The organism is Glaciecola siphonariae (assembly GCF_042652645.1).
Taxonomy (GTDB): domain Bacteria; phylum Pseudomonadota; class Gammaproteobacteria; order Enterobacterales; family Alteromonadaceae; genus Glaciecola; species Glaciecola siphonariae.
In genome coordinates, this window is the sequence record NZ_JBHSGU010000002.1 from 1326158 (window position 1) to 1441500 (window position 115343).

Consider the following 115343-nt stretch of genomic DNA (forward strand, 5'->3'; position numbering starts at 1 on the left):
GCTGGGGTTGGCGCTACGGTCACTTATGCCTTGCCTTTTAAGTCGGTTTGAAGCCATTTCTGAACAGCGGTTGCCAATTCGTCAGGATGAAATTTTGCGATAAAATCGTCTGCGCCAACTTTTGACACCATGGCTTGATTAAAGACACCACTTAAAGATGTATGCAGTATCACGTGCAAGCGAGACAATTCAGGATTGTTTTTGATTTCGGCGGTTAAGGTGTAGCCATCCATTTCAGGCATCTCGATATCAGATACAAGAATACCTACTCTATCGGTAACATCGCCGGTTTGCGCCGCAATCTCCTTCAACCGTGTTAAGGCCTCTAAACCATTTTTCGCCATTTCGATTTCGAGCCCTAGCGTGTTGAGCGCTTTTTTAACCTGATTTCTGGCTACGGACGAGTCGTCAGCAATAAAAATGATTTTGCCTGTACTTTTTGATACGTCAACGTTGTCTGAAATCTCGCTGGATACATCTGTTGAAAGTGGCGAGATTTCATTCAGAATTTTTTCTACGTCGAGTATTTCGATGAGCTCTTTGTCCACTTCGGTCACGGCTGTTAAGTAACTTGCTTTGCCGGTCCCAGTTGGTGGCGGCATTATTGCATCCCAGTTGGTATTAATAATTCGCTCAACTGAACCCACAAGAAATCCCTGCACCGAACGGTTGTACTCAGCAATTATAATAAAGCCAGATGTAATGTCTTCTATTGGAGCGCCACCCGTGGCCATCGACAAATCGATGACAGAAATAGTTTGGCCGCGTATATGGGCAACGCCTCTTACCAGAGCATTTAGCTTTGGTATAGAAGTGAGCGGCGGACATTGCAGCACCTCACGCACCTTAAATACGTTTATACCGAAACGCTGTTTTGAATTAAGCCTAAATAATAAAAGCTCTAAACGATTTTGTCCTACCAGCTGCGTGCGCTGGTTAACCGAATCTAAAATACCCGACATGAAATCCCCCGATGATGGTTCGGCACGATAGTTGCGTACAGTTATGTATTAACAAAAGAATGACGCTTTTAGCGATTATCGACACTTTTATGACAGCTATCGATAAGAGCTAGAACGCTATAAAAATGGACGTCAATCATGCAATACATGTTACATATCCCTGTATCGACCAGATTAAGCATTGTCTTTACTTTATTTTTTGTGAGTTTGACTGCGCTGGCACAAACTTCTAACCATATGATGATTCAGGTTCAAGCCGAAGAATATGTGCTGCACAACTTACTTGATGCTAGCGACGCCGATATCAAAGTAAATGTAAGGGAAATAGATGAACGCATTCAAATCCCCTACTGCCCAGAGGGCTACCAATTTGCTAGCCCAAATTACGATTCGCGCCTAACAAATATATCCGTCAAAGTTACCTGCCCCAGTAATCAGTGGTTTTTGTTCACTCACGTATCCATTCAAAACTTGCAGCAAGTGGTCGTAACAAGCGATACCTTAAGCCCGGGTGCGATGCTCTCTTCAAGAAACATGAAAATTGCCGATATAGATAAAGGCAAAATAAGAGGGTCTACCTTTAGTAGCATGAGCGACTTGGCGGGAGCCCGAATTAAAAGAAGAGTAAGACCCGGTACGATCCTGAATGAATCAATGCTGTGTTTTGTGTGTAAGGGCGATAGAGTCACCATTAGTGCCATTACTGGCGGCTTAAGTATACAGGTATATGGCATTGCTGAAGAGGACGGCACCCTAGGCGAAACCATTCAAGTTCGCAACACATCGTCAGACAAACTGGTGTTTGCAACGGTGTCGGGTACCGAAGAAGTACAAATAAAAATTTAATTTCTATAACTTGGTATAGGAGTTGCTAATCAAGTATTAAGAACGCTACATATGAGTCAAAAATTATTTTACACCGACTCATAGAAACTGGGAAAACAGCTTAAGACTCGCTCTAACCCAATGATTTATTTAGCTTATATGTATTACAAAGCGTATTGTAGAATGTGGTATCAATCATATGTTCGTCAATAAAATGCTATAATAATGCAAAGTGACAAAAAAATGTCATAGTTAGCACTAAAGATTACAATAGTGCGGCCGATACAGAGATGTAGAGGTAATAAACGGTGGTGCAAATATTATGTCAATTAACAATATAAACAACACAAATAAGCCACAGCTAGACCCGGCCAAGCTTGCTCAACAGCAAACTCAAACCCAATCGTCTGGCAGTGCAAATACAGCAGGTGCGGCGCAAAGCGCAGCGCCGGCAAAGCAGGACTCTGTTTCGCTCACGCAGTCTGCACAGCAGCTTGCTAATGTGCAGAAAAAAGGTGGCGAAGCACCTGTGAATCAAGAAAAGGTAGACCGCTTGAAAAAAGCCATTTCAGAAGGCGAATATCGAGTGAACCCTGAGGTATTAGCAAATAAAATTGCGGTCCTTGAGTCTCAAATACTAGGCGTTAAAGCGTAGGATACATTATGACTACAAGTCTTGAGAATGCGATAAATAAACAGCTTAGCTTGCTTTGCGAGCTAAAAGTGGTGCTGGAACAAGAGTTACATTTAATAAGCTCTCGTGAACCTGAAACACTGATGCAGTTGCTAAACGATAAGCAGGCTCTTTTAGCCGATATCGAGTCGCAAGACCAGGCGGTAGAGATAATGTATAAACGCGTAGCAGAGCAATCGGCTATTCCAGATGCGTGTCAGGCATTGCTTGAGGACTGCAAAAAAGTCTTGGGCGAATGTAAGTACCTGACGGCGATTAATGCCAAATCGGTCGAGCATGGTCAGTTGCGCCTAGTCCATTTGCGCAACATGATGATGGAGCTTCGAGCGAAAGAATCGATGACTTACAACCGCGCCGGACTTGCCATAGGCGACAGCGCTGGCAAAGGCGTTAGCGTGTAATTTCTAATACCACCCTACCTTTTTTCGAAAACGCGTCTTTAAGACGCGTTTTTTTGTGCCTTGCATCACATCCAAAAAAGACTATTCTAGACTGTACATTATTTGGTCAAAGACTAGGGCTTGTCTATGTATATAGTCACCAACAGAGCAGTGGATAATACCGGCAACATAAAAGCATTTGGCGATACGCCCAACCCCAAGGGCCCAAACGAACTTCGCCTTGTTAAAGTCACTCAGCATAACAAAACATGGAGAGTAGAGCCTTTAGAAGACAAACTCGAGCAGCCGCGCGTTGACCAGCTCAACAAAAAATTTAACTTGGATATTAATACTAACATTCCTTGGCACGCTTCGTTGGCTGTGGCATGCGACATTTTTGAACAGGCCCAAAAACAAAATAAATCCATATTATTTTTTGTCCATGGCTATAACAATGATGTAGGTGATGTGCTTAAAACCGCCGAACAGCTTGAGTCACTTTATAACGCCATTGTTGTTCCGTTCACTTGGCCCGCTAACGGCGGTGGAACGATATCAGGAACTGCCTCATATTTGAGTGACAAGGCAGACGCGCGAGCATCGTCTGGCGCGTTTAACCGCTTTGTTGAGAAAATACAGTTTTTTCATACCTTGATGTGCACCGCTAGTTTAAAATCAATTGCCCACAAGGTAGAGCAAAAGTATCAGCACCGAGACAACCCAATGGCAGCTGCTAGCCTCTACACTGAACTAGTTAGCGCGGTATGTAAGGTCAAAATTAATTTGCTATGTCACAGTATGGGAAACTATCTGCTTAAACACTCTTTGATGACCAGTGACAATAAAACCTCACAACTTGTATTTGATAATATTAATTTAGTGGCCGGCGACACCAACAACGAAAATCATGCACAATGGGTAGACAAAATTGACGTTCGCAAGCGAATTTATGTGGTAATTAACGAAAATGACGCTGCGCTGCGCGTGTCTCGCATCAAGCCTGGGGCCTCGCAAAAAGCACGCTTGGGGCATTTTCTAAAGAGCTTAAATAGCGAACACTGCGTGTATATTGACGTAACTGAGTGTGAAGGGGTAGGCAACGAACATAGCTACTTCAAGGGTGAGCCGGTAGAGCAAAATTCAGCGCTCAAAGCCTTATTTGACGATATATTTAATGGTCGCTGCGTAGAAAAACGGCTTACATATGAAGCCGCTGAAAACTACTATCATTTGTGATTGTATGCCGAGGCCATCGCTACCGCGTGGAATGTGCCTTAGTAGTAGCTTACATCTTTGACACGTCTGGGTTTAGCCGTGCTTAAATACAAATCATAAACCACCGCCATATCAAGCTCTAATTCGGTGGCATAGGTGTCATCCCCTATCGGGTAGGTTTTGAGCACTTTCGCTCCGCGTATCACGCCCTCAACGGTTGACTTAAGTTGATTGTTGGTTAGCACCAAATCTGCTAGTGATTGCTCGGCGTCAACTTTCTGTCCATACACTTGTTCTGCAAGCTCGCGATAAGCATCGAGTTTTGACGCTTTCATCGCCTGTATTCGTTTGCTTGAGTCATTGAGGCCTAGCTGTGCATTAATTGGGGCATAGCCGACTGCGCTCAATACGGGGTAGTTTTCTGGCTCAATGGTTTCCCATTCAACGTGTTTTGAAATTACCGACGAGCAGGCACTCATGAATATCAGTAAAGTTAACGCTAGCATGCGCGCGGCGATGCGCAAAAATTTGGTCGCTATATTTGCGTATTTGGTCTTTAAGTTGTCTATGCCTGACCGCGTAAAGCGTGTCGCTGCGCTTATTTGTCGCATTGCCTGGTGTGTAGTCTTAGGTGCAGTCTTTTGTAAAGTCTTGTGTAAATCTTCAGCATATCTAAAACACATGTTATTTCGCCTTGCTTTTTGCATACATGAACCACCTCATTAAGTAAGTTGTTTCAGTCGCTTAGTGTTAGTCGTTCATTTCATAACGGAATGTGAGTTAGATAAAGCAAAGCGTGTGCCATGGCTGCATTGGCAGAAGGGCAAACCTGCGCATATGGCACGTAACTTGTTTATATCGTATATCAATGACGTTAAATAATGATTTGAAGTTTATGGTCGTGTGTTTATCGCCGTGTATTGAATTTCTACTTCTAAATCTTAACTTCTTATTCGTAAGTACGAGGCTTTATTTGCAAGTAAAAGTTTGCAAATAAAAGGCCAAGCTACCCGGAGGAAAATATGACTACCCTTTTGACTAAGCGCTACTGCTTGCTAATGCTAATATCCCTGAGCGTTTTCGTTGCCAATGCACACGCGGCATGGTTTGCAGCGTCGGGACAGGCGGTAATTGTAAATGGCGACAAAGAGGCGGCTCGTCAACAAGCGACCGAAGAGGCTATCCGTCAGGCGCTCTTGTTTGCCGGCGCCTCTGTGACTAGCGTTCAGCAAATAACGAATGGCTTGTTGTTGAACGATCATTTAGAGGTCAGGGCTGCCGGTGAAGTCGCCGCAGTTGAATTAACTGATGAAGTTTACCAAGACGGTGTAGTAACCGTATCTATTCGTGCTGATATTTTTGCTCAAAACAGCCAATGTAGTGCAAGTGATTACACTAAACGTATTGCCAGCACCTATTTTCCCATTCGCTACGAAGGACAAGCTGCCAACGGTCAGATACAAAAACTAGGTAAAGAAGTGGCGCTTAAGTTTCAAAGCATCATGGATAAAATGAGCTCCGCTCTGCAAATTAGTCATATAGAGCCCTATGTATTCGACTGGCATTTAGCCGATGTTGAAACATCGGCAAGCGTACTAACGAACAAAACAAACACACAATATGTATTAACCGTGAGCATTGATGACGTGTCTGTTGAAAAGCAGCGGCCTTCCGCGTTTGAGTTTTACAAAGGTGATCAGCAGGTGCGTGCATTTGACTTCAGCGTCGCGATAGTTAACGGCGCGACCGGCGAGCAATTGTTCAGTAAAACCTATCGTTCACGAGCCAACTGGGAATTTGATAGAAACGAACGCGTGGACGTGGGCTCCAAACGCTTTTGGCAAAGCCAGTATGGTCAAAATATCGTGAAACAAATACAGCACAGTATTGCTGAACTAGAGGAAAATACGCGGTGTGAACCTACCATGGGTCGCGTTTTAGCGGTAGCTAATAACCAGTTGCAAATTAATCTAGGGCGCAGTCATAAGGTTCAGGCAGGAGACAAACTGACGCTGTTCAATGTAAAGGAAGTAAGCGATCCCTTTGGTCAGTCCTATCAGCAATTTAGATTGCACCCTACTTCACTTATCGTAAAGCAAGTCTACAACAATACGGCAACGGCTATGTCGGCCGACAACAGCTATTTGGGAGATGTGCAGCCGAACGACTTTGTCGCTCGGCAGTAGCAAGAAAAAGACGCTTACACGCTAGAGAAACGGTAAACTTCTCATATCGACATCGGGGCCGAGGTTAAAGATAAAGACTGGACCGAACTCAATAATATGCGTACCTGTCGACACAGGAAAGTTTAATTGACTGCCATAGTTGGTAAAGTCTTCTGTGGCTTTTCCGGCGACTGCAAATGTTTGCCACCCTAAGGTTAACTCAACGTCTTTGGTCAAAATTTTATTGTAGGGAGGGCTGGCTTTTTGTATACCTAAGCCCGCCAGTCTAATTGTTTCATTGTTTTGGTCTTCAGGAGAGATTCGCCCCCAAAACATCATATACACCACATCGCCTTTTTTTATCTCACCGCCCACATCTGCGGTTACCGCATCATCCCAAATGTTTTTACCTGCTTTTTTAACGTTGAGTTGAATCAGCTTTCCGCCGGTGACATCAGCGTCGTTAACGTAGGTGGTTGTGAGGTTAGGCCCATAACTTCCCAGCTTATCTGCATAAGGGACATGAATCAGCTGGGCGCCCTCAGGTAAATAGGTAAGTAGTTTGGCGTAGGCTTTATCGACTTCTTTATTGCGGTCTGACTCTTGAGCGTGGCTGCTTGCGATAACACTTATCAGTGCAAAAAATAAAATAAAAGGTAGATGAATGACTTTCATATTTATTCTCGTTTCGTGGTTAGATTGAAATGACTGTTGTATTTCACATAAAAAAAGGGGCTAGTTAAGCCTAGCCCGTTTTTTGAAACTCAGGTTTTACGCAGTATCTATTGATATAGTCAAAGTGCCCGGGTATGCGCGTGACCGAATTATCAAGCACATGCTTAATATGCTGCATCTCATCTCGCAGCTTTTCTTCGGTCATGATATTAACTAAAGGGTGCGGAGACTGAGGATAAACATTTTGACCCACAAACACAGATATCCATGAAGCCTCGCCAAAAAGCTCACTGTCTTGACGCCAGAATCGTCCATTTTCTTGGAACAATTCAAACTTCTCTTTCAGAGTGTCTGGGATGTCCATGTTTTTACAATAGCGCCAAAACTCTGAATCATCGCGCTGCGTGGCTTTGTAGTGCAAAATAATGAAATCACGCAGCCGCGCAAATTCAATTTCCGACACCTTGTTGTAGGCGTCAATATCCGATTGTTTAAACGCCTTGGTCGGGAACATGATTATAAGCTTAGAAATGGCATTTTGGATCGTATGCAAGCCAGTTGATTCGAGCGGTTCAACAAAGCCAGCCGACAGGCCAATCGCTACTACGTTTTTCACCCATGGCGTTTTACGATAACCGGTGACCCATTTCAAATCACGTGGTTCGGCTAGAGGTTCACTCTCAATCGTCGACGTGAGATTGTGCAAAGCCTCCTCTCGACTCATAAATGCACTGGAGTATACACAGCCATTCCCTACTCGGTTTTGCAAAGGAATACGCCATTGCCAACCTGCGGTGTGCGCCGTTGAGGTCGTATTAGGGTTTACCGGATTCTTAATGGCGCATGGTGCAACCACTGCGCTGTCGCAAGGTAACCAGTGACGCCAGTCTACGTATTCGGCGCCAAGTGTTTTTTCAATCAGTAAGCCCTTAAATCCTGAACAGTCTATGAATAAATCGCCTTCAACGACCTGACCGTCAGCGAGCTTGAGGCTTTCAATAAAGCCGTCAGTTTCACGTTGCTTGATTTTATCGACTTTTCCTTCAATGCGCTGCACGCCCTTCTCGCATGAAAACTCTCGTAAGAACTTTGCGTAGAGGGTAGCGTCAAAATGATAGGCATAAGCAATGCTGCTAAGCGGCGAATTTTCGATTCGGGCAGGACGCATAAAGCGACCATTTCGAGCCGCTAATGCTTCCATTGAAAACTCTTCTAGCTCCTGCTGACTGCCTAGCTCGCGCATTTTCAGCCAGTATTGGTAAAACGGAAGAGGACCTACAGCAGTGCCGTGTTGGCCAAAAGGATGAATATAGTCATCGCCTATGCGTCCCCAGTTTTTAAACTGAATACCCAGCTTAAAGGTAGCGTTGGTTTTAGTAATAAATTCGTTTTCGTCAATGCCGAGTACCGCATTGAACTGAATAATTTGAGGGATAGTTGCTTCACCCACTGATACTGTGCCGATTTCTTCGGACTCAATCAGGGTAATATCGCAAAATTTTGTGGTAAGTTGTTTTGCCATCAATGCCGCACACATCCAGCCTGCGCTGCCGCCGCCTAAAATGACAATTTTTTTTATCTGATTTGCTTGTTGCATGTGATATTACTTCTCAAGACTAACCTGCTTAACAGTGTCTAACGACCTGCTGCAATTTGCAACAGGTCGTTATCAACATACATTTACTTCTATGTAACTTAGAATGAACCCCTTACGATGAACGAGAAACGTCTGTCGTTGTTAAACCATGAACGGTTAAGACGGTCTTCTCCTTGCAACATAGTGGTTCGGATGGTTTCATCCGTTAGGTTAACTGCTTGCAAACCTACTGAAATGCTATCGGTCACATCATAAAAGATTGAGCCGTCTAACTGTCCAGTTGCTTCGTTGAAGATAGGTTTACGTGTAATAACGTCACGAGCAGTCAATAAGAACTCTGAACGCCAGTTATATGCTAAACGCGCATGAATGCGGTCTTTTTCATACATAACAACCAAGTTCACTGTATCTTCTGACAACTGCTCTAGCGGCAAGCCGTCGCGCGCATCGTCAAGAATACTGCCGTCGGTATCAAGATTAGGGTTAGGTATACCGTCAGAACTTAAGTAGGTATAGTTAGCCTGAACACCTAAACCGTCAAACGGTTCTGGCAACATACCAAAGAACTGCTGATATGAAATTTCATAACCCTTCATCGAGCCCTCTTCACCATTTCGAGGGCCAGAAATTACAACCGGCTGAGACGTGCCTGAAACAGGGTTCTCAATAACCGCGCCGCGGTCTCCCGACAAGAAGAAGTTTTCAAGGTCTTTATAGAAGACTGACACAATAAAGTTAGCGCCTTCATCAAAGTACCATTCAAACGATGCGTCGTAGTTAATCGACTCCATTGGTTGAATGCTTGGGTTACCGCCCGTTGCCCGATAGAAGTTAACATTCGCATCGGTAATGTTCTGTACCGGATTACCCTGGTCATCAAGAATTGGATTTCCATCTGCATCGAATGCTGGTTCGCGAGTAACATCAATCTCGTCTGCACTCACGCGTAAGAAACCACGTTTTTGCCCTAAGTTTGGATAAGCGATTGCTTCGGCAACAGCTAAACGTATGAACATATTTTCGCTTAGCTCAGCACGTAAGTTAAAGCTCGGTAACAGATTAGTGTAGTTATCGGTAAATTGGAGCGGAACTGCCGACCCAGTACCAAAATCTCTATCAGCCTGTGGTAAGAACAAGAAACCGAAATCGTTAGGGTCGTAATCTGGTCCGCCCTCATTGATTGCGCGCTGCTCCGTGTAGTCTGGATAAATAACAAAACCATCAGTTTGCGATTCTACGTCAACGTAGCGAACACCAAAGTTACCATCAATAGGAATATCACCTATTTCAAAGGCGTAGTTTGCCTGTACGTAAAGCGCAGTGTTTTCTTCGGTAATCGTGTTTATCTCTTCACGTAAATAGTTACTACCATCTACAGTGGGGTTACCGTCACCGTCGATACGCTCGTTTAACAGGCTATAACCGTCATCACCAACCGCTGCGGCCATTTGCTTAAGTAAATCAGCAAATTGAGGGTCGCCGTAGTTTTTCGCGATATCGAGTGTAGGCACCATAAACTGAGAACCCATTACAATTGCGCCACCCTGCATATCGCTGAAGTCAGCTAATGTAGAATATTGCTGAAGTGCATCAGTCGTTGGAATGCCTCGATTGATCCACCCTGGACCGCCATCGTGCCATGCAGCATGTAAGTGTTTCCAATGGTACGCAGATTCGCGCGTTGTTTGGTCACGCTTAGAATAACGAATACCTGATTTAACCGACTCAATAAAGCCACTGTCAAACACATATTTTGCATCAAACATAAAGGCAGTTTCTTCGCCTTCGTTGTCTTGCGAATGCGGCATACCTGCACGCCAGTAAGCGTTGTTCGGGCTATCGACACCTAACTGACTCTCAAAGCCTGGGTCAGTTGAATAACGGGGATCGAAGAAGCCGATATCAGGCACATCATCGCCATTTGCTTTATAGTAGAAGGTTGCGTTTTGACCATAGAACAATGTGTGGTCAATAACAGTCGCTTCTGCTTCTACACGCTGTGCGTCAAACTCTAAAAACCAGTTGTCGCCAAGCTGATGTTTTACATTAATTGAGAAGTCTTCAACCAAGTTGGTGTCTTCTCTGAAACGCGTAGTTGATTCAACCAAACCGCCGTACTGCGGCCAAAACTCTGGGTTGTTTGAATCACCCCAGTTTTGAGTGTTCTGCAAGCGTCCGAAAGGGTCATCTCCCGGTACGTTTGAACGGTAAGCTGGACCTTGTGCCGTTAACAAACCTTCAATCATGTAGCCGTTTTCGTCGAACACGATTTCAGTACCGTCAACAGGTACGGTTACCGCTTCGTCGTTACGCTGCATTTCAATCGAGTTTTCAGTCCACTCTAACGAAGAGTCAGAACGTATATACTCGGCTGTGATTAATGTATTTTCATCAGGTGAACGCCATTGAATAGATGCTGAGCCGCCTTCACGATCTCGGTCATCTTGCTTTCTTCTTGCGCCAACACCGCGCAATACTTTTTGCGCAATGGGGTTGCCGTCTGCGCCGATAACGTCATTACCGTTCGCATCTTGCACATTACCTAATACCCACAATGGGTTACCGGCGTTTCCGCCTTCTGCGGTATCTGGAGTAGAACGATCATCCCAGTTAGTACCTGTTTGGATACCGTCAGACTGGAATTTCACTCTGGCTTTTGTGTAGTTAACCAAGAAACCAAACTCACCGTTGTCAGTTTGAAAACGGTCGCTGTATAAAAACGAAAACTGTGGAGCACCCTCTTCACGCAAATCGCCATAAACATACTCAGCGTTAAATGCGAATACACGGTCAGGGCTGTCAAAGGCTTTACGAGTATTCAAATCGATAGTACCCGAGATACCACCCTCAATAAGCTCTGCCATTTGGTTTTTGTAAACTAATACGCTACCTACAAGTTCAGGTGCAACGTCCGCAAAGCTCAATCCGCGTCCACTGTTAGCACTGAACGTGCTGCGTCCATTAAACTCGCTTCGCGTTTGGCTCAAACCACGAATAACGATGCCCGTTCCTTCTGTACTGAAATGGTCAGGGTCGTTTCTTGCAGCGAAACGTTCTATGGCAACACCAGGTACACGTTGAAGTGCTTCAGTAATACTTGTATCTGGAAGCGCTGATATATCGGATGCGTCGATGGCATCTAGGAAGGTGCCCGCTTCCCGTTTCATATCTGACGCTCTCATTAAGTTACCGCGCTGGCCCTTAACTTCAATGACTTCTGCCATTTCTTCTTGTTTTTCTTGCTCAGGATCAGGCGTCTGCTGCGCGTACGCACCAGTCGTTAGTCCGGCAATAGCGAGTGCAACAAGACTTTTGCGAAAAAATCTGTTGTGAGAATGTGTGTGTTTAGTTGTGTGCCTAACCATAGTGGCTCCCGTTTTCGAGTTTTTGTGTACCTGCTGCCTGACCAATCTTGGTAAGAGTTATTATGGCGTGCTGCAAAGATACGACTTCGTACTATCCGTGTTTGTGCGGGCTTACACCATTACGTGGATACTGCTCGCATAAACTGCTGCCTATTTAGCAGCTTCTCCGCCAAACTAAACCAAAGTGTTTTATTTGTAAACAAGATGTAATCGCCATAATTTCGATATTAACAAGCGGGTAGAAGAAAATAGGCTAGCGATGCAACTTTTTAGGCTTTTAAACATAAAAATTAACAAAATAACGTAATTCAGCAAAAATTATTATTGATATTTCGTAAGGCACAAAATAAATTTCATAACATCCATTTTACAAAAAGAAGGAACTTTTTGAACTGATTGTTTATGTGGGTCTCAACATGCGTATAGTTTGCGTTTTTACTGCGATGCATAAAAAACTTGAAAATCATGAATTTTCTGTATTAAGGACATAATTCGAAAATAGACGAGTAAAATCGAAGGTCTTGTCGAATGAAGGCGCATATATTTAGAAATAATTAAGACAATGGAGAAACGAGAAACTATAAAAGAGATAGCGGAAAGTATATGCAACAGGTTAAGCGTGCTTAAAGTTTGTAATACGCCGCTGTTTGCACACAAAATGGTGCTATCAACCGCGCATTTGTTAATTTTATGTTACATATGCTGTCGCAACTCTTAAAGCTTCTCTTATGTCATTGTGTGCTGGATTTCTCTTCGCTTGGGCATCTTACTTGTATTTGAACAGACGAGCCCTGACTGAATTTATGGTCAACAGCTTGCTCTATGCGACGTAGCCTTTTTGGCAATGGGATTCGGAATGACGATGGAACGGACCCTTAGTCTAACTTAATGTGCCGGCGGTAAGCTTCGATATTCGGCAGTTTGCTGACGGTATCGCTTATCAATGCAGCGATGTGCTCAATTTGTTTTAAGCTTGCGTGGATGCTTGCTGAATCGAGAAGTGAATGCGCTTTTGTTGGTTTAAATTTGCCGGCCATGAGTAAATTCATCCAAGCGTACTCGGGTAATGGGTCATTGTCATAGTTAGCAAGACGCCCGCTGTTTCGAAAAAGCGTTTGTTTGTGGATAAGCGAAGAAGGTTTTGCCTCGGTCTTTTCGTTGCATTCCTTCCCTTCTAACACTTCTTGCAGAGTCGACTCATATTCCTCGCAGCGAAGCGAACACTCACCAAATACTCGATTATATTCACGGGCATTAATCGCCATATCTTCACTCGTGGGGGCAAGGTTAATAAACCGCGTTATATTGAGAATGTCCATAGCCAAATCACCGAAGTAGGACGGCGCAGGTAGTCCAGTATCTGGCCCAAGCGCCATAATATTTCCTTGCCATGGCTTGTTTAGGCATTGGGCATTGTATGGACTAAACCGAATATCTTGAGGCATAAAGTCGCTGGCGCTTTTTGGCAGCACCTGGCGCAATACATTTAAAGCATCATTGTCGTTCATGCTTTCACTTGAAAAATAAAGACAGAAGTAAGCAGCGCCGCGCAATCGATGGGAGGCTAGCATAGCACCCGACATATATTCTAGGTTCATAACTGCATCAAGCGCAGCATCATCAGGTACATTGGCAATGAGGCGTCTATCAAACTGCGGTTTATTCGCGCAAGCGTCTAGGTCATTAGCGCTTGTATTGCCAAGTGCAGAATCAACCGAACATGAGCTTGAATATGTATGTTGCTCAATTGTATTATCGCTTGGCGTGCTTACATTAGTACTTATATTCGTGCATGCATTCGTACTTAGTGAGCGAAAAAACTGAAGGTCTTGTGTGGCGTCAATGACAAACTGCGCGGCAAGCTTTGAACCATCGCTCAGTTGGATGTTAGATACAATTGCTTTGCTTACGGTGAGAGAAATGCATGACAGGTTTGGCACCTGCTTTACATTAATACCAACGTGCTTTGCATAAGCAACCATCAAGCGAATGAACTTTGTGGTATCTATCGTAATGCCATAATCAAAGCTCGATAATATTGAGTTGTGATCGCCAACCGGGTGGACAAATTTGTTAAGACGAGCCATTTGACTCGCAAGTGAGTAGGCCTCTACATTGGGCAAAGCCGCTTTTACTGCATAATGATGAAATGCAATGCCATTTAAACTCACACCCTTTTGAGCAAAGGGCGCAATAGCGTCTAAAGCTTGCGAAGAATTGCACAAGCGTTGCCCTAAACAAAAGTTCGCTCCCGCCGGACCTATCCAATGCTGCTCTTGCAAGCCTACTTTTTTAAGCTCACTAATGATTTGCGGGCTTAAGGTTTCTGCTTTTGATGGCGATAATTGTGCCATATCTAGTGGAGGACATACTACAGTCACGCTTGAGGCTAAGCGCTGTTTTAAAAAAATGGCCGCAATCCAAGCGCTTGGTGTGTTGCCTAATACTGCAATATCTTGCAAATAGTGCGTCACCTTTGTTCACCGTACAAGCTAGCAGAAGCACTAGAGGCATTTTGTACATCACTGTTTTGCCTTAAATACGCTTCCAAAGTTTCTGCGTTATTTTGCATACGAGAAGTGCCCTCTTTTACAGCTTGCGTTTGCTTTTGCAATATCTGCTCAAGGGTTTGCTTGCTCGCGCGCGCTGCTGAGGGGTGATAAAAGTCAGGTGTCATTCCTTGACCCGACAATACAGCAAGCCAGCTCGGATCTAAGAATTCGCCTGAGGCATACTTAATAATATGTCCTTGGCGTTTGTACATCGCTAATTTATGACTAAGCGAATCAGGTATTGGCATGGTTCTAACATAGTTCCAAAACTCTGTATCAGTGCGCTCAGTCACATGATAATGGGCGATTAAGAAATCACGAATGTGTTCAAATTCTACATTCATCAGACGATTAAATTCGTCGCTAAGTGTTGAGTCAAACTGTTTATCTGGAAATAATTCGATAAGCTGCGTGATTGCCTCTTGAATAAGAAAAATACTGGTTGATTCGAGCGGTTCTAAAAATCCGCACGACAAACCAATCGCCACGCAGTTCTTGTTCCAAAACTGTTTGCGTCTTCCGGTGGTAAAGCGAAGCTGAATGGGGTCGCGTGTGGCCGGGGCATCGAGCGTACTGATTAGCGTCTCGGTGGCCCGTTCGTCGTCTACAAAGTCACTGCTATACACATATCCATTGCCGGTTCGATGCTGCAATGGGATACGCCACTGCCATCCTGCCTCTTGCGCTGTCGCACGTGAATATGGAATAAGCGGTTCGACTCGTTCGCATGGCACCGCCTGTGCGCTATTACATGGTAACCAGTGAGACCAGTCTTCAAAGCCCGACTTGAGTGTTTGCTCAATAAGTAAACCTTTAAAGCCCGAGCAATCAATAAACAGGTCGCCACTAATAACGCTGCCGTCTTGTAGAGTCACAGTTTCTATAAATCCAGAGTGTTTATTTTGCGAAACTTTTGCAATCTTTCCCTCTATGCGTGTTGTGCCTGCTTGCTCACTGCGCCTGCGTAAAAATCGTGCGTACAAAGTCGCATCAACATGATAAGCGTAAGAATATTTAGAAAGTACTGAGTTTGGGTCGGCGCTGGGAAATTGAAACTTGTTGGCTTTTGCTGCATTTACCGCCAGAGAATACTCGCTTAAAGCCTCGGCTTCATTATTTTGATAGGCTTTTAACCAACTGTGATGAAATGGCATATCTTGCTGTGCACTGCCGTATTCACCGAATGCGTGCATGTAGCGGTCGTTGCCGCTTCCCCAATTTACAAATTCAATGCCCAGCTTGAAAGTAGACTGCGTTTCGCGCATAAATTCGCGCTCATCAATTCCTAGCTTTTGATTAAAAAACCTGAGATGCGGCAGAGTCGCCTCACCCACGCCCACGGTGCCGATATCGTCAGATTCAATCAGCGTTAGGCGGGTTTTGTCCAGATTGAGAAAATGAGACAAGGCTGCTGCCGTCATCCAACCTGCGCTGCCGCCTCCTACGATTACAACCTTTTCAATAGCTTGGCTAGTCACAACAGCCCTCTTTAACACAGCATGCAAAGCGGCAATGTTATGGGCTTTGCTTGGAAAACATGATCATAAAGTAACCCAGTAGACAAAAGATGTGAATATGGGAAGTAAATATCACAGGGTAAAAAAGCTTTTACACAACGTATCTGAGCTAATGATTGGAGATAATTTCAAAAACGATATTGCTCCTGCAATTGAGGCTGGACTTCACACAATCTGGTTCAATGGTAAAGACCATAAGACGCGTACCGGAAGGTGTAAGCAGATACAAGGTTTAATTGAGCTATGCACGTAACAAGCGATTCAACAGAGAATATCAACTTATGTCATGCCCCTTGCATTCTAAACCGCCACGCCATAATCTAATAACTCGTCAATGGAGCGTTTTAGGTGTCATGGGTAGTTTAGTTGATTATTTTAATAGAAATCCTATCACTAGAAACGTATTGATATTTAGTGGACTATTCTTTCTGTTAATAGCTGTATTTTCTTTTAGAGGGTTTGAACAGGTCAGACTCTACGGAGAAATTTTATCAACGCATCAAAAAATTTATGGTGGCAGAAGCATTGGGGTCCAGGATAGGGCAAAAGCTTTATTGTCAAGCGGAAACATTGTGACAGTGGCATGCCAACAACCTTGCCCTGTTGGTAAGAATGTAGAGCTCATTCAATATTTAACTGTATTCGGCAAAAAAGTGTATTGGTATGAGGGCACTTAACAAAAACTGAACGCACTCTCTTCGGTCGCTGGAACACATACATGGTTAGGTGTTAGGTTCTTAAAAAAAGGATAATCAAATGAGACTATTTTGTATTGCATTTTTGTGTATAAGTTTTTCTGGTTGCGCGCTTAACATGCCCTCGAATGATAAAATAATAAAACTGTCACACTCTCAAATCGAATGCCCAAAAGAGGATGTGTCGATTGTCCATAGGCGCAACTCCCTCACAAGCCGTGACTGGGAGTTGTCATGTAACGACAAAAAATACTTTTGCGAAATGCATGCAAACGGTTCAGTAAACTGTAATGGCAAACAATAATGAATTTGTGTATGCACGCACCTTACAAAACTTTGTGGTATTTGTAACTTACGCTTGGAAAGGTCAGTTTAAAATAAGAGAAATGACTGATTGCTTGCTCGGATTCATCGTCTTTATCGTAGCGTTTAACCAAATTTTTTAAAACTCAAAAAAGTTAGGCATTCAACAAAAATGTGCAAATTCGAGAGCTTCCGCGATGCCAACAATCCAGACGTTTAATTTGAATTAGATGTCTAAAAATCTATCAAGCTCTTGCACAGGACCGACACACTGGCACAGTACTCAAAATTGCTGTTTCAACGCTAGCATGCAAATAGCTCTAATAATGATAGTGACCATAATATTTGTATTGTAAATCGGTACATTCTTGCTAGCATACCTAGGACGGCCGTTCTGCCGTCTCCACTTGCAAAATTACACGGAGTATTGCTTGAAAACCATCTATCAAAAAATCAAAAACATTCTACATATCACCCTTATCATTGGTATTTTTAGCTTAATGACAGGTTGTGCATCGAAGTCACTTGAGGCACAAAAAGCAAACAATGTAGATTTAACAGCATTGAAAACGATGTATGTTGAAAAACTTCCCGCTGATGAACGTGGGATTGAAATTCTTATTGCTACAGAATTAAACAAACTTGGATATCAGGCAACATATGGACCTAAATTTCCAGCCGACGGTGATTTTGACGCTTTAGTCACATATCAAGATAAGTGGATGTGGGATATTACCATGTATATGCTTGAGCTAAATATTCAGGTAAAAAATCCTGATACAAACTTTATTATGGCCTCGGGACATTCGCACCGAACGTCTTTGGTACGTAAATCAAAAGAAGAAATGGTCTCAGAAGTCGTTGGCGAGATATTTAAATGAACATGATTTCATTGATATCTAAACGCTTTTTTCACCTTACGCTCCTGTCGGTTATTTTATTAACCGGAGGCTGTGCGGCGGGCAATAAATACAATTACGTTGCCGAAGATGTTGGTTTGCCGATTAAAGCTAGTAGCAATACGCTAGTAGGCGTAGGCGCTCAAGACTCTCGACCCTATGTGCTTAATGGAGACAAACCAGCAAAGTTTGTTGGCCTGCAGCGCGGCGGTTTTGGCAATCCATTTGATGTAACCACTGGGTCTCAGCGCGGATTTACTGACGACCTAGCCGGTATTGTGGGAAAGATGCTTCAAAAGTCAGACTTCTCAACAGCATTAAATACATCGTTTTCTTCGTCTGACGAGTTTCTCGCTGCCCTTAAAGCAAGCGGTGCAAGTCGAGGCGTTTATATCGATGTACGAGAATGGAAAACCGATATCTACGCTAAAATTACCCTGCATTACGACCTTGAATTGAGCGTTTATGATAGAAACGGTGAGGTCTTAGCGCAGTCGTTACAGCAGGGGAAAGAGCCTATCGGTGGGGCGTCTATGAGCCAATCAGCAAATGCTAGAAGCGCGAGTTTAGCCTTAGCAACAAAAATATCTTATTTGTTTAATGACGCTAACGTAAAAGCTGCCCTTCAATAAATCTTAAGCTTGTATCTAAGAGCCCTAATGAACACGTCGATGGCGAGTTTATAGGGTTCTTAGTAATCAATGCCTCATTCGAGCACATATAATTAGCTGGACAAGTAACTAGCTTAATAATTCTCAAGACACTACGCCCCTTAAACATGTTCGTCTAATCCAAATCAATCTGCATCGTGTACCAATTTCATGCTCTATTTCCCGCCCTCAAGGACCTATTTGGACATGCTATTTTTACGCACTATTAAAACGACGCGTTTTTATCTACTTATTTTGCTGTATACGTTTTTGCTTGCTGGGTGCGCCAAAACCTCACCTCAATTAGAAGCGCCTATTAGCCTTGAGGCAAACAGCGTAAGTGGAGCGCAAATTTTTGAAGATACATTTTTGGCGCATGGCGGCGCTAATATCGACGAGCTTCACGACGTTAATGTTGCTATCGACGGGCACTGGTATTATTTAATTACAAAAATACAGCCTGAAGTCACCGACACGCAGTTCAGACAGCAATCCGAAGAGCGTTTACTGCTAAATCCGCAAACCTACGCCGTCATATACCAAGGCGAAGCTGGTACCAAGCAGGTTTTACGCACTGCGAATAGTATTGATCTTGCCTACAACGGGCAAACGAGCGGCGATGAACGCATTAAAACAGCCACAGCACTTACCGCCGATGCATTTTACCTGTTTTCTTTAGGGCCGCTTGCGCTGTCAAATCGAGATGTTGAGTGGCGACGATTAAAAGATGGGAAAGAAGACGGCGCATCTTACTATCGAATAAACGGTAAGCTATCACCCGGAATAGGATTATCTGAGAGTGATTTTGTGACGCTCTGGGTTGATAAAAACACCATGCTAACGTTTCGGGTACACATCACTTTAGAGGGATTTGAATCAACAAAAGGCGCCCATGTGGATACCACCTTTTTAAACTACGCAAGCGTTGATGGATTTACCCTCCCAAGCCATTTTTTTGAACGAGTATTAGGCCCCATTAGAATCGACGCCCATGAGTGGTGGTATACCGGTTTGGATATTAATAGAGGGCTTAGCTTGGACGACGTGCGCTTGAATAATTGGTCAGACAAAGCACAAACGCCAGCAAGCGCTATGCAAGGTAAAAAAGAGAAGTAGCGGGCCACTGCGGTGTTTTTTACGGTTTTTTCTGCGGTGCTTTCTGCCCAACGATAAACAATCTTGATGCTTATTTTTGCGCAGGGACCTTAATGATAGGTGTTGGTTTGCTTTCGTCCGTGTATTGACGCGCATGAAATCGCATTACTCGCGGCATGATTTCGCGCCAATATATCCACTTATGTTTCCCCTCATAAGTAAACCAGCTATGCGGCTTATTATGAGCAGCTAAGTGCGCTTGGAAATGACTATTGGCTTGCACAATATCCTTATGATCCTCTGTTCCCCATACTAACAGCAAGGGTTGCATATACATATCTTGGCGCTCTACCCAGCTTATGTAAGGGTCTAGGTCTTTAGGCACGTTGCTTGCATCGGCGTCGATGTCGCCCCATATTCTATCAGTGGGTATTAACCATTTAAGAATTGTTTTTCCTAGACTTGGTTCACCAGGATGCAATTTTGATATGATAGGCGCGCTTATTGCGGCAACACTGCTAAATGTATTCGGCTCGTAGTATGCAAAACGCATAGCACCATGACCGCCCATAGATATGCCCGATATATAGCAAAACTCAGGGCATGGTAAACTTGAATATTGCTTGCTTACATGCGGCATTAGGTCTTTTACAACCCAGTCTCGGTAAAGCCGAGAGCCATCGTGCCAGTTTTCCCAAAAACCTAATTCACCGTTTGGGGAGACGACAATCATGCGCGGCGCTCGCCCTTCGGCAATCGCTTTATCGAGCGTTAAGCCAACTCCAAATTTATCAAAGCTCTTATGATCATCACGCGCACCGTGCAGTAAAACCATGAGCGGAAGTGACTCAGAAGGTGTCCAATTTTCCGGCGTATACACAGAATAAGCCATTTCGCGACCCATCGCAGGGCTGTATATTTGTTCATAAGTACTGCGCTCAACATAGGTATGGGAGGCACACCCTGAACTTACCAGCACAAATAAAAACAAGGCTAAACCTAAAAAGAAAGTTCGTTGGTTAATTGTTCTCAATCAATGCCTCACTATTCTTTGCATGAATTTAAAGTTCAACGCCATGTTTTGATGAAGAATTGTTAGACACCTGCGCTATAGTAACTCACAAGGAGGGACTGCGTTTGAAAAGCGCTGTAAACCCATCCATGGGCGCTCGTCGAAATCATCCATGATTTCGATGTTTTCAAACGCAGCCCCCATGTAACTTATGCGATTTGCCAAAACACTACTTTCAACTAAACATAGTCAAATTTAGGCTTATTTCAATGCTAATGTTTACGCCAAGCGAATGAAAAAGATTAAGCTATAAAATCGTAAGAAGAGTGAATCTGTGTCACACCTAGATTTATATCTTAAGCGACCAAGACTTTTCGTGAGAGGTAAAATGCTGAGGAACTACCTCTGTAAGGGATATTTCAATGGCATCATCCTCACTTGCGACTTCTTTAGCAACTGAGAGAGAATAGTCTTGCAAGAGCATTTTGTGAGCAAAGGCCCACTGGCTGATTACCTTTTGACTGTCGCTGTGGCATAAACGAGGCTTGTCGGTGTAAGTTAAATCAAAATATATGCTTGAGTCTATCACTACTCTCCCTTTCCCCTCAGCTTTTACGAACGCTTCTTTCAATGTCCAAAGTTTATAAAAGTAGCAGACAGAATCGACTGATGGTAAAGCATCGCAATGCCACTCTCTGGGATGGAAATAATGCTCTGCAATACGTTCGACGTTTCTTTTAGCATTGATATGCTCAATATCCACACCAATACGGCGGTCAGATGCAATACCTATCAGAATTTTATCTTGGCTATGAGACACATTAAAATGAAGCTTATTGTCATTATCGCCAAGTAATGGTTTTCCAAAACGATTGATGTTGAGGTTCACCGCTTGAGGGCTGATGCTGGGCAAATAAGAGGAGAGTATGAACCGAAGAGATGCGCGAGCTATTAAATATTGTTGTTGACGCTGAGTGGATTTGAACGACAACATTCGCGCATTCTCTGCCTCAGACAACACGCTCTTATATTCATCGACCAAACGATGTGAGATAACGCTTTGCGAGTCAATCAACCAAAGGTGAACGTCAGACGGTGATTTGAGAGTGTTTTGTAAGTTAATGGCTATTTCTCAAATCGCCACGGAGAGCGCAACATTCTGCACCACTGAGCGGGTGATGGGTATACTTGCTTACATTGCTCAAAGGCCTGCTTTTTGCCGCTTACTGAATACTCATTGATATTATCAATAACAACGCTCGTCACTTGCCCAGTAGCGTCTTGAATATCAATGTTCAGCATGAGTGGTTGCTGCGGGCTTTGTGTTTTTTTAATTAGGATATTGTTGATACCTTGGCGCATAAACTCGCTTTCAGGTATCAATTGCGTCACCGCGCCGTTTTCAAGCAAGTTAACAGAAAACTCATCTGCAAAATATTCAACGTCACCTTTGAGTAAGCGCAAAAATATCTTCGACATACCGTAGCGTACTTTGCCCGATAGCGCCTCAATTTCACCGCTTTCATCAATCCGAAAGTTCGTGGTCGCGTTGGCAAATAACAAGACTTCAGAAAACGGCGTGTTTGCGTTCCAAATTAATCCTAAGCCGCAGGAGAAGAAAAAATCTCCCGTCGATTTAATCGGCATAGGAAGGCCGTCTATGTGCTTAGTTTGCGTAAAATCACCAGAAAAGTCACAGCTACTCGGAAATACCTCTGCCAACATAGCCTGTTCGTTTATTTGCGCGCTATCGTTTGCGTGCGTTATACCGCTGACTAAGAACAATAAAACTGACAAAACAAAACCAGTGCTCTTAATCATCTGTGTACTCGTTGAGGTACTTACCCACAATATCTTTTAAAAACTGAGGCGACTCATATTGGGTAATGTGATCGGGCATTGAAATAGCAAACTGCGTGGTATGTGCTTTGGTATGTATAGCATTGCTCGCAAGGTCTCTAATGACGTAGTTAATTTTGAGGCGATGCTCAAACTCAACAAACCACGCTTCTATTTTTACCTTTTGGTTAAATACTAGGGGCTTTACGTATTTAACTTGGATATCAACAATGGGAAAAAAGAAGCCATTTTCTTCCATAACAGCGTACGGACAGCCCGCCTCTTCTAGCAGCGCGCAGCGCGCCATCTCAATATACTTTGGATAGTTACCGTGCCAAACGATTCGATATGAGTCGACATCAAAAAAAGGAATTTCGAACTCTAATGCGACTGGCTTCATCGCCTACTTCTCGTTCAACTGACTATCGACTGGCTGTTCTGCATCGCTCGATAGCTCAGCGAATGCGTCAACCACGTCTTGAATCGTTCTTACCTGATTAAACTGCTCAGCAGAAATATCCACATCAATTTTTTTCTTGAGGTCTATGAGCAAGTCGACCGCGTCAATACTGTCAATATCTAGGTCTTCGTAGAGCTTCGCCTCTGGAACGATAGCCTCTTCGTCGAGCTCAAAAATATCTACCAAGATTTCTTTTATTTGAGCAAGTATTTGTTCTTTTTGTGCATTCATAAATAAGGTTCACTGCATTGTTTGTGTAAAAGTTTGTGTAAAAGTACTAATGTTAAAGATATTCGCTTTGCCGCTTATTTTACCTGACCGTAATCTGCTGTCTAATGCTTGTTGATAAATTGGTGTTATTGGCTGCGGGTATTGGCCAAGCGATGTCACAATTTCTTATTAGCATTCTAGCCCCTACTGACACACGCATTCTATTTCTACCAGTAAGTCGCTGCGACAAACGTCGGCCAAGGTGATTACCCTATCGACACCCGCGTATTGTTTGTTCAGCCATTGCTCTACTTCGCTCACATGCGCCTGATGACGCACATACACCTTCAAGGCCGACAAGCGTTTATTATCTGGGTTGGCGTGCGCTAATAAATGTGCAATATTGTCTCCTGTGACGTGCAACTGCCCCTGCACATCGCCCACCGATACCGTCTCATGCCCCACAATACTGGCGGTGCCTGAGATAAACAAGTGCGTCGAGGACTCACCACCTCCCATAGACGCTAACGACAGCGCCGTGGCCCGAGCAAACGACGGACTGCCAATGCCGTACTGACGCGGATATTCATAAGCATTTACCTGCTTAATATTCTTAAAATGCTGCGGCGCACTGTGGCTGGCAAACACATAGATGACCGCACCGCGTCCATGATGCCCTAAAGCAGACGCCGCCGGAAATTGACTCGGCGCAATGCCCAAGGCCTCAAACGCCGCTAAACGCCCCGCGCAAAAGCGTTTGTACACTTCCTCATCACCCTCCCCTTCATTAATGCTAGGCAGGTAGTTCCAACACCGAAATAGATGCGCAAAGCCATGTGCCTTGAGTACCGACATTATCGACAAATACGCCCGGCGCGTCGAGGCTTCAATATCGTCGCATTCACTTTCATCTAACCAACGGGCAACGCACATCACATCGGCGTTTTTTGACCAATCGCAATGCTCAGACCGACCTCGTACAACAGGTCCTTCAACTTGCCATAGCTCGTTTAATGGCGGGCTGTGCTCTGGTGGCTCGCTGTGCTCTGGTGACTCGCTGTTCTCTGGTGGCTCGCTGTGCTTGGGGCAGCTATCAATACCGGTATAAATCAGACCAGGCTCAGTGCGCTCGCAGCGCCCAGACAGAGGCATAACAACTAAGGTGCTGTCTTGGCTCAATAGCTCAGCACAAGGCACAGATGAATAACGTTGGGTCAACATAATATAGGCAGGATTACGACTGTGGATGTTCAACAAAAAAAGATTAACGCTTTTACCGCGTGTTTTTAACATACCGGCGATTTTACCAGCATATCGGCGCATAAAATTAGTGTTTAATTTCCCCTTAGTTTAAACTAGTGACCCTAGAAAATAAAGAAAACACAGCCCAAGGGATGACTCACAATGACTACTCACTCACCCGCCGAACTGAAAATGGCAACCCTGTTAGTAGAGGCACTTAACCTAGAAGATATGGAGCCCAATGAAATTGACCCGAACGAAGACTTATTCGGCGACGGACTTGGACTCGACTCCATCGACGCCCTCGAAATCTCGCTGGCCATTTCCCAAGAATACGGCGTGCAAATGAAAGCCGAAGATGAAGCCACTCGAGAAGCTTTTAAAAACCTCGCTTCGCTCACCGCTTTTGTTGAAAGTAATAAGTAACACAACGCTCAGTCTTAAGTAGTAAATCATGAATACATTTGCGCTAGTCGCGCGCGAACCTGACGCACCAATCGCTTATTTATCAAAGCCCATTGCTAATTTTGGATTGGCAGCCGGCGTCGTCAATACCGAGCGTTTTTTAATGGATGTGCAAGCGCTCGCAGCGCTGTTAGCACGAGGTTCGTATGCAATAAATTTATGTGAGAATCGCTATCTATTCATGGTCGGCTTTTGCGCAGCAATCACGCGCGGGCACACCAATTTATTGCCACCTAATAAAAATGTGTCGACGCAGCATCAGCTAAGCCAAGACTATCCGGGCATATACATTATTCACGACGGGGCCACTATCGATGAATCGATGCCGAGCATTGATTTGCGTGCTGTTTCGTTTAAGCATGCGCTAGATAAAGCCAAAAATGGCGCTTTATCTATACCTGAAATTGATAACGACCACCTCGCCTGCATCAGCTTTACGTCTGGCTCTACAGGCAGTTCAAGCCCCAACAACAAGTATTGGCATACGCTTCATCGCAGCACAAATATTAACTATCGATACATGATCCCCCCAACAAGCGAAACGGTTTACACCTTAGCGACCATGCCGGCGCAGCACATGTGGGGCCTTGAGACATCGATTTTAATGCCGCTTTTTCAAAATGTATGTGTGAGTGATGCTAAGCCGCTGTTCCCTCAAGATATTATGCAGGTATTGCGCGACTTGCCAGCACCTCGCTTATTGGCCTCTACGCCTGTGCATTTAAGAGCGCTCGCGAGCAGCGACAACAACACCCATACCGCCGAGCCTCTAAGTTTGTTTTCATTGCTATGCGCCACATCACCTCTCACCACGAAACTTGCTCAGCAAGTAGAGACGCAATTTTCAGCGCCTCTGCTAGAAGTGTACGGATGCAGCGAAGTAGGCTCGATGGCAGTTAGACGAACGGTTAAACAAGAAAATTGGAATAAGTTTGACGGTATTGAATTTACTCAAAAAGGCGTTAGCACAATTGCTAGCGCCGAGCATATTCCAGGAGACGTGACGCTTCAAGATGGGATAAAAATGCATGGCGATACACATTTTACGCTCTCTGGCCGAGCAACAGATTTGATTAAAATCGCCGGCAAGCGGGGCTCTTTGTTAGAGATAAACAAGGTACTTTTATGCTTTGACGGCTTACAAGACGGCGTAATAGTTATGCCCGATTCAAATAAAGACAACACACGTTTATGTGCGCTAGTGGCATTAAAACAAGGTATTGATAAAACCATGCTTAGGCAATATCTACAAACTAATTTAGACAGCGCATTTGTGCCCCGCCCTATCTATGTAGTGGACGCACTTCCCAGAGAAAGCAATGGCAAACTGCTTAAACGCCGTGTAGACGATATGTTGGCAACGCTTCGCTCAAAATAGACTGGCGCGCAACATTCCCAAGCTTTGACCTATTTACTCAGATAGCATAAACTCATATTACTAAACCGAGTAGTCTATTAATTAAATAAAGAAATATGCAAGCACCCAAAGCAGGCCGTCCAAAAAGCAAAGAGAAACGCGAGGCTATATTGCATTCGGCGCAAGTGCTCTTTTTGGCAAATGGAGTAAAACAAACCTCAATGGAAGAGGTGGCAAAGCACTCTGGGGTGTCTAAACAAACCATTTATTCGCACTATCAAAGTAAAGATGCGCTGTTTTCAGCGGTGATATCAAATAAGTGCAAAGAATACCTCATCACTACCGAAGAACTCCCGAACAACGAATCGTCTCTAGAAACCGCCCTTACCCTCATTGCGAATAAGTTTCTTGCCTTGCTGCATGACGAAGTGGTAATTGCTACCTATTCCATTGTGATTGCAGAGGCGAGCAATGCGCCAAGGGTGGCCGAATTATTTTATGAAGCAGGCCCGAGGGCGAGCGTAAATGCCTTAACTGAGGTTTTATGCACGATGTCTAAAGGCAGCCTAAATGAACATACCGCTCGCGCTTTAGCTATTGATTTTTATACCTTTTTGAAGGGTGATTTACACACGCGTAGTTTAATGAACTTAGATTTCAGACTGAGTGACGAGCAGCAAGAGGCTTATGTGAAATCGGTGGTTAAAAAAACGCTGTGTTTGTATGAGCACTATTACCAATCATAAATTGTGTGAGTCACATCGCACGTTTGCGCGTTAAATGGCCTTACGCGGCACCGCATCAGCAGTGCCGGCTAGGGGTAGTTTTCCTAACTATTGAACAGCTTAACTAGTGAACAGCTTAACGATTGAACAGCTTATCTATTCAACTGAAAGAGACCAAATAGATACGCTGCCTGACACTTCATTGCCGATGACCAGAAGCGGTTCACCGCTTGGGCTGGAAGCAGCATCAATAAAGGTCATGCCCTCAGGTGCCAAATCGCCCGTTATATCCGCGCCTTCCTCCACGCCACGATTGTTGAAGTAACTAATAAACTGCACGTTGTAAGGGTTGGTAATATCGTAAACCATGACACCGCCCATGCGCTCAAGGCCAACAAAGGCATATTGTCGATTATCGATTTTACCTAGCGTTAACGCTTCAGGCTCTGGGCCTTTCGCATCTGAGCGAGTATCACCTTCATTTTCATCATTGTTATTGTTAAACAATGGGCCGTAAATTGACGCCGTTATACGCTCCATGTCATCCCCCGAATCGAACACTACGAGTCCGTTCGCATCCCAAATTGTGAATGAACGGGCGCCATAAGTGTATAGCTCATCAAAAATACCGCTGCCGTCAACAGATCCATCTGTCGCGCCTTTAAACGTGGTAACCAATAATCGACCAATGTCATTATCATCGTTGTTGAGATAGTCGAAATTACTGCCGAGCGTTAGGTCTTCTACCCGAATTTCATCGATGAACGCCAAACATCCGTCGTCTTCATCAAATTCCAGTCCACCTGCGGCAAGACAAGCTGCTTCATCGGCTGCGTCAAAAAAGTACTCTCTGCCGTCACCTTCGTTGGCGGTAACAATAAAGTTAGCGCCATTCCAAGCATAACTATCTACCGTGTCAGCTTGGTACATGCCGTAGAGGCCAGGATACTGCTTGAAGTTAACGCCACCATCTCTATCTGAGGCGTCTAGGTTCAACATGGCCCACTCTTTAAATCCTAGCCCGATAACGCCAGATAGCGTGTTATCTGATAAATCAACAATCGCCAACGCATTAGCCTCTTGAATAGATACAAACGCAAAAGCGTCGTCTTCACTCACGCCAACATATTCAGGCTCAAGGTCTTTTGCAACAGATGCCTCGTAAAGATTACCGTTAATAGTACGACCGTCGGGATTAGCGAAAATAGCGCCCTGCGCCTCTAGTGCGGCCTGATTGACTGACTCGAACGTGATTTCAATGTGATTATCTGCGGGCACACCGCCTGTTAATTCGATGATAGAAATACTGCCGATTGGATCAACGCTGTAGTCTCCCGATGGCTCACCCTCGTTTGCCACTATCGCTTTGTTGCCGTCGTGCGTAAAAACTACGCTGTCTGGCAAAAAACCAACTTCTACGTTTTTCAAAAACACCGGTTGTGCGCCTGATACATCATAAAAGGCGATATGCCCTCGCACACCGGTATCTTCAGCGGCAACCGCCACCGCAAGCACGTCGTTATTGTTATCGAACGCTATGCTGTTGGCTTCACCCGTTAGACCGCTCGACGCGTTAACATCCAGCGTAATGGCAGGGTCCAAATTAGTATTGGTAAAAATGCCTTGGGCATCGGGCGTAAGGGCGGCGCCGTCAACGTTATTTATATCAAGTATTTCCACTACGACGGGGTCAGTTGAACTATTCACTGCATATACCCAAGCTTTACTTGCCTGATAGGCAACAATCTCGGCCGCTCCTTCAGGGTCAGCAGGGTTTAATACCGCTCTGCCGATAAGTGTTGCATTCAGGCTGATAGGCGCATTAGCGCCATCGCTTCCGTTTGTGCCGTCTTGACCATCTGCACCGTTCGCACCTGCTACGCCAGCAGGACCGGTTGCGCCAGCCTCACCGTCGTCACCGTCTAAAACACAGCCTGAAAGTGCAAAACAAAGCACGGCTATTGTACTGAGAGCTTTAAGCTTACCTTGTGTCATTTTTATTTTTCCTTAACGTAAAAAACATAAATTAGTGACACAAAGAGTGAATGAGAAAAATGTCAGTTTAGTGAATCAAATGTGACCTATCGGTGACATCTTTTTTACGGATTTATGAAATGGTTAAAATGAGGTTCGTGAGAGTTTTTGTAAGAGCGAGATAAATCACACCAGAAAAAAAAGCCTCGCAGGCTGATGCGACGCTGACTTGTTTTATTTACAAAGGCTTGTATGAGCGCTTAAGTGAGTATTTATGTGAGAGCTAATGTGAGTACTTGTGCAAGTACTGAGTCAATACTCACTCAGAAATCATACTCGCCGTTTTTGGATTGCTAAGTAATTCCTCGAATATGGTCCAGCGCTTTTGCGTATTGTTTTCAGTGCCGCCTTGACGAATGACGTAGCTTTCAACCAAGTCTCTCCCTAAGTTGTAGTTAATCACGTAGCTTCTATATTTGTCGAAAAACCGCACTCGTTGAGCGGCCCTTTCAGGTGAGTTGAGCATATATTTTTGTAGAATATCTGCCGCCGCATCAGCATTGATTTCGCCATTTAAGTACTGACGAGCAGCTTCATTCCCAACGTAAGATAACTTGCTGTAAATATCTGCTACCTTGTAATAAAGCTCCGCTTTCGAAGTGTCTAAACCGGCGAGTGGAAATAAAACTTCTTTTTCAAAGGCAAGACGCGATTCTCCAGGAAAAGCCACGTCTATTCCGTAATTTGCACTACCCTCTGCAATAAGAGATTGCGGTGAAAATAGCTGGTAAACCGAAAATTCTATCCACTCTTTTTTGTTAACCAAGTTTTGTTCAAGCAATACGTTAAAGACGTGATGTCCCGGGTAGCCTTCATGTGCGGCGAGATCTACTGCACGACTGATATAAATCGGCAGGTCTATATTAATTTGGATTAAGCTTTGCGCATTACCTTGGTAGTAATTGTATCCCGACCACGCTTTGTCGGTGACGTACTCAAGCACAAAACTCTCATTCTCTGGTAAAGTGATATGTTCACTTGTTCTTTGTCTCGCTTCCTCTATGGCGGCGCGAAAAACCACATCAATTTTATCCTTTGGAATAATAAATTGGCTATTAAAGGCATTGTAGCGTTCAGATAGTTCGCCCTCCCCCGGAAGCAAGGCGTCAAGCTCGTTTAGCAAGGCATCAAAATACGATAAGTCGTTGTTTGGCGGCAACGCATCGTAAAGCAGCTGTGCTTCTTCATCAAAGCTATAGGTTTCACCGCCGAGCATATTTATTTTGGTATGAACCGCGCGCACCTGTTTTTGAAACATGGCCAATCTTGCCTGTTGCTCTTGCGATAGAGTGTTTACATCAATTTCAGACACGGCTTGCATTAAGTCTTCTGCCTGTTTGTTAAATGCTTGGAATGGAAAGTGCGCGCCTTCTTGCACAGGCGCTGGCTTAAGAGAGCCTGGCCCGTAATAAGCATCAACGACATCAGCATCAAATTGCCCAACACTTAATACCAGCTTGACATAGTCAGTGGCTATGTCGTCAATACTGCGAACAGCTTGCGCTTTTTGAGGCACTGGCTCCTCTACTTTTGTAGGTTTATTTACATTAGCATCTGAACAAGCGATTAATGCGCTTAGCGTTAGCGCGAGAGCAATGAATTTTTTCAAAAGAATGCCTTTTTGTGATTATAATTTATAAACAGAATGTAATGATTGAGTGAGGATAAACGAGGGATTTTAGTGATTCAACTGCTATTGCACACGCAAAGCACTAATGAGGCTTAATAGCAAATATTAAAGGACTGTTTTTGAATGCAAAAACTTGTTTTTACAGTAGATTTGATGAAGAATACCAGTCATTCCACCCCTTAGTTTAACTGGATAAAACGAGGACCTCCTAAGTCTTTGATAGTGGTTCAAGTCCACTAGGGGTGGCCATTTTTTGGGCGATTTTGACTTGGGATTTTGTGGCAAATTTTGAGTGTATCTTTCGCTTGTGACCGTTCGTTTTTAATAAAATAGTGAGTCATGTGTACCCAAAAGGACAAAAAACAAAATCAGTCGTTCAGTTTCTTGGTTAATTTTGTATATAACCTTTACTATAGACAGGCTTTGTCCACTTAACCACTTCACTACATCTTTAATTGAATTTTGTTGAAATCTTTAACTAACTTAAAGTCATCTTTCAGCCACTATGCTAAACGAAATGTCTTACTGTAAAGTCTTTTCGATAATCTAGTATGGAAGTTAGTTTTTGGAATCTACGTCAAACACCTATGATGTCGGTATATCAGCCTTAGCAAGACTGTGTTTCCTCAAACCTTTCACCTTTAAAAAACATCGACATTCTGCGGCACAGTACATAAAAAATGGGTGTAAAAATCAAACCAAAAAAGGTCACGCCCAACATACCGCTGAATACTGTGACGCCGAGTGCCTGTCGCATTTCTGCGCCCGCTCCGGTGGCAACAACTAATGGAATCACGCCTAAAATAAAGGCAAAAGATGTCATCAATATAGGCCGTAAGCGCATGCTTGCTGCATCAGACGCGGCTTTGTAAAGCGATTCCCCCTCCATTTCTTTTTGTCTGGCAAATTCCACAATTAAGATAGCGTTTTTACTGGCAAGGCCAACCAATACAATCAATCCCACTTGAGTGAGAATGTTATTGTCCATGCCCATCAGGCTCACTCCCACAATGGCGCTGAGCAAGCACATGGGTACGATTAACACGACAGCAAGCGGCGTTGTCCAGCTCTCATATAAAGCCACTAATAATAAATACACGAATAAAACCGCAAAGGCGAAGGCAAACATACCTGTGTTGCCAGCTTGTTTTTGCTGATAGGCTAATTCTGTCCATTCGTAGCTGATGCCGTCTGGCAAAATTTGATCCGCGAGTCGTTCCATGGTCGAGAGGGCTTCGCCTGTGCTAAAACCAGGTGAAGCGTCACCCTGCAAATCAGCCGCAGGGTATAGGTTATAGCGGGGTACTCTCGATGGACCAGCTTGATAGTCAAAGGTAGCAATGGAGCTCAGCGGAACCATGTCACCTTGGTTGTTTCTAACTCGTATCTGGCTAATATCATCTGGCGACATCCGATAGGGTGCGTCAGCTTGAGCCGTTACTCTAAATGTACGGCCTAAATAATTAAAGTCATTCACAAATGCACTGCCAAGGTACACTTCTAGGGCGTTAAATACTTCTGACACAGGCACACCTAATCTTTCGGCTCGCGCTCTGTCGATATCAGCGAAGAGCTGAGGAGTATTAGTTTCAAAAAAACTAAATACTGCTGTTGTTGCCGGCTCTTGATTAGCCGCTCCGGCGAGTTGCCACATAGCGCCTTCAAGCACATCTAAGCCCCTACCGCGGGTGTCCTGCAACATCATTTTGAAACCGCCACCGTTGCCGATACCGCGCACGGCGGGTGGTGGGATCACAACGACAAAGGCTTCTTTAATGGATGACATTTCAGCGCGAATATTCGCCACCAATTGATCAAAGATGATGCCCTTGCTTCGGCGAATATCGAAAGGTTCAAGTGTCGGAAACATAGCCGCTGAATTAGATGCATTCGTGAAGGTGGCGCCAGAAAAACCAGTAAATGCGACGACATTTGCAATACCATCGATGCCCAATACCTTATCTACTATTTCGTTAACAACAGCGTCAGTTCTTGCTAAGGATGCACCGGAGGGCAGTTGGGCGCCAATGATGACATAACCTTGGTCTTGTGCAGGAATAAAACCTTGTGGAACACGATTAAATTGATATGCGGTAAGCACCATCAAACCGATGTAAACCACAACGGCGATAGGCCCCCAACGCACTAATTTACACACCAGTTTGCCGTAGCCAGCAGAGGTTTTATCCATAATGCGGTTAAAACCATTAAAAAAAGCATTGATGAAGCCTTTCTTTTCTTTTTCTTCGTGAGGTTTGAAGAAAATCGCAGACAGCGCGGGGCTTAAAATTAGCGAAACTGTAACCGATATTAAAGTTGCGGTGGCTATAGTGATAGCAAATTGCGTATAGAAGGTGCCTGAAATGCCGCCAACAAAGGCGGTGGGCAAAAACACGGCAACCAGTACCAGTCCCATTGCAACTAAGGCTCCGCCTACCTCATCCATGGTTTGTCGGGCAGCTTCCAAAGGTTTGAGTCCTTTTTCAGACATCAAACGCTCCATGTTTTCAACCACCACAATCGCGTCATCCACCACAATACCAATGGCAAGCACAAGGCCAAAGAGCGTTAGATTATTAATTGAAAAGCCCATGGCGCTCATTACCGCAAAGGTGCCGACTAAAGAAATGGGTATGGCCAAAATCGGAATAAGCGCAGCGCGCCAATTTTGTAAAAACAGCACGATCACCAGTACCACTAGTGCGACGGCCTCGTAAATGGTCATTTCAACCGCCGCGACGGAGGCTTCAATAAATTCAGTTGGATTATACACAATATCGTAGACTAAGCCTGGCGGGAAATCTTTAGACACCGTTTCCATAACTTGTTTAACGGCATCGGCGGTTTCAAGCGCATTGGAGCCAGGGCGCTGAAAAATAGGCATAGCGATGGCTTTGTCTTTGCCCAAATAGCCTCGAGTAGTATAGGCCTCAGCACCTAATTCTACGCGTGCTACATCTCTTAATCGAACAATTCTGCCGTTTTCGTTTTTGATAATGATGTTTTCAAATTGCTCGGGCTCTTCCAGTCGTCCTTGAGTTTGCACGGCTAATTCAAAGGCAGTCTGGCCGGCTGCTACAGGCGCTTGATTTAGTGTGCCACTGGCCACCTGAATATTTTGCGTTCGCAATGATGACACTACTTCACCGGCAGTAAGGCCAACCGAGGCAATCAAATCGGGGTCCAACCAAATTCGCATAGAATATTGACTTGCACCAAAGATTAAAATATCACCCACACCGTCAATTCTAGAAAGCTGGTCTTGAATTTGTAGGGTTGCATAATTGGCAATGTAGGTCTGATCATAGGTTTCGTCGGGCGAATACATATTCACAACCATCATCAGATCAGGGGAATTTTTCAGCGTGGTCACACCCAGTCGACGCACGGTTTCAGGGAGTCGCGGCTCAGCAATGGCAACGCGGTTTTGAACCTGCACCTGTGCGGTATCTAAATCTGTGCCCAGTGCAAAGGTAACAGTAATAGTGACCCTTCCATCAGCGGTAGATTGTGAAGAAATATAAAGCATATTTTCAACGCCGTTGATCTCTTGCTCTATTGGCGTGGCAACGGTTTTAGAAGCAATGTCGGCGTTAGCGCCTGGATAAGTGGCTACGACCTGAATGGTTGGCGGTGCCACTTGTGGAAATTGTTCTACCGGCAATGAGAAATAAGATAAACCACCAACAATCATGACGATAATGGCTAATACAGTGGCAAATTTGGGCCGACTAATAAAATATTGTGAAATTGACATATTCGCCTCCGGCTACAGCGAATACTGAGCTGATAGATTGATTTCATTGGCCGCAACTTTCGCACCATCTCTTACTCTCATCAAACCATTTACCACAACTCTTTCGTCACCGTTTAAGCCAGCTTTAATAATGCGTAATTCAGGCGTGTGTAATTTTCCTAATTCAACATATTTACGGGTGATAGTGTCATTTTCGTCGGCGATGTAAACAAAACGGCGATTTTGGTCACTATTTAATGCAGCGTCAGGGAGCAGCATGACCTCGTCTTTCTCTCGAGATAGCAATTGAATTCGACCAAAAATACCGGGTATTAACAGTCCATTGTCATTTTCAAGTATCGCTCTGCCTTGAATCGTGCCGGTACTTCTGTCTAAGCGGTTGTCGACGAAGTCCATGACGCCTTCATGAATAAAATCATCTTCATCTTGCAGTTTCACTCTTACAGGGTTTGGCGCAGTGCGAGAGCTTTCTCTAGCGCCTGTTTGTGATGCCCGCGCGTATTGTAAAAAGTCAGACTCACCCGCCTCAAAGTAAAAATGAATAGGGTCGATAGTAACCACCGTAGTAAGCAAGGTAGCATTCGCTGCTGAAATTAAATTGCCCTCATTCACATAGTCACGGCTCACTAAGCCTGTTATGGGCGTTTTTACCTCGGTAAACTCCATGTCGAGGCGAGCGGCAGCAAGGGCAGCTTCTGCTTGGTCTAATTCGTTTTTACGACGGTCAACTTCTTCTTGCGATATGGAGTTTCTTTGCCGAAGCTCTAAGCCACGGTCTAATTCTTTTTTTGCTAAATCGTAGGTGGCTTCAGCACTTTTTAACGCGATTTGAAAAGGGCGTTGGTCGATTACAAAAAGCACGTCCCCTTGGTTTACCTGCTGGCCATCAACAAAATTCACAGACTCGACATAACCACTCACTCTTGCTCTTATTTCGACCTCATTAATTGCCTCAAATCGTCCCGAATATTCATCCCAAGATGTGACAGTTGCAGAGAGGGGAAGGGCGACGTCAACCTCAGGTGCTTGCTGTTGATTGGCGTTTTGAGCTTCGTTTTGAGAGCAGCTAGCCAATAAAAATACAGCCGTAAACAGTGCAAAATTACGCGTAAGTGTAAACATTAATGATGTCCATGGTTGTTGAAATTACAAACCTACCAACAGTTTCAGTTTAAAAAAAGATTCGTTGTTGATTTATTATATTGTGTTGGGTTAACTGAAATTCTGTTGCATGCCTGCATGTGGGTAGGTTTTTAAAGTACTTCAATTCTCAAGTACATGTCAAACTGTATGAGCCAAAGTGCACTAATACCGCGGGAATTATGTGTTTTTCGAAACTAAATCAAGTGTGTCTTACAGCACTATTACTTTTACTTTGCGCATGCTCACGAAGTGACAAAGTTGCAGAAATAAGTAATGTTGAAACGTTTATCCATATAGCTAAACAGCAAATCGGTAAAAAAGTTACGATTCTTGGTTACTTAGGCACGGTGCCTAGTTTCTTGATATACAGTGACAAAAATGCACTTCAAGAATATGACATAGAAAAATCAGTAAGAGTGCTATCCAATATCTCATATGAGACTATTGCCAAATTGGGTCGTTTTGAAAAGCAGGTAAGGTTAACAAGAATAATCTATGAAGATAGGTTTACTAGGGAAATTGTAATAAGTGATTTAGACAGTTTGATTATTGAAAATTTGGACAAAACTATTTGTTTTAAGGTCTGAATAGAAGCTATAACTAATTTTGAACAACTGCCTATTTTTAATCACTGACTTGGCGTGCTTTTCGTATAGAGTACTCAAATTTGAAAGCTTGGCTTTTCGTCAGCTTACTGACATAGCTTTTTCTACCTATCATAAAGAGCGCGTAACAGATGCACGCGCCAAAACGTTCAGCCAATCCAAGCCGCCAAAAAAAAGGTAAAAACCAACACACCTAAATCACAGGATTCAGCTTACTCGCGGCTAAATCTCCGGGCTTGCAGCCGGGAAGCCAAGTCGCAAGATCATTTTCGCGCGACTTATTCCAGCGGTTTTGCGGGTCTGGACGCTCAATAATGCGGGCATTGTCTTCATACCAAATAATTGTCATTACCTCTCTTAAGGTATTTGTATGATTGCCCGGTGCGCCATGTAAACACCAGCCGGAGTGAAAGGTGGCATCGCCTGCGTTCATGTCGCCATAGTTAACAATTTCAAAGCCCTTTTCTTCGCACATCTTGCTTAAGTAGCTCTCTGAATCATCTGAAATTGGCATATCCCCTAAATAGCCTACTTGCGATGTTCCACTGGCAAAGTTAAGCGTGCCCATTGCCGCGGTAATATCCATTAGCGGCATCCACATGGTAATGCATTTGTCGGTATCCAGCGGCCAGTAATGTTGGTCTTGATGCCACGGCGTAATGCCGCCTTTTGGCTCTTTAAACAAGGCTTGGTCATGATAAATACGCACGCGCTCAACGCCCATCAACTGCGCGGCAACACTGGCAAAGCGTTTACTTAACACCCATTTTGCAAGCTCAGGATTTTCTACCCACAAATTCATGATTTGTAAAAAGGCTTTACCGTATGTGTCACGCTCTTCCATAGGCACTGCACTTATCGATTCTTTGCGGGTGCTAACACTGCGCGTTACTTGCTCTCTAAAAGCAGAAATGTGAGCGCCGTCGCACACGCCATTAAGCCTAACGTGCCCATTGCGCTTATAATTTTCAATGTCTTTAGCAGACACGTTCATAGGTGTATCGATATATTCCATTGTTATGCGCTCCTGTTAGGGCTTGATTGCTTACTTTTTGCCTGATTGTTTCGGGGCTGCCGCTTTATTGCGTTCAATTTCATCAAAAAATTTTAGGCTCTTATCGAGATGTTGATGCCAGTAGTCCCATTCATGCCCGCCCTCAAATGCCTCAAAGCGATGTGCAATTCCAAGCTTATTCATTTGACTGGTTAGGGCTTTATTTGCTTCAAAGAGTACGTCGTCTTTACCGCAGTCAAAGCGAATGGGCGGCAGGCTATTTTTGTGTTGCTTCATCCAATATAAAACGCTGGGTTCATTGTCATCTGCGGTGGCATAAGCTCGCAAGTCGGTTTGAGTAAATTGTGATAAATCTGCCAATTCGGTCACCGCTGAGTGAGCAGATATTCCGCTGAACAAATCGGGATATTTGCTGCCAAGTCGCAAGGCGCCATAGCCGCCCATTGAAAGTCCAGCTATATAAACATTGCTGCTCTCGCTCACTGAGTCAACGTGTTGTGTCACGGCGCTGATAACATCATCCACAATCCATCGCTCAAAATTACCTCCCTTACGCAAAGGTAAGTAGGCTGATCCATCCCAAATGCCGCCGTCTGAGGGCATCACTAACACAAACTCACTTAAGCCTTGTTCGCGCAGCTTATCGAGAACAAGATGCGCTCCCCCTGAAAACATCCACGCCCAATGATTGCCGTACACGCCATGCAGCAGCAACACCACAGGGAGGTTTTTTTGCTCACTGTAGGCGTTGTATATACAAACATCCTGTCGACGAACGCGCGGCGGCTCAGCGGATTTTTGCTGCACATTACCACTCTGCGTATGCAGATTTGTTGAGCTAATGGTAAGCAACATTAGCTTGTTCGGTGCAAATTGCGGATTAGATACTTCAACCCTTGAAATACTCATGTTACGCGCCTTCCTCAAATTCACTGCTGTCGATAATCACAACCCCTTTTGCAATGCGTCCATTGAGTAAGTCGTCAAAACCCTGATGAATGTCATCAAGCCGGTAGGTTTTGCTCACAAGTTCATCGAGCTTTAGCTCACCTTGCGCGTTTAGATCTAAAATGCGCGTGAAGTCGCGCTCTGGGTTGCACATGCCATAAAGTGGGTTAATGTAGAGCTTATCCCATTCAAATAGCTCACAATCAAAATCTATGCGCTGCTCGATACCACTCACTTGAACCGCCATACCGGCATTTCTAACGAGTGCTAGAGGCGCTGAACCCAAGGCAGGAATGGCGGTGCATTCAAAGGCATAATCAGCTCCGCGGCCTTCGGTGAGGGCTCTTACTTTGGCTTTTACCTCAACAAAATCGATGTCTTCTTTGCTCGCAATAATGCCGTGGGTTGCACCAAAGCGTTTGGCTGTTTCAATGCGGTTAGCAGCAATATCGATAGCAATGATCATGGCGGCGCCAGCATTTTTAGCACCCTGTATAGCGTTTAAACCCACCCCTCCACAGCCAATAACACACACCGATTCGCCCGCTTGCACTTTTGCCGCGTTTATCACCGAGCCCCAACCGGTCATTACACCGCAGCCGATGATTGAGGCGGCAGTAAGAGAGATATGATGCTCAAGTTTAACCACAGCAGCTTGCTTTACCATGGCAAACTCACTCATGGTGCCTAAATGAAAGGCGCGCTCAATGCCCTTTTCTTGATATTTAGACGACTCGATGTGTGCGTGCCCCGATAGGTCGCAGCCACACACCGGTGAATTCACCTCACAAATATGCACATTCCCGCGCTTGCACTGAAAACAATCACCACAGGGTATTGCCCAATTGAGAATAACGCGATCGCCAGCGGCCACTTTCGTAACATTTTTACCGACTTTATGCACACGGCCGGCTCCCTCATGCCCAACAATAAAGGGCTTGTTCCAGGTTTGAATAGCGTCCCAGTCGGTATGGCATATGCCGGCTGCGGCAATTTTTACCAGCACTTCGTCGTCGCCGCATTCGCCTAGTGCGATAGTATCAACGTGAAAGTTACCCTTGCCATCGCTTATCAACGCTTTGGCCGTAATGTTTACCTCTGGCATAGTTGCTCTTTAATAAATGCACAATTGAGCGTTAATATAGCGGGTTTAAACATCCATGTACTGTCAGTTTATTATCAAAAAATATCAAAAATATGCTCACATTAAGCTAATATAAGCTTTTTATGGCCTCATACTATCAAAATAGGACCATGGTTGATGAAAGATACAAAAGCGTATTGCGAGCCTTTTTGTCTTGATAAAAATCACAGTTTTGAAATTCATAAAGTGCAATACGGACACGACGATGTCTATTCGTGCTTTACGCACTTTCATGAAGTGCATGAGCTAATCATCTTCGAAAACATCAGCGGTTTTTATTTTTATAGCGCGGGCAAGTCTACGCTTGAGAACAACGACTTGGTATTTACACCGAGCTTTGAGACGCACAATTTTGAATGCGCTGCGGGCAGTAAGTCTTGGTATATATTGCAGTTTCTACCCTCACTGGCAGAGCAATTGAACATCAGTTCTGTGCTCTCTAGATTTGGGCAAGGGATGCACTTAAGGCTCAGCGCACAGCATATAAAAACAGTACAACAGCAGGCTCAGTGGCTACATGAATGCTATCGGCGAGACGCAAACAGCGAATTGAGTAAGGCTTTGTTAAAAACCCTTATTTTATGGATAGCTGAACACGCCCATCCTATGAACCCAGAGGCCGACAAACAGGTCTTAGTAAGCACCGAGCACGACAAGCTCAAACCCATCATGGAGAAATTTAAACATAAGGCCAGCGTTGAGCTGTCGCTTACCCAGGCCGCGGCACTGTGTTTTATCTCCCCTTCTTATTTTTCTAAGTTATTTAAGCGCACCTACCGTTACTCATATTCTGAATATACGCTTCGGCATAAGCTCTATAGTGCGGCTCGACTGCTCAGTCAAAGTGATAAAAGCATTACCGAAATAAGTTACGAGCTAAATTTTGCCAGCCCATCGCATTTAATATTCCAGTTTAAACGACAGTTTGCGCTTACGCCTCGTCAATATCGAACGCAAGACCATGCGCAATGAATAGTGAGTGGCTAATTCTCTACTGGAGCATTAGCGATTTATCTTATTAAGCAAAATAGTCCGAATTTTTCTGGCGTTGTCTGGGCTTAACTCGCCAATTAGTCCTTGAACACGCGTAGGGATATGTGAAAAATCATGATCGCCAAACACATAATAATCGAATATCTCTCGCCATGCGTCTCTTTGCGGCTTTGGCAGCGATTTAATCGCTAAAATGGCATGGAGCAAGGCGTCATTGGGAACGCCTACATGGTCATCAACCTGCCGCCACCAATAGTTTATCAATACGTTAAAAGGACTTAATGCCTCGACATGGTGCCACCAGTTAGGCGGGATATAAATAGCGTCCCCAGGGCCTAGCTCAGCATACTGCGCCGCTTGCAGTGCACACTTAAAACGCGGGAACTTATCAAAATCAGGTGAGTAAAAATCGACGAGGCTTGCGGGTTGCCCGGCAGGTGTAAAGTCGATGGGCCCCACATAAAGATTACGAAGCTGATCAGCTGGAAATAATATAAAGCGCCGCGTTCCGCCTACCACGCAGGCGATATTATCTGGCGCATCGTAGTGCGCTGCAATGCGCGTTTGATTTCCCATCCAGATGCTGGCCAAGGCTTTATTGCGCAAAAACGCCAAATCATTAGCATCCCTTAAGCCTGGCATGACCGAATCTACTGCAGTAGAGCCTACGTAAATCGTTTCTTGCGCGCTATGTTCGGTATCATTAAGTTGACTAAACACGGTGCTTAAGCTTTCTCTAGCGCGTGAAAAATTAAATCCGCTTAAGTCCTCATTGTAAAATAGTTTGCCGGCTGCTTGCTCCGTGCCCTCTATCGGCGCCCTCATGGTATGAACAAGCGCTTCGTTGTAATAAGACAAAAGTAGCTTTTGAAGCGCAGCATTACCTTGCTTTGCCGCACTTACAACAGGCCAGTGCAACACATAGTCTTTTAATACCACAGGCTCTGCTGCAGATAGCAATGACGCTGGTAATCCATTATTCGCGCTGCATACTTGGCATCTAATTGGGGCTATATGTTTGAGAATTTCCATATGATGCTAGCTACTATTGCAGACTTGACCGGGTCAAAGCCAACACAGCGTGCTTAATCCGCTTGTTTGAGTTGCGCATTTTTACGTTTAATTAGTTTTACGATGTTGTTGCTCGATGCCAACAACAAATATATTAGCTGCATATAGTTGTGCCTGTGCAAATACACAATGGCGTCGTCATTTAAATCTTTGAGCTTCTGTTCGTTTATGGTGTGTAGCTCGTCTATGCTTATCTTTTCGCCATTATCTAACTGCAACGACAGGGTAATCGTTTCAATTAACTCATAGCGCAGAAGTGCATCCACTAATCCTCGCGTGTGTTCATGTCCTTCATGCAAGGCGAGTAATATCGAGTTCACCTCTTGCAAAAAGCCAGTTTGACCGCCGTGTGGCATGAACACGCTCTCGCCTTCATCTTCATTCACCCGAGGACTATCCATATCAATAGATACCACCGGCGTGTGAGTGCCATTTTGCTCCGTAAAACCAATCAAAAATGGACGTCTTTGAATACTTAAGGGGATATAGTGCGCGTCCCAACCCTGAGAGCTTAAAAATAAGTTTTCATGCTCACTAAGGCCCAATAAAACAACCAGTTCGAGTTTTTTACTCTCGCTACTTTTGCGAAAAAAGATAGGATAATCAGAATGAGCAAGGGCGACTTCGCTTGGCACAATGGTCGCGTAGCTGTGAGTATCGCCATAGCGAGGATGCTGTGCGGTAATCACTTTAAGATGTTGATGTTTGATATTATCTAATACTTCATGCGACGACATCAATTTGTCCTTTTAATACGGTGTTTTATCAGTTTGCGAGCGCTTGTTCTGTGTCACGCGGCGGTTTGTCAGCAGAACAAAAGCGCGTGCACTATCGGCGCACATAACACGTGCTCATACTGAGCAATTAAGCGGCACACTGACCTGAGCGCCTGATAAGCTCAATCAACTCACGATTGCTCGGCAAACCCTGCAGCAGCTTTTGCGTGAGTTGATGGTTTTTCTGTATATGCTGCGCCGCAAGCTGTTGGTCTAGTGACCGGCGCTGAGTCTCTGGCAGCTCAGTTTCAAAGCCCATACCATAGAGCACGTATTGGTAACTCGCTGAGGGAAATACCTCATCGGCATAGGTAAAATCCTGATGATACGGACTTTGGTATTTCCACAGCGTAAGTAACGACGCAAGCTCTTCTGACATGCTGCTTTTTTCACAGTTATCTCGCCAGTATTGAGTATCGGTGCGTTTGCTTAACACATAGTGCAGCTTTAAAAAGTCGATGATCCTATCCCAGCGATACAAGAACTTTTCATTAAATCGCTTGGCGGTAATATCCATCACCTCACGATTTGCCGGTAGCTGCTCACTTATCATTGCAGCCGACAGTTCAACTAACACTAGCGCCGATGCCTCTAGCGGCTCTAAAAAGCCTGCAGAAAGACCAACCGCTACACAGTTTTTATGCCAAAATTTTTCTCTATGGCCAGGGTCAATCTTGATTTTTCTAAATGCTAGGTCGTCTGCTGCATCCCCTATACTTTGTCGGATGTAGCTCCTTAGCTCGTCTGCGGCGCTTTTTTCGTCTATGTGAGCGCTCGAAAACACGTGTCCTACTCCTCGGCGCGACGGCAGTCCAATATCCCAAATCCACCCTGCGCTTTGCGCGGTCGACACAGTATGCGACACAATTGGCGCATCTGGTCTTAAATATGGCACATGGGTAGCTAGCGCTGTGTCGTTAAATAACATCGACTTACAGCTCTTAAACGGAATATTAAAATGCTCACCAAGCAATAAAGACTTAAAGCCCGTGCAGTCAATGAATAAATCACCCGAAATATCGCCGTTCGCTTTTGTCGAGACTGATGCAATATCGCCATGCTCGTTTGAATTAACCGCGGTAACGTGATCAAGAATATGCACAACGCCCAGCTTCTTTGTGCAATGCTCTTGTAAAAAACTAGCAAACTTTCCAGCGTCTAAATGATATGCGTAGTTTGCAACATGGGCATATTCGGGGGTAGATATTTGCTTTGGAGCCAGCCCTTTTTCACACAGTTGGCTTTGGAAGCACACTGCATCGGCGAAAGGAGTTTGTTTAGCATGAGCCTGCCAAAATGGCGCGAGGTTTATATCGGCATAGCCTTGGGGCAGTACCAAAGGATGATAATAGGCATCATCGTCCTCGCCCGTAACCCACTTTGCAAATTTTGCTCCTTGCTTAAACGAAGCATCGCACTTTTGAAAAAACTCACTCTCGCTCACACCAATTTTACGCAGCGTACCGCGCATGGTGGGCCATGTTCCCTCACCTACGCCAACTGTATTGACGTCAGGAGACTCAATTAGGGTTACCCTAATACCATGTTGAGAGTGGCTGCAGTGTTCGGCTGCAATAACCGCACAGGTTAACCAACCCGCCGTGCCTCCCCCAACAATAATAATATTTCTGATACTGCTCATATGTGCTGACTCACTAGAAAGCTATCACAATCTTCTTTTTTCATACTAGCAAACTTTGTCCTTTTACACTAAAGGAAGCGAAGGGGCTGCTCTTACCCATACCCCCTCGCTTGGCACACACTGCTATCAAAAAGAATATCTCGCTCCAAATCCGTATCTAGCGCCATATTGACGACCAAATAAAAATTGGTTTCGGTAGCGACCATATCCCTCTTCTACCTCGTTGGTAATATTGTAGCCCTCTAGGAAAAAGGTTAGGTTTTCATCATAGCTATAATTTACGCTAAAGTCGGTAATGTTAGTTTCCTCAATAAACTGAGGAGGTGCATCCGCCGAGCCTTGTGTTTGGCCCACACCGGCTAAATAGCTATCTCGCCAAGCGTGAGTTAGCTTAACCGACCACGAATCATCTTCATAAAACAGCTGAATGTTGGCCGAGTCACTTACACCAATTAAGGGCGATTGCACCGCCAATAAGCTAACGTCATATTCGGTGTCTGAGTTAACTATTGTGGTATTAAACGACGCGCCAAAACCGGTATCCCAGAACATATGCTGAATCGCAAATTCGATACCGTCTACGGTTTTTGAATCGGGGTCATTAACCGGTTGACTCACTTGCCATTCAATAAGCGGGTCATCTGCGTTTTGACGAACAATTTGCGTCTGGCAGCAAGCATCATCTACCCCACCGCCGTCAGCGATGATCCGCTCCCATACATTGGTCACGGTAAGAGGCAGCCCTTCAGCTTCAAGCGCCGCTCGGGCGGCGTTGGCACGCGGTCCAATTAACGGGTCGCGTAAGTTGTCAACGGTAATGATGTTTAGGCCATCGGATATAAAGTTTTTAACGTCTTTCCTAAAATACGTTAGCGAAACATAGCTCGATTCCTCGTAATACCACTCGGCTGCCACATCAAAATTTACCGACTCAAACGGGTCTAGGCTTGGGTTACCAGCGCTACCTATCCGAGAGTCAGGTTTTGGGTTTGCCGACAGACTTCGCCCTACGTTTAGATTGCCCAAAGGCGCACGGCTAATTGTTTTACCAAATGACATCCTAGCGAATAGGTCTTCTTGTATTTCGAGCTTAAAGTCTATGGCTGGCAAGAGCACATCATGCTCTCCTGTGCCGTTAACAAAGGTATCGCCACCGCTTTGGAAGCGTAACTGCCACTCGGTAGGATTTGACCACACCACAAAATCCTCAGCGCGCTGCAGGTTATTGCTGTCTACCTCAGTTTCTTCATACCTAAGCCCGACATTTACGTCTAAGGGCATATCAGCAATTTCAAAATACATGCTGGCATTAAGGTAGGCCGACTGCGTAGTTTCGGTTAAATCATTTTCACTGATTTGCCCGTTTTCATTGAAAGGATCGCTGGTAAATCCTGGGAAGAACGTTGCCATTCTAGACAGTGCCTCACCTAAGTCCCAATCAAAATAATAGTTAGTAGAGAGGTTCGCGCCGCCACCATCAAAATCGTCGAGTAAATCGTCAGTTGCTACGCGTGTGAACATACTATCTGGGAATATGGCTTGATTGCCGTTATAGCCGTTTGGCCCCTGATTTCCACTAAATCCAGAACGGCCACCAAAGGTCTGCTCGGTGTGAGCTAGGCCAAACTTAACGTTGGTTAAGAAACTGTCGTTCGGGTTTGTCCATTGAGAATTAAACTGAAATTGCTTTACGCCCGACTCGCCAATTCCGCGACTAAACTGAGCAAATAAAGGGTCGATATCCGAAGCACTCGCCTCTGCTGCCCCGTTTGGCCATGTCATTTCAAAATTAGGAATTTGTCCACTGGTGAAATCGTAGGTTTTATTGACGATGTTATTCGGCGCAATGATCAGTAAGCTGCTTGCGTTAGTGCCGCTGTCTAGACCATTATCGGTTTCTACGCTTGAGTCATGATAGTCGAGCTCAACGGCAAAATCGTCATTGATAAACCACTCAAAGTTAAAGCCGATTGATTTTTGCTCAACCAGCAAGGTGTCAGATGTGCGCGAGTGCGCAAAATCGTTGTCAACTTCGGTAAATCGCACCGCAGTGCCGTTTTCGTCAAGTTCGTATGAGTCAACATTTCCGCCAAAGTTAAACCAAATCCCAAAGCCGTACCCCTCATTGGCGGTTTGCGACTCTGCCATCATGTAATCTGCCGATAAGGTCATATTGTCGGTAGGTGCCCACTGCAAGGTAAGATGAGCATTAGTACGCTCTCGCTGTATATCCCGTAAATCATAGGATATCTGTCGTGGCATGAAGGTAGGCCCTGCTTTACCGTCAAGCGCACCTGCAAGCGCCGGATTCCCGTTTACCGCGATATCCTCTTCTTCTGACATGGCGTCAGGGCGCAAATCAACAAAACTACTCGCTGAACTGAATGCACCAGTGTTGGCCAACCATCCGGGAATATTTGCACTTTGCTGCTGAAACGAGCGCTCTTGATAAGACGCCGATAGCGACACACCAATTGTATCGTCGGCAAAGGTCTGACTATACAAAGCCGCTATCTCGGGCGTAACGTCGTCTCCTTCAACGTTCGATTCGTCGTATAGGCCTTTGGCCGACACCGAATATTTCAAACCCGGTGACGATAGCGGCTTTGCAGTAAGAATATCAACGGTAACGCCTAAACCGCCGCTAGGTACGTCTGGCCTACCCGACTTGTAAACCAAAAGCTCACTAACGCCCTCAGACGATAGATTTTCCAGATTAAACGAACGTGAATTGCCCGTACCTGGCATTTGCCGTCCGTTTAAAAGTAAGAGGTTAAAGTCTGGACCAAAACCTCTCGCGGTGATTTGGCTACCTTCATTGTTGTTGCGACTTATCGTAATGCCGGTAATGCGCTGTAGCGATTCTGCAAGGTTAGTATCTGGAAACTTACCCATTTCTTCTGCCGAGATAGCATCTACAATGCCCGACGACGAGCGTTTTATATCTTGAGATCGCGCCAAGCTACCTCTAATACCGCTTATTTCTATAATTTCTACTGTGGTTTCTTCGTCAAGATTATTTGTTTCATTTTCTTGTGCGTGCACCGGCACCATCATTGCCGAGCCCATCATTGCCGACCCTAGCACGAGTGATACTGCAGCAGAAATACGAGTCCTAAAAAATTTATTATGTTTCATAATGTTCCTACATATTGAAAACTTGATGCGATTTTCGCCCGCCTTGGCAGGCAAAAACCTTTAATAAAAAGCGTAAAGCGTATCTTGGCGTTACCTAGTTGTCGGTAAACACCATATTGTCGATTTGATACACTGCGCCCGCACCCGTGCCCCACGCAGGGAACACCATAATTACATCGATGCCTGTGACATCCAGTGAACTGTCGCTCAGCTGAGCCATGTCAAAGGTATAGGTCTGCCACTCACCCACAACAGGCAAGTTACCTTCAATGCTGTTACTAAGCGAAAGCTCCACAAACTGCGATGGACTGCCGTTAGACTCAAGCTTTAACAGCCAGTCGGTTTCACCGCCTGCTGGCGCTGAGACTAAACGAAGGTCAAAGCTAAATTGACCGCTCACCTCAATTGGCGATGCGTCAAACGGCGCGCTCATGTCTGCGTTTCGAGTATTAAAGCCAAGCACCGTCTCATCGGCGTCACCAATTGAGAACTGCGCTACTGCACCATAAGGTTGGTCAGTGGTTTCAACAGTAGGTGAAGTACCTGCACAGCAATCCCACATCGGCCATGCTTGGTTGACTTGGTCGGCAAACACGGTGAGTACCGCATTATCTGCACCAGAGTCGCCGCCGCTCATATCACCGCTAATATCTGAGGGGTTTCCAATATAGAAATTATCAACTCTATACACGGCGCCGCCACCGGTCTGCCATGCTGGGAATATCATCACTACATCAATGGCACTCACGTCTAATCCCATGTCGGAAAGCGAGAGTAAATCAAAGGTATAGGTTTGCCATTCGCCCACTACCGGTTCAACACCCTGTTGCGATGCACTGAGCGCAACTTCTGCAAACTCACCCGGATTATTGTTCGACTCGGCTTTAAATAGCCAAGTAGTATCTGACGTTGGCGGCGTGACAATCTTCATATCAAACTGAACAACGCCGGTTGTAATAATGCTCGACGCATCAAAGGGCATACCGCCTTCTTCTCGCGCGGTGTAGCCAAGCACGGTTCCGTTGTTGTTTTCGATAGTAAACTGCGTAGTTGCGCCGTATTCCGGATCATCCATTTCTAGCGTGGGTGTTGTACCTCCACAGCAATCCCATGGATTCCATTCAACAGTAAACGCGTCGGTGAAAATAGTCGCTAGAGGACCAGAGGGCGCGCCGCTTGCTGAAGGGTCGAAGAATTTAACGTTATCTACCCGATATATCGCTCCTTCACCGGTTTGCCACGTGGGGAAAATCATCACAACGGCGATTTCGCTGATGTCTAAACCGGCATCGGCTAGGGTGGTCAGGTCAAAGGTGTAACGCTGCCATTCGCCCTCCACAGGCGCAAGTCCCTCTTTAGACTCACTCAGGGGAAGCTCAGCGAAAACGGTGGATTGTGAACTTTCTATTTTGAGTAACCATGGCGTGTCAGGGGTTGACGGCAACGACACAACCTTCATATCAAACTGGAAAACACCGCCTGCCAGTAAGGAAGAAGCATCAATAAAATTCTCTGAAGGACGAGCATCCCAACCTAATACGGTACCGTTGTTATCATTAATTCTAAATTCAGCAACCTCGCCATAAGGAGCGTCATCTAATTCAATGGTTGGCGTAGTGCCGCCGCAGCAATCCCACAGTGAATAATCAGGGTTAATTGCGCCATCGAAGAGCACAAATTCAGGAGATGCGCTGCCGCCGTCAACATCAATCTGAACATTGTCGAGTCGGTAGGTGGCCCCATTACCTTGTTGCCACTCAGGGAAGACCATAATTAAATCGATATTACTTACGTCAAGCCCGCGGTCGGCAAGCGCGCTAATGGGAAAGGTATAACGCTGCCACTCGCCCGTGGGTGGGAACACGCCCTCATTGCTTTCAGTAATAAAAAATTCAGCCGCCGAACTGGCATTATCAGCTTCAATTTTTACCAACCAGCGAGCACCAGATGTGGGTTGCGACACGACTTTCATATCAAATGAGAGACTACCCACGCCAATCATCGCAGATGCGTTATACATCGCAGGCGTGTCAGCTATTCGGGTGTTAAAACCAAGTACCGTGCCTTCATCGGTCTGGATTGTAAATTCGGCAACCGAACCAAAACTCGCATCTTCATCCATAACTACTGTAGGTGTTGAATTGCCTGTGTTGTCCCACAGAGGCCAACTAGGGTTCTCTGCATCATCAAAGAAAGTAATGGGTACTGGTCGCTCTGGCGTAGGTAGCGACGGGCTTGGCGCTTTACCTTCAACAAAGGCATCATCGGGGTCATCATAACCCGGGCGTATGGTTTCACATCCCGCGCCTGTTATTGGGTCTTGGGTACATTGATATACTTTGACGTAATCCACTTCCATGGTTTGACCGTTCGCAAAGGCCTGCGCGTCAATGCCGCCCAAGTTTACGTTTTCTGGCCAGTTACCGCCTACAGCCACATTGAGTAAGAGATGGAAATACTCATCAAAAGGCTCTGTTCCGTAGGTAATGATGGGTTCACCGGTCACATTGCTGAACTGCGGGGTGTACCATCCGCGGTGACGAAGACCAATCGCATCGCCGGAACTGCTCAAGCGTAAATCTGATTTTCGCTGCATAGCATACAAATAACCATTGAAATACCAGCGGATTTCGCCTTCTTGCCACTCAATCGCGTAGGTATTAAAGTCGTCAGCGGGACTTATACCGTCAGGTGGTAAAAACTCGGTACCTGAACTGTCGTTATTCGGCCAATCGTTTCCGTAGTGGATCGTGCCATGCACGCGCGTCTCTTCAACACCGTCAGCACCCACGGTACCGAGGTTAACTGCCTCCATGATGTCGATTTCACCAGACTTCGGCCAGCCGCCGTAAACGTAGTCAGTAGGCAGCATCCAAAAGGCAGGCCATGAGCCCTGGCCTTGGGGCAATTTCGCTCGAAGCTCAAACCGACCGTATTTAAAGTCAGCTTTGCCGCGGGTATTAATACGGGCCGACGTGTAAGGCAGTTGCGCACCGTCGGGGGCCGGTAGGGCGTTGATTTTCAGTGTGCCGTCTGACACCACCAAGTTGTCTGCTGAGTCTGTGTAACATTGCTTTTCATTGTTACCACCGCCATCACAGTTAACTTCATACGACCAATTATTTAGATTAAGGGATGTACCGTCAAAGTCATCACTCCACACCAATTCCCAATCTGAGACAGGTTGGCTAGTGTCGATTTCGGTGATTTGTGTGTCGGTTGTAGTATCAGCACCACCGCAACCAAAAAGGGCAAATGCAAAAAGTGGGATTAAGCATTTTTTTGCTTTTGAATCCACAATTTTAACGACCATTGTATTCTCCATGTGTTCACCCAACACATCATCGTGATGTGACTTTGGGTATGTGTGTGTCTGTAAACAAAACAAATTTTTTTGTTAAGTTTAATGTTACATGTTTGTTAATGAAGAAATACTCAAATGCGGTGAACAGTAACTTGTTTAAGATAAATGGGCAGTTGCCATGTTTTTGCGATGAAGCGATATATTTTTGCGGCAAAAAGGTACAGGAAAACACCGAAATAATTCTCGCAGGGCATGAATAGCTATAGCTTGGGCAAGCTATTGTCGTCTACGTGAGCAGCTTAAATGTCGCATGTGTTGATACGGTAGCGTATCGGCTGGGTGTGAGACGTTTCGTCTAGGTAGTGAATCGTTAAAGTGAGGGGCGTGTACTCATTTAAAAGCATGCGTGCACACGGATGTGCACGCATGAGCGGCCAGGATGGCGAAAGCGACTTTTAAATGAGTATACGCCCCTCGCCAGATTCACTACCTAAACGAATCAAATTACGCTTTTGCGAAGGTTGCCATTGATGTGCGAACCTCGGTTTTATTTAGCAGCCCAAATTGGCTCCCGGCGAATCACCCAATATCGCAATCATCCTGCGATATTCATTGATTCTGCTTTGCACCTGAGCAGGATTGCCACCGTTGCACTCAAGCGCGCCATTAATGGTGCGAATGGTTTCACCAAAGCCTCTGCCCTGAACCATCGCATCATGCGCCGACACATTCCCCGCGCCGCTTTGCGTCATCCAAAACCACAAGGCAGTTTGCCAAGCAATAGTGGCGCTTTGCGCGACTTGATCGGGGTTTTGCCACAAATTCAAACCCAGTGCTTGCCCCGCCGCGCAGTAGTTAAAATTCCAACTGAGCTGAATCGGGCCACGTCCATAATAGCGTTTACCTGTTTGACATACGCCGCATGGGGTGGCTGTACCCGAGCAGTATTCTCCTCGCGCAATCTCTTCTTTGTAAAACAAGCCACCAGTTTCGTGATGAAAGTTGGCCATTGCAGCTGCTACTTCTCGTTTTCGCGTGCCAAGATCACCGGCGCCACCAAAGCTAGGATAGGTTTTAGCAGCTTCAATCAAACCTGCATAGGTATAAAAGCTATTTCGGTTTGGAAACATCTGGTTGAACTGCGCTTCACTCATAATGGCGGCTAAGCCCTGAGGCTGGCCACCCGAATTGCTTACACGACGCACAATAATTGACGACGCTAGGTCGTTCATACCATTGTTCGCTAGGCAAGCGTCATCACCTCTTATGGTAACCGTACGGCCCGCAAAGTTATCATCTAAAAACAACACCGCTTCATAGCCTGGCGCAACTCGGATAGACGACGCCTTGTCGTTGACAAAACCGCGCGGCCCTAAGCTAGCTAAATTGAAATTACCTTCACCTAAAGAAGCCCTCCACCCCGCGTAGTCGCAATGCTCATACACCGTCACAATGCTCGGTGATGATGAACCAAGTCTTGCCACCTCTATGTAGTTTAAGTTCCAGCCATTGGTTTGCGCAAAAACGCCTAAATTGTAATTTCCGGCGTCTATTCTTACGCTGCGCTCAACCGTTCTCCAAGACTGCCAGCCTCCCGTAGCAGGAATGACAAAGTCGCCAAAGTTAATCGCTCCGGCATTTAAGTCAACTGATGCAACGCCACCGCTAGGGCTCGCTACACGCAGTTTAATTGCGTACTCACCAGAGCTTGGAATGGCTAAATTAGGATAAACCAACCACTCACTGGCTTCTATCCAACCAACGTTAAAGCCGCCCTCGCTACTCGCTTCAATGTCAACGTTATCAGAGCGGTAAGCACCGCCTTGATTGCCCACAGTCGTGTCGTTATAGGCTGAGTAATCTTCTGCCTGAAATACTTGAGCCTGCGTAAAACCAATTAAAGAAGAGGTAAGCGCTATTAACAGTCCAATACGTGTAAAGTGTTTCATATCGATTTCCTTATCTTAAAGTGATTTCAAAAACGCTAACAACTCAGATTTTTGCACGTTACCTAAGCCTTCGAACCTCGCACGAGCATCGCTTGCCTCACCGCCATGCCATAATACCGCTTCTTCTATGGTGCGAGCTCTTCCGTCATGCAGGTAGCTTTCATCCGGCGTGCAGTATTCATCACCTTGCGCACCGGTATCGTTGCGTACGCCGCCTGTTACGCACGCCGATAGGCCCAAGCCCCAAAGCGGTGCGGTGCGCCATTCAGCGCCGCTCGCATCACCTTCTCCTAAGTTATCTGCCAGACCGTCGCCCATATCATGCAACAGCATATCGGTATAGGGCTGAATGGTTTGGTCTCTCAACTCACTTAAAGGGTGATACTGACTAGTTTGCATAGACGGTGTATGGCAAGAGGCACAACCGATATCGGTAAAAATCGATTTACCGTTTCTAACTGCTGGGTCATTGAGATTGCGCTGCGCTCGTACGCCTAACAAAGAAAGATACTTCACTAGGAGGTCTACATTATCGTCAGAAATTTCAGCACCTGAACCACCACAGTCGCTTTGGGCTGCGCCGCAATCGGGTTCTGGCAGCATGGTGGTCATAACGCCCATATCTCCATTAAATGCCATTGCCACTTGATGCTCAATACTGAACGCGCCTGCCTTCCAGCCGAAACGGCCGAGTCGTGTTTGTCCAGAGCGGGGGTCGTTAATTCGATTCGCTTTGCCAGAAATACCGTCGCCATCTGCATCATTAACATCTTCTTTGGCAAGAATAGTCGACTCGTCAACAGCTTCTAGCAAACCTAAACCAACCAAGTTTGGCGCAATGCGTCCAGAAAAGCGCGCCGGTCTGTTTTTAGTAAAATTGTAGTTGGGCGAGCGCAGTCCGTTGTTTTCTGACCACGACGCAATCACCACATCCCCTTCCCCATTATTACTGTTTATACCCACATTTTGGGCTTGTAAAATGCTGCCGATGTTAGGGTCTGGCGCGCCGTCTGCTGCCGCTACTTTAAATACCCATTTGTTGAGCGAAGCACCAACCGCGGGTGCCGACGCTCGGCCGTTTCGCACATGACAACCAGCGCAACTCTCATTAACGTAATGCGTACCCACCTTCCCAACAACATCGTTAAACACGCCGTTTTCACCGTTTCGCTCATCGTGACGACCGTCTAAAAAGCTGCTGTGATGGAGGCGGCGCCCTTCAACAAAGGCTTGGCCATTCACGTTCGATAAATTGGTCGCCATTTGCATAAAGTGGTTATCAGGTTCATTAGTGTAGTTGTACGGTAGCGTGGTTTTACCGCCAAGCCAGCCAGCACGAGCAATCGGATATGAGTCTTCACGCTCAGAATTAGGGTCTTCAAAACGACCGCGCGTTTCCCACGGCACTAAGCCCTCACCTACAATATAAAGGTAAGTCGTTCCATAGTAGTTTGCTCTGCCGTCTGGCGGTGCATCCAAAAATTGACTGGCTTCAAACTCCATGCGTTGACCCACTTGCAAGCCTAAGCGGTTAGTGGGGCTCCAATTCAGTGGCCGGTAATCTTCAATCATTACGCGATAACGATACTGGTTACCGTTATCGCTAATTTTGTTGAAGTTAAAGTCGTAACGTCCGTTGTCTAGCTCAACCACCTGACCGCCACCGAAGTAGTTACCGTGGTACTCTGCAACCGTGCCGAGCCCTCGATACCACGCTCTAAATTCACGGGCTCCTAGTTTCCACTCAGTAATAAAAGTGATCTCAATATTCGAACCGCCTTTGGCAACATAATCCACAATTTGAAACTGCGCGGTACGATGCTTCCAGTACTTCGACAAATAATGATCATAGATTTGAAACTGGTCTTCTTTTGCGTGTCTGTCGCGTCCCCTATCGGCAAAACGCGTTACCAAAGCATCGCCGCGATCAAAACTAATTGCCTGTTCTAAGGGCGTACTGCTGTTGTAAAGGGGCGCGACGTTGCTTGTGTTTATCGGGCAGCCACTTGCATTGACTGAGCTTCCTCGCGGTGTGTTAGCGCATTGATCAATACTATCTGGAACCCCGTCACCATCAGCGTCTGGAGGGGTTTGCCCACCTCCGCCGCCTCCGCCACCATTGCCTGCGCCCAGAGTAAACTGTCGCGTAGCACTGTCGATTGCTAAACCGTTATCTTGCAAATAGGTAAACCAATACGATATTGCATCTCCATTGTTTAAGTTATCGAGGCGATATTCGTTACGACCATTAACAACCTGCATACGCAGATTTTGTTGAGCTCCGCCATTCACGCTGTAGTGAACGTCTGCCCAGCCTGTAGTACGCACATAAAACACTACCGAGCTATCACTCACTTGCTCTATGCCCTCTAGCTCTTGCTCAACTATTTCGCAGCCATTGCTGTCAACTCTTGCGCCGCGCGGTGTATTACTGCACTGGTCTTGTGAATCGAGCACGCCATCGCCGTCACTGTCTAAGTTAAGCTCAGTGGCTACATCGGGGCCGAATATCTCAAGTTCAGCTATTTGAATTAGATTGCTGCTGTTGTTGCTCATATCAATTCTGTAATACTGATAGGCTTGGTCGTTATTGATAGAAAACGAGCGTGTTTGAAAGCGATTAGGAAAATCTTCGCCATTACGGTTGTCTAGGCTAACCCAATCCACACCGTTATTTGAGCCTCTGAGTTCCCAGTTGAGCGGGTCTCGCTGAGCCGCGTCGTTTGCTGATGTGAGTGTGTAACGTTTGGCAGTGTAAGCGGCCTCATTAATTTTTACCTGCACCCAAGTAGAAGAGCTAAAGGTTAAATATTTAGAATTTACGTTATTATCAAATAACTTCTCTAAGCGCTCGTTTGCCGGAGACCGCGATTCAGGATAGGCCGACGATACCTCAGTCGACAAATTCGTAAAATCGATTTCTACCGGCACTGGCTCTGCCGCCCCAAATATTTGAAACTCCGACAACTGCAGTATATTGCCACTGTTATTACTCATGTTCAGGCGATAATAACGATACGCCCTAGCATTTTCGACAGCATACTCACGGGTTTGTCGTCGAGCGTTAAAATCCTGACCTGCTCGTGAGTCAATCGTAGTCCATATGGCGCCATTGTTGGACGCTTGAAGGCTCCAATTAAGGGGGTCTCTGCGTGCAAAATCATTACCCGATGTAATGCGGTAAGAAGAGGCAATATAGCGCCCTTCATCAATTTCGTATTGAATCCAAGCATTAGCATTAAAAGTCAGATATTTGGTCTGAACGTTATCATCAAAGGCATTGGCAATGCCCTCACCTGCAGGAGAGTCATTGAACTGTGCCGAGAATTGACCGGGTAAATTCGTAAAATCGATTTTGTTTTCAATTTCACAGCCCTGGGCATCAACGTCAGCACCAAAACGAGTGTTTGGACATTGGTCAATATTGTCTGCGACGCCGTCTGCGTCGGCATCGCCAAATTCAATCAATTGGTAGTAACAATTTTTTGCCGTTCCCACAATAGGGTCGTCAAAGGTAGAGCTAGAGCAAATAATGCTGTTTGTTGCTGTTAAATAATTAAATCTGCCGTTTGCGCCGTATGCGACCTCAGCATCTCCGTTGAAGTTACAAATACCATTTTCACTTGCGCATAAGGTATATCCGTCGGGACCATTAGACACCGGTGCACCGCCGCCAGTCCAAACGATGTCGTCAATGGCAAAATCAAAGGCAAAATTAGGCTCTTGACCGCCAATAGACGAAATATTGAAATGATTTTTAATCGATTGCAGAGCAATTAAAGGCCCTGCTAATTCATTTATAGGGATGCTTACTTCGCCCCATTCACCGTTTCTAACTAAACCATAAGCGTTAACATTGGCCGGAAATTCTATCCAATTTTCATTGGTATAGGTGTCAGCTACGCCTATGCGGAACGACACATTCGCAGGGATTTTTATTTTAAATTTGAGCTCGCCACCTCTGAAGTTACTCATGTCGCGGGCTTGACGAGTTTGAATACCGCCTCCAAACCACTGATTTGGTGAGTAGCGCCATGCGATAACGTTGTCACCCTCAAATGGCGCAGTATTGCCTTGGGAAACAGAAGTTTGATTCCAAACGTAAATATCGGAGCTTACGCCCGGGTCTAAGGTAATACTGGTGGGGGTGTTGTCAGTGAATACACCAAAGGTGCCGCTTTCAGGCTGAACTTGGCTTCCTGCAAAAACCTCTCCCTGACCGTCAAGCTTGTAAATGCGCACATAGTCAACAATCATCTTTCCGGGTAGAGGTGCAGAGACCTGATTGTTATTGGCGGCATCGGTAAAATTGCCGCCTACTGCTAAATTGAGCAGTAGATAAAATGGGGCTCTAAATTCATCAGACTCTTCGCTAATAAAAAATGGAGAATCGAACATGTCGTATTCAACACCATTATCAACGATGGTAAATCGAATTTGTGATTCGGTCCAATAGGTGCGATATGTCACAAAGCGGTTAGTTAAAGGGGTAGACGATACATGAGCATTGTCGTTTTGAAAGGCCACGCTCGCTGCACACGTTGGATTGCCTGAACTACACGCCGCCTCAGTGTAGAAGATAAGGTTTGAACCGACATAACTATTGCTTGGCGCATTAGGAAAGCCTGCAGACGCTCTACCTGCTCTAGACTGGCCCATTTCCATCATGTCAATTTCGCCCTTCGAGGGCCAAGTAGCGGTGCTTGTGCCGAGCAGCCAAGCGGCGGGCCAAAGCCCCGTCTCCACATCGCTAACTAACATACGCACTTCAATCATGCCGTATTGCACTGCAAGTTTTTTGCTAGATTGAATTTTACCGGAAGTAAATGCCTTACCACCCACGTTCTCGCTGCGTGCCGTTAGCACCAATCCTCGGTTGCCTGACTCGCCGGGTATGTTCTCAATGGAGACGTTGTTTTCTGCGTACCACTGTAATTCTTGATTACCCCAGCCACACAGACCTTGATCGCAACCGTCACCAATATCAATATTCCACGTTTGCGCATCTAATTGGTTAAAGTTGTCTTCCCACAGCAATTCACCTACCTGCTGAGCGTGCGTTTGAGCGCTCAGCAACAGCATAAAGCTGCTCGAAAGCAAAGCCAAAACTCTAGCGTTAATATAAGCATTTTTCATCTTGTTGTTCCCTTCACTCTCAAACTCGGACCGATACAACAAGAGAGTCTTTGTGTTGAGGCCGCATCGCCAAATAGCAAAATACTACGTGTGCGTTTGCAGCCAAAGCTTAGCGATGTGTAAACATTATTCGCATTGAAGTGAGGTCGTATTTGAGCTTGAAGGCTCAAAGCGAATATCGCTGAGACTTAAATTAAACGCATTTTTTGAAAGAAGCTGAAAAGGCATAGTTAACGCCGATGTCATTACTCCCTGCTGCGTAAAACAATTTACGTCTACCGCAAATGATTCCCACTTTCCTGTTAAGTGCCTGCTGAGCAAAGGTGCAATATCAACGGCTGCCATACAGCTATCCTCAGCGCTATTGATACTTTGATTTGCCCGGCAACCCATTCCGAGCATCAATCGCTCTGGAATGGATGAATCGAGTTTTAATAAAAAGCTGAGCTGATAATTGGCCTCAGCACTTAAGCTCATGCCTTCTTTGGGCATGTTATTACTACTGGTTATTTGAATGCCTTGCAGTTGCTCAGAGCGCTCGGCACTGAGCAAAATGGCATCTTCTTGAATCGTTTTATCAATGGTTCGGTAATCTACGCTAGCTAAACTAGCGGTGTTTGAAACAACTTTTGAGGTTGTTGAGCCCGACACTAATTCAAACTGCCATGGGGCTTTTAAGGCACCACTAAATAGGGCAAGTCCTTGTTCAATATCCGATGTATCATGATTATCTTCATCCAAATCGTACGCAAGCATGTCGCTATCGCCGTAGCGCAGACCAAAACCATATGGCAATAGAGGGTCGTAGTGAGTATCGCCAACATTCACCGCGGCCTGATGGGCGCTTTTTGGCCAAGAAAAAGGTAGCTTGCCTTTAAAATCGTGCTGCACACGATTGGATGGATCGGTAAATAAAACGGACGCTATCGCCGCTCCTTCAGACCCCGGAAGCCAAGCTGCAACAAATGCATCGCTTGCGTTAAGCTCCGCATTGACCCACATAGGACGACCACTTAAAAAAATTGACACTACCGGTATGCCGGCTGACTTCAAGCGCTTTAATAGGGCTAAATCGGATTTTTCGCCGTGCTGATAGTCAAGATGCTCTCTATCTCCATGTCCTTCCGCATAGGGGTTTTCACCAAATACAACAATCGCCACGTCGGGCTTTTCGGTGTATTGCCCATCAATACTGTAGCTTACACTTCCTTGGCCGCGCTCCACCTGCTCTTGAATACCGTCTAAAATTGAAGTGCCGCCGGGAAAGTCATCATTGGTATTGTTTGTACCCTGCCAAGTTATCGTCCAGCCACCCGACTGTTTTCCAATGTTATCGGCCCCGTCACCGGCAACAAGCACGCGCTGGCTTGGCGACAAAGGCAGTAGCTGATTTCGGTTTTTCAGCAACACCAAAGACTCCCTTACTGCCTGGCGGGCGATGTCGCGATGAGAAGTTTGACCAATCACATTAGTTTTACCCGAGAGCGCCCGCTTTGCTGGGCTTGGTTTATTAAACAAGCCGGCTCGCACTTTTACGCGCAGTATTCGCGTTACCGCATCGTCAATTCGGCTTAAGGGGATTACGCCATTATTAACTTGTTCAATAAGATTGTAGTAAAGCGGCTTCCAAGCCCCTGTTGGCACCATGTATATATCAAGGCCAGCATTTGCCGCCTGCGCGCAGTCCTGTTCGCTACATCCTTTAATTTGACCGTGGCCGTTCCAGTCACCCACAACAAATCCATCAAAGCCCATTCGCTCTTTTAGTACTTCGGTCAGCAAATAACGATGCCCGTGGAGTTTCTCCCCGTGCCAGCTATTAAACGACGCCATAACCGATTGAGCACCTGCGGTTAAACCGCCTACATAGCCTTGGGCATGTATTTCGTACAATGCCTTTTCATTTGCAACATTGTCACCTTGGTCGTCTCCAGCCACCGTGCCGCCATCACCAACAAAGTGCTTGACGGTACTGATAACGCGCTCATCGTTTAAAAAATCGATTCCCGGGCGCCCTTGTAAGCCTCGCACAATAGATGCTGCGTAGGTTTTAACAATCTCAGGGTTCTCAGAATAGCTCTCATAAGTTCTTCCCCAGCGGTCATCTCGAACCACGGCAACGGTAGGTGCAAACACCCAATCAATACCCGTCACCATCACTTCTGCAGCCGTGACCTGTGCTATTTGCTCTATCAATTCTGGGTTTTGCATGGCACCTAAACCAATGTTGTGCGGGAATAAGGTTGCCCCGATAACGTTGTTGTGTCCGTGCACGGCATCGGTGCCCCACATGGTAGGAATAGACGAGCCGTCTAAAGAATTATCTACAGACGCTTGATACATTTGCTCTGCAAGCTTAATCCAGTCATGCGCGCTTGCATGTTTGTTGCCATTTGGAAAAGAACCACCGCCGTTTAAATAAGACCCAAAGCCATATTTACGCATATCCTCTGGGGTAATATCGCGAATTTCAGGTTGAATCATTTGCGCAATTTTTTGTTCAAGGGTCATAGTCGAGAGAAGCTGGGCAACGGTTTGCTCAAGCGCTTCATTTTTGTCTATGTCGACCTCAAGGACTGGCCAGATAGAAACGTCATTTTCAGTATGAGCGGCGCTGCTGAGTGACTTAGAGATTTCGCTGTTTGCCGCAGAATCGGCGTGCACTTTGATAAGGGGAGAAGCGAGAAGGCCCCCTAGCACGGCAAAAATGATGGTGAATCTCAGTACGTTTGCAATCATATAACTTAGCTTTAAGTACCTTAGTTGAGGATGCTCAAGTGGCAATGTTTAAATTTTGTTAATGATGCGTTACTAAAAAATATGCAGCAATTGAAATGCGCTATATTGCGCCAGACATGCGACGCAATTCATAAACGAAGATATTTTGCGTTAAATGGAGTGATTTTTAAGATAAAAGGTGCGGCTTGGTAGTGTCAGCTTAATGCCCGTTCTTCTATGACCTTTCGAATTTGCAGATTGTAATTTCGGCTCACTTTCAGCTTCACATCATCATCCAAAATCAACATGCTTTCATTGTTTCTGAGCGATTGAATACCCTTAATCCGCGATACGTTCACGATGGTAGACTTATGAATGCGCTGAAAAAGCTGGTCGTTTAGCTGACTGCTCAGTTTTTTCATGGTGATCCTAACAATGTAGTTTTCTTGACTGGTGTGAATGCACATGTAGTCGCCCGCCGCGTCTACCCAATCAATATCTGATACCGGCACAAATACCTGCTCATTGTCGGAATTTTTAAGAATAAGTTCCTGTTCATTCAATACGGGCAAAGGCTCATCTTTGTCTAACCAGTCTTCAAGCTCGGTTAGCCGCAAACCAGATAGCTTACCCAGCGCCGAGAGCAGTTTGTATTTTTCTTGATTCTCGCGTGCAGGGTGAAGTCGGGCACGCACGCGCTCCATAGTTTGCTGCAAGCGCCCTAGATTAGCTGGCTTTAAGATGTAGTCAATTGCGTTGAGCTCATATGCATTTACCGCAAACTCGCCATAAGCGCTGACAAATACAATTAAGGGCATAGTGTCTGATTGCAAGGCATACACAACCTCTAAACCGTTAATTCCCGGCAAATTTAAATCTAAAAAGAGTACGTCGGGCTGATGTTGCTGACATACCGTAATAGCATCGTCGCCGTTTGTGGCAACACCAACTATGTCCAAATCGCCTATTTTTTCTAGTCTCAGCTTTAAGCCTTCAATGGCGAGGGGTTCGTCGTCAACAATGACGGCACGTATGGTTGATTCCTGCATTTTATTATTTTCTTCTCATGTAGGGCATATGTATATCGACGCGGGTGGCGTTGTCTTCGAGCGTTGAAATAAGCAAGTCGCATTGTTTGTTGTACAGATTTTTAAGGCGAGCTCTGGTATTGCTAAGACCAATGCCCAATCCCTCTGTGTTTTTCGTTTGCTTTTCGCCGCCTTGATTGTAAACGCTAAGGTGCAGTTGCTCTTTGACCTTTCTTGCTTTGATGATGATACTGCCGGCCTCTTTTCGCGACTCAATGCCGTATTTGATGGCGTTCTCAATAAGCGGTTGCAACAAAAAGCTTGGCACAAGTGAATTCGCCGCAACGGCGTCAACATCATATTCCACTATTAAACGCTCGCCAAAACGCACTTTTTCAATGGATAAGTACAAGGAGCAGATGTCGAGTTCGTCGCTCAACACGTTTTCTTTTTCATTTTTTTGCGACAGTGAAAACCTAAAAAACGAACACAACCTATCTAACATCTCATTCGCTTTGTCATTTTCATTTTTGTAAATAAGCGTAGATATCGCATTTAAGGTATTGAACATGAAATGAGGATTAAGCTGATAGCGCAGCATCTGAAGCTGCGCTTCCTTTGCTGAGGTTTGTGCGCGCAGCAGCATCTCGTGCTCTGCCCGCAAGCGTCCGTTGTAGAGCATGATAAAAAAAATGGCGGTAAACACATACATGGTTGCAACCGAGAACAACAGCCAGCCACCAAATTCAAGCAAGTTAAACTCTTGGTACCACACTTGCCCAAACACGATGTGTTTGTAGGACGCGAGTTTTATCACATTAAGCATGATGCCTAAAATCGCAGCGGTAAAAAAGCTTACAAAAAGAGTAAGCCTGAGAGGTAGGTGCACAATGCGTTTAATCATCACCCACTGAATAGTGGTTAAGGTAAATCCGCTCAGCACCTCTATCAAAAGATTTGATAATTGTTTGGAAAGACTGAAATCTGCCTGCGCGAGTTGCGGATGGATAATCGCCAAAAATACTAAGCCCGTATATCCTATCCAGCCGCCTGCCTGCAGCACCCAGAACTGATTGTCAATATTATTAAGCGGGTTCTTTTTGTCGACCAATTCCGGCGGAAAGTCGTCTGGTATATCGGTTAAAATGGATGCCTGCATGTTCAGTCACTATTAACAATTTTGAAACATAGTAGGCGATAGTTTTTGAAGATTGCAAGCAAATCAAATTAAAATAATGCGATTGCTAAGTTAAGTTCCTGACAGCCAAGCGCTTAATCCAGCTCTAGCTAAACGCGCTGAATTTTTTGATTTAGACGAAGGCGATTGCCCTGCGTCATCATGTTTTAAAAGCTCTTTAGAGATACCCATAGCGAAGGCAAGCCCTAGACCCCGTTTTGAGAGAAGCAGCTTTTTTACCCTAGCCTTCGCTCGTTGTTTTTTACTGTCGTTTAGGTTTTCAAGCACTTTGTGCTTATCTACAAGTGACAGCAAGTCGGTCTGTTCTTTCATAAGAAAAAGGCTCATTTGCTGACCTCGCTATTATCGTATTTAACATTCAGCATATCGAGGCATTTGCCTAGACTTACATTGGCTAATGCTTTTTTTAATTCACTTGCTACAAACCAGAGTAAGCATAGATTCAAGGCCCCTAAAATAGCTAAAGCAACGGGCATCATCGCGCCTAAATGCGTGGCCATCCAATAAATCGAAATGTTGATCACCATCCACACTGAAAAGGCAAGAAGTGCCACAACAATCGCCAACATAAAAGACACCAGTAGCGCTTTTTTGGCAAGGGCAAACTCAGCCTTTATCAACTTTTGAACAGAGCGTAAACGCACCGTTTGAAATCGAGCATAATCTTCAAAGCTAGCAAAAGTATCGATAAAAGAAGCGTGCTGGCCAATGGGTTGCTCTAGCGAGTCGCCTGAATCGTTGCCAGCTTCGTTGCTCGCAGATTCAAACGTGTTCGGTCTCTCGCCACCATGTTTTTCACGAGAGGCATCACCATGAGGAACGTCGCTATGAGGAGCCTTCGCACCCTCATGATGATTCGACTCAGCGTATGTAGACTGATTCATCGCTCTTGCTTATTTTGAACGCAGGAACGAAGCTAGCAATGCACCTGCAGCAAATGCGAGACCTGCCGTTTTCACAGGATTTTCAACCGCAAACTGCTTCACTTTTGAGTTGTTCCAACTCGACTCCATCTGCGCTTTACGCTCTTCAAAATTTTCAGACCCTTTCTCCATAGAATCGCGTAGGCCTTGCTCTGCACTTGCCGCCTTTTCAGATAGGGTTTCTACCGAATCATGCAAGGTATCTTTAATTTTATCAGCCACGGGGTGAGACGAATCGGCTTGCGTTGTTTTTGTGCGTTTTTGTGCCACTGACCCTTTTGCTGTATTTGTTGCAGTTGCCATGATGTTCTCCTTTTATCATTAAGTTTTAGTGAAATGCTAGGCTGTAATAACTGTTGCTTGTTTGCATCGCGCAACACATTCAGCCCGTTTCACTGAAGACAAAAGCAAAAGCTATTCCATCAATTTAATAAAATATTTATCTAGCATTTTCATGCACTTATAATTTACAAAATAGCTAGAGATTAACAAGATGTGAAATTTATACCGACTAACGTATAAAGCTTTCCGTTTTGTAAGCGGTTTTGTAAGCGGTCTTGTAAATTGTTTTCAAAATAGTTGCGTGAGTAATTTAGCTAAAAACGCCAAGGCATGACGTATAATGAGTACGTCGACAGCAAAAATTACAAAAGCTAGGAGCAAGAGCACTTGAGTAAAATACGGATAGACGCCATCTTATTTGATAAAGACGGTACGATTATAAACAGTGAATTTGCCAATAAAACGGCGTGGATGACCAGCATGACAGAACATGGCGTGGACTTTAGCGAGGCCGATTACCAAACATTTGTGGGCGTGCCTACGCAAAAGTGCTTTGACATGGCCCGAGACATGCTCCCCAAGGATTTTGATTGGGAGGCGTTTTTCTCTACCTTGCGCACCAATATCCGCAAACATTATGACGCGGGCGTTCCATTTAAACCAGGGTTTGAAGATTTTTTCGCTCATATCAAAACGCTGAAGCTGCCTATCGGTCTGGTCACATCCGCCGAGCGCAAAGGCACTGAACTGAGCTTTAAGCGCTCAGGGTACTTAACCGACTTTAACACCATCGTAACCATTGAAGACGTTGACGACCCAAAGCCCGCTCCAGCCCCATATTTACTCGCCTGCAGAAAGCTCAATGTGGCACCCGAGCATACCTTGGTATTTGAAGACTCAAGCGTAGGTTTACAGTCAGCAATAAGCGCAGGCTGTATTACCGTTGCTATACCTGATTTAGTCGACCTTGATGTTCTAATCAAAAATCAATGCTATCGCGTATTAACTTCATTCTCTGATGCCTATGAGTTATTTTAGTTGGCAGTGTGCGTTAAACCCAAGGAGTGAGCGCTATGAATAACAGTAGCAAGCAGCGCGATGATGAACTCTCGTTTTTTGAACAGATGCAAGACGTAAAGCCGCTTAACAATGTAAACAAGGTGCATCTGCCTAACAAAACACCAGAAACGCTTGCCCAGCGATTGAAGCGAGAAGCCCTCGAAAAACAGATCGCCCTCGACGACAACGGCTTGAGTGTTGAATACGTTAAACCTGTTGAACCACATGATTTCATTACCTACAAACAAGATGGTATTCAAGAAGGCGTATACAAGAATTTAAGGTTGGGCAAATACGATATCGACTCGCGTCTAGTGCTCAAGCATTTGAGTTTTGACGATGCTCGCCTAACTATATACAGCACACTGAAGGAATCTCACGAACGAGGGGTTCGCTGCGTATTAATTGACCACGGCGTAGGCATTAACAGTAAACCCTTTCCAGCCTTTATGAAAAGCTACGTAAACCAATGGCTGCGTGAGATGGAAATGGTAATTGCCTTTCACACCGCCTTAAAACAGCATGGCGGGCTGGGTTCGGTTTACGTGCTTTTAAAAAAGCACGCTAATCAAAAACTTATCAACCGAGAAAGGCATCAAAAGCGTTTCTAGCCTGCTTGCAAAATGTCAAAACAGGCTAGAGTCTGTTGATCTTTGCTGTATGAATTTTGTTATCCCACGTATTTGCGTGCGTTTCTAAACATACGCATCCACGGGCTATCCTCTTGCCAGTGCGCTGGACGCCATGAGTTTGTTACTGCCCTGAATACACGCTCTGGGTGAGGCATCATTATTGTGACGCGACCGTCTTCTGAGTTCAAACCTGTTATGCCCATAGGCGAGCCATTAGGATTTGCTGGATAGCGCTCGGTAGGCTTTCCGTAGTTGTCTACATAGCGCAGCGCCACTTGATTTGCGCTTTGCAGTTGATTGAGCTGCTGAGAATGAGAAAACTCAGCGCGCCCCTCACCATGCGACACTGCAATGGGCATGCGGGAGCCCTGCATATTAGCGAAGAAAACCGAGGGTGATTCAAGCACTTCTACCATGGCGAAGCGAGCTTCGAAACGTTCAGAGGCGTTGTTAACAAAATGAGGCCAATTGGCTGCCCCAGGTATCAGTGACTTTAGGTTTGAAAGCATCTGACAGCCGTTACATACGCCAAGAGAGAAGGTTGATTTGCGCTCAAAGAACTCGGCAAATTGCTTAGCCAGAGCGTTTGAATAAAGTATCGACTTCGCCCAGCCTTCGCCCGCGCCTAACACATCGCCATAGCTAAATCCGCCGCATGCGACCAAGCCATTAAAGGCTGATAAGTGTTTTCTGCCGCTAGCTAAATCGCTCATATGGACGTCGACAGCTTCAAAACCGGCTCGATGAAACGCAGCAGCCATCTCAACATGAGAGTTCACGCCTTGCTCACGTAAAATCGCTAGCTTTGGTTTCACGCCTTTAATAATGAACGGTGCAGCAACATCTTCATTAATATCAAAGCTCAAGTGTGCGTGCAAACCTGGGTCTGCTGCGTCTTGCTTTGCTTCATGCTCTTGCTTCGCGCATTCAGGATTATCGCGTAGCTGCTGCATCGCAAATGTCGTTGAGGCCCACAGCGAACGCAAATGCGTGCGAGATTGACTCAAAATGGTCTTACCATTGTGGGCTATCTCAATGCGATCTGTTTGATTAAGTGCCGCTACTTCATGGAAACACTCGCCCAAGTTAAATTCATGCAATATGCTCTGCACACTGCCAATATGTTCCTGACTCACCTGCAATACCGCGCCTAGCTCTTCATTAAACAGACTTGCGTTACTGTTGTCACCCAGCGCGCTTATGTCGATGCTTAAACCGGTTTTTCCAGCAAATGCCATTTCCACCAAACTGGTAAATAAACCGCCATCTGAACGGTCGTGGTAGGCATCCAAAAGCCCTTGTTGGAGCATCTTTTGGACGGCATTAAAAAATGCGAGTAAATCTGCTGCACTGTCCACATCGGGCGCTTCGTTACCCAAGGCTGAATAAACCTGTGCCAAGCATGAACCGCCTAGGCGCTGCTTACCTCTTGATATATCGAGCAAATATAATTTTGAATCGAGATTAGGTGCCAACTCTGGCGTAAGCGTTTTTCGCACGTCTTTCACCGCGCCAAAACCAGTGATCACAAGTGACAACGGGGCGGTTACTGATTTATCTTCAGTTTTACCGTCTGTACTTTGTTGCCAAGCGGTTTTCATAGACATTGAGTCTTTACCCACAGGAATAGCGATCCCCAATGCCGGACAAAGCTCCTCACCCACCGCTTTTACTGCTTCATAAAGACCGGCGTCCTCACCGGGGTGACCCGCGGCGGCCATCCAGTTTGCTGAAAGTTTGATGCGTTTTATGTCACCAATGTTTGCCGCGGCGATATTAGTCAGGGTCTCGCCTACCGCTAATCGCGCCGATGCCGCGTAATTAATAAGCGCAACGGGCGTGCGCTCTCCCATCGCCATCGCTTCGCCTTGATAGGAATCAAACGCAGATGTGGTCACAGCCACGTCGGCCACGGGCACTTGCCACGGTCCTACCATTTGGTCACGCGCAACCATACCGGTGACGCTTCTGTCGCCAATGGTTATTAAAAAGGTTTTTTCTGCAATAGTAGGCAACTGTAGTAAACGTTCTGCCGCTTCAAGTGTATCTAGGGTAGATGCATCAAAATCATCACCAATAGACTGCGTGCTAACAACATCTCTGTGCATTTTTGGTGGCTTACCAAGCAAAACGTCAAGCGGCATGTCAATAGGCTTGTTGCCAAACAAGCGGTCGCTTAAGGTAAGATGCTGCTCACGCGTTGCCTCACCAACAACGGCGAAAGGCGCTCGCTCGCGCTCACAAATGTCAGTGAATACTGCCATGTTTTCAGGTGCAACAGACAAGACGTAGCGCTCTTGTGATTCATTACACCAAATTTCTAGCGGCGATAAACCCGGTTCGTCGCAGTTGATATTGCGAATTTCAAATATCCCGCCGCGTCCGCCATCGTTGACCAACTCAGGGAAGGCGTTTGACAATCCGCCTGCGCCTACGTCGTGAATAAACTGAATGGGATTGCTATCACCCATCTGCCAGCAGCGGTCAATTACCTCTTGGCATCTACGCTCCATTTCTGGATTTTCGCGCTGTACAGAAGCAAAATCTAAATCAGCGCTGCTTTGACCGGAGGTCACCGATGACGCCGCACCGCCGCCCAAGCCAATATTCATGGCAGGTCCACCGAGCGCAATCAATTTAGCACCTACGGTGATTTCACCCTTTTCAATGTGCTCGCGCTTGATGTTACCGAGACCGCCGGCAAGCATAATGGGCTTATGATACCCACGGACTTCTTGCCCGTTAAAGCTATTAACTCGCTGCTCGTAAGTTCGAAAATAACCTAATATATTGGGCCGACCAAACTCATTGTTAAACGCCGCGCCGCCTAAGGGGCCATGGATCATAATATCTAGGGCATCAACAATACGTTCGGGCTTACCATAGGCCTGTTCCCAAGGTTGCTCTGCATCGGGAAGGCGTAAATTAGATACGGTAAAACCCACTAATCCCGCTTTAGGTTTAGACCCTCTGCCGGTGGCACCCTCATCGCGAATTTCCCCGCCCGAACCTGTGGCGGCGCCAGGAAATGGCGATATTGCTGTAGGATGATTGTGTGTTTCAACCTTCATCAGTATATCGATGGGCTGGTGATGGTAGTCGTAACTATCGTCGTGAGAATGAGGATAAAAACGCCCTGCGTCCCATCCTTCCATTACCGCTGCATTATCTTTATAAGCTGAAAATACAAACTCGGGCGTATGCTCAAAGGTATTTTTAATCATCTTAAACAGAGACTTTTCTTGGACTTTGCCATCAATTGTCCAGTCTGCGTTAAAGATTTTATGGCGACAATGCTCTGAGTTTGCTTGAGCAAACATGTACAGTTCAATGTCGTTAGGATTTCGCCCTAGCTTTAAAAAACTCTCAAGCAAATAATCAATTTCGTCATCCGCTAAGGCTAAACCTAACTGTTGATTGGCTGCTTCTAGCGCTGCTTTGCCTTCGCTAAGTACATCTATTTGGGTAAAGGGTTTAGCTTGGGTCTGGGTAAAGAGCGCTTCGGCTTGCTCGGTTGAATAAAAAATGCTCTGGGTCATTCTGTCATGAATAAGTGGTAGCAGAACGTCCAACGCTTTTTGTTTGTGAGCTTGTTCACTCTCACCTGCAGAATCACCTTCCAGCTCAAAGTAATACGCAACGGCGCGTTCGATACGCTTTATTTGTGTTAAACCACAGTTTGCCGCGATATCGCTCGCCTTACTCGACCATGGCGAAATGGTGCCAGGGCGAGGCACAACTAAAACATCAGGCGTCAGCTCGTGCGTATTATCGTAGGCAGGTCCGTAGGTGAGTAACTTGTTTAGTACTTCGGTTTCTTGCTCGCTGAACGCAGCGTTATCGTGGCAGTCAACAAAATGCACATAGCTAGCGCTGATATCACGCAACTCGAGTCCATTTTGTTTGCATTGTTTTATGAGTTTTTGCTGATTGAAGCCGGAAAGTGCAGAAGAGCCAAACAAGGTGAGCATAGACAAGGTCCATATTACAAGAGCGATAGCTGAAAACAGCTGTAAAAAGTTTGGGAATTATAGTGGAATACGGCCTGTTTGATAAGTCATTAAATAGGCTATTTACGGTTTTTTGAAATCCTAGGCTGGATTAAATCTTAGCTTTTGTTCACAATGCCTAACATGAAATCTGATCAAGCGTTTTTGCGCAAAATGTTCGCACCTATACTTCTTCTATGCCGCGCGGCGCTTGCGGCAGGCTTGCTTGTTTTGCTGGTAAGCTGCTCGCCTTACACCAATGACTCAACACTAGGCCGCATTTTAGAGGATGGCGCGCTAAAAGTGGGGTCAATCTATGGACGCACTACCTATTATTATGGGGCAACGTCTGCAGAGGGTTTTGAATACGAATTAGCCAAGGGTTTCGCCGATTATTTAGGCGTAAAACTCGAAGTCTATCCCTACTATGATTTTAGACAAGTGGTCGCACAGCTTGACGCAAACCGGCTAGATTTAGTGGCTGCTAACATCACCATGACCGAGCAGCGCAAGAAAAAATACAAGTTTGGTCCTGCCTATCAAAACCTAAATTTTGAATTAGTGTACCGCAAGGGTAAAAACCGCCCGCGCGACATTGAACAGCTTGAGGGCGACTTAACCATCATCGCAAACGATCTTTACCGCGAACCCCTTGTAGAAGCTGTGGGAGACAGAAAGCAGATAAGCTGGAATGAAACGAGCGACAAAGATATTGAAGAGCTACTTGAGATGGTGTCTAACGACGAACTTGACTACACCATATCCGACTCGAACATTTTGGCGGTGGCTAGACGACGTTTTCCCAATCTAGGTATTGGCTTTTCGGTCACCGACACGTTGCAAATTGCATGGCTACTGAACAAACAAACCGATGATTCTTTGCGCGCCGCCTTGCTTGAATATTTTGGGAGCATGCAGCGTAGCGGACAGTTAGCGGTATTAGAAGATAAATACTTCGGTCACGTTCGCAAGTTCGATTTTGTGGATACTAGAGCCTTCATGCGCGCAGTCACCAATACGCTACCTAAGTATCGAGACATGTTTGAGGCACATGCCGGCGACCTCGACTGGCGACTTATTGCCGCAATGGCCTATCAGGAAAGTCACTGGGACCCCAAAGCAAAGTCACCCACCGGGGTTAGGGGCATGATGATGTTAACTCGTGGTACTGCCAAAGACATGGGCGTAACTAAGCGCACTGACGCTGAACAAAGCATTAGCGGAGGCGCTCGCTATTTTAGTAGCCTACTTAGACGCATCCCTGCTCGCATTCAGGAGCCCGATAAAATTTGGATTGCCATGGCCGCATATAATGTAGGTTTGGGACATCTAGAAGACGCTAGACGAATCACCGAAGCACAAGGTTATAATCCTGATTTGTGGATTGACGTTAAAAAACATCTTCCTCTTTTGCGGCAAAAACGTTTTTACCAAAACACGCGCTATGGTTACGCCAGAGGCGATGAAGCCGTTAATTATGTTGAAAATATACGGCGCTACTACGACAGCCTTGTGTGGCTCGAACAGCAAGAAAGTCTTCCAGACCTAATGCAAGAAGAACAGCCACCAAGCCCTGTCGAGGATGAAGCGTCTCCACTGGAAGAAGACTTAGACGCACCGGCCGAGCAGGATGAGCAGCCAATGCCGCAAAACTAGCCGTAGCAGTAGCAGAACCAACACCTGTCGCACCCCAGCGATTGCCATTTAGTCTGAACGCCTAAATTTTAGCGATAGAGCACCGCACGCAAACTTTACAGTCTGCCCAATACTAAAGTCTCGACTAAAGTGAACCATTGCTCTGGCAATTGTCATATATATTCACGTAACTGTAATAGTCTTGGTGCTTTAATTGCATATAATTTAACTGTGTATGCTCTTTGTGCATGTGGAAGCGTCTAAAAAGCTAGGCAAAGCAGGCGGTAAAAGCAAAAAGTGGACGTAAATGCCAGTAAAGCGGGTCAGTATTGTGACACATTACTTGTTTACTGGCCTTAGTATGATATAAACGCCGACCGCGCAAAATAGAGTCGGTGCTTATTAAGCAAAACATCCTGTTAAGTCGATACATTGATAAGGCAGAATTAAAATGAGAAAAAATAAATTTATGAAACGACATAGAAGTGTAAAAAGTAATACCAAGCGTCGAGTGATGCTAAAAAAAATCCATCAGCGCGTGCTGCTCAGACGCAAACAGTTTGCAATGTTTGAAATAGAAAACGACTTTAGGGAGGCCTGTTAAATTGAGCTGTCAAAGCCGCTGTTAACATTCCCCCTTCTTCAAGGCTTTCTTTTTAGCTCTTCGCAAACGAAAAAACTCTGACAACATCAGTGAGCACTCCTCAGTAAGGACGCCCGAACTAAGCTTTATTTGGTGATTGAGTCGAGCATCTTGCACAATATTACTAATACTGCCGCAGGCACCTGTTTTTGCGTCTTTTGCGCCAAACACTAAACGGTCAATGCGAGCATGTACAAGTAAGCCTGCACACATGGAACATGGCTCTAAAGTCACATACAAAGTGGTGCCGGGAAGACGATAGTTTCCCAGAGCCATGGTGCCTTGCTTAATAGCGAGCATTTCTGCATGGGCTGAGGGGTCGAGTTTGGTAATACTCTGATTACGCCCCCAAGCTATAATTTCATCGTTGTACACCAACACAGCGCCAACGGGTATTTCTCCCTCATCCGCCGCCAACTTCGCCTGCTCTATGGCGTGACGCATCATTTGATTGTCGAATTCAGTCACTTGCGTGTCGGATGATTCTGCGCTCGCGGCACGCGAGGCCTCGCTCGACTTTGCTACGTGACTTTCATAAGTTAACCTGTCTTTTTTACACATAAACGCGCATTCAAATCTCAAGTATTTAGGCAAATGTTATCATGCATGTGGCTACATAAGGAGGTTTTGGTGAATTTGCTCATAACGCTTATACCGCATCGCCTTTACCTCGCACGGCCTCAATAAGCTCCCTACAAAAACGATATTTATCAGTTCTGTCAGCAGAGAATGCGCAGAAAAGGGCATAGTATGAGTACAGCCAGAGTATATTGAGATAAACAGCTAATAGTTGGTCAGTTTGGCTAAACATTCAGTTTCGTCTTAACAACGCTATTAATATATCTTATAAATTTCAGACACTTACATTTTGGCAGTGTGCTTGCATTTGCGTTTAAACATGCGGCCAAATAAAACACTTAACTGTTGCTAAAGGCTGAAAGTGAAGCCCATTACTTTTGACCTATAGAGCTTGATTAATAATTTTGCTCTAATGATAACTGCCGAAGGTCGCTTAACTGGTCGCATTTATAAAAGAAACAAATCTGCACATCGATGCTTAAAATAAAAAAGGAAAGAACATGAATTTAACTGCCATCATCATCATCGCCATTATTTGCTCAATGATAGTGAGCATCGTAAACACTGTTAAATCGGGAAACGAGTCAAAAAAACGCACTAAAAACCTGATAGATGAACATGACCAAGCAGTTAATGAGAAGCTAAGCGCCATGCAGCAGCGCATTGAAGTGCTCGAAAAAATCGTTACCGACGATAAATACACCTTGAATAAAGAATTTTCGAATTTAAGAGACTAGGCAATACCGCGGGCTCATATTTCAATTTGGTGTATAAACCACAATCCTCTTTGAAAAGAGTCGTCATCGTGGTGCAGACCACGATCTCCTTGGGCTTCGCTATCTTTAAAATATACATGCGTAACGTCTCAAACAAATCTCAATAGGCCAAACAACTGAACAAATAAAAGGAGACAGAGGTCGATTCAAATGACTGCTTTCTATTTTGGGGGATTCCAAAGCGAGTTTGGAATGACAGGTATTCTAGTTTTTAGCAATACTGGGCGCCGTTTCTTAAACAGAGTTCAGGTTACTTAATATTTACCCATTTGGTTGGTCACTAAATTTACCCATGCAAAATGCGGGTTAGTCTTTTCAGCCAGCATCATTTGAATATCATCAAGAACCACGCACGCCTTTAAGCCATTTGTTTGGCTTAGTTCTATGCATTCTTGTCGGCGGTCGTTTATGAGGGTGGTTAAGGCCTTACCGCGTATTTCTGAAGAGTCTTTACCTATCAGATTTATCGGTAATTGGTACATGCATGCAATTTCAACATAATCGAATGTTTGACAACTTATCATATCATTTCTCCGTACCAGTGCTGTTGATTGACCTCGTCGCATTAAGCGCCATGTCCTGTGGTGTTAAATCCCACATCCACAGGTGTAATGGTAATCTAGAAGACCGCAAACCAACTCATTTTGTTGCACCATGTTATATACTTACGGCCAATGTAGTCGGAAATATTAAGCACTAAGTAGTTTACACGCTGGCGAGTCAACGGTGGCTTAGCCGCCATCTAGCAAGAATTTTTCTATTCGCTCCACCCGGCGCGGTTTACCAGACAAAACAATCACATCGTTGACTCTTATTACAAAATCGTCGGCTGGGCTTACTATTTCCTCGTCGTCTCTGCGCACCGAGGCAACGCTCACCTTTCTTCGAAGAATATCAAGTTCATTGATGGATTTATTCGCAGCAAATGCGTCGCTGCTTATTACCACCGCATGCAAAAACTCTAGCTTGTCTTTAGTGCCATAACTGATTTGTGTTGTTTCGCCTGGGTAAAAACCATGCATGTGTACATAGCCTTTTTTGCGCTCATTACGCACGCGTTTTAAAATACGCGACATGGGCACACCGGCATAGTGTAATACTTGCGATATCAACATCAAACTGCCCTCCTGCACTTCAGGCACGACCTGCTTAGCGCCTGCGGTATAAAGGTCGTCCATTTTATAGTCTTTGCGCGTGCGCACGATAATCGTTATCTCAGGATTAATTGCGGCAATACGCGTGATCACTTTGAGCGAGGTGTTGTGGTTGTCAAACGTAATGATAACTAACTTACACTGCGCTATGTGCGCGCTTAACAGAATGTCTTTGTTTGCTGCGTCGCCAAAATATATGTGCTCGCCGGCAGCGCGGCTCTCTTGGACTCGGATGGGGTCAATATCAATCACTGCATAGTCGAGCTTTTCTAATTTCATTATTTTGGATATCGATTGACCCACCCGACCAAACCCTAAAATTAATACCTCGGGTGTACTGTCCCTCGGGGTCTCGGGTTCAAATCCCACCTTTGGTGCTTTGCTGAGTTTACTTGCCAGCGCACCGCTTTTGTTAATCATGTAAGGGGTAATTGCCATGCTAATCAGCCCCACGCATATGATCATCGATGAGGTATATTCATCTATCACCCTGTTCTCGAGGGCTAGGGCGGCAAGAACAAATGAAAACTCCCCCATTTGTGCTAGCTTGATGCCCGCTGCCCAAGCATCTTGAGGTTCCGTGCCGTATATGGCAGCGGCTAAACGCAGCAGTGCCGCTTTCACCACCACCAAAAGCACTAGGCCTAAGGCAATCCAGTGAAACTGAGACAGCAGTATGCTGATGTCTAACTGCATACCAACGGTAATGAAGAACAAGCCCATTAGGATGTCTCTAAACGGCCTGATGTCAGCTTCGAGCTGATGGCGGTACTGCGACTCGCTTAGCATCATTCCGGCAAGAAATGCACCTAGGGCCATCGAAAGACCAAACGCATACGTGGCACCAGCCGCTAGCAGTGCAATCACGAGCGTGCATAAAACAAATAGCTCGTCTGTGCGAGTTTTTGCTATTTCGTTAAAGATACGCGGCAATAACCATTTGCCCACAGATAAGAGCACTGCCACAACCAGCACTCCCTTCAAGAGCGCCATAGCTAGCGCAGTGGCGATTGTGTTTTCTGCAGATACCGCGAGCAGAGGAATTGCAATCAGAAAAGGCACAACTGCCAAATCCTGGAACAACAACACACTTACCGCTACTTGTGAGCGCTTGGTGTTTAAACGGCCCTGCTCATCAATTGTTTTAATGACGATGGCGGTTGATGAAAGCGCAAGTGTCCCGCCTATGATAATGGCAGAGGTAAGAGTTTGCCCCATCGCCATGGCAAGAGCGGCAAATACCGCCGTTGTCAAAAGCATTTGTCCGGCTCCCACACCAAATACCAGTCGACGCATGGCAATTAGCTTTGCAAGTGAGAACTCTAAGCCAAGGGTGAAAAGCAAAAATACAATGCCCACTTCGCCTGCAAGATGCATTTGATGGGTGTCAGAGAACAAGTCGAGCGTTTGCGGACCGGTAAGCACTCCTGCACACAGATACGCCAGTATTGGCGGCAGATTCAAGCGTTTAAATTGCCAAACCAAGAACGCGGCAATTAACATCAACAAGAGAATGCTTAGAAATATTTGATCCATGGTGTCTCCAGCATTAATACCAAAACGGGCACGGTCTTTGCTTTGTTCCTTGCGTGAGGAAGTAAGTAAGCGAAAAAAGTCGTTGGTATACCTACAGAGTAATAGATATCAACGGGTATTACTACGCAATGTCAGATTTATGACGCTTTATTTTTAAGGTATGAAGTACTTGGAGCAAACCATGGAAATCAGTCCTATGACGCAAGAAACTAGCAGCAATGCAGCCTATTTGAATACCGACGCTGACGTCACTGTTTTGACGATGGCTGAATCGGCGCACATCATGCGCGCAATGCTCTCTTCCATCGATTTAGAAGAGCTCATTAACGACTACTTCATTATTTTGTCTGACAAACTACCTTGCAGCTCTCTAAAATTAAGCTTTGCCGACAAAGTACTCAAAACCGGCAAATCGAAAATGCGCTCGCGCATTATGAAAATATCTATTTACTATGGTCACCCTTTCGGTACGCCTCAGCATGCGCAGTTATCTTACTCATTTGCAAAAGTCCTCACGCCCGTTCAGCGCAAACTGTTATCGGAAATACATGGTATTTTTGCAATGAGTCTGCGTCATGCTTTGGAGTACTACCGTATTAGCCAGTTAGCAACCAAAGATATGTTAACCGGACTGGGCAACCGTAATAGCTTTAACGAATCTATTAGCAAGTTAATCAGTATTAGCAAACGCAACGAAGAGACCTTTGGCTTGCTAGTATTCGATTTGGACAACTTTAAAACAGTCAACGACCGCTTTGGTCATCAGGAAGGTGATCAAGTGTTGATTGCTTTTGCCGAAATACTGAATCACAGCTTACGAGATTCTGATCATGCCTTTAGATTTGGTGGTGATGAATTTTGCTGTTTACTGATTGATAGCAACCCTAAGGCGAATGAAATGGTAGCCAACCGCATCACAAACGCTATCAACAAACATCCGTTGTTCATGCAGCACGGCGTATCGAGCAGTGTGGGCGCCACATCTTTTGTAGATGGAGATAGCAGCGAAAGTATTTTCAGCCGAGCAGACTCTGCGCTTTATGCCGCCAAAGAGTCAGGGAAAAACCTATTTATAGCAGCTTAACAGCCCTCTCCTGTGAGCCTGTTAGTCTATTGCCCGCATTATGCGGGCTTTTTTTAATTTGAGTTTTAGGTACCTAGGCCCAAAGCAATCGCGGTTTTTTGCTTTATTTTTTGCTCGGCTTTTTACTTTATTTTTTGCTCGGCTTTTTTCTAAGCATTTGCACTTCACAAGCCTCTTTTGGAGCTATGGCGCGCTTAACAACTGCGTCTAAATTAATATCTCGCCCAACACAAATGACGGTATCGTTGCACATCAAAATAGGCACTTGCGCTCGCTGCCATGGTGGTATCTGTTTTTCTTGAAACCACTTTTTGATACTTTTTGACGGTCGCTTTGGATGGAGTCGACAGCGCTTGGCGAATCCGCCAAACTCAATTCGAAAAAAACAAGAATCGACGTCAAAATCACGGAGGTAAATGCACTCATGTAGTTTGCTCACCGCATCGTCATCGCGTTCAACATCGGGTCCACTATCGAGTTCACTCTCTTGTTTTGAATCGGGCACCGGCGTTCCTAGCTGCGAAGAACTGCTGGCGTCTGCTTTACATAGCGCAAGCCTTACATCGAGTAAGTCATGCTGCAATACACCGTGCATATCAAAGGTCACTTTTATAGGCAGTATGGTTTGGGCTGTGCTATTAGGGCTTTGCGCATTTTCAGGAGAGTGATGCTCGATAGTTCTTTTTTGGCTAGACTCAAGGTAGAGTTTATCCTTGTAGCGACGCACAGTATGGATATGCCATCCACACTGACCTTGTGCGTCTGGCTTAGCAGTACAAATCTGTATGATTTGCCCAAGCACGGCAGTACTGGGTGCGAGCGTGCCCTGCATTTTAAGCCAATATCGAATTAGCGCAGATTGAGAGGCTGCAGATAAACCTAATAATGGCTCAATAAGCAAGCGCTGCCTTTCATCGATAGTCTGTTTTGCTAACAAGGCCATGTATTCGTCAATCACTTCTGCGCTTTGAGCGCAGTGCTCGGCGCTTCTGCTCACGGTTGCGCAAATTGATGGCCATTTTTCTTGCAGAACGGGCATGACGCTGTGACGCAGAAAGTTTCGATAGAAGGCTTGGTCGTCATTTGACTCATCTTCAATCCAGCTCAGGCGATGCGCATCGGCATATTGCTCAATTTGAGCACGCGTCAACCTCAACAAGGGTCTTGCAAAACGAGTGTGCCTAGTGTCTGTTTGCTCTTCAAGCCTAGACTGGCGAGTAAACTCACTTGCCATTGCACTTAGCCCATCAAGACCCGCGCCCCTTGCTAACTGCAATAAAAAGGTTTCAGCTTGGTCGTTTTGGTGTTGGGCCAACAGTACAAGCTCTGTATCTTGTGCCAAGGCCTGAATAGCAGAGTAACGCGCATTTCTCGCCTCCTGCTCAATACTCTTGCCGGACGCCTGACTTACACTCACTCTTTTAATATGAAGCGGAATATTTAGGCTATCGCATATGTTCTTGCAATGCCCTTCCCATTGCTCGGCATAAGCGCTCAAGCCATGATTAATCTGAATAGCACTAAGCTGAAGATTGGTCTGGTCTGCCAAGCTAGCGCTTAGCTGGGCACATACATGCAGTAATACCGTAGAATCGAGGCCACCGCTGTAAGCAATAGCCAAGCGGCGAGCACTACCGATTGAGCGCGATAGATTATTGAGAAAAATAGCGTCTAGCGAGCTCATGGGCTTTGCTACGCCGCAGGTAAACCGCTAGCAATATCCAAACGACATCAGACGGTCATAGCGCTCTTGTAAAAGCTGCTCAGTAGACAAACCGTTTAATTGCGCAAGCTGTTGCTTGATGGTTGCTTTTAGATTACCCGCCATCGCTTTATGGTCTCGATGAGCGCCGCCAAGAGGTTCATCAACGATTGTGTTAATCAGGCCAAGCTCTTTTATCTGCACAGCAGTCACGCCCATTGCTGCCGCCGCGATGGGGGCTTTTTCAGCGCTTTTCCACAATATAGACGCACATCCTTCGGGTGAGATAACTGAATAAGTTGAATATTGCAGCATGTTGACCCTATCTCCCACACCAATCGCCAGTGCACCGCCTGAGCCACCCTCGCCGATGACTGTGCAAATCGTTGGTACTTTGAGGTCTGCCATGACTTTTAAGTTCATTGCTATTGCTTCACTTTGCCCGCGCTCTTCTGCACCAACGCCAGGATATGCACCTGGGGTATCAATAAAGGTCAAAATAGGCAGCTTAAAACGCTCAGCCATTCGCATCAGTCTGAGCGCTTTGCGATAACCCTCTGGCTTGGGCATACCAAAATTGCGTTTGATTTTTTCATGGGTATCGCGCCCTTTTTGATGGCCAATTACCATCACCGGCATGTCATCTAAACGTGCTAAACCACCTATAATCGCCTTGTCGTCGGCAAAGACTCTGTCACCGGCGAGCTCATCAAAGTCGAGGAGCATATTGTCGATATAATCTTGTGTATAAGGGCGCATAGGATGACGGGCAACTTGAGAAATCTGCCATGCGCCGAGTCCAGAAAATATTTTACGCGTTAGTTCGCCACTTTTTTCGCGCAAGCGAGAGATTTCTTCTTCAATGCCTACGTCGAATTCACCGCCCTGATTAACGAGCCGCAGCTCCTCAATTTTCGCTTCCAACTCTGCGATAGGCTGCTCAAAATCCAAAAAGTGTGACCCCATTATTTATCCTAATCTGTTCTTATAATCTTCGTTATTGAAAAACAAGGCTAACGTTCTCAGCGCCTAATGCGTGCCCTAGGCTTGAAAGCAATTCATCCTGCGGGTCTACAAACCATGCCGCGGATGTGGCCAATACTGCACTTGCATCAGTATGCTCAACCTGAATGTGTAGCGGACAGCTGCCCCCTCGATAGGGTTGCAGTATATCCTGAATCTTCGCCACTGACGATACTGTACACTGTTCTGCGCGCAAATGTAGTTTTAACTGACGCACATATTTGCTGCGCACCTGCATTAGCGTCAATACCTCAACGGCGTTCATTGTATTGCCACCGCTGTATTCATCAAAGCTGACCTGTCCTTTTATCCACAAAAGATTGTCTGCCGTTAGGATGTCTTCGTATCGTTCATATATTTCAGGATACAAACGTATATCAACCCTAGCCGACTTATCGTCTAAGGTAACGAGCGCCCAGCGACGGCCTTTTTTGTTAGTCATGACTCTCACGCCTAACACCAAACCCAGCGTACTTACGTAGTTCTCTTTTCCAGTGGGCTTTAAGTCAACTAAACGCGCGTCGGTATACTGTTTAATTTCATCCACATATTGGTTAATGGGATGCCCGGTTAAATATAAACCAAGGGTTTCCTTTTCACCGTCTAACCATACCTTCTCAGACCATTTTGGCACCTGCCTAAACGCCTTGTCAGCATCTTGCGCTACTTCGGTATCCATGCCAAATAAATCGCCTTGGCCCGCGGCGGCCGCCTTTGCATTTTGCATCGCTGTATCTAAGGCATCTTTTAAACTTGCCATGAGTGAAGCTCGATGCGGGCCTAAGTTATCCATTGCACCTGAAAGCACTAGCTTCTCAAGCACGCGCTTATTGATTTTTTTAACGTCTACTTTTTCACAAAAATCAAACAGATTGAGGAAGGGGCCTTCTGTTTCCCGCGCGTGGATAATGGCCTCAACAGGCCCCTCACCTACCCCTTTAATGGCACCGATTCCGTAGACGATTTGACCCTCTTTGTTAACGGTAAACTTATACTGTCCAGCGTTTAAGTCGGGTGGCAAAATCGTTAGGCCCATACGGTTACATTCATCTACCAGGGTCACGATTTTATCGGTATTGTCCATATCTGCCGACAGCACCGCAGCCATAAATTCAGCGGGGTAATGCACCTTTAACCAAAGCGTTTGATACGACACCAGCGCATAGGCTGCAGAGTGTGACTTGTTAAAACCGTAGCCTGCGAACTTTTCAACCAAGTCAAAAATTTTAATGGCCAGTGTGGGGTCAATGTTGTTTTTAGCCGCACCTTCTTCAAAGCTGGCGCGCTGCTTTTCCATTTCTTCTGCTTTTTTCTTGCCCATTGCACGACGAAGTAAGTCAGCACCGCCAAGGGAGTAACCAGACATCACCTGCGCAATTTGCATCACCTGCTCTTGGTATAAAATAATGCCGTAGGTTGGCTCCAAGATTTCTTCTAAGCATTCGTGTTGATATTCAGCGTCGGGATATGAGATTTTTTCTCGACCGTGTTTTCGGTCAATAAAGTTATCCACCATGCCCGATTGCAGAGGTCCGGGGCGAAATAGCGCCACAAGTGCAATAATGTCCTCAAAACTGTCTGGACGAAGGCGCTTAATGAGGTCTTTCATACCGCGGGATTCAAGCTGAAAAACGGCAGTGGTTTCAGCTGCTTGCAATGATTTAAAAGAAGGCGGGTCAACAAGCGGAATTTGCGTGATATCGATTTCTTCGCCGCGCACTTCTCTTATCATATCAATCGCCCACTGAATAATGGTGAGCGTTCGCAGTCCTAAAAAGTCAAACTTAACCAAACCAGCGGTTTCAACGTCGTTTTTATCAAATTGCGTGACCGGATTTGCGCCTGTATCGTCGCAATAAAGCGGGGCAAAATCAATGATGGTGGTTGGAGAGATAACCACGCCTCCAGCGTGCTTACCGGCGTTGCGCGTGACACCTTCTAATATGCGCGCCATGTCAATGAGTTCTTTAACTTCTTCATCACTGTCATAGGCTTGCTGCAGTCGGGGCTCCACATCAAACGCTTTTTTCAGCGTCATTCCTGGGTCGCCCGGTATAAGCTTTGAAATTCTATCTACAAAGCCATATGGATGCCCGAGCACGCGCCCAACGTCGCGGATAACTGCTTTTGCCGCCATTGTACCAAAGGTAATAATTTGCGATACGGCGTCACGCCCATACATTTGCGCCACGTGATCAATAACTTCGTCACGTCGGTCCATGCAAAAGTCGATGTCAAAATCGGGCATCGATACCCGCTCAGGGTTTAAAAATCGTTCAAAAAGCAGGTCAAACTCCAAGGGGTCGAGGTCGGTAATATCCAGCGCATAAGCCACTAGTGAACCTGCACCCGAACCACGACCGGGTCCTACTGGAATATTGTTATCTTTGCTCCACTGAATAAATTCCATAACAATAAGAAAGTAGCCAGGAAAGCCCATATTGTTAATAACTTCGAGCTCTATGGCCAAGCGCTCATCATATTCTTTTCGCTTCTCGGCACGCTCTTGTTCGTCTGGAAAGAGTTTTAGCAAACGCCGCTCTAGGCCCTCTTGAGACACTTTGATTAGGAAATCTTCAGTACTCATCTCGCCGGTTGGGAACTGTGGCAAGAAATACTTGCCAAGCGTTAATTCGACGTTGCAGCGCTTAGCAATTTCGACGGAATTTTCTAGCGCTTCTGGAATATCGTCGAACAATTCACACATTTGCTCTGCTGAGCGCAAGAACTGCTCTGGTGAATATTTTTTCGGGCGGCGGTTATCATCAAGGGTGTAACCATCGCTGATGCAAACCCTAACCTCGTGGGGTTCAAAATCTTGTTCTCGTAAAAAACGTACCTTGTTTGTTGCTACTACGGCTATGTCTTGCTCCGATGCCAGCTCAACCGCACCGTGTATATGCGTGTTTTCGTTAGGATGACCTACTCGGTTAAGCTCAATATAAAATCTATCCTGAAAATGCGAATGATAAAACTGAGCAACACTGCGCGCCAAGGGCAATTTTTCTTGGCATAAGGCAATGCCTAAATCGCCATGAATACCCCCACTTAACAAAATCACGCCCTCGGCAAAATCTGCCAACCATGCTTGCTGCACCACCACTTTGTGCTGCACATGGCCTTGTAGATAGGCTTTAGAAATAAGATTAGTGATATTTTTATAGCCAGTCATATCCATAGCAATCAAGGTCACTTGGACTATTTCATCTTCTATGAACTGGCTTAAAACGTTTATATCACAGGCGATAATTGGTTTAATGCCCTTGGCATAAGCCGAAGAGTAGAATTTAACTAAACCGCATAGATTCATCTGGTCGCTTATGGCAATCGCAGGCATGTCGAGTTGCGCGGCAGCATCGAGAATAGGATTGACTTTGTTCAGTCCATCAATCATCGAATAGTCGCTGTGCACATTCAAATGAACAAACTTCGCGCTCACTTTTATTACTCTCCTTATTTGAACCACATCTACTTATTTATAGGTTTACGATTTATGCATACTCGCCGCACACTAGCGCAAGGTTGAGCGCTGAACAGGCTTGAAGCTTTTTCGATGGCTATCGAGGGCCCCATACTTAGCTAATGCAGATAAGTGCATGGCGGTTGGATAACCTTTATGCTGATCAAAGCCGTACTCCGGAAACTGATTGTGCAGGCAAAGCATGTCATTGTCACGCGCCACCTTGGCAATAATTGACGCCGCCGCAATTTCTTTGTACAGGTCATCGCCTTTAACAATCGCTTCACTTTGATAGCGCCAATTTGGACAGCGATTGCCGTCAACAAGCACCTTGTCGGGTGCTATTGCTAGCGCCTCGACGGCTCGGGTCATTGCCAACATCGTAGCTTGCAATATGTTGAGTTTATCAATTTCGCTGGGGGTACAACGTCCAATCGCCCAAGCAAGCGCATGCTCTTTAATGAGCAGGTTAAGCGCTTCTCGCTTTTTCGCGCTCAACTTTTTAGAATCACGAAGACCTTCAATAGGGTGTTTTGGGTCGAGGATCACGGCAGCGGTCACAACGTCCCCTACCAAAGGGCCTCGGCCCACCTCATCTACGCCAGCAATAAGCACAGTTAGGCCTCATCCGCATTGATAAGCACAAGTACCGCTTTGGCTGCCTGTTCATCTGCATTTTGCTGCAAGCTTTTGTGCTGCTCGCGATAGGCATGCATTAGTAAGTCTTGGTCTCGTTCTAGCTGCTCAAGCAAATGATGACATAGATTTTCAGGGTTAACCTGCTCTTGCAAAAGCTCAGGGACTAAGGCCTGCTCTGCCAAAATATTCGGCAGCGCAAAATAATCGGGTTTGTACAAACGCTGCATGATGATATAGGTCAAGGCCGACATGCGATAGGCAACCACCATAGGGCGCTTGCAAAGCATTGCCTCAAGTGATGCGGTTCCGGAGGTTAACAGTACCGCGTCAGCGGCAATCATCAAAGTGCGCGCGGGCTCGCTCGACAGCAAAATTTTCACCGCTGGTTTTAACTCATCGAGCAAGGCTTCAATTTGCTGTAAGCGCGCCTGATTTGCCGCTGGTATTACTACGTGCAAACCGTCTACATGCTGCTTATATAAGTCAGCTGTCTGTAAAAACACCGGCAACATGGATGCAATTTCTTTCGCTCTCGACCCCGGTAAAATAGCCAATACGTGAGCGTCTGTGGATATACTCAGGTTAGCGCGAGCAGACTCGCGGTCAACCTTTAAAGGGATACTATCGGCCAGTGTATGACCTACATATTGATAAGGAACACTGTATTTATCATAAATGGGCTGTTCGAAAGGAAAGATGCCCAACACCAAATTAGTGGCTGCGGCAATCTTGTGAATTCGGCCCTCGCGCCATGCCCATACCGTAGGACTCACGTAATGCACTGTTTTGATGCCGCGTGCTTTTAGCTTTTTAGCCACAGGCAGATTAAAATCGGGCGCATCCACGCCAATAAATACATCAGGCGGATTATCTGTAAAGTAGTCAATCACCATTTTGCGAATACGCAGAAGCCTTGGCAAATGCTTAACTACCTCAAGCAAACCCATCACCGAAAGCTCGTTTATATCTACTAGGGAATCAATGCCCTGCTCAATCAGGTGCTGTCCGCCTATGCCGACAATTTCACAGTTAGGATGAAGTGACTTTAAAGACTTAATTAAACCTGCACCGAGAACATCACCAGAGGCCTCTCCAGCGACAATACCTATTCTTAAAGGCCTAATGTCAGCCATTTTTATTGCGCCTTGTACAGTGTTATCGCGCGATGCCGCGAGTCGCCTTTTCTAAGAACTCTTGCAACACCTCAAGTTCTTTTGCGTCTTGCGCCATAGAGTTAATCTGCGCTAGTGCTTCATCGAAGCTATTGCCATTGCGATATAAAACTTTATATGCACGTTTGACCTTAGTAATTGCTTCTGCACTGAACCCGCGTCGTTTTAAACCTTCTGAATTAATACCTTGAGGGATGTGCTTGATGCCGCTGAACATAACGTAGGGCGGGAGGTCTTTTAACAGGATTGCGCCACCGCCCGTAAAAGCGTGTGAGCCAATATGACAGAATTGATGCACGGCCGTCATGCCGCCTAAAATAACAAAATCGCCAATATGAACATGCCCTGCGATAGTTGCATTATTAGCAAAAATGTTATCGTCACCAATCATACAGTCGTGCGCTATATGAGTATTTACCATCAGCAAGTTACGGCTTCCGATGCGCGTTAGCGACAGGTCTTGCGTGGTACCGCGATGCACAGTACACGACTCACGAAACACATTATTGTCGCCAATTTCTAAATACGTTTTTTCTTGGGCATATTTTTTATCTTGGCAATCTTCACCAATGGAGCAAAATTGAAAAAACACGTTATTTTTACCAATCTTGCTGTGACCTTTTATCACCACATGGCTTTTTAAAACGCATCCATCACCAAGCTCAACATTATCGCCTACAAAACAAAATGGGCCTATCTCTACATTTTTACCAATAACGGCATTTTCAGAAATTACTGACGACGGATGAATCATATTATACGTCTCTCATAGCGCACATAAATTCAGCAACGCATACTTCTTTTGCGTCTACCTTGGCAACACCATGAAATTTCCATATCCCTCTACGCTCTTTTAGCAGTTTAATTTCCATATCGAGCCGGTCACCGGGCACAACAGGATGCTTGAACCGTGCTTTGTCGATACCTGCATATAGATACAATTGGTCATTACTTCCCATTGTTTTGAACCCTAACACGCCAGCAGCCTGCGCCATCGACTCAAGAATCAAAACGCCAGGAAAAATAGGACGGTGCGGAAAATGCCCCGTAAAGCATGGTTCGTTTATGCTAATGTTTTTATACGCTAGGATGGACTCACCAAGGGTATAGTCAGTCACGCGGTCAAGGAGCAAAAAAGGGTATCGATGCGGGAGCAGCGACATGATTTCGTTTATTTCAATGGTATTGAGCGAATTTGCCAAGCCAGTCTCCTAAATAATATGGCTGAATGTCCTTTTTGGACAAGGTCGCGCTATAAGATACGGTGTCGAGGGGGAAAAAGAAATCAGACCAACAAGTGTTGGCCTGATTTAGTAGATATTGTCTTAGTTAGCTTTGCTAACTTGAGAAAGTACTTTTTGCGAAATATCATATTCGTCTTTAGCAAATGGAACTGAATTTGCGTTTAACACCATGTCGTAACCTTCAGCTGCCGCAATGCCGTCAATAGCTTGCTTGATCAAGCCTAAGAGCTTGTTACGCTCTTCTGCGGTGCGAGCCTGCATGTTTTGCTGTAGAGGCTGACCTTTTTGCTGCATTTGCTGGCCGAGTGTTGCGATTTGCTGCTGCAGTTCGGTTTTTTGCGCTTCACTCATGGTTGCTGCTTCACGCTGTAATTTTTCGACTAAAAAATTACCTTCTTCGCGCATAGCAGTCACTTCTTGGATTTGCTCTTGAAATTCAGCATTTATTTTTTGCTCGATAACGGCAACCTGCGGTAAAGACTGCAAAACAAGCTGTACATCAATTACGCCCACTTTTTGTGCCGCACTTGCGACAGTAGAAACTAAAGACATTCCTAAAATGGCTGCAATTGACAGCGCTTTATTAAAACTTTTCAATGTAAACTCCTTGCGTTTATCATACTTACTACATGTAAATTTTGCTGCGCGGATTATACCCTGTCTAGAAGGTTGATCCAATGTTGAAAGTGAAGAATCTTGCATCGTCACCTTCTCTTTCTTTAAGGGCTCTAGAAAAACTAAATACCATGGGGCCCATTGGCGATATCCACTGTACCGATAGGCCTGCTGAGCTTCGGTATAGTTTCCAATCGCTATAGTCTTGCAAGCCATCGCTACCCTGCTGAACATTTAGATTCTCGTAAGTTTCAAAGTCAAATTCGGTATCCCAAACGTTTCCTACATCAAAGAATATGCTTGTTCTAACCGAGTTATCAAAATCTGCTTCCAAAAACGGAGTGGGAACAATGAGCTCAAGACCACCGAGTGCCATTGCGTTACCGCCTAAACTGCGCTGCGACAAAGCAATGGTATCTTGACTAGGGTCACGCAATATTGGCACACCAGTGGGCGACGTTGTCAGCACACTAGAGAAGCGCACTAAACCTCTTGGACCCACAGTGTTGTTTTCAAAACCGCGTAAGGTGTCTGCACCGCCCGCAGTAAAGTTTTCAGTAAACGGTAAGATTTGCTCAACGCCATCGGTGTCGCCATAACCATTTCCGTAACCAAAACGCAATCGAGCTAACACTGACCAACGTTGATTTCGGGTAAGTGGGAAATACCACTTTCCATCTCCCACTAATTTAAAGTAGTTAACGTCTGAATTTGGTGTTGTCACACTAAAGGACGCGCGCTGCGAAGACCCCGCTGTTGGAAACAAACCTCGGTTAAGGGTGTTTCGGCTCCAAGTAACTGAGGCTAAGAAACTATCATAATCGATGGGTGCATCAGGGTCTGTCTGGTCGGCAAACTGGTCATAAAAACGACGCGTCTGCACGTAGTTGGTATTATCATCGCTCAGCTCAACACTAGAATATGTGAGGCCAAAGCTTATTCGGTTGACTTCGTTTATCGGATAGCCAACGTTCGCGCCAACCGACCAACGCTTGCTGTTGTATTGAATAACGCCGAAATCACCGCCGTCAAACTCACTGTAAGCAACACTGCCACCTAAGCTAATGCCGTCGATAGTGAAGAAGGGGTCTAGGTAAGTAATTTGCGCTTGCTTTTGATACGACACCGTCGATATGTTTAAGCCCACGCGCTTACCGGTTCCCAAGAAATTGTCTTGCTGAATGCCCGCTTGCAAACTTAATTTAGTTGCATCACCGTAACCAATACCGGCATTAAATGAGCCTGAGGCTTGCTCTTTGACCGTAAAATCAACGTCTACTTTGTCGTCTACACCGGGCACTCGAACGGTCTCATATTCCACTTCTTCCATGTAGGTTAAGCGTGAGAGCTGAGCCTTTGAGCTATCTAACAAAGGTTCAGATAGCCAAGTTCCTTCCATTTGGTTGACGTTTTGTCTAAGGACAGCGTCGGAGGTAACGGTATTACCAGCAAAATTAACGCGGCGAACGTAAATACGCTTACCAGGGTCAACAGACAGCGTTAATTTAACGGTCTTATCATCTTCGTTAATTTCAGGAATGGTCGTTACGGTAGGATAGGCGTATCCAAATCGCCCAAGGTATTTGGAAATGAAGTCTTCGGTATATGTAATCTCAGCTTGATTGTATAACTCTCCAGACTCGAGCGGTATAACTTGCGCTAAAAAGTTCTCAAAGCCGAGTAAATCACCCACCAACTCCACTTCAGATATATTGTACTGCTCACCTTCACTCACGTTCATGGTGACATATATGCCGTCTTTTTCAGGCGTCATGGCCACTTGCGTTGAATCTATAGAAAACTGCAAGTACCCTCGGTCTTTGTAGTAGCTGGTAATAGTTTCCATATCGCCAGACAGCGTTTGCTGTTGATAGCGCGTCTCAGAAAGAAAATCCCACCAAGGTGCGTCAAACTGCAGCTCCATTTGCTTGTAGAGCTCGTCATCTTCAAAGATTTCGTTGCCAACGATATTAATTTGCTGGATTTTGGCGGCATCGCCCTCTTCAAAAAGTAATTTGAGGTCAACCCGGTTGCGTGGAAGCGGCGTGACTATAGCACTGACGTCAGCATTGTACTTACCAATAGAATAGAAAAAGTCTTTAAGGCCATTTTCAATAGAGGTGATAACGGTTCGGTCGAGAGGCTCGCCAATTCGAATATTTGAGTTTTCTAGGCTTTCTTGCAGCTGCTCGTCTTTTATATCGTCGTTGCCCTCAAACACAATATTGCTGATCGTGGGCCGCTCTGCTACCTCTACAACAAGGATGTTGCCATCGCGATAAATTTCGACTTTTTCAAAATGCGTAGACGAGTATAAAGACCGAATAAGTTGCGTAATGCGAAAGCGATTCATGGCGTCGCCTCGCTGCACTGGCAAATAGGTTAAAGCTGCGCCTAAGGCAACTCTTTGCAAACCTTCTACACGAATATCTTCGACCACAAAATCATAGGCAGTTTGTGCAAATGACGATGAAGAAAATGCCAAAATGGCTGCTAAAACGAGTTTATTACACTTCATTAACTATCTAAATTCCAAGAAACAGTTGCCAGACATTATTATGATTATGTATTACGTAAGACATCATTGACGATGGCGGTTGCCATCACGGCAAATAGTATCATGCCGCCAATTTTGAATCCTACCTCCTGGACGGCCTCTGACACAGGCTTTCCAGTAATCCATTCGATGGTAAAATATAACAGATGCCCGCCATCTAAAATGGGTAACGGCAAAAGATTAATAATACCAAGATTTACGCTAATAAGCGCCAAAAAACTTAAAAATGCGACAATTCCTATACTCGCACTTATTCCTGCCCCCTGAGCGATAGAAATTGGCCCGCTCAAATTCTTTACTGAAACGTCTCCGGTTAATAGCTTGCCCAACATTTCAAGGGTAACGCCCATCAAACGCCACGTTTGCTGAGTACCGTCCGCAATAGCCCCAAAAAACCCTAGTTGTGTATGCTGAATATACTCTTCGGGCCACGGTTCTTGAAACGGCACAACCCCTAAATAACCTTGCTCAGGGGCACCTGGCTTTTGCCCAAACTGCACAATAAGCGATATACTTTGTTCGTCTCTCAGTATTTCTAATGTGGCCGATTGATTAGGGCGTTTTTCAATAAATGCGACTATTTGGCTCCAGTTTTCCATGGAGGTTCCATCTATTTTTTCAATCTTGTCATTTTTGAGCAGGCCACCGCGCTGAGCTGGCGAGCCCTCTTCAACAAAGCCAAGGCTTGTTGTTAATGCTGGTCTGTATGGCTGAAACCCAAGCGCTGTAAACAAATCGCTCTCATCTGGGTCTATTTTCCAGCCATCAATAGGCAGGCTAATTGTTTGGGTAACACCTCTGCTTTGTTTCACCTCAAGAGGAATTGATTGCTCACCACTGAAGGTGGATAGTTCTATGGTGACGTCGCGCCAATCATTGGTTTTATGCCGGCCTACCGCAATGATCTCATCCCCTACACTTAAGCCTGAGCGAGCCGCGTAAGACTCCTCGGCAATAGCCCCCACAATGGGCTTTGCACTTTGCTGGCCAATCATCCCGATGGCTGCAAGGGCAAAAATCGCAAAGATAAAATTAACAATCGGCCCTGCGGCAACAATCGCAAAACGCTGCCACACCGGCTGGAAATTAAACGCCACCGCCTTTTGCTCTTCCGTAATATCATCTACCCTGCCATCGAGCATGCGAACGTAGCCGCCAAGGGGGATCATGGCAATCACAAACTCCATACCACTTGAGGTCACCTTGCGGTAAATAGGCTTGCCAAACCCTATCGAAAATTTCAGTATTTTTACTTTGCATAGTTTGGCAACGTAATAATGTCCCCATTCATGCACCGCAACCAAAATACCCAGAGCAATAACAAAAAATAAGATGTTGCGGGCAATGTCCATCATTTTTCTCGCCCCTGATGCATCGATGCGCAAACTGACTGAGCAAGGTGCCTGCATGCTTTGTCGTGTGCGATAATTTCATCGATGGTTTTTAATGTAGGCGTATGCATATTTTCAACTACCTGCAGGTTAACTTTATAAATATCGGTAAAACGAATGTGCTCGTTTAAAAAAGCTTCCACCGCGATTTCATTCGCGGCATTAAGCGCAGTGGTGGCCGCCTGACCTAGACGACTTGCTCTCATCGCCAAAAATAAATTTGGAAAACGCGCCTTTTCAGGTGACTCAAATGAAAAACTCGCCTGCTCAAAAAAGTTCAAATCGCTCACACCTGACTCAATGCGCTCTGGAAACGCAAGTGCATGAGCAATTGGCGTGCGCATATCTGGATTACCCATTTGCGCAAGTACCGACCCATCTTTGTATTGCACCATCGAATGGATAGTGCTTTGAGGATGGATCACGACTTTGATGTTGTCTTCATCTACCCCAAAAAGCCATTTTGCTTCAATAAACTCGAGGCCTTTATTCATCATTGACGCCGAGTCTACTGAAATTTTACGTCCCATATCCCAGTTCGGGTGGGCGCATGCTTGCTCGGGTGTCACATCGTCAAGCTCAGCGGGCATCAATTCACGAAAAGGCCCGCCAGAAGCAGTCAATAACAAATGTGAAATTCCGCTGCTATTCGGTTTGGCATATTCGTAATCATGAGGTAGACATTGAAAAATAGCATTATGTTCACTGTCGATTGGAATTAATGTCGCGCCATGTTTGTTAACCGCATCAATAAATAGCTCACCGCACATAACAAGCGACTCTTTATTCGCCAGTAACACTTTTTTTCCGGCCTTTACCGCAGCCAGCGTAGGAAGTAGTCCCGCCGCGCCGACAATAGCCGACATAACGGCATCTACCTGCTCAGCAGATGCAATCTCGCAAAGGGCGCGCTCGCCAAATAAAATGGTCGCGTCACAATCGCTATTTATCATTGTTGACAAACGCTGTGCGTCTTCTTGGGTGTTAACCACAACGTATTCTGGCAAATACTGATTAGCAATATCAGCAAGTTTATCTAACTGTGAATATCCAGACACTGCGTAAAGGTGAAAACGCTGTGGATGCAAGCGCATGACCTCAAGCGTGCTTAGGCCAATAGAGCCGGTAGCGCCTAAAATTGTGATATTTTGCATGGCCTTAGCGGATTGTTGTGATTCGGTCATAGTTAGGCCTTTGTCGCATGCACAATGCAACAAGTAAAAAAGAAGATTGGGTGCAACATCTTAGTTAACATTGGCGGCTAGTTTACGCCATCCAAAGCATGTAGCAGAACGCAAATATTGGAAAGGCCGCAGTTAAACTGTCAATTCGGTCCATTACGCCGCCGTGCCCTGGGAGCAGCTTACCGCTATCTTTAATACCTGCACAGCGTTTTACCATTGATTCGTTTAAATCGCCCAATGCAGATACGGCTACTGTGATCATGCCAATTGCTACATGAATACCTATGCGCGAGGCGTCGAATTGATAGTGCATTGCAGCAAAAGCGATGATAGCAAAGGACGCCGCAATACCACCAACTAAACCTTCAATTGACTTGCCGGGGGACACATTGGGCCGAAGTTTGTGCTTACCAAACTTTACCCCCACAAAAAAGGCGCCAATATCTGCCGCCCATACAATACCCAGTACGTAGAACAAAAGTGATGCGCCATAGTTCGGATCTACTTCGTACAGGCTCGTACGCAAACTTACTACAGCAACCCATGTAGGAATGAGCGTTAAAACACCAAAGGTTGCGCGTATCGCAATCGAGTCCTTCCAAAAATCACTATATTTTGGATAGGCCACAATCATCAGCAGCGATGCGCTCCACCATAATGCAGCAAGCCATAAACAAAAAGCGAATAACCAATGCAATTCTCCCTGCTGCCATATCTGCTCTGCATCAACAGTAAGAATCAAAATTGTGCACAGGAGCGCGATGAACAAGGTGAACCAGCCTTTGAATATGCGCGCAGTGATACCCGACATATTTGCCCACTCATAGGCCCCTAAACAAATCACGCCAGCGACCGCGATTTTAAAACCCTCTATGGGCAAAAACAAAATGGCCGCCAGAGCCGCGGGCGCCAAAATAATCGCCGTGAGAATACGCTGTTTTAACATGCTTTAGGCTCGATATCTTGAGTCATAATTTGTTCTCCAGTCAGACCAAATCGACGCTGACGCTGGGCAAAATCCTCTACCGCCTGTGCAAACATGTCTTCGTTAAAATCGGGCCAAAGTGTCTCGGTAAAATAAAATTCAGCGTAAGCACACTGCCACAATAAAAAATTGCTGACTCTATGGTCGCCACCCGTGCGAATAAGCAAATCTAGTTCGGGTAGTCCGTATGTGCTAATTTGTTGACCAAAGCTTGTCTCATCAACATCATCTATATTGAGCTCGCCTTTGTTGGCTAAAGTCATAAGGCGTTTAGTAGCATTAATAATATCCCATCTACCGCCATAATTTGCCGCGACATTAAGCGTCAACGCACTGTTTGAGGCAGTTAGGGCTTCAGCATCAGCAATCTTTTTCTGCAGTTTGCTGTCAAATCCGCTGATGTCACCGATGATCTTTAGTCTGATATCGTTTTTATTGAGTTTTTTAACTTCGCTTTTTAAGACAAGGCTGAAAAGCTCCATCAAAACACTCACTTCTTCTGCAGGCCTCTTCCAATTTTCACTTGAAAATGCAAAGAGCGTAAGTGACTCGATACCTGTTTCACGAGCATACCTGACTGCTGAGCGAACCGCATCGACTCCGGCCTTATGTCCAAAGGTTCTGCGCTTATTGCGCTGCTGCGCCCAGCGTCCATTGCCATCCATAATGATGGCAACATGGCGAGGTATTTTTAACAAAGCAGATGGTTTGCTAGTGTCACAGGGTTTGCTGTCAAACAAATCAAACTTCCATCAATTCTTTTTCTTTGTCTGCTAGCATACCGTCAATAATTTTTATAAATTCATTGGTGGTTGACTGAATGTTTTCTTCGCCCGCACGAGACTCATCTTCGCTGATTTCTTTCTCTTTAAGCAGTTCTTTAATATCGCTGTTGGCATCACGACGAATATTGCGTACGGCTACTCGGCCTTGCTCAGCTTCATTTCGTACAACTTTAATTAGGTCTTTGCGTCTCTCTTCGGTCAGCGCTGGCATCGGAATGCGCATCGTAGTGCCTGCACTCATCGGATTTAACCCCAAATCCGACTGCATGATGGCCTTCTCAACCGCCTGCATAGCGCTTTTATCAAATACCGAAACTGCAAGCGTGCGGCTATCTTCAGCAACAACGTTTGCAACTTGTTTAAGCGGTGTATCGGCGCCGTAGTAAGGCACCATAATGCTGTCGAGTAAACTAGGGTGGGCTCGGCCTGTACGAATTTTACTAAGTTGACCTTTGAGGGCAACAATACTTTTTTCCATACGCTCACGCGCGTCTAATTCAATTTCATCAATCATAAAGGTCTCTTATTCTTCTATTTTTTCAGGATGACAGATTAACGTCCCTTCGCTGTCGCCTAACACCACTGATTTTAAACAACCGGGGGTATTCATATTAAATATACGAATAGGCATATTGTGGTCTCTAGCCAAAGTAAAGGCTGATAAATCCATCACTTTGAGTTCTTTTTCAAGGACTTCTTGATAACTAATTTTACTTAGTAAAACGGCATCTGGGTTTTTCACTGGGTCGGCACTAAATACGCCGTCGACTTTAGTTGCTTTGAATACAGCATCGGCTTCAATTTCTATACCGCGTAAGCACGCAGCGGAATCTGTGGTAAAAAACGGGTTGCCGGTTCCCGCAGCAAAAATCACCACTTTGCCTGATTTTAGCAAGCTAATGGCGTCGGTCCAATTATAGGAATCACACACGCCATTGAGAGGAATTGCCGACATCAAGCGGGCATTAACATAAGCGCGGTGCAGAGCATCTCGCATGGCCAGGCCGTTCATAACCGTCGCTAGCATGCCCATGTGGTCGCCTACCACTCGGTTCATGCCTGCTTTTGCAAGGCCTTCACCTCTAAATAAGTTACCACCACCAATAACCAAACCAACTTCAACACCTAGTTCCACAATCTCTTTGATTTCCTGCGCCATGCGGTCTAGCACTTTTGCATCAATACCAAAATTCTCATCGCCCATTAGGGCTTCACCAGATAATTTAAGTAAAATTCTACGATATGCAGGTTTCGGTGAAATACTCATGCTTGGCAATATCCTCTATGCTCTATGTATCTGCGGTGTTTGTCGACGCGCTCTTTGTGTTGTTTGTAGTTACAAACTCTGAGTTTGTATTATCCTTCAAATCGCCCATAAAAAAGCACCCCGTTTGAGGTGCTTTATAGTGTATAGGAACATCGCGATTTGCAAAAGCGACTTGCTAAATTATTTCTTAGCAGCAGCCATTTGTGCAGCAACTTCTGCTGCAAAATCTTCGCTCTTCTTCTCAATACCTTCGCCTACTTCAAAACGCACGAAGTTAACAACGTCGGCGCCCTTGCTCTTAAGCAAATCTGCAACGCTCATGCTTGGGTCTTTTACGAAAGGCTGACCGGTAAGGCTGATTTCACCGGTGAATTTTTTCATGCGGCCTACAACCATTTTCTCTGCGATTTCGGCAGGCTTACCTGACTGCATTGCAATGTCAATTTGGATTGCTTTTTCTTTCTCAACTACTTCAGCAGGAACGTCAGTAGGTTTTACGAACTGTGGGCTACATGCAGCAACGTGCATAGCAATATCTTTTGCTAGGTCTTCGTCGCCACCTTGTAAGATAGCGATAACACCGATACGACCGCCGTGAACGTATGCACCGAGGTTATCACCTTCAACGGTAATTACGCGGCGAGGCGAAATGTTTTCACCAATTTTGGCCACAAGCGCATCACGAATAGTTTCGATAGTTGCGCCTTCAAACTCAGCTGCGTTTACCGCTTCAATGTCGTTTAAGCCATTGTTAGCCGCTACGCTCAATACTTTTTGACCGAAGGCCAAGAAACCGTCGTCACGTGCAACAAAATCTGTTTCACAGTTAAGCTCAAGCATGGTTGCTTTTTTGCCTTCTACCTGCGTTAAAATAACGCCTTCAGCGGCAATACGGCCCGCTTTTTTAGCTGCTTTCGCTTGGCCTGATTTACGCATGTTCTCAATTGCTAGTTCGATATCACCGTCAGTTTCAACAAGTGCTTTTTTACAATCTAACATGCCGGCGCCTGTGCGCTCGCGCAATTCTTTTACCAGTGCTGCAGTCACTGCCATTGTTCTTTCCTCAAATTTCAATTCATAAAAAGGAGACGATGCGTCTCCTTATAAAGTCTTGCAGGCGTAAGCTTACTCGCCTTCAACCACAAATTCGTCAGACGCAGCAGCGGCTGCATCACCATCACGACCACGGATAACTGCATTAGCAGCAGCGTCAGTGTAAAGCTGGATAGCACGAATAGCGTCGTCGTTTCCAGGGATGATGTAATCAACACCGTCTGGGTTAGAGTTGGTATCAACAACTGAAACAACTGGAATACCAAGGTTACGCGCTTCTGTAATTGCGATGTGCTCATGATCAGCGTCGATTACGAATAAAACGTCAGGCAAGCCGCCCATGTCTTTAATTCCGCCTAAGCTGCTTTCAAGCTTAGTCATTTCGCGCTGAAGCAATAACACTTCTTTTTTAGTTAATTTGTCGAAAGTGCCGTCTGCGCTTTGTGACTCAAGCTCTTTTAAGCGATTGATTGACTGACGAACTGTTTTCCAGTTAGTCAACATACCGCCTAACCAGCGCTTGTTCACATAGTATTGACCACACTTTTGTGCTGATTCTTTGATTGCTTCGCCTGCTGCACGCTTGGTGCCAACAAACAGTACTTTACCTTTACGGTTTGACACGCTGGTCAAAAAAGATAATGCATCGTTGAAAAGAGGAACGGTTTTTTCTAAATTGATGATGTGGACTTTGTTACGAGCGCCAAAAATGAACTGAGCCATTTTAGGGTTCCAATAACGAGTTTGGTGTCCGAAATGCACGCCCGCTTGGAGCATGTCACGCATTGATACGTTTGCCATGTTAAATAATCCTATTGTAGGGGTTAGGCCTCCACATATCCCTTCTCTCGATCCGAAAAGCAAGCATATGGCGGATACTCTATCGGCAAAGGCTAATCAAATACAAAAGGCGCTGGAGCTATCCATGCCCGGTCAACATTGGTATCCATGCCAATGATGCTTTTATATTTGATTAGCCTCTACAGAAGCGAATCTGCCGTCACTCACCATTCGAACACCCCGAAATCAGTGTCGATATGTGTGTGTAATATGGTCATTATGACCTTCGAATTTCCCGAATTAATACCCAGCGTTTTCAATAAAATTTGACCGAAAAATACTGACTATCAAAATTCAGGCGCGCTTTATATCATTTAGGACTCAGTAAGGCAAGATAAAACCGAAAAAGCCGGCTAGTTTGATTGCGCTCTGCCGGCTTATGATCTTGCTGGGACTCTCTTGATGGAACTCGGCCTGAGGTTTAGGCCTAAGTTAGAATAAAAATAAATAAAACCAGGGAACGCCAAAACTTATTGCGAAGCCGGAGGTAAATATAAGTCGACTCTATTAGCAAACGGCTTGGGGATCTCAACAAGAGGCTCGGGGCGAGGCATCTGACCAGCCCATTGCCAATATTCTGCCCGCAACTCATTGGCTATTTCAGGATAGCTGTTAATCAAGTTAACCGCTTCCGGGTCGGCTTGAGTCATGTCAAACAAATACTCGCGTGCAATACCCGCCTGCATGTACTTCCAGTTTCCTTTGCGCACAGCTCTTTGAAAGTAGAAGCGCCAAAACAGTGGGCGCTCTTCAAATGCGCTAGCATCGCCGTTAAACAATGGCATCAAATCTATGCCGTCTAGCTCACTTAAATCCCCACCCACGGTTTCGTTCATGGCTGTGTAAGCCGCATCCAAGGCAGATACTGGCGTGTCAATTTCCAAGCCGCCAGCGATTCGTTTCGGCCAATGCATGATAAAAGGAACTCGCAAAGCCCCCTCAGTTAACATGCCTTTTTCGCCGGTGAACGGGTCATTTCGTGAGCCGTTCCATGCTTCTCCTCGTCGCTTAATTGGCGCGTCAGTCATGTCGTCACCTAATGGTGCTCCATTGTCACTCAAAAAGACGATAATTGTATTATCCAAGATATTATAATTATCTAATTTTTCGACTAAATTGCCCACGCCATCGTCTATCGCCGACATCATCGCCAGCGCGTAGCGTCGTCGGGTTGGCATGTCTTCTGGAAAACGGTCTAAATATTTTTGCGTCGCTTCAAGGGGAACATGAGGTGCGTAGGGTGACAAGTATAAAAAGAAGGGTTTGCGCCAGTATTTATCAACAAAAGAAAGTGACAACTCATTCACTAAATCTACTCGAAAGGTATTGTTAACGTGAGTTTCAACTTCAACTCTTTGTGCCCTGTCGGTCATGTTGCGCAAATACACGCCAGAGTAGCCGGCAAACATTTCATCAAAACCGCGTCTATGCGGAAAATAGTCTAAACGCTCTTCCAAGGGCACATTTTGCGCTCTAAACGGCACCATATCCGGATAATTTTCACGCCCCCACTCCTGCGATGTATTCATTATTTCAAGATGCCACTTGCCTAGCATACCTGTCGCATAATCGGCGTCTTGGAAGCGATTGGCCAAGGTGCTTACCTCAAGGCTCATCGGTATATGCTGATTTTCATCCATTTTAAAGCGCTGCTGATATATGCCCGTTAGCATAGCTGCTCGCGACGGCGAGCACTGCGGTGCGGTAATGTAACCATTGGTAAACCTAACGCCATTTGCAGCTAGAGCATCTATGTTTGGCGTATACACATCGTCTAGAGCATCTTGAACACTTAAGTCAGCGTATCCTTGGTCATCGGTAAAGATGAACACCACATTTGGCGGTACGTCATCTGAAACCAATTTTGGCAGAGTTTTAGGTAGCGTAATTGTTTTTATTTGAAAGAGTGTTCTACGATCATCACCAAGCGCAGCTTTGGCCGCTATCTGCAAAGCTTGCCCGCCGTAAGCACTAATTAATTCTTCCGGAATTTTTGTACGAAAACGATGCTTACCAGCGTCGCTTTTACAATTGTTGAGCACGGCGTCTTCGGCAATGACGCCAGTTTTCGCGTCATCAATCAGCACAATGCGCTCGCCGCTCTGCGAAGTGGTTGATATTTCAATAGAAATAGGAAGGTCTACACCCGTTTGGCAGGCCCAACCCATAGCAAAATAAGCGCCATTTGCTTGCTTGATGCCGTCAAAAAAACCGGTTACTTTTGTCGCAGGATGCTCTGGTAAACGCGCCTGCATTAAAGTGGCGGTTGATGAGCTTTCACTTCCCTGAGCTTCAAGGTAAAGGTTCATACCTGAATATTCAAACACCACAGACTGAGCAATGTAGAAAGCAAAGCGATGATCGCCCTGAGTCTTGCAACGTCTATCAACTGCAGCCTCTGAACCTGCGTTTGCAAGGCGACTTTCTATTAAGGACGCGCTGCTGCGTGTTGCGCCTGCATATAGGTTCACAACGATAGATTCCTCTACCCCCAACTCACATGCCCAGCCTGCGACTGATAGATTGCTAATACCGCCTTTTAAGCCTTGTGAATGACCAATCACTGGCGCAGCAAAGGCAAAGGGCGAAATAACAATTAATAAGGCGATTACACCCATTTTTTTGAATAGGCCGCTGGTAAACAAAGAGGACGCACGTAGAGTAGAGTTTAAAAAATTCATCAAAGCTGCTTCATTACAAATGGAATATCACATACTGGCAAGGCAAATGAATGACTGTGCAACTGTCGCCGCATCATCGCAGCGTTTTTGCACATAAAATCGATTCAGTCGCGAATTGGCTAAAGGCATGATCTAAATTAAAAGTGTTTAAAGATTACACTGTCGCTCAAGCCGAGTAAAGAGTACGAAAAAACGCCTAATATTCACTGGTTATATACCTAGTGAATCAGTAATATTGAAATTCAGTTGTTATGATATACTTGCACAACAAAAAAATAGCACGCCAAATGGGGAACAGCGTTGAGTATTACCATTAAAACCGCAGACGAAATTGAAAAAATGCGCGTCGCTGGCAAGCTTGCCTCAGACGTGCTAGTCATGATTGGTGAGCATGTAAAAAAGGGTGTCACCACAGAAGAGCTCAATCAGCTTTGTCACAACTACATTGTTGATGTACAAGATGCCATTCCTGCTCCCTTAAATTATGGTCATCCACCTTTCCCAAAATCAATCTGCACCTCAGTCAATCACGTTATTTGTCACGGCATTCCTGCCGACAAGAAGTTAAAAGACGGTGATATTGTCAATATCGATGTAACCGTAATAAAAGATGGCTATCACGGCGATACGTCAAAGATGTTCGTGGTGGGTAAACCTAGCATTCTCGCTGAACGCCTCATACGCGTTACCCAAGAATGTTTATATAAAGGTATAGAAATGGTTAGACCCGGTATGCGCTTAGGTGACATAGGGCATGCCATACAAACACACGCTGAAAATCATCATTATTCGATTGTTCGAGAATATTGCGGTCACGGCATTGGCGCGGTGTTTCATGAAGACCCACAAGTGGTTCATTATGGACGCCCCAACACGGGCGAAGAACTTAAAGCAGGCATGTGTTTTACCATTGAGCCGATGGTCAATGCCGGCAAGCGGTATTCAAAAATACTGCCGGATAACTGGACGGTCGTTACTAAAGATAGAAGTCTTAGCGCCCAGTGGGAACATACCTTATTGGTGACTGAAACTGGCGTAGAGGTTCTTACGCTTCGAGACGAAGAAAGCCTTCCTCGGATTATCAACCATAGCTAAATTAGGCCTCCTTCCCAACGCGTTAAAGGATTAGATAACGTCAATGACTATGAATAGTTTAATTAGCCAAGTGAACAGCATCGAAGCGATTAGCGATGTTGCTGCTTTCAAGGAATGTGTGGCGCAAAGCTATCAGTGGCTTGACAGCAATTTTAACAATGTTCACGTAGATGAATTGGTTGTAGCGCGCTCGCATTTTACCGACGCTCTGCTGTGTCACGCATGGCAGCTACTCGGCTTACACCAGCAAAAACATTTAACACTGTGCGCTGTGGGCGGTTATGGACGCGGCCAACTGCAGCCGTATTCCGACATCGACTTGCTCATTCTGAGTAAATCGAGTTTGGCAAAACGGGTTCAAGATAGCTTAAGTCAGTTTATTACCTTTTTGTGGGACATTAAGTTAGAAATTGGGCAGTCGGTTCGCACCATCAAAGAAACCGTAGTGCAAGCTAAAGACGACGTTACCATTGCTACTAATTTAGTCGAAGCAAGACGCCTATGCGGATGCGAGGCTACTTTTGCTGCTTTAATGGACAAAATAAACACGCAAAAGTTATGGTCGAGTAAAGCGTTTTTCTTGGCAAAGCTTGACGAGCAGAGTAAGCGCCACCGAAAATTTAACGGCACATCGTATAATCTCGAACCAAACGTCAAAGAAAACCCCGGATGCTTAAGAGACATTCAAAACGTAGGATGGGTGGCTAAAAAGCATTTTTGTGAATACGACGGCATGACGCTTATTGGCCACGGTTATTTTACCGAACTTGAGCACGCTGAACTGATCGAATGTCGGTCTAACCTCTGGCAAATTCGGTTTGCCCTTCATTTAATTGCCGGGCGAAGTGAAAATAGACTGCTGTTTGATTATCAGCCCGATGTAGCCGAGCGTCTCGGCTTTGGTGAAGGTAAGGCCGGCGTTGAAAAGATGATGAAGCACATGTTTCGAATTGTGCGCCGAGTGTCTGAGCTTAACAGCATGCTTTTACAGCGCTTTCATCAAGACATTCTGGGCATCAGCAATACAAAAGCCACCGTTCTTGACGATGACTTTTACGTTAAAGATGGTTTGATAGGCCCTCGCCACGACAACTGTTTTCAAACACCGCAGGCCATCCTCGATTTTTTATTCGTGATTAAAGCAAACCCTACAATTAGTGGTTTGGATGCCGACTGCATTCGTCAGTTACGTAACGCCAGACGTGCGTTTCAGACCAGCTACTATTGCACCATACCTGAGTGCAGAACAAAGTTTGTGGAATTGGTGAGCGACCCCAGCTTTTTTGATTTGGGCTGGGACATTATGTATCAAACCGGTATCTTACAGTCGTATTTACCTGAATGGGACAAAATTGTTGGCATGATGCAGTTTGACCTGTTTCATGCCTACACGGTAGATGAACATACCCACCGTTTGGTTAAGCATGTTAGACGCTATTACACAGAGGGTGCCGAATTTCCGAGGTGTTCACGCATTGTCAAAAATTTAGACGAACACCGCGTGCTGTTTATTGCCGCAATCTTTCACGACATCGCAAAAGGCCGAAATGGCGACCACTCTAAGTTAGGCGCCAAGGATGTGCTCGATTTTTGCCAGTCTCACGGCATTCCAGATAAACAGGCAAGCATTATTGCATGGCTAGTAGAGCAGCACTTGCTGATGTCGGTTGTTGCCCAGCGAAGAGATATTTATGACCCTGAGGTTATCAAAGAATTTGCTACTGAGGTAAAATCGCATACCCACCTAGATTTACTGTATGCCTTAACCCTTGCCGACATTCGCGCAACAAACGATAACCTTTGGAACGACTGGAAAGCCTCTTTACTCCGAGAGCTTTATTTGCTTACCCAGCAAGCGCTTGATAACGGCCTTGAATGTCAGCGCACATTTCAAGAGAGAGTAGATGAACATAAAGAGTCAGCCTTGCAGCGCTTAAGCGGCAAAGGCATAGACGCAAATAACGGATTTTGGGCGCAAATGCGCAGCGATTATTTTGCACGCTTTAAACCTAAACAAATCGCTTGGCACACCGAAACAATTTTGTCTGGCGACAAACTAAGCTCAGATAAGATTTTGGTTGCTGCCAGCAATCAAACAACAAAAGCCGGAACAGAGCTTTTGATTTATTGTCATGACCGCCCTGCACTTTTTGCACAAATCGCGTCTGTGCTTGATAGTCGTAATTGTTCTATCCACGATGCGCAAATCGTTGTCACCGACGATGGCTATGTATTCGATAGCATGATTGTACTTGACCAAAATTCTGACCGCATTGAGTCGGATAACCGCGTGCAAAACCTTGCACAAGCGGTGCATCAGCAGCTTATGAAACCTGGTCGCTCCCACAAGAATCAACGGCGCATGTCAAGGCAAATGAAGCACCTTGATGTGCCCACAAAAGTGCGTTTTTATTCAAGCCAAGTGGATGCGACTTTAATTGAGCTTGAGGCACTCGATGCACCTGGACTGCTCGCGCGCATTGGACATTTGTTTGTGGATTTAAACATCACACTGAAAATGGCGAAGATCGCAACGATTGGTGAGCGCGCAGAAGACGTGTTCATTGTATGCAATGACCAAGGCAAAGCATTAACACAAGCACAACAAGTACTCCTTAAAAAACAAATCATAATGAAACTCGATCAACCGGAAGTGAATACTGCACTATGACTCAAAATATGACTCAACTTGCCACAACAATCGAACACGCTTTTGAAACGCGCGACAGCTTTACAGCGCAAACAGCCAGTGATGATATAAAGCATGCTGTTAGCACCGCCATTGCCCTGTTAAATTCAGGAGAAGCGCGCGTCGCTGAAAAAATTGACGGTAATTGGCAGGTAAACGAATGGCTTAAAAAAGCGGTGCTGCTGTTTTTTAAACTGCATGACAATCAGGTAATGCCGGGGGCCGAAAGCACTTTTTATGACAAGGTTCCGCTGAAATTCACTGATTACGACGCCGCTCGCTTCGCTAAAGAGGGAATGCGTGTTGTGCCGCCAGCTACCGTAAGAACCGGCACGTTTATTGGCAGTAACGTGGTGTTGATGCCCTCATATGTGAATATTGGCGCTTACGTTGATAGCGGAACGATGGTAGATACTTGGGCCACTGTAGGTTCGTGCGCACAAATTGGTAAAAACGTGCATCTTTCAGGCGGTGTGGGTATTGGCGGCGTGCTAGAGCCATTGCAGGCAAGCCCCACTATCATTGAAGATAACTGCTTTATTGGTGCTCGCTCAGAAATTGTAGAAGGCGTGATTGTAGAGGAAGGTGCGGTCGTTTCAATGGGCGTTTACATTGGACAATCTACGCGAATATACGACAGAGAAACAGGCGAAGTGCATTATGGCCGCGTCCCCGCTGGCGCAGTGGTTGTGCCGGGCAGTTTACCGAGCAAAGATGGCAAGTATAGTCTGTATGCCGCCATCATTGTTAAAAAAGTGGATGCCAAGACGCGGGCAAAAGTGGGAATAAACGCTTTGCTGCGCGGCGCTCAAGATAGCAGCTTGTAAGTTAGCGCCATCGCGTATCCTTTAAGTCGCAGGCAATAATGAGCAAATCGCCAATAAATAAGTCACAAGTGCACACAATGGCTAAGCATCAGCTAGTAAGGCAAAACTCGCTGACGCTTTATTTGCGAGTGCGATATTCAGAGTGCGACGCCCAAGGCGTCGTGTTTAACGCACGATATGCAGATTATGCCGACTTGGCCGCGACAGAGTATTTGCGCGCATTGATAGGTGATTACAGCGAACTTCAAAAACATGGCTTTGAAAATCAGGTTGTTAGCTATCATATCGATTGGAATCGCGCAGCGGTATTTGACGATGTACTATCGATAACCGTTAGCACGACGCACGTAGGTAATACGTCGTTTCAATTCTCGCTCGAATGCAGTAAGCGTGCAGACAAGGCGTGGCAAACTGTGGCGAATATAAGCATTACCTATGTCTGCGTTTGCGCCAAGAGTTTTGAAAAGCAGGCTATACCGACTTGGCTAGAAAATGCATTTGCAAAGTCATTCTCACGTAGCGTAAACCAAGCCGGCTAGACGCTTGCGCGCAAGACTGCCTTCCTTTAGACCGCCTTTCTTAAGACTACTTTGCGAAAGAATGCTTGCCCATCAGGCCGTTAAGGCCACAATCTGAGACTTAACCCACGGCACAACTTCTTCCTCGGGCGCGAGGGTTTCCATGGCGTCAACTTCAAACAAGTCGCTCACCGCTTTACCCTGCAATTCAGTTAAAAGTTCATAAAATTGCTTTGAGCCGCCGCAGTACGAATCACCATAACTACTGTCTCCTAAGCCTACAACGGCGAAGGGCTTACCCTCCATTAAGGGAAAGGTATCGCGAAGCTCGCTGTGGAAAAACTCTAAATTAGGCGGAATATCGCCTTGGCCTGTTGTAGACGTGATCACCAAGACCGCCTCAGCGTCTTTAAAATCGTCAACTGATGGGTCGGTAAATATTTCGCTAGAGACGCCCTCGTCGCTAAGCATTGTTTGCACTTCTTCAGCAACGTGTTGGGCGTTACCATAAACTGAACCGGCGAAGATGCTCACACTTGGCATGATTAATTCCTTATTACATTAAAAGCTGCGGCGCACGGGCCACGCAGTACATCATTTGATGTATTTTTACATTCGACTAGCTATTGCGACCGATACATCTGGTTACTCAAGTGGCATTACTAAGGCGTATTGGCCTTTGTTGTATGATTTTGCCAAAAACATTTTAATTACAATCCATTACGAAAGTATGGCTGGTTTCGATTAAATCAAGTTCGAAAACGCACATATTTGTGCTTGGTTTACTTACCGATGCCATTGTTAAAAAAAATTATTTGTTTAAAAAAGAAATCACTTCACCTGAGCACTTTGCTGATCGCCATACGGTGTATTTGTCAAACAAACGCTGAATGCCGCTTAAGGTCTCGTCAAATGGAGTCGTGAAGCTCAGATTTTGCCGCGAAATAGGATGCTCAAAGTGCAATTGATTCGCGCACAGGGCTAAACGATGGAGACTAAAATATTGCTGTGCATAGGCATTTTGCTTGCCATCTCCGTGTGTCGTATCACCTACAATTGGATGAAAGATATGCTTCATGTGTCGTCGCAACTGGTGTTTTCTTCCTGTTTCTGGTGTAAGTTTCACCAAACTATAACGACCTGTTTGGTAACGACCTACAGCAAACGGAAGCTCGAAACGCGCTAATGGTTCGAGGTGAGTGATGGCCTGCTGCGGCGGGTTTTCTTTATTAAGCTTGTCTGTCATTTTGTCGAGTTGCTCAACTAATGGATAGTCAATTGTTACCGACTCATCTACATAGCCTCGTAATAAGGCGGTATAGTGTTTGCGTACGCGATGCTGTGAAAACTGTTCGCTCAGCGCTTTTGCAATATCGCTGTTTAAAGCCATGACCAACAAGCCAGAAGTGGGTTTATCTAAACGATGAACCGTGTATACATGTTGATTTATTTGATTACGCACAAGCTGCATCAAAAACTGTGTTTCGTGTTTATCAATCAAGCTTCTGTGCACCAATAAGCCCGATGGCTTACAAACCACAACGATATGCTCATCTTGATAAACAATCGGAATATGCACTAGCAGGACTCTTTCATGACAATGTGGGTTAAGACAAGTGACGACGCAGAAGCTAAGCACCTCGCAATCGATGTATACATCCAATTCATACTTGATAGAATATCACGCGCCCCCACCTATTCAAAAACATAAGCGATATCGTTGACTATGCACTCACATAAAGCCTTTGCCACCTTAAGTGAATTTTTACTACAGGCTGGCACTGAATACTTCATTTTAGATGTAAGCCGCACTCGCCACTTACTCGACAATCAGCGTTTTTTTGATTATGAAAACAACGAGCGTCCTTATGACTGCCCAAGACAAGGGTATGCTTGGTTTTGCCTTGTTTTTTGGAACAAAAGCATGAATCAAGAGCATTACATCTGGTTTTTGAAGCTGCCGGTTGACGAACAGGGCCTGATACAGCAGGCCGCTCGCGATCAGTTTTTACAAATTGTGATTGAAGCGCTCGGAAACGAGCTGCAAAAGGTTGACACCACGAGCGCAGAACTGCCCGAAAACCCCTTTGTATTTGTTCCAAGCCAGCAACTTTTAGCCGACTGCAATGCTTTTATTCGTCATCATTTAGATTTGCCAAACAGGCCAGGGCTTGCAAAGGCCTTTACTTACATAAAGGCACCAAACGTTCAGCCTTGGGCAGAGCTAAGCGTGCAAGATATATCTGACTTTGCCAGCAAAATACATCATAAACCTCATGAGCAGGCGGTGATTGCGAATTTATCGCAGCTTCCCGACGCGGTTTGCCTTTGCTTATTCAGCAGTTTTGAAGGTATTAAACTGCCCAGCGAACTAAACCATGCATTACTCAACTACCAACAAAGTGCAGATGACAAGCTCAGTGCCATGGCGTTAAGGGCGCTGGCGAGCAGTCACAATAGTGCGGTGAAAGACTATGTTCATAGCTTAATAAGCTCAGATAATCCCCTAGATATTGAAACTCTGGTAGTTATTGCTGGGCGCTTTTGGCAGTGCCTTATTCCGCAAGAGCACACAGAGCAAGACTATTTAAGCTTGTATCTAGCAAAAGTTGCAAAGGCTGATGCGCACTTTGATTTGTTTAAAGGCATTTATGCAGATTTAGTGCATTTGCCTAGCTTGCGCGTATTTTTGTTAGCCACAATACGCCAGAAGGCGCAGTGTGAGGTGCTTAACCAAGCAATTGCAACACTTTTTGCGAAGAGGGCTCGCAACTAATGGATATGTATAATCTGATTATTTTGCTTTGCATTGGCGCAGTTGCCTTGCAATTTTGGCGGCTGCGCGGTATTTCAGAGCATGCGATTGCATTTGCCCAACAGTATTGCAAAAAAGAAAATTTGCAGTTCATCAGTCTGGCGAGGCTGAATACCCGCTTAACTGTGCACAGAGGAAAGCCCGACTGGCTTATTCAATATCAACTAGAGTTTAGCAGTGACGGCGAAACGCAGTACACTGGGCTAATAAAAACCCACGGCAAACAAATATTGAGTGTAGATTTGCCCGCCTTTAGGATGGTGTCTGAAGATTATTGACAGCCTTAGAAAATGTGTATGTTCAAAACGAAAAAAAGCAGGCGTTTAAGCCTGCTTTTTTGTGAAATTTTGAGCTTCCTTCTCGGCGTTCCATTGCTAAAACATCATCCAGATAAAATCCCTTACACCCCTTTCCATTTTCACCCCACTCGTCCTAAGCAGGCAACAAATCCATATGCTGATCCCTTTTCCTTTCCATTACTAGGATAGTCCGTTTCCCCTAGCGACGTTTCCAACGTCAATTCTCTTCCTTGAAACAATCTTCCTGATTGCCTGTCTTATTTTGGCTTCGTGCCATCCCTGAAGACGTGACTAGAATACCGTAGTCGCAAATTAAAAAGTGATCTAATTTGATCGGGCTATGATAAATATAAACAGCGAAAAATAAAAAAACCCTTTAAGCGCTTGATTTGTATAGGGGGCGCAAATTAAATCAGAATTTAGGAAGTGAATAAAAGGAGCATTACCGACACGCTTGTAAGATATCTCGTACAAACTGTCGGGATAAATGCGAAGACGTTAAATATTTCTTGAACGAAACATGACCTTGCCAGTGATTTTTCCCACCTCGATATCTTCTACATGAGCAAATTTAGCGTTGTTAAAGAAAGACAAACACTTGGGCAGAGTGACCAGCACACCAATCCCCTCTGACTGATTGTCTTCATCTAATAAGCCCAACATAGCACTCATCAGGATATGGCCTAAACCAATGTCTTGATGGTCAGGATGAACCCCAATAAGTGAAAGCATGTGGTAATTTTTGGCAGGAATTTTTTCACGTACTTTTTCTTCTTTAGCAATCATTTGCTTTGTGCCGAGATACCCAGCGGTGAGCAACATTTTTAAGCGCCAATGCCAAAACCGACCTGCACCAAAGGATGCGTCGGGCCCAATCATGCATGAAACTGCCAGCAAGCGACCTTCTTCATATAAACCAATTAAGGGCTGTTCTGACTCCCAAAACGTGTTTATCTCTTCTCGGATGGCCGAGCGCAATCGTGCTTCATAGCCTTCTCGCTCGGCCTGAAAAATATCGACAAAGAGCGGATCGTCAAAGTAGGCATTGTAAAGAATTGATGCTGCGACTTTGAGATCGTCAGCACCAAGGTAAGCCGTTGTAACTTCAGCAAGATCTGGATGATAAACAGACACGGTCATAAACACGCTCCAAATTGCACACTTTCAATTTCATGCATTTCACTGCACGCTTTTTATAGGACAAAAACCACATTATTTATGTGAGTATTGTAAGTGTAATAGATGAAGTGCAAATTGTAACATTGTTTTTACATTTCTTTTCGTCCGCCCATCACTCAACAATTACAACTTTTGTAAGGCCGTCTCACCCCAACCGATTAGCTCGGCATTTTTAAAGATAAGCGGCGTACATTCATCTTTGCTTGTTATGCCGTCGCTTTCTCTATGATGCGTGCGATACCACAGCAGCTGGTATGCGTGCCCCTCTTTTTGCAGTGCTTCATTAAAGGCGGGCGCACCCATCTTGCTCACGACTGAGTCTTTAGTTTGTCCTAAGCTGAGTTCGTTTATATCTCGCTTGTTGCTCGCCTGCTCTTTTTTCCAACTAGAGTGAGACGAGTACTCACCGTCATAGTCACCGTCGTCGATTGATATTACGCATCCGCTTAAACCTAAGCTTGCCGCTACTAGTAATGGTATTATTGCTCTCATATCCTTGCTCCCTGTGAGTGTGTATAATTTTTATGCTTTATGTGCGGGTAATCTCGTGACAGTACATCTGATGCACATGCCAAGCTTGTACCTCGCTTCACGGGCTACATACCAAAGACTATGCCACTTTATTAAAAACTTTATTTTTCAATGCTTTACGATTATCTACACATATTGGAGGCTAAATAAGTTTTGATATGACGCGATTTTTTAGCTTTTTTGACCAGAAATTACCAAACTCATTAATGATAGAGTTGAGTACTAGAGACTCACAAAGAGCAGATGAAGAACACCTGAATGAAAAAGCAATTTAAAAGGATAGTGTATGGCAGATAATCAAATTTTACAGGTAGTTGAAATATGTCAGCAGCTTTGGCAGAACGGGAGCAAACCGAGCATCGGGCTCATCCGTGCAAAATTGCCCAGTGCAGTGCCGCTACCTAAAATGATTAAGGGACTACAGCGATGGCAATCCTTGCCTGAAGCAGAGCGCGTTGGCAAGCAAAACAATCATCAAAAGGCGTCCAATCCACAAACTCCTGAGGATGGTGAACCACGACAAACGCTCACAAACACCCTCTTAAGCGATGCAGATACTGAGACTGTTGAGCAGGCTGTCGAGCGGTACGTTGAGCAGTACATTGAGCAGTGCATTGAGCAGCGCCTTGCGCTATTGGAAAAAGATATTTTGCAGCGCTCTGAAGCACGTATTGAAGCGCGCATTAGCACGCTGGAAACGCAAATTATAAGCTTACAAACTGAGGTTGCGCGCTTAAATCAGACATAAATTCCTCAAGTGAGCCTGCAAGTACTTCTCGTGCAACTTGCCCCAACGGCTCTAATATCACTTGAGCACTCTCAAGCTCTATTGAAATAATCAAATCGTCTTCGTCAGTAAGTGCAAAAAATAGGGTATCAGGCTGCTTTAGGCGCCTTTTCATGAGCACGTGTGCAATTATGTTTTTTTGCAAACGCTCATAATCATGTTCATTCCAAGCCTGCAATAAGGTAACGTTCCCTCTTTTGTGGACGGCATTTAAATCTAAACTATAATAGCGACCAAGAAGCTGTTCAAAGGCGTCAGGGATCTTCAACTCCAGCGCTTGCTCTAAATTAGACATAACCCCCTGAGGCTGTCGCCTAGCAGGCTGCCACTGAACTATATCGTCGTTGTGCAGTGAGTCGGTATCTTGCATCACGCATTGAGAAGGCCATTGGGCATCCCACGGGGTTAACAAACCCCTATTATCTGGCGTTGAACGGTCGATATAGTCTTGAACAAAAGCATCGAAAGTGTCGACAAATTTTGCAGGGGCTGTTTGAGTCATTTTAGGGCGATACCGCGTATAAAATAATAGCGCGGATAATAACAGTCCCGCGTAATGATGTTAATTTTTAACAAGAGATATAATATTGGATAATTTTGGACTCGATAAGCTTACCCTCGGGAAAGCCGTTGGTTATGCAGATAAGTACGACCCTAGTTTGTTGCAAGCGGTTGAGCGACGCCTAAGCCGCGAACAAATAAATCTCCCAAAGGAGCTACCTTTCAGCGGTGTAGATATTTGGAATGGCTATGAAGTCTCATGGTTAAATAAAAAGGGCAAACCCCTCATAGGCATTTTACGTTGCCACGTGCCCGTTACTTCGCCCAACCTTATTGAGTCTAAGTCATTTAAGCTCTACTTAAATAGCTTCAACCAAACAAGTTTCGACTCGCTAAGTAGTGTAAAAGCCGCTATGCAGGAAGATTTATCGCGGTGCGCGGGTGAGCAAGTAGCACTAGAGCTGTTTGATTTTGCATCTTTTAAGAGCCTTAAAATATCAACGCTAGAGGGAGACTTATTAGACGACCTCGATGTGACTATTAGCAACTACGATATTCGGCCAGAAAGCCTGACTACAAGCAACGAGATGGTGGAAGAAACTTTAGTCAGCCACCTGTTAAAATCTAATTGCTTAATAACCCATCAGCCTGATTGGGGAAGCATTTTAATCAAGTATAAAGGCCACAAACTCGACCATGAGGCTTTGCTTAAGTATTTAATTTCATTTCGCCAGCACAACGAATTTCATGAGCAGTGCGTAGAGCGGATTTTTTACGATATTCTGACCCACTGCAAACCAGAGAAACTCACTGTTTATGCTCGTTACACGCGCCGTGGCGGTTTGGACATCAACCCTTTTCGTTCGAACTTTGAAGCCCCCTACGGCGATAAAAGACTCGCACGACAGTAACTAGACTGAGACCTATTGATGAGCGAAACGACGCCCAAACAACAGCTAATGGTGGCACGACAGTATCTAGATAAACTATCGATATTCATTACCGCGATGGTAGATTTTTTTCAAGGCACCAGTCCAAGTATTGACGAAGAGCTAAAACACATCAAAAAGCTGCTGTCAGGTAAACCTGATTACGACGGTGCAAGCGAACTGTCGGTCAAAATTAATGCTGCAATGAAAAAAGAAAGCAAATTCATGCAGCAAAAAAACCTTGATACCCTCTCGCAAATTCAAAATTCATTAAAGCGAATTAATGAACTAGATGTTGTCGACCCAGCGGTAAAAGAAGAAGTTAGGCAGTTTATTCAAAGCTTAGCCCCAGAAAAAAACAATACTTCCTCACCTGTCGTCCAGTTTGAAAAAGCGCTGCAGCTTTTTCGAAAGGCGCTTTCAAATAACGTAGTGATGCAATCTCAGGCAGATGCGCAAGCGCAAGATGCCCTGCATGCACAAATCACCCAAGAACTGCAGGAGCTTATTGCTCCTTATTATGCAAACAACAAAGACGATAAAACCTTTGCACAGCTTCAGCAAAAGCTAAGTTCTGGCCTTGAGCATAGTGAGTTACTTGAATGTTGTCTGGCGATGATTCGCTTTGTTATTAAGGATGTTATCAAAGAAGCTAGCACTGCCAATAAACTCATTCACAGCATTCATAAAAGCCTGAGTAAAATTAATGTAGGCATTAAGTCGACTATTGAAAAGTCGAAATCTAGGATGAAAAAACGCACGGCACAAAATCAGGCCATGCAAAAACAAATAAACGCTATCGAAACGGCCTTATCAGACAGTCAACGAATCGAAGATTTAAAACGAGAAGCGCAAAACTACTTAAGTAAAATGCAGTCGTCTCTTAGCGCAAGTGAGGCCGACGAGCGCGCCGAACAAGAAAAAATGATTGCGCTTTTAGAGAGCATGCAAAAGCGCCTGACCGAATTAGAACAAAAAGCACAAGGCTATAGAGACAAACTGTTTGAGCAACGCATTAACGCCATGACCGATACGCTCACGAAACTGCCGAATCGAATGGCTTACGAAGAGAAAATTGCCATCGCGTTCGAAAAGGCAAAGCGCGAGGGTGGCAAATTATGCATGGCCATTTTAGATATAGACCACTTTAAGCGTATTAATGATAAATACGGGCATTCAGTGGGTGACAAAACGCTTCAAATTATCGCTACTCAAATCAAAAAGAACTTGGCCGATACTGATTTTATTGCGCGTTGGGGCGGTGAGGAATTTGTTGCACTCATGCCTGATGCAGACATAAACGACTGCCTAGAAAGGCTCGATGCGATGCGCGAAAAAATCGCTCAACTACCCTTTATGTTTAAAGGCAATCGCGTTAGTGTGACCTTGTCTATTGGCCTTACCGATATGGTAGAACATGCAACTATTGAGTTAGCATTCGAACACTGCGACGAACTGTTGTTTAAAGCCAAAGAAGGCGGTCGCAATCAAATTCAATTCTCACCATCTTAAAAATTCTGCTTAATCAGAACGTCATCATAAGAGGAAGCTTAATGAGCAATACCTATCAGTTAAACCCCGTGGGCTGGATGAGTCAGCTGTCGCAACTTGAAGTGAATCAGTTAGCCACCAGCGCATCTGCAGAGCATTATCGCGTATTTCGAAATTGTTGCCTGGCGGTTTTAAACAGTGGGGTAGAGCAAGACGATTCCGAAGCTTTATTTGAGCAGTACAAAGACTTTGATGTAAATTTGGTGAGGCGCGAGCGCGGCGTTAAAATGGAACTGGTGAACCCACCTCAGGTTGCTTTTGTAGACGGTAAATTAATCGCGGGAGTGCATGAGCATTTGTTCGCAGTGCTGCGCGATATGCTCTACATGAGTTCAAAACATCAAATGTATACCGAACTTGGCACCTCGCCCAATAACAACGAGCAAGACGGTGCTTTGATTACCCATATGGTATTTGACATGTTGCGCCATGCAAATGCACTTAGCTCATCCGAACCGTCAAATTTGATTGTGTGTTGGGGAGGTCATTCTATTCGAATAGATGAATACAAATACACCAAAGAAGTTGGTTATGAGCTAGGACTACGAGGATTTAATATATGCACAGGCTGCGGCCCTGGCGCAATGAAAGGCCCTATGAAAGGCGCTGCCATAGGACACGCTAAACAGCGTAATAAGTCTGGTCGCTACGTGGGCATATCCGAGCCGTCTATCATTGCTGCAGAGCCACCTAACGCCATTGTAAATGAACTGATCATAATGCCGGATATTGAAAAGCGACTGGAGGCCTTTGTGAGAGCATCCCATGGCATTGTGATATTCCCGGGTGGTGTGGGCACGGCCGAGGAGCTTTTGTATTTGCTGGGGCTTTTAATGCACGAGAAAAACGCAGACCAAAACATTCCGCTGATATTAACTGGGCCTGAAGATAAAAAGGAATATTTTGAGGCGATAGATGCGTTTATTGCTGCCACGCTCGGCCCGAAAGCGCAACAAAAGTATCAAATCATTGTGGGCGACGCGCCTGGGGTTGCCAATGCGCTTAAAGCTGCTAAACAAAGTGTATTAGAGCACCGACAAAATAACGGCGACTCTTTTAACTTTAATTGGCGTTTACATATACCTGAAGATTTTCAGCGGCCGTTTGACCCTACTCATGAAAGCATGGCTAAACTGAATTTGCATCTCGACCAAGACCCAGGCTCGCTTGCGGCGAATTTGCGTAAGTGCTTCTCAGGAATTGTTGCCGGTAATGTAAAAGCCGAAGGTGTGCGACAAATTCAAAAGCAAGGGCCATTTGAGTTAAGCGGCGACCCTGTATTAATGAAAAAAATGGATGCTTTATTACAATCGTTTGTTGCTCAAGGGCGCATGAAACTGCCCGGCAGCGAATATCGCCCCTGTTATCGAGTAAAGGTATAACATTTAACTTAAATATATAAATACGGCGAATACTCATGATTAAGACTACCTTAAGCTTTGCGAGTCATGTAGAATGCGCCGCCTAAAAAGCATCTTGAACAAGGAAACGACATGACACAGCAACGTATTACAGTTATTCGTGGCGACGGCATTGGCCCAGATATCATTGATTCGGCCATTCAAATTCTAGACAAAGTAGGCTGCGATTTCGCATACGACTATGCAGACGCTGGCCTTATGGCCCTAGAAAATCACGGTGAATTGCTTCCTGATGAAACAAAAGACTTAATCGCGAAGAATAAAGTCGCGCTAAAAGGCCCGCTAACCACCCCAGTAGGCGAAGGGTTTACCTCAATAAATGTAAGCCTTAGAAAGCAGTTTCAGTTGTATGCCAACGTGCGTCCGGTGATCTCGTTTAAGGGCACCAAAGCTCGCTATGAAGACATCGACATTATTACCGTGCGTGAAAATACCCAAGGCATGTATTCAGGCTTGGGACAAAGAGTCTCTGACGACGGTCAAGAAGCTGAAGCGATGAGCAAAATCACCCGCGATGGCGCTGAAAAAATCGTTGTATTCGCTTACGAACTTGCACGCAGAGAAGGTCGTAAAAAAGTGACCGCGGTACACAAAGCTAATATCCTTAAATCTACCTCGGGACTTTTCTTGAAAGTTGCAAGAGAGGTTGGCGAGCGTTATCCCGACATCCAATCTGACGAGATGATTGTTGATAACTGCTGTATGCAGCTGGTGATGAATCCACATCAGTTTGATGTAATTGTTACCACAAATTTATTCGGTGATATCTTATCGGATTTATGCGCAGGCTTAGTGGGTGGGCTCGGTATGGCACCAGGCGCAAACATTGGTGGAGAGTGTGCAATTTTTGAGGCCGTACATGGCTCTGCGCCAGATATTGCTGGCAAGAATCTAGCAAACCCAACCTCTGTCATTTTAGCGTCGATTCAAATGCTAGAATATTTGAAAATGGGCGACAAAGCCGAAAAAATTCGCTCTGCATTGAAAGACGTCATTGAGTCTGCAGACCGTACCACACGCGATTTAGGTGGTGAACACGGTACAACCGATTTCACCCAAGCGCTGTTAGAGCGTTTGTAAGTACAGTTTTTGTTTAGCAGCAATAGAAGAGAGCGCTACGGCGCTCTTTTTTATTGCGCACCTATTATTGCGCACCTGGCCTAGTTTTTTAATAGCCTAGCCT

Annotated in this window: 90 protein-coding genes, 1 tRNA gene and 1 pseudogene (1 of these 92 cut by a window edge); 31 read left to right on the forward strand and 61 right to left on the reverse strand. The window is 45.3% G+C overall.

All coding sequences use genetic code 11. From position 1 onward, the window contains the following. Positions 1-23: the 5' end (the start) of a CheR family methyltransferase gene (locus ACFO4O_RS07305; RefSeq protein ID WP_382406961.1), read on the reverse strand. 820 nt of this gene lie to the left of the window's left edge; 23 of the gene's 843 nt are visible here — the first part of the coding sequence; it begins with the start codon at positions 21-23; its stop codon lies beyond the left edge, outside the window. Further along, entirely contained in the window at positions 24-962 is a 939-nt protein-coding gene (locus tag ACFO4O_RS07310) for a chemotaxis protein CheV (protein ID WP_382406963.1), read from the reverse strand. 138 nt (positions 963-1100) lie between these two features. Here ACFO4O_RS07310 and flgA point away from each other — a divergent pair, with 138 nt between their 5' ends. From flgA to ACFO4O_RS07330, 4 genes are all read left to right on the forward strand, one after another. Then, the gene (gene flgA, locus ACFO4O_RS07315) at positions 1101-1808 is read left to right on the forward strand and encodes a flagellar basal body P-ring formation chaperone FlgA (protein WP_382406965.1); all 708 of its coding nucleotides are present in this window, start codon (positions 1101-1103) and stop codon (positions 1806-1808) included. Between the two features lie 301 nt (positions 1809-2109). Beyond that, on the forward strand, positions 2110-2442 hold the full coding sequence (gene flgM, locus ACFO4O_RS07320) for a flagellar biosynthesis anti-sigma factor FlgM (RefSeq protein ID WP_382406967.1): 333 nt from the start codon (positions 2110-2112) through the stop codon (positions 2440-2442). Between the two features lie 8 nt (positions 2443-2450). Further along, positions 2451-2882, forward strand: coding sequence for a flagellar export chaperone FlgN (gene flgN / locus ACFO4O_RS07325; RefSeq protein WP_382406969.1), 432 nt, complete (start codon positions 2451-2453; stop codon positions 2880-2882). Positions 2883-3008: 126 nt separating this feature from the next. Then, the gene (locus ACFO4O_RS07330; protein ID WP_382406971.1) at positions 3009-4097 is read left to right on the forward strand and encodes an alpha/beta hydrolase; all 1089 of its coding nucleotides are present in this window, start codon (positions 3009-3011) and stop codon (positions 4095-4097) included. 38 nt (positions 4098-4135) lie between these two features. Here the strand turns inward: ACFO4O_RS07330 and ACFO4O_RS07335 are convergent, their stop codons facing one another. Then, a complete protein-coding gene (locus tag ACFO4O_RS07335; protein ID WP_382408265.1) occupies positions 4136-4582 on the reverse strand; it encodes an LPP20 family lipoprotein in 447 nt (148 codons plus the stop codon). A 516-nt stretch (positions 4583-5098) separates the two neighbouring features. Between ACFO4O_RS07335 and ACFO4O_RS07340 the strand changes: the two genes are divergently transcribed. Next, complete coding sequence (locus ACFO4O_RS07340; RefSeq protein WP_382406973.1) at positions 5099-6262, forward strand: flagella assembly protein FlgT; 1164 nt, start codon at positions 5099-5101, stop codon at positions 6260-6262. A 21-nt stretch (positions 6263-6283) separates the two neighbouring features. Here ACFO4O_RS07340 and ACFO4O_RS07345 read toward each other — a convergent pair whose 3' ends face one another. The 5 genes from ACFO4O_RS07345 to ACFO4O_RS07365 all read right to left on the reverse strand — a co-directional run bounded on the left by ACFO4O_RS07345 (position 6284) and on the right by ACFO4O_RS07365 (position 15908). Further along, positions 6284-6916: a hypothetical protein gene (locus ACFO4O_RS07345; protein WP_382406975.1), complete on the reverse strand. Its 633-nt coding sequence runs from the start codon at positions 6914-6916 to the stop codon at positions 6284-6286. 70 nt (positions 6917-6986) lie between these two features. Next, positions 6987-8513, reverse strand: a complete 1527-nt coding sequence (locus tag ACFO4O_RS07350) for a tryptophan halogenase family protein (protein WP_382406977.1) — start codon at positions 8511-8513, stop codon at positions 6987-6989. Between the two features lie 98 nt (positions 8514-8611). Then, positions 8612-11878 carry a TonB-dependent receptor gene (locus ACFO4O_RS07355; protein ID WP_382406978.1) on the reverse strand — a complete coding sequence of 1089 codons (3267 nt, stop codon included), beginning with the start codon at positions 11876-11878 and terminating at the stop codon, positions 8612-8614. 875 nt (positions 11879-12753) lie between these two features. After that, on the reverse strand, positions 12754-14352 hold the full coding sequence (locus ACFO4O_RS07360; protein WP_382406979.1) for a tryptophan 7-halogenase: 1599 nt from the start codon (positions 14350-14352) through the stop codon (positions 12754-12756). Beyond that, positions 14349-15908: a tryptophan halogenase family protein gene (locus ACFO4O_RS07365; protein WP_382406981.1), complete on the reverse strand. Its 1560-nt coding sequence runs from the start codon at positions 15906-15908 to the stop codon at positions 14349-14351. The genes ACFO4O_RS07360 and ACFO4O_RS07365 overlap by 4 nt, the downstream gene beginning before the upstream one ends. A 151-nt stretch (positions 15909-16059) precedes the next feature. Here ACFO4O_RS07365 and ACFO4O_RS07370 point away from each other — a divergent pair, with 151 nt between their 5' ends. The 5 genes from ACFO4O_RS07370 (at position 16060) to ACFO4O_RS07390 (ending at position 19610) form a co-directional block, all read left to right on the forward strand. After that, the gene (locus ACFO4O_RS07370) at positions 16060-16200 is read left to right on the forward strand and encodes an HAD hydrolase-like protein (RefSeq protein WP_382408267.1); all 141 of its coding nucleotides are present in this window, start codon (positions 16060-16062) and stop codon (positions 16198-16200) included. A gap of 100 nt (positions 16201-16300) precedes the next feature. After that, a complete protein-coding gene (locus tag ACFO4O_RS07375; RefSeq protein ID WP_382406983.1) occupies positions 16301-16624 on the forward strand; it encodes a hypothetical protein in 324 nt (107 codons plus the stop codon). A 752-nt stretch (positions 16625-17376) separates the two neighbouring features. Beyond that, positions 17377-17826 carry a hypothetical protein gene (locus tag ACFO4O_RS07380; RefSeq protein WP_382406985.1) on the forward strand — a complete coding sequence of 150 codons (450 nt, stop codon included), beginning with the start codon at positions 17377-17379 and terminating at the stop codon, positions 17824-17826. After that, the gene (locus tag ACFO4O_RS07385) at positions 17823-18476 is read left to right on the forward strand and encodes a hypothetical protein (RefSeq protein ID WP_382406987.1); all 654 of its coding nucleotides are present in this window, start codon (positions 17823-17825) and stop codon (positions 18474-18476) included. Before ACFO4O_RS07380 ends, ACFO4O_RS07385 begins: the two co-directional genes overlap by 4 nt. A gap of 225 nt (positions 18477-18701) precedes the next feature. Then, positions 18702-19610, forward strand: a complete 909-nt coding sequence (locus ACFO4O_RS07390; protein WP_382406989.1) for a hypothetical protein — start codon at positions 18702-18704, stop codon at positions 19608-19610. A gap of 70 nt (positions 19611-19680) precedes the next feature. On the opposite strand, the gene ACFO4O_RS07395 is transcribed toward ACFO4O_RS07390, so the two are convergent. The 6 genes from ACFO4O_RS07395 to ACFO4O_RS07420 form a co-directional block, all read right to left on the reverse strand. After that, a complete protein-coding gene (locus ACFO4O_RS07395) occupies positions 19681-20622 on the reverse strand; it encodes an alpha/beta hydrolase (protein WP_382406991.1) in 942 nt (313 codons plus the stop codon). A gap of 328 nt (positions 20623-20950) precedes the next feature. Next, positions 20951-21676 carry a 4'-phosphopantetheinyl transferase family protein gene (locus ACFO4O_RS07400; RefSeq protein ID WP_382406992.1) on the reverse strand — a complete coding sequence of 242 codons (726 nt, stop codon included), beginning with the start codon at positions 21674-21676 and terminating at the stop codon, positions 20951-20953. A gap of 50 nt (positions 21677-21726) precedes the next feature. Further along, positions 21727-22422, reverse strand: coding sequence for an outer membrane lipoprotein carrier protein LolA (locus ACFO4O_RS07405; RefSeq protein ID WP_382406994.1), 696 nt, complete (start codon positions 22420-22422; stop codon positions 21727-21729). Then, on the reverse strand, positions 22415-22840 hold the full coding sequence (locus ACFO4O_RS07410; RefSeq protein WP_382406996.1) for an acyl-CoA thioesterase: 426 nt from the start codon (positions 22838-22840) through the stop codon (positions 22415-22417). Before ACFO4O_RS07410 ends, ACFO4O_RS07405 begins: the two co-directional genes overlap by 8 nt. A gap of 3 nt (positions 22841-22843) precedes the next feature. Beyond that, the gene (locus ACFO4O_RS07415) at positions 22844-23131 is read right to left on the reverse strand and encodes an acyl carrier protein (protein ID WP_382406998.1); all 288 of its coding nucleotides are present in this window, start codon (positions 23129-23131) and stop codon (positions 22844-22846) included. Positions 23132-23314: 183 nt separating this feature from the next. Then, positions 23315-24403 (reverse strand): chorismate transformation FkbO/Hyg5 family protein, encoded by a 1089-nt coding sequence (locus tag ACFO4O_RS07420; protein ID WP_382407000.1) that lies wholly within the window; start codon positions 24401-24403, stop codon positions 23315-23317. Positions 24404-24514: 111 nt separating this feature from the next. Between ACFO4O_RS07420 and ACFO4O_RS07425 the strand changes: the two genes are divergently transcribed. The 3 genes from ACFO4O_RS07425 to ACFO4O_RS07435 all read left to right on the forward strand — a co-directional run bounded on the left by ACFO4O_RS07425 (position 24515) and on the right by ACFO4O_RS07435 (position 26920). Continuing rightward, positions 24515-24778, forward strand: a complete 264-nt coding sequence (locus ACFO4O_RS07425; RefSeq protein ID WP_382407002.1) for a phosphopantetheine-binding protein — start codon at positions 24515-24517, stop codon at positions 24776-24778. A 28-nt stretch (positions 24779-24806) separates the two neighbouring features. Continuing rightward, positions 24807-26195 carry an AMP-binding protein gene (locus ACFO4O_RS07430; protein ID WP_382407004.1) on the forward strand — a complete coding sequence of 463 codons (1389 nt, stop codon included), beginning with the start codon at positions 24807-24809 and terminating at the stop codon, positions 26193-26195. Positions 26196-26290: 95 nt separating this feature from the next. Then, entirely contained in the window at positions 26291-26920 is a 630-nt protein-coding gene (locus tag ACFO4O_RS07435) for a TetR/AcrR family transcriptional regulator (RefSeq protein ID WP_382407006.1), read from the forward strand. A gap of 135 nt (positions 26921-27055) precedes the next feature. On the opposite strand, the gene ACFO4O_RS07440 is transcribed toward ACFO4O_RS07435, so the two are convergent. Together ACFO4O_RS07440 and ACFO4O_RS07445 are read right to left on the reverse strand one after the other, a co-directional pair. After that, positions 27056-28894 carry a choice-of-anchor I family protein gene (locus ACFO4O_RS07440; RefSeq protein ID WP_382407008.1) on the reverse strand — a complete coding sequence of 613 codons (1839 nt, stop codon included), beginning with the start codon at positions 28892-28894 and terminating at the stop codon, positions 27056-27058. 298 nt (positions 28895-29192) lie between these two features. Next, on the reverse strand, positions 29193-30542 hold the full coding sequence (locus ACFO4O_RS07445; protein WP_382407010.1) for a hypothetical protein: 1350 nt from the start codon (positions 30540-30542) through the stop codon (positions 29193-29195). Positions 30543-30736: 194 nt separating this feature from the next. Between ACFO4O_RS07445 and ACFO4O_RS07450 the strand changes: the two genes are divergently transcribed. After that, a tRNA-Arg gene (locus ACFO4O_RS07450) sits at positions 30737-30812 on the forward strand. A gap of 358 nt (positions 30813-31170) precedes the next feature. Here the strand turns inward: ACFO4O_RS07450 and ACFO4O_RS07455 are convergent. The 5 genes from ACFO4O_RS07455 to ACFO4O_RS07475 form a co-directional block, all read right to left on the reverse strand. Then, positions 31171-34320 carry an efflux RND transporter permease subunit gene (locus ACFO4O_RS07455; RefSeq protein WP_382407012.1) on the reverse strand — a complete coding sequence of 1050 codons (3150 nt, stop codon included), beginning with the start codon at positions 34318-34320 and terminating at the stop codon, positions 31171-31173. Between the two features lie 12 nt (positions 34321-34332). Next, positions 34333-35442, reverse strand: coding sequence for an efflux RND transporter periplasmic adaptor subunit (locus ACFO4O_RS07460; protein ID WP_382407014.1), 1110 nt, complete (start codon positions 35440-35442; stop codon positions 34333-34335). Between the two features lie 819 nt (positions 35443-36261). Beyond that, the gene (locus tag ACFO4O_RS07465; protein WP_382407016.1) at positions 36262-37083 is read right to left on the reverse strand and encodes a phytanoyl-CoA dioxygenase family protein; all 822 of its coding nucleotides are present in this window, start codon (positions 37081-37083) and stop codon (positions 36262-36264) included. 30 nt (positions 37084-37113) lie between these two features. Continuing rightward, positions 37114-37992 (reverse strand): alpha/beta hydrolase, encoded by an 879-nt coding sequence (locus tag ACFO4O_RS07470; RefSeq protein WP_382407018.1) that lies wholly within the window; start codon positions 37990-37992, stop codon positions 37114-37116. Position 37993: 1 nt separating this feature from the next. Then, complete coding sequence (locus tag ACFO4O_RS07475) at positions 37994-39136, reverse strand: alcohol dehydrogenase catalytic domain-containing protein (RefSeq protein WP_382407020.1); 1143 nt, start codon at positions 39134-39136, stop codon at positions 37994-37996. A 156-nt stretch (positions 39137-39292) separates the two neighbouring features. Here ACFO4O_RS07475 and ACFO4O_RS07480 point away from each other — a divergent pair, with 156 nt between their 5' ends. Continuing rightward, a complete protein-coding gene (locus ACFO4O_RS07480) occupies positions 39293-40147 on the forward strand; it encodes an AraC family transcriptional regulator (protein WP_382407022.1) in 855 nt (284 codons plus the stop codon). A 30-nt stretch (positions 40148-40177) separates the two neighbouring features. On the opposite strand, the gene ACFO4O_RS07485 is transcribed toward ACFO4O_RS07480, so the two are convergent. The 13 genes and pseudogenes from ACFO4O_RS07485 to ACFO4O_RS07545 form a co-directional block, all read right to left on the reverse strand. Continuing rightward, entirely contained in the window at positions 40178-41200 is a 1023-nt protein-coding gene (locus ACFO4O_RS07485) for a cupin-like domain-containing protein (protein WP_382407024.1), read from the reverse strand. A 53-nt stretch (positions 41201-41253) separates the two neighbouring features. Further along, positions 41254-41976 (reverse strand): SapC family protein, encoded by a 723-nt coding sequence (locus ACFO4O_RS07490; RefSeq protein ID WP_382407026.1) that lies wholly within the window; start codon positions 41974-41976, stop codon positions 41254-41256. A 127-nt stretch (positions 41977-42103) separates the two neighbouring features. Beyond that, the gene (locus ACFO4O_RS07495; protein WP_382407028.1) at positions 42104-43657 is read right to left on the reverse strand and encodes a tryptophan halogenase family protein; all 1554 of its coding nucleotides are present in this window, start codon (positions 43655-43657) and stop codon (positions 42104-42106) included. A gap of 126 nt (positions 43658-43783) precedes the next feature. Next, positions 43784-46795, reverse strand: coding sequence for a TonB-dependent receptor (locus tag ACFO4O_RS07500; RefSeq protein WP_382407030.1), 3012 nt, complete (start codon positions 46793-46795; stop codon positions 43784-43786). Positions 46796-47450: 655 nt separating this feature from the next. Continuing rightward, positions 47451-50108: pseudogene (locus ACFO4O_RS07505) on the reverse strand (family 16 glycosylhydrolase); the annotation flags it as partial. A gap of 542 nt (positions 50109-50650) precedes the next feature. Continuing rightward, the gene (locus ACFO4O_RS07510) at positions 50651-52048 is read right to left on the reverse strand and encodes a glycoside hydrolase family 19 protein (RefSeq protein WP_382407032.1); all 1398 of its coding nucleotides are present in this window, start codon (positions 52046-52048) and stop codon (positions 50651-50653) included. A gap of 15 nt (positions 52049-52063) precedes the next feature. Beyond that, on the reverse strand, positions 52064-57184 hold the full coding sequence (locus tag ACFO4O_RS07515; RefSeq protein WP_382407034.1) for a di-heme oxidoredictase family protein: 5121 nt from the start codon (positions 57182-57184) through the stop codon (positions 52064-52066). A gap of 126 nt (positions 57185-57310) precedes the next feature. Beyond that, on the reverse strand, positions 57311-59923 hold the full coding sequence (locus tag ACFO4O_RS07520) for a glycoside hydrolase family 3 protein (protein ID WP_382407036.1): 2613 nt from the start codon (positions 59921-59923) through the stop codon (positions 57311-57313). Positions 59924-60117: 194 nt separating this feature from the next. Then, positions 60118-60951, reverse strand: coding sequence for a LytR/AlgR family response regulator transcription factor (locus tag ACFO4O_RS07525; RefSeq protein ID WP_382407038.1), 834 nt, complete (start codon positions 60949-60951; stop codon positions 60118-60120). Between the two features lie 4 nt (positions 60952-60955). Beyond that, positions 60956-62089 carry a sensor histidine kinase gene (locus ACFO4O_RS07530; RefSeq protein ID WP_382407040.1) on the reverse strand — a complete coding sequence of 378 codons (1134 nt, stop codon included), beginning with the start codon at positions 62087-62089 and terminating at the stop codon, positions 60956-60958. Between the two features lie 90 nt (positions 62090-62179). Continuing rightward, the gene (locus ACFO4O_RS07535) at positions 62180-62455 is read right to left on the reverse strand and encodes a hypothetical protein (protein WP_382407042.1); all 276 of its coding nucleotides are present in this window, start codon (positions 62453-62455) and stop codon (positions 62180-62182) included. Further along, positions 62452-63012 carry a hypothetical protein gene (locus tag ACFO4O_RS07540; RefSeq protein ID WP_382407044.1) on the reverse strand — a complete coding sequence of 187 codons (561 nt, stop codon included), beginning with the start codon at positions 63010-63012 and terminating at the stop codon, positions 62452-62454. Before ACFO4O_RS07540 ends, ACFO4O_RS07535 begins: the two co-directional genes overlap by 4 nt. Positions 63013-63021: 9 nt before the next feature. Next, positions 63022-63354 (reverse strand): DUF883 domain-containing protein, encoded by a 333-nt coding sequence (locus ACFO4O_RS07545; RefSeq protein WP_382407046.1) that lies wholly within the window; start codon positions 63352-63354, stop codon positions 63022-63024. A 366-nt stretch (positions 63355-63720) separates the two neighbouring features. Here ACFO4O_RS07545 and ACFO4O_RS07550 point away from each other — a divergent pair, with 366 nt between their 5' ends. Then, on the forward strand, positions 63721-64371 hold the full coding sequence (locus ACFO4O_RS07550) for an HAD family hydrolase (RefSeq protein ID WP_382407048.1): 651 nt from the start codon (positions 63721-63723) through the stop codon (positions 64369-64371). 35 nt (positions 64372-64406) lie between these two features. Continuing rightward, entirely contained in the window at positions 64407-65003 is a 597-nt protein-coding gene (gene smrA, locus ACFO4O_RS07555) for a DNA endonuclease SmrA (protein ID WP_382407050.1), read from the forward strand. A gap of 59 nt (positions 65004-65062) precedes the next feature. Here the strand turns inward: smrA and purL are convergent, their stop codons facing one another. Further along, a complete protein-coding gene (gene purL / locus ACFO4O_RS07560) occupies positions 65063-68995 on the reverse strand; it encodes a phosphoribosylformylglycinamidine synthase (RefSeq protein ID WP_382407052.1) in 3933 nt (1310 codons plus the stop codon). A 162-nt stretch (positions 68996-69157) separates the two neighbouring features. On the opposite strand from purL, the gene mltF reads away from it, so the two are divergent. Next, the gene (mltF, locus tag ACFO4O_RS07565; RefSeq protein ID WP_382407054.1) at positions 69158-70669 is read left to right on the forward strand and encodes a membrane-bound lytic murein transglycosylase MltF; all 1512 of its coding nucleotides are present in this window, start codon (positions 69158-69160) and stop codon (positions 70667-70669) included. Between the two features lie 604 nt (positions 70670-71273). Here mltF and tadA read toward each other — a convergent pair. After that, on the reverse strand, positions 71274-71852 hold the full coding sequence (gene tadA, locus ACFO4O_RS07570) for a tRNA adenosine(34) deaminase TadA (protein ID WP_382407056.1): 579 nt from the start codon (positions 71850-71852) through the stop codon (positions 71274-71276). 518 nt (positions 71853-72370) lie between these two features. Here tadA and ACFO4O_RS07575 point away from each other — a divergent pair. Next, positions 72371-72607, forward strand: a complete 237-nt coding sequence (locus ACFO4O_RS07575; protein WP_382407058.1) for a hypothetical protein — start codon at positions 72371-72373, stop codon at positions 72605-72607. A 293-nt stretch (positions 72608-72900) separates the two neighbouring features. Here ACFO4O_RS07575 and ACFO4O_RS07580 read toward each other — a convergent pair whose 3' ends face one another. Then, the gene (locus ACFO4O_RS07580) at positions 72901-73170 is read right to left on the reverse strand and encodes a Rho-binding antiterminator (RefSeq protein ID WP_382407060.1); all 270 of its coding nucleotides are present in this window, start codon (positions 73168-73170) and stop codon (positions 72901-72903) included. Positions 73171-73377: 207 nt separating this feature from the next. Then, on the reverse strand, positions 73378-75336 hold the full coding sequence (locus ACFO4O_RS07585) for a monovalent cation:proton antiporter family protein (RefSeq protein WP_382407062.1): 1959 nt from the start codon (positions 75334-75336) through the stop codon (positions 73378-73380). 181 nt (positions 75337-75517) lie between these two features. On the opposite strand from ACFO4O_RS07585, the gene ACFO4O_RS07590 reads away from it, so the two are divergent. Then, positions 75518-76420: a GGDEF domain-containing protein gene (locus ACFO4O_RS07590; RefSeq protein WP_382407064.1), complete on the forward strand. Its 903-nt coding sequence runs from the start codon at positions 75518-75520 to the stop codon at positions 76418-76420. A gap of 127 nt (positions 76421-76547) precedes the next feature. Here ACFO4O_RS07590 and tilS read toward each other — a convergent pair whose 3' ends face one another. From tilS to ACFO4O_RS07680, 18 genes are all read right to left on the reverse strand, one after another. Continuing rightward, a complete protein-coding gene (tilS, locus tag ACFO4O_RS07595; RefSeq protein WP_382407066.1) occupies positions 76548-78104 on the reverse strand; it encodes a tRNA lysidine(34) synthetase TilS in 1557 nt (518 codons plus the stop codon). Positions 78105-78131: 27 nt separating this feature from the next. Further along, complete coding sequence (gene accA / locus ACFO4O_RS07600; RefSeq protein WP_382407068.1) at positions 78132-79088, reverse strand: acetyl-CoA carboxylase carboxyl transferase subunit alpha; 957 nt, start codon at positions 79086-79088, stop codon at positions 78132-78134. Between the two features lie 31 nt (positions 79089-79119). Then, positions 79120-82584, reverse strand: a complete 3465-nt coding sequence (gene dnaE, locus ACFO4O_RS07605) for a DNA polymerase III subunit alpha (RefSeq protein WP_382407070.1) — start codon at positions 82582-82584, stop codon at positions 79120-79122. 72 nt (positions 82585-82656) lie between these two features. Next, complete coding sequence (gene rnhB / locus ACFO4O_RS07610) at positions 82657-83220, reverse strand: ribonuclease HII (RefSeq protein ID WP_382407072.1); 564 nt, start codon at positions 83218-83220, stop codon at positions 82657-82659. A 2-nt stretch (positions 83221-83222) separates the two neighbouring features. Continuing rightward, complete coding sequence (gene lpxB / locus ACFO4O_RS07615; protein ID WP_382407073.1) at positions 83223-84377, reverse strand: lipid-A-disaccharide synthase; 1155 nt, start codon at positions 84375-84377, stop codon at positions 83223-83225. A 22-nt stretch (positions 84378-84399) separates the two neighbouring features. Then, positions 84400-85170 carry an acyl-ACP--UDP-N-acetylglucosamine O-acyltransferase gene (lpxA, locus tag ACFO4O_RS07620; RefSeq protein ID WP_382407075.1) on the reverse strand — a complete coding sequence of 257 codons (771 nt, stop codon included), beginning with the start codon at positions 85168-85170 and terminating at the stop codon, positions 84400-84402. A gap of 1 nt (position 85171) precedes the next feature. Further along, complete coding sequence (gene fabZ / locus ACFO4O_RS07625; RefSeq protein ID WP_382407077.1) at positions 85172-85618, reverse strand: 3-hydroxyacyl-ACP dehydratase FabZ; 447 nt, start codon at positions 85616-85618, stop codon at positions 85172-85174. Between the two features lie 123 nt (positions 85619-85741). Continuing rightward, complete coding sequence (locus ACFO4O_RS07630) at positions 85742-86257, reverse strand: OmpH/Skp family outer membrane protein (protein ID WP_382407079.1); 516 nt, start codon at positions 86255-86257, stop codon at positions 85742-85744. 64 nt (positions 86258-86321) lie between these two features. After that, positions 86322-88793, reverse strand: a complete 2472-nt coding sequence (gene bamA / locus ACFO4O_RS07635) for an outer membrane protein assembly factor BamA (RefSeq protein ID WP_382407081.1) — start codon at positions 88791-88793, stop codon at positions 86322-86324. Between the two features lie 44 nt (positions 88794-88837). Further along, complete coding sequence (gene rseP / locus ACFO4O_RS07640; RefSeq protein ID WP_382408269.1) at positions 88838-90187, reverse strand: RIP metalloprotease RseP; 1350 nt, start codon at positions 90185-90187, stop codon at positions 88838-88840. Then, positions 90184-91377: a 1-deoxy-D-xylulose-5-phosphate reductoisomerase gene (gene ispC / locus ACFO4O_RS07645; protein WP_382408271.1), complete on the reverse strand. Its 1194-nt coding sequence runs from the start codon at positions 91375-91377 to the stop codon at positions 90184-90186. Before ispC ends, rseP begins: the two co-directional genes overlap by 4 nt. A 112-nt stretch (positions 91378-91489) precedes the next feature. Further along, positions 91490-92353, reverse strand: a complete 864-nt coding sequence (locus ACFO4O_RS07650) for a phosphatidate cytidylyltransferase (RefSeq protein ID WP_382407083.1) — start codon at positions 92351-92353, stop codon at positions 91490-91492. After that, positions 92347-93057 carry a polyprenyl diphosphate synthase gene (gene uppS / locus ACFO4O_RS07655; RefSeq protein ID WP_382408273.1) on the reverse strand — a complete coding sequence of 237 codons (711 nt, stop codon included), beginning with the start codon at positions 93055-93057 and terminating at the stop codon, positions 92347-92349. Before uppS ends, ACFO4O_RS07650 begins: the two co-directional genes overlap by 7 nt. A 76-nt stretch (positions 93058-93133) precedes the next feature. Next, positions 93134-93691, reverse strand: a complete 558-nt coding sequence (gene frr / locus ACFO4O_RS07660; RefSeq protein WP_382407085.1) for a ribosome recycling factor — start codon at positions 93689-93691, stop codon at positions 93134-93136. A 9-nt stretch (positions 93692-93700) separates the two neighbouring features. Then, positions 93701-94444, reverse strand: coding sequence for a UMP kinase (pyrH, locus tag ACFO4O_RS07665; protein WP_382407087.1), 744 nt, complete (start codon positions 94442-94444; stop codon positions 93701-93703). 180 nt (positions 94445-94624) lie between these two features. Then, entirely contained in the window at positions 94625-95497 is an 873-nt protein-coding gene (gene tsf / locus ACFO4O_RS07670) for a translation elongation factor Ts (RefSeq protein WP_382407089.1), read from the reverse strand. Between the two features lie 72 nt (positions 95498-95569). Further along, a complete protein-coding gene (rpsB, locus tag ACFO4O_RS07675) occupies positions 95570-96298 on the reverse strand; it encodes a 30S ribosomal protein S2 (RefSeq protein ID WP_382407091.1) in 729 nt (242 codons plus the stop codon). Positions 96299-96807: 509 nt separating this feature from the next. Then, positions 96808-99018, reverse strand: a complete 2211-nt coding sequence (locus tag ACFO4O_RS07680) for a sulfatase family protein (RefSeq protein WP_382407093.1) — start codon at positions 99016-99018, stop codon at positions 96808-96810. Positions 99019-99318: 300 nt separating this feature from the next. Here ACFO4O_RS07680 and map point away from each other — a divergent pair, with 300 nt between their 5' ends. The 4 genes from map to ACFO4O_RS07700 are packed head-to-tail and all read left to right on the forward strand — an operon-like array spanning position 99319 to position 104168. Beyond that, entirely contained in the window at positions 99319-100113 is a 795-nt protein-coding gene (map, locus tag ACFO4O_RS07685) for a type I methionyl aminopeptidase (RefSeq protein WP_382407095.1), read from the forward strand. 43 nt (positions 100114-100156) lie between these two features. After that, positions 100157-102784, forward strand: coding sequence for a [protein-PII] uridylyltransferase (glnD, locus tag ACFO4O_RS07690; protein WP_382407097.1), 2628 nt, complete (start codon positions 100157-100159; stop codon positions 102782-102784). Between the two features lie 8 nt (positions 102785-102792). Next, entirely contained in the window at positions 102793-103629 is an 837-nt protein-coding gene (gene dapD, locus ACFO4O_RS07695) for a 2,3,4,5-tetrahydropyridine-2,6-dicarboxylate N-succinyltransferase (protein WP_382408275.1), read from the forward strand. Between the two features lie 38 nt (positions 103630-103667). Further along, positions 103668-104168, forward strand: coding sequence for an acyl-CoA thioesterase (locus tag ACFO4O_RS07700; protein ID WP_382407099.1), 501 nt, complete (start codon positions 103668-103670; stop codon positions 104166-104168). Between the two features lie 72 nt (positions 104169-104240). Here the strand turns inward: ACFO4O_RS07700 and ACFO4O_RS07705 are convergent, their stop codons facing one another. Continuing rightward, positions 104241-104690, reverse strand: coding sequence for a flavodoxin domain-containing protein (locus tag ACFO4O_RS07705; protein WP_382407101.1), 450 nt, complete (start codon positions 104688-104690; stop codon positions 104241-104243). A gap of 268 nt (positions 104691-104958) precedes the next feature. After that, entirely contained in the window at positions 104959-105726 is a 768-nt protein-coding gene (gene truC, locus ACFO4O_RS07710) for a tRNA pseudouridine(65) synthase TruC (protein WP_382407103.1), read from the reverse strand. Between the two features lie 147 nt (positions 105727-105873). On the opposite strand from truC, the gene ACFO4O_RS07715 reads away from it, so the two are divergent. Together ACFO4O_RS07715 and ACFO4O_RS07720 are read left to right on the forward strand one after the other, a co-directional pair. Next, entirely contained in the window at positions 105874-106923 is a 1050-nt protein-coding gene (locus ACFO4O_RS07715; RefSeq protein ID WP_382407104.1) for a DUF3549 family protein, read from the forward strand. Beyond that, on the forward strand, positions 106923-107240 hold the full coding sequence (locus tag ACFO4O_RS07720) for a DUF3301 domain-containing protein (protein ID WP_382407106.1): 318 nt from the start codon (positions 106923-106925) through the stop codon (positions 107238-107240). Before ACFO4O_RS07715 ends, ACFO4O_RS07720 begins: the two co-directional genes overlap by 1 nt. A 519-nt stretch (positions 107241-107759) precedes the next feature. Here the strand turns inward: ACFO4O_RS07720 and ACFO4O_RS07725 are convergent. Both ACFO4O_RS07725 and ACFO4O_RS07730 read right to left on the reverse strand, forming a co-directional pair. After that, positions 107760-108401 carry a GNAT family N-acetyltransferase gene (locus ACFO4O_RS07725; RefSeq protein ID WP_382407108.1) on the reverse strand — a complete coding sequence of 214 codons (642 nt, stop codon included), beginning with the start codon at positions 108399-108401 and terminating at the stop codon, positions 107760-107762. A gap of 162 nt (positions 108402-108563) precedes the next feature. Continuing rightward, the gene (locus tag ACFO4O_RS07730) at positions 108564-108932 is read right to left on the reverse strand and encodes a DUF3192 domain-containing protein (RefSeq protein ID WP_382407109.1); all 369 of its coding nucleotides are present in this window, start codon (positions 108930-108932) and stop codon (positions 108564-108566) included. Positions 108933-109257: 325 nt separating this feature from the next. Between ACFO4O_RS07730 and ACFO4O_RS07735 the strand changes: the two genes are divergently transcribed. Beyond that, complete coding sequence (locus tag ACFO4O_RS07735; protein WP_382407111.1) at positions 109258-109719, forward strand: hypothetical protein; 462 nt, start codon at positions 109258-109260, stop codon at positions 109717-109719. Here the strand turns inward: ACFO4O_RS07735 and syd are convergent. After that, positions 109676-110260 (reverse strand): SecY-interacting protein, encoded by a 585-nt coding sequence (syd, locus tag ACFO4O_RS07740; RefSeq protein WP_382407113.1) that lies wholly within the window; start codon positions 110258-110260, stop codon positions 109676-109678. The genes ACFO4O_RS07735 and syd overlap by 44 nt on opposite strands. An 85-nt stretch (positions 110261-110345) precedes the next feature. Between syd and queF the strand changes: the two genes are divergently transcribed. From queF to ACFO4O_RS07760, 4 genes are all read left to right on the forward strand, one after another. Then, complete coding sequence (queF, locus tag ACFO4O_RS07745) at positions 110346-111170, forward strand: NADPH-dependent 7-cyano-7-deazaguanine reductase QueF (protein WP_382407115.1); 825 nt, start codon at positions 110346-110348, stop codon at positions 111168-111170. An 18-nt stretch (positions 111171-111188) separates the two neighbouring features. Next, positions 111189-112700: a diguanylate cyclase gene (locus tag ACFO4O_RS07750; RefSeq protein WP_382407117.1), complete on the forward strand. Its 1512-nt coding sequence runs from the start codon at positions 111189-111191 to the stop codon at positions 112698-112700. A 41-nt stretch (positions 112701-112741) separates the two neighbouring features. Then, positions 112742-114121 (forward strand): nucleotide 5'-monophosphate nucleosidase PpnN, encoded by a 1380-nt coding sequence (ppnN, locus tag ACFO4O_RS07755; RefSeq protein ID WP_382407119.1) that lies wholly within the window; start codon positions 112742-112744, stop codon positions 114119-114121. A 111-nt stretch (positions 114122-114232) separates the two neighbouring features. Further along, positions 114233-115240: an isocitrate dehydrogenase gene (locus ACFO4O_RS07760; RefSeq protein ID WP_382407121.1), complete on the forward strand. Its 1008-nt coding sequence runs from the start codon at positions 114233-114235 to the stop codon at positions 115238-115240. Positions 115241-115343: the final 103 nt, after the last annotated feature.

Excerpts from the sequence above, each read along its gene's own strand:
- ACFO4O_RS07475 (WP_382407020.1), bottom strand. The coding sequence starts at position 39,136 with ATGCCAGAGGTAAACATTACGGCCAAAGCGTTGATAAGCGATGGCAAG.
- ACFO4O_RS07405 (WP_382406994.1), bottom strand. The coding sequence starts at position 22,422 with ATGATTAAGAGCACTGGTTTTGTTTTGTCAGTTTTATTGTTCTTAGTC.
- glnD (WP_382407097.1), top strand. The coding sequence starts at position 100,157 with ATGACTATGAATAGTTTAATTAGCCAAGTGAACAGCATCGAAGCGATT.
- ACFO4O_RS07485 (WP_382407024.1), bottom strand. The coding sequence starts at position 41,200 with ATGGAAATTCTCAAACATATAGCCCCAATTAGATGCCAAGTATGCAGC.
- ACFO4O_RS07370 (WP_382408267.1), top strand. The coding sequence starts at position 16,060 with ATGATTGGAGATAATTTCAAAAACGATATTGCTCCTGCAATTGAGGCT.
- ACFO4O_RS07705 (WP_382407101.1), bottom strand. The coding sequence starts at position 104,690 with ATGCCAAGTGTGAGCATCTTCGCCGGTTCAGTTTATGGTAACGCCCAA.
- ACFO4O_RS07465 (WP_382407016.1), bottom strand. The coding sequence starts at position 37,083 with ATGGAATATATCGATACACCTATGAACGTGTCTGCTAAAGACATTGAA.
- flgM (WP_382406967.1), top strand. The coding sequence starts at position 2,110 with ATGTCAATTAACAATATAAACAACACAAATAAGCCACAGCTAGACCCG.
- ACFO4O_RS07345 (WP_382406975.1), bottom strand. The coding sequence starts at position 6,916 with ATGAAAGTCATTCATCTACCTTTTATTTTATTTTTTGCACTGATAAGT.
- ACFO4O_RS07510 (WP_382407032.1), bottom strand. The coding sequence starts at position 52,048 with ATGAAACACTTTACACGTATTGGACTGTTAATAGCGCTTACCTCTTCT.
- ACFO4O_RS07415 (WP_382406998.1), bottom strand. The coding sequence starts at position 23,131 with ATGAATGCACAAAAAGAACAAATACTTGCTCAAATAAAAGAAATCTTG.
- syd (WP_382407113.1), bottom strand. The coding sequence starts at position 110,260 with ATGACTCAAACAGCCCCTGCAAAATTTGTCGACACTTTCGATGCTTTT.
- tadA (WP_382407056.1), bottom strand. The coding sequence starts at position 71,852 with ATGTGTAAAAAAGACAGGTTAACTTATGAAAGTCACGTAGCAAAGTCG.
- frr (WP_382407085.1), bottom strand. The coding sequence starts at position 93,691 with ATGATTGATGAAATTGAATTAGACGCGCGTGAGCGTATGGAAAAAAGT.
- ACFO4O_RS07545 (WP_382407046.1), bottom strand. The coding sequence starts at position 63,354 with ATGGCAACTGCAACAAATACAGCAAAAGGGTCAGTGGCACAAAAACGC.
- ACFO4O_RS07455 (WP_382407012.1), bottom strand. The coding sequence starts at position 34,320 with ATGTCAATTTCACAATATTTTATTAGTCGGCCCAAATTTGCCACTGTA.
- ACFO4O_RS07540 (WP_382407044.1), bottom strand. The coding sequence starts at position 63,012 with ATGAATCAGTCTACATACGCTGAGTCGAATCATCATGAGGGTGCGAAG.
- ACFO4O_RS07590 (WP_382407064.1), top strand. The coding sequence starts at position 75,518 with ATGGAAATCAGTCCTATGACGCAAGAAACTAGCAGCAATGCAGCCTAT.
- ACFO4O_RS07330 (WP_382406971.1), top strand. The coding sequence starts at position 3,009 with ATGTATATAGTCACCAACAGAGCAGTGGATAATACCGGCAACATAAAA.
- ACFO4O_RS07435 (WP_382407006.1), top strand. The coding sequence starts at position 26,291 with ATGCAAGCACCCAAAGCAGGCCGTCCAAAAAGCAAAGAGAAACGCGAG.
- ACFO4O_RS07585 (WP_382407062.1), bottom strand. The coding sequence starts at position 75,336 with ATGGATCAAATATTTCTAAGCATTCTCTTGTTGATGTTAATTGCCGCG.
- ACFO4O_RS07500 (WP_382407030.1), bottom strand. The coding sequence starts at position 46,795 with ATGAAACATAATAAATTTTTTAGGACTCGTATTTCTGCTGCAGTATCA.
- ACFO4O_RS07420 (WP_382407000.1), bottom strand. The coding sequence starts at position 24,403 with ATGTTAAAAACACGCGGTAAAAGCGTTAATCTTTTTTTGTTGAACATC.
- flgN (WP_382406969.1), top strand. The coding sequence starts at position 2,451 with ATGACTACAAGTCTTGAGAATGCGATAAATAAACAGCTTAGCTTGCTT.
- ACFO4O_RS07410 (WP_382406996.1), bottom strand. The coding sequence starts at position 22,840 with ATGAAGCCAGTCGCATTAGAGTTCGAAATTCCTTTTTTTGATGTCGAC.
- flgA (WP_382406965.1), top strand. The coding sequence starts at position 1,101 with ATGCAATACATGTTACATATCCCTGTATCGACCAGATTAAGCATTGTC.
- ACFO4O_RS07580 (WP_382407060.1), bottom strand. The coding sequence starts at position 73,170 with ATGATAAGTTGTCAAACATTCGATTATGTTGAAATTGCATGCATGTAC.
- ACFO4O_RS07575 (WP_382407058.1), top strand. The coding sequence starts at position 72,371 with ATGAATTTAACTGCCATCATCATCATCGCCATTATTTGCTCAATGATA.
- ACFO4O_RS07440 (WP_382407008.1), bottom strand. The coding sequence starts at position 28,894 with ATGACACAAGGTAAGCTTAAAGCTCTCAGTACAATAGCCGTGCTTTGT.
- dapD (WP_382408275.1), top strand. The coding sequence starts at position 102,793 with ATGACTCAACTTGCCACAACAATCGAACACGCTTTTGAAACGCGCGAC.
- tsf (WP_382407089.1), bottom strand. The coding sequence starts at position 95,497 with ATGGCAGTGACTGCAGCACTGGTAAAAGAATTGCGCGAGCGCACAGGC.
- ispC (WP_382408271.1), bottom strand. The coding sequence starts at position 91,377 with ATGCAAAATATCACAATTTTAGGCGCTACCGGCTCTATTGGCCTAAGC.
- ACFO4O_RS07490 (WP_382407026.1), bottom strand. The coding sequence starts at position 41,976 with ATGTCGTCGCATGAAGTATTAGATAATATCAAACATCAACATCTTAAA.
- ACFO4O_RS07715 (WP_382407104.1), top strand. The coding sequence starts at position 105,874 with ATGCACTCACATAAAGCCTTTGCCACCTTAAGTGAATTTTTACTACAG.
- lpxB (WP_382407073.1), bottom strand. The coding sequence starts at position 84,377 with ATGGCTGACATTAGGCCTTTAAGAATAGGTATTGTCGCTGGAGAGGCC.
- ACFO4O_RS07480 (WP_382407022.1), top strand. The coding sequence starts at position 39,293 with ATGAAAGATACAAAAGCGTATTGCGAGCCTTTTTGTCTTGATAAAAAT.
- ACFO4O_RS07535 (WP_382407042.1), bottom strand. The coding sequence starts at position 62,455 with ATGAGCCTTTTTCTTATGAAAGAACAGACCGACTTGCTGTCACTTGTA.
- ACFO4O_RS07310 (WP_382406963.1), bottom strand. The coding sequence starts at position 962 with ATGTCGGGTATTTTAGATTCGGTTAACCAGCGCACGCAGCTGGTAGGA.
- rseP (WP_382408269.1), bottom strand. The coding sequence starts at position 90,187 with ATGATGGACATTGCCCGCAACATCTTATTTTTTGTTATTGCTCTGGGT.
- ACFO4O_RS07390 (WP_382406989.1), top strand. The coding sequence starts at position 18,702 with ATGCTATTTTTACGCACTATTAAAACGACGCGTTTTTATCTACTTATT.
- ACFO4O_RS07430 (WP_382407004.1), top strand. The coding sequence starts at position 24,807 with ATGAATACATTTGCGCTAGTCGCGCGCGAACCTGACGCACCAATCGCT.
- ACFO4O_RS07650 (WP_382407083.1), bottom strand. The coding sequence starts at position 92,353 with ATGTTAAAACAGCGTATTCTCACGGCGATTATTTTGGCGCCCGCGGCT.
- ACFO4O_RS07680 (WP_382407093.1), bottom strand. The coding sequence starts at position 99,018 with ATGAATTTTTTAAACTCTACTCTACGTGCGTCCTCTTTGTTTACCAGC.
- ACFO4O_RS07725 (WP_382407108.1), bottom strand. The coding sequence starts at position 108,401 with ATGACCGTGTCTGTTTATCATCCAGATCTTGCTGAAGTTACAACGGCT.
- ACFO4O_RS07495 (WP_382407028.1), bottom strand. The coding sequence starts at position 43,657 with ATGAGCAGTATCAGAAATATTATTATTGTTGGGGGAGGCACGGCGGGT.
- ACFO4O_RS07720 (WP_382407106.1), top strand. The coding sequence starts at position 106,923 with ATGGATATGTATAATCTGATTATTTTGCTTTGCATTGGCGCAGTTGCC.
- uppS (WP_382408273.1), bottom strand. The coding sequence starts at position 93,057 with ATGGATGGCAATGGACGCTGGGCGCAGCAGCGCAATAAGCGCAGAACC.
- purL (WP_382407052.1), bottom strand. The coding sequence starts at position 68,995 with ATGCTCACCTTGTTTGGCTCTTCTGCACTTTCCGGCTTCAATCAGCAA.
- ACFO4O_RS07520 (WP_382407036.1), bottom strand. The coding sequence starts at position 59,923 with ATGATTGCAAACGTACTGAGATTCACCATCATTTTTGCCGTGCTAGGG.
- smrA (WP_382407050.1), top strand. The coding sequence starts at position 64,407 with ATGAATAACAGTAGCAAGCAGCGCGATGATGAACTCTCGTTTTTTGAA.
- ppnN (WP_382407119.1), top strand. The coding sequence starts at position 112,742 with ATGAGCAATACCTATCAGTTAAACCCCGTGGGCTGGATGAGTCAGCTG.
- lpxA (WP_382407075.1), bottom strand. The coding sequence starts at position 85,170 with ATGATTCATCCGTCGTCAGTAATTTCTGAAAATGCCGTTATTGGTAAA.
- ACFO4O_RS07375 (WP_382406983.1), top strand. The coding sequence starts at position 16,301 with ATGGGTAGTTTAGTTGATTATTTTAATAGAAATCCTATCACTAGAAAC.
- ACFO4O_RS07735 (WP_382407111.1), top strand. The coding sequence starts at position 109,258 with ATGGCAGATAATCAAATTTTACAGGTAGTTGAAATATGTCAGCAGCTT.
- ACFO4O_RS07750 (WP_382407117.1), top strand. The coding sequence starts at position 111,189 with ATGAGCGAAACGACGCCCAAACAACAGCTAATGGTGGCACGACAGTAT.
- ACFO4O_RS07530 (WP_382407040.1), bottom strand. The coding sequence starts at position 62,089 with ATGCAGGCATCCATTTTAACCGATATACCAGACGACTTTCCGCCGGAA.
- ACFO4O_RS07760 (WP_382407121.1), top strand. The coding sequence starts at position 114,233 with ATGACACAGCAACGTATTACAGTTATTCGTGGCGACGGCATTGGCCCA.
- ACFO4O_RS07730 (WP_382407109.1), bottom strand. The coding sequence starts at position 108,932 with ATGAGAGCAATAATACCATTACTAGTAGCGGCAAGCTTAGGTTTAAGC.
- ACFO4O_RS07525 (WP_382407038.1), bottom strand. The coding sequence starts at position 60,951 with ATGCAGGAATCAACCATACGTGCCGTCATTGTTGACGACGAACCCCTC.
- ACFO4O_RS07515 (WP_382407034.1), bottom strand. The coding sequence starts at position 57,184 with ATGAAAAATGCTTATATTAACGCTAGAGTTTTGGCTTTGCTTTCGAGC.
- ACFO4O_RS07385 (WP_382406987.1), top strand. The coding sequence starts at position 17,823 with ATGAACATGATTTCATTGATATCTAAACGCTTTTTTCACCTTACGCTC.
- pyrH (WP_382407087.1), bottom strand. The coding sequence starts at position 94,444 with ATGAGTATTTCACCGAAACCTGCATATCGTAGAATTTTACTTAAATTA.
- ACFO4O_RS07350 (WP_382406977.1), bottom strand. The coding sequence starts at position 8,513 with ATGCAACAAGCAAATCAGATAAAAAAAATTGTCATTTTAGGCGGCGGC.
- ACFO4O_RS07425 (WP_382407002.1), top strand. The coding sequence starts at position 24,515 with ATGACTACTCACTCACCCGCCGAACTGAAAATGGCAACCCTGTTAGTA.
- ACFO4O_RS07340 (WP_382406973.1), top strand. The coding sequence starts at position 5,099 with ATGACTACCCTTTTGACTAAGCGCTACTGCTTGCTAATGCTAATATCC.
- ACFO4O_RS07335 (WP_382408265.1), bottom strand. The coding sequence starts at position 4,582 with ATGCTAGCGTTAACTTTACTGATATTCATGAGTGCCTGCTCGTCGGTA.
- ACFO4O_RS07355 (WP_382406978.1), bottom strand. The coding sequence starts at position 11,878 with ATGGTTAGGCACACAACTAAACACACACATTCTCACAACAGATTTTTT.
- ACFO4O_RS07460 (WP_382407014.1), bottom strand. The coding sequence starts at position 35,442 with ATGTTTACACTTACGCGTAATTTTGCACTGTTTACGGCTGTATTTTTA.
- accA (WP_382407068.1), bottom strand. The coding sequence starts at position 79,088 with ATGGGGTCACACTTTTTGGATTTTGAGCAGCCTATCGCAGAGTTGGAA.
- tilS (WP_382407066.1), bottom strand. The coding sequence starts at position 78,104 with ATGAGCTCGCTAGACGCTATTTTTCTCAATAATCTATCGCGCTCAATC.
- bamA (WP_382407081.1), bottom strand. The coding sequence starts at position 88,793 with ATGAAGTGTAATAAACTCGTTTTAGCAGCCATTTTGGCATTTTCTTCA.
- mltF (WP_382407054.1), top strand. The coding sequence starts at position 69,158 with ATGAAATCTGATCAAGCGTTTTTGCGCAAAATGTTCGCACCTATACTT.
- ACFO4O_RS07700 (WP_382407099.1), top strand. The coding sequence starts at position 103,668 with ATGAGCAAATCGCCAATAAATAAGTCACAAGTGCACACAATGGCTAAG.
- rpsB (WP_382407091.1), bottom strand. The coding sequence starts at position 96,298 with ATGGCAAACGTATCAATGCGTGACATGCTCCAAGCGGGCGTGCATTTC.
- ACFO4O_RS07470 (WP_382407018.1), bottom strand. The coding sequence starts at position 37,992 with ATGAGTATTTCAAGGGTTGAAGTATCTAATCCGCAATTTGCACCGAAC.